The sequence below is a fragment of the Pseudomonas sp. WS 5027 genome (genome assembly GCF_012985695.1).
Lineage (GTDB): Bacteria > Pseudomonadota > Gammaproteobacteria > Pseudomonadales > Pseudomonadaceae > Aquipseudomonas > Aquipseudomonas hygromyciniae.
Window position 1 is genome coordinate 1 of record NZ_JAAQWU010000019.1, and the last position, 115,343, is coordinate 115,343.

At 60.5% G+C, this 115,343-nt stretch carries 105 protein-coding genes (1 of these 105 running past the window's edge); 58 read left to right on the top strand and 47 right to left on the bottom strand.

All coding sequences use genetic code 11. The annotated features are described in order from the left end of the window. A partial coding sequence (locus HBO09_RS21345) for an IS3 family transposase (protein ID WP_169993622.1) occupies positions 1-109 on the top strand: 109 nt, incomplete at its 5' end. A 15-nt stretch (positions 110-124) separates the two neighbouring features. On the opposite strand, the gene HBO09_RS21350 is transcribed toward HBO09_RS21345, so the two are convergent. Both HBO09_RS21350 and pssA read right to left on the bottom strand, forming a co-directional pair. Continuing rightward, positions 125-3,631 (bottom strand): hypothetical protein, encoded by a 3,507-nt coding sequence (locus tag HBO09_RS21350; RefSeq protein WP_170060954.1) that lies wholly within the window; start codon positions 3,629-3,631, stop codon positions 125-127. Between the two features lie 329 nt (positions 3,632-3,960). Then, the gene (pssA, locus tag HBO09_RS21355) at positions 3,961-5,304 is read right to left on the bottom strand and encodes a CDP-diacylglycerol--serine O-phosphatidyltransferase (RefSeq protein WP_169996971.1); all 1,344 of its coding nucleotides are present in this window, start codon (positions 5,302-5,304) and stop codon (positions 3,961-3,963) included. Positions 5,305-5,428: 124 nt separating this feature from the next. On the opposite strand from pssA, the gene HBO09_RS21360 reads away from it, so the two are divergent. Together HBO09_RS21360 and HBO09_RS21365 are read left to right on the top strand one after the other, a co-directional pair. Beyond that, entirely contained in the window at positions 5,429-5,992 is a 564-nt protein-coding gene (locus tag HBO09_RS21360) for a TetR/AcrR family transcriptional regulator (RefSeq protein ID WP_169997191.1), read from the top strand. A gap of 31 nt (positions 5,993-6,023) precedes the next feature. After that, entirely contained in the window at positions 6,024-6,503 is a 480-nt protein-coding gene (locus HBO09_RS21365) for a nuclear transport factor 2 family protein (RefSeq protein WP_169996973.1), read from the top strand. Positions 6,504-6,533: 30 nt separating this feature from the next. On the opposite strand, the gene HBO09_RS21370 is transcribed toward HBO09_RS21365, so the two are convergent. From HBO09_RS21370 to HBO09_RS21385, 4 genes are all read right to left on the bottom strand, one after another. After that, entirely contained in the window at positions 6,534-7,691 is a 1,158-nt protein-coding gene (locus tag HBO09_RS21370; RefSeq protein WP_169996975.1) for a PQQ-dependent sugar dehydrogenase, read from the bottom strand. Between the two features lie 19 nt (positions 7,692-7,710). Beyond that, on the bottom strand, positions 7,711-8,028 hold the full coding sequence (locus tag HBO09_RS21375; RefSeq protein WP_169996977.1) for a hypothetical protein: 318 nt from the start codon (positions 8,026-8,028) through the stop codon (positions 7,711-7,713). Positions 8,029-8,173: 145 nt separating this feature from the next. After that, complete coding sequence (gene lpxO / locus HBO09_RS21380; RefSeq protein WP_169996979.1) at positions 8,174-9,073, bottom strand: lipid A hydroxylase LpxO; 900 nt, start codon at positions 9,071-9,073, stop codon at positions 8,174-8,176. 279 nt (positions 9,074-9,352) lie between these two features. Continuing rightward, positions 9,353-10,696, bottom strand: a complete 1,344-nt coding sequence (locus tag HBO09_RS21385) for a Wzz/FepE/Etk N-terminal domain-containing protein (RefSeq protein WP_169996981.1) — start codon at positions 10,694-10,696, stop codon at positions 9,353-9,355. Positions 10,697-11,097: 401 nt separating this feature from the next. Here HBO09_RS21385 and HBO09_RS21390 point away from each other — a divergent pair, with 401 nt between their 5' ends. After that, positions 11,098-11,508: a TIGR03067 domain-containing protein gene (locus HBO09_RS21390; RefSeq protein ID WP_169996983.1), complete on the top strand. Its 411-nt coding sequence runs from the start codon at positions 11,098-11,100 to the stop codon at positions 11,506-11,508. A gap of 126 nt (positions 11,509-11,634) precedes the next feature. Here the strand turns inward: HBO09_RS21390 and HBO09_RS21395 are convergent, their stop codons facing one another. After that, a complete protein-coding gene (locus HBO09_RS21395) occupies positions 11,635-12,447 on the bottom strand; it encodes a class I SAM-dependent methyltransferase (RefSeq protein WP_169996985.1) in 813 nt (270 codons plus the stop codon). Positions 12,448-12,916: 469 nt separating this feature from the next. Between HBO09_RS21395 and HBO09_RS21400 the strand changes: the two genes are divergently transcribed. Both HBO09_RS21400 and HBO09_RS21405 read left to right on the top strand, forming a co-directional pair. Continuing rightward, positions 12,917-14,503, top strand: coding sequence for an ABC-F family ATPase (locus tag HBO09_RS21400; protein WP_082445592.1), 1,587 nt, complete (start codon positions 12,917-12,919; stop codon positions 14,501-14,503). Between the two features lie 474 nt (positions 14,504-14,977). Beyond that, positions 14,978-16,150: an MFS transporter gene (locus tag HBO09_RS21405; RefSeq protein ID WP_169996987.1), complete on the top strand. Its 1,173-nt coding sequence runs from the start codon at positions 14,978-14,980 to the stop codon at positions 16,148-16,150. On the opposite strand, the gene HBO09_RS21410 is transcribed toward HBO09_RS21405, so the two are convergent. Together HBO09_RS21410 and HBO09_RS21415 are read right to left on the bottom strand one after the other, a co-directional pair. Beyond that, complete coding sequence (locus tag HBO09_RS21410) at positions 16,144-17,181, bottom strand: dienelactone hydrolase (protein ID WP_169996989.1); 1,038 nt, start codon at positions 17,179-17,181, stop codon at positions 16,144-16,146. The two genes, HBO09_RS21405 and HBO09_RS21410, sit on opposite strands and share 7 nt — an antisense overlap. A gap of 201 nt (positions 17,182-17,382) precedes the next feature. Then, a complete protein-coding gene (locus tag HBO09_RS21415; RefSeq protein ID WP_169996991.1) occupies positions 17,383-17,994 on the bottom strand; it encodes an FMN-dependent NADH-azoreductase in 612 nt (203 codons plus the stop codon). Between the two features lie 126 nt (positions 17,995-18,120). On the opposite strand from HBO09_RS21415, the gene HBO09_RS21420 reads away from it, so the two are divergent. Together HBO09_RS21420 and HBO09_RS21425 are read left to right on the top strand one after the other, a co-directional pair. Further along, positions 18,121-19,029 carry a LysR substrate-binding domain-containing protein gene (locus HBO09_RS21420; protein WP_169996994.1) on the top strand — a complete coding sequence of 303 codons (909 nt, stop codon included), beginning with the start codon at positions 18,121-18,123 and terminating at the stop codon, positions 19,027-19,029. 11 nt (positions 19,030-19,040) lie between these two features. Continuing rightward, a complete protein-coding gene (locus HBO09_RS21425; RefSeq protein ID WP_169997193.1) occupies positions 19,041-19,388 on the top strand; it encodes an MmcQ/YjbR family DNA-binding protein in 348 nt (115 codons plus the stop codon). A gap of 11 nt (positions 19,389-19,399) precedes the next feature. Here the strand turns inward: HBO09_RS21425 and HBO09_RS21430 are convergent, their stop codons facing one another. Beyond that, on the bottom strand, positions 19,400-19,783 hold the full coding sequence (locus HBO09_RS21430; protein WP_169996996.1) for a DUF1294 domain-containing protein: 384 nt from the start codon (positions 19,781-19,783) through the stop codon (positions 19,400-19,402). Further along, positions 19,783-20,613 carry an undecaprenyl-diphosphate phosphatase gene (locus HBO09_RS21435; protein ID WP_169996998.1) on the bottom strand — a complete coding sequence of 277 codons (831 nt, stop codon included), beginning with the start codon at positions 20,611-20,613 and terminating at the stop codon, positions 19,783-19,785. Before HBO09_RS21435 ends, HBO09_RS21430 begins: the two co-directional genes overlap by 1 nt. A gap of 250 nt (positions 20,614-20,863) precedes the next feature. Between HBO09_RS21435 and HBO09_RS21440 the strand changes: the two genes are divergently transcribed. The 3 genes from HBO09_RS21440 to HBO09_RS21450 all read left to right on the top strand — a co-directional run bounded on the left by HBO09_RS21440 (position 20,864) and on the right by HBO09_RS21450 (position 24,650). Next, entirely contained in the window at positions 20,864-22,498 is a 1,635-nt protein-coding gene (locus tag HBO09_RS21440) for a methyl-accepting chemotaxis protein (RefSeq protein ID WP_169997000.1), read from the top strand. 1,067 nt (positions 22,499-23,565) lie between these two features. Further along, a complete protein-coding gene (gene pnuC, locus HBO09_RS21445; protein WP_169997002.1) occupies positions 23,566-24,129 on the top strand; it encodes a nicotinamide riboside transporter PnuC in 564 nt (187 codons plus the stop codon). Continuing rightward, complete coding sequence (locus tag HBO09_RS21450) at positions 24,126-24,650, top strand: AAA family ATPase (protein WP_169997195.1); 525 nt, start codon at positions 24,126-24,128, stop codon at positions 24,648-24,650. Before pnuC ends, HBO09_RS21450 begins: the two co-directional genes overlap by 4 nt. 5 nt (positions 24,651-24,655) lie before the next feature. Here HBO09_RS21450 and HBO09_RS21455 read toward each other — a convergent pair whose 3' ends face one another. Further along, a complete protein-coding gene (locus HBO09_RS21455) occupies positions 24,656-26,956 on the bottom strand; it encodes an acylase (RefSeq protein WP_169997004.1) in 2,301 nt (766 codons plus the stop codon). A gap of 252 nt (positions 26,957-27,208) precedes the next feature. On the opposite strand from HBO09_RS21455, the gene HBO09_RS21460 reads away from it, so the two are divergent. Further along, entirely contained in the window at positions 27,209-27,601 is a 393-nt protein-coding gene (locus HBO09_RS21460; RefSeq protein WP_169997006.1) for a fe2+ zn2+ uptake regulation protein, read from the top strand. Here the strand turns inward: HBO09_RS21460 and HBO09_RS21465 are convergent. After that, positions 27,591-27,785, bottom strand: a complete 195-nt coding sequence (locus tag HBO09_RS21465; protein WP_169997008.1) for a hypothetical protein — start codon at positions 27,783-27,785, stop codon at positions 27,591-27,593. The genes HBO09_RS21460 and HBO09_RS21465 overlap by 11 nt on opposite strands. A 463-nt stretch (positions 27,786-28,248) precedes the next feature. Here HBO09_RS21465 and HBO09_RS21470 point away from each other — a divergent pair, with 463 nt between their 5' ends. Beyond that, entirely contained in the window at positions 28,249-31,593 is a 3,345-nt protein-coding gene (locus HBO09_RS21470; RefSeq protein ID WP_169997010.1) for a hypothetical protein, read from the top strand. 46 nt (positions 31,594-31,639) lie between these two features. Here the strand turns inward: HBO09_RS21470 and HBO09_RS21475 are convergent, their stop codons facing one another. The 5 genes from HBO09_RS21475 to HBO09_RS21495 are packed head-to-tail and all read right to left on the bottom strand — an operon-like array spanning position 31,640 to position 37,212. After that, entirely contained in the window at positions 31,640-32,413 is a 774-nt protein-coding gene (locus tag HBO09_RS21475) for an enoyl-CoA hydratase (RefSeq protein ID WP_169997012.1), read from the bottom strand. 14 nt (positions 32,414-32,427) lie between these two features. Beyond that, entirely contained in the window at positions 32,428-33,555 is a 1,128-nt protein-coding gene (locus HBO09_RS21480) for an acyl-CoA dehydrogenase (RefSeq protein ID WP_169997014.1), read from the bottom strand. A gap of 9 nt (positions 33,556-33,564) precedes the next feature. Beyond that, a complete protein-coding gene (locus tag HBO09_RS21485; RefSeq protein ID WP_169997016.1) occupies positions 33,565-34,758 on the bottom strand; it encodes an acetyl-CoA C-acyltransferase in 1,194 nt (397 codons plus the stop codon). A 12-nt stretch (positions 34,759-34,770) separates the two neighbouring features. Further along, positions 34,771-35,538, bottom strand: coding sequence for an SDR family NAD(P)-dependent oxidoreductase (locus HBO09_RS21490; RefSeq protein ID WP_169997018.1), 768 nt, complete (start codon positions 35,536-35,538; stop codon positions 34,771-34,773). A gap of 21 nt (positions 35,539-35,559) precedes the next feature. Continuing rightward, complete coding sequence (locus tag HBO09_RS21495) at positions 35,560-37,212, bottom strand: AMP-binding protein (protein ID WP_169997020.1); 1,653 nt, start codon at positions 37,210-37,212, stop codon at positions 35,560-35,562. Between the two features lie 581 nt (positions 37,213-37,793). On the opposite strand from HBO09_RS21495, the gene HBO09_RS21500 reads away from it, so the two are divergent. From HBO09_RS21500 to HBO09_RS21515, 4 genes are all read left to right on the top strand, one after another. Beyond that, entirely contained in the window at positions 37,794-38,687 is an 894-nt protein-coding gene (locus tag HBO09_RS21500) for a bestrophin family protein (RefSeq protein ID WP_169997022.1), read from the top strand. 75 nt (positions 38,688-38,762) lie between these two features. Further along, positions 38,763-39,821, top strand: coding sequence for a tetratricopeptide repeat protein (locus HBO09_RS21505; protein ID WP_169997024.1), 1,059 nt, complete (start codon positions 38,763-38,765; stop codon positions 39,819-39,821). Positions 39,822-39,963: 142 nt separating this feature from the next. Beyond that, entirely contained in the window at positions 39,964-41,466 is a 1,503-nt protein-coding gene (locus HBO09_RS21510; protein ID WP_169997026.1) for an ATPase domain-containing protein, read from the top strand. Next, positions 41,463-43,133 carry an ATP-binding protein gene (locus tag HBO09_RS21515; RefSeq protein WP_170060955.1) on the top strand — a complete coding sequence of 557 codons (1,671 nt, stop codon included), beginning with the start codon at positions 41,463-41,465 and terminating at the stop codon, positions 43,131-43,133. The genes HBO09_RS21510 and HBO09_RS21515 overlap by 4 nt, the downstream gene beginning before the upstream one ends. 56 nt (positions 43,134-43,189) lie before the next feature. Here the strand turns inward: HBO09_RS21515 and HBO09_RS21520 are convergent, their stop codons facing one another. From HBO09_RS21520 to HBO09_RS21545, 6 genes are all read right to left on the bottom strand, one after another. Continuing rightward, positions 43,190-46,945: a hypothetical protein gene (locus tag HBO09_RS21520; protein ID WP_169997030.1), complete on the bottom strand. Its 3,756-nt coding sequence runs from the start codon at positions 46,943-46,945 to the stop codon at positions 43,190-43,192. A gap of 329 nt (positions 46,946-47,274) precedes the next feature. After that, the gene (locus HBO09_RS21525) at positions 47,275-47,652 is read right to left on the bottom strand and encodes a response regulator (RefSeq protein WP_169997032.1); all 378 of its coding nucleotides are present in this window, start codon (positions 47,650-47,652) and stop codon (positions 47,275-47,277) included. A gap of 78 nt (positions 47,653-47,730) precedes the next feature. Beyond that, the gene (locus tag HBO09_RS21530) at positions 47,731-48,924 is read right to left on the bottom strand and encodes a hybrid sensor histidine kinase/response regulator (RefSeq protein WP_170060956.1); all 1,194 of its coding nucleotides are present in this window, start codon (positions 48,922-48,924) and stop codon (positions 47,731-47,733) included. Next, complete coding sequence (locus tag HBO09_RS21535) at positions 48,918-49,523, bottom strand: chemotaxis protein CheB (RefSeq protein ID WP_169997037.1); 606 nt, start codon at positions 49,521-49,523, stop codon at positions 48,918-48,920. Before HBO09_RS21535 ends, HBO09_RS21530 begins: the two co-directional genes overlap by 7 nt. Beyond that, positions 49,520-50,335, bottom strand: coding sequence for a protein-glutamate O-methyltransferase CheR (locus HBO09_RS21540; protein ID WP_169997039.1), 816 nt, complete (start codon positions 50,333-50,335; stop codon positions 49,520-49,522). Before HBO09_RS21540 ends, HBO09_RS21535 begins: the two co-directional genes overlap by 4 nt. Next, positions 50,336-53,836, bottom strand: coding sequence for a response regulator (locus HBO09_RS21545; protein WP_169997041.1), 3,501 nt, complete (start codon positions 53,834-53,836; stop codon positions 50,336-50,338). It abuts the gene before it with no gap. A gap of 225 nt (positions 53,837-54,061) precedes the next feature. Between HBO09_RS21545 and HBO09_RS21550 the strand changes: the two genes are divergently transcribed. Then, positions 54,062-54,424, top strand: coding sequence for a response regulator (locus HBO09_RS21550; protein ID WP_169997043.1), 363 nt, complete (start codon positions 54,062-54,064; stop codon positions 54,422-54,424). Between the two features lie 169 nt (positions 54,425-54,593). Here HBO09_RS21550 and HBO09_RS21555 read toward each other — a convergent pair whose 3' ends face one another. After that, a complete protein-coding gene (locus HBO09_RS21555; RefSeq protein WP_169997045.1) occupies positions 54,594-55,271 on the bottom strand; it encodes a DUF3313 domain-containing protein in 678 nt (225 codons plus the stop codon). A gap of 75 nt (positions 55,272-55,346) precedes the next feature. On the opposite strand from HBO09_RS21555, the gene HBO09_RS29040 reads away from it, so the two are divergent. Continuing rightward, on the top strand, positions 55,347-55,472 hold the full coding sequence (locus HBO09_RS29040; RefSeq protein ID WP_262381305.1) for a hypothetical protein: 126 nt from the start codon (positions 55,347-55,349) through the stop codon (positions 55,470-55,472). A 39-nt stretch (positions 55,473-55,511) separates the two neighbouring features. Here the strand turns inward: HBO09_RS29040 and HBO09_RS21560 are convergent, their stop codons facing one another. Beyond that, positions 55,512-55,847 carry a hypothetical protein gene (locus HBO09_RS21560; protein WP_169997047.1) on the bottom strand — a complete coding sequence of 112 codons (336 nt, stop codon included), beginning with the start codon at positions 55,845-55,847 and terminating at the stop codon, positions 55,512-55,514. A 341-nt stretch (positions 55,848-56,188) separates the two neighbouring features. On the opposite strand from HBO09_RS21560, the gene ccoN reads away from it, so the two are divergent. Further along, positions 56,189-57,616: a cytochrome-c oxidase, cbb3-type subunit I gene (gene ccoN / locus HBO09_RS21565; protein ID WP_169997049.1), complete on the top strand. Its 1,428-nt coding sequence runs from the start codon at positions 56,189-56,191 to the stop codon at positions 57,614-57,616. Beyond that, positions 57,616-57,837 carry a cbb3-type cytochrome c oxidase subunit 3 gene (locus tag HBO09_RS21570; RefSeq protein WP_169997051.1) on the top strand — a complete coding sequence of 74 codons (222 nt, stop codon included), beginning with the start codon at positions 57,616-57,618 and terminating at the stop codon, positions 57,835-57,837. Before ccoN ends, HBO09_RS21570 begins: the two co-directional genes overlap by 1 nt. 118 nt (positions 57,838-57,955) lie before the next feature. On the opposite strand, the gene HBO09_RS21575 is transcribed toward HBO09_RS21570, so the two are convergent. Next, positions 57,956-58,450, bottom strand: a complete 495-nt coding sequence (locus HBO09_RS21575) for a hypothetical protein (protein WP_169997053.1) — start codon at positions 58,448-58,450, stop codon at positions 57,956-57,958. Between the two features lie 119 nt (positions 58,451-58,569). Between HBO09_RS21575 and HBO09_RS21580 the strand changes: the two genes are divergently transcribed. Beyond that, positions 58,570-59,271, top strand: a complete 702-nt coding sequence (locus HBO09_RS21580; RefSeq protein WP_169997055.1) for an aspartate/glutamate racemase family protein — start codon at positions 58,570-58,572, stop codon at positions 59,269-59,271. On the opposite strand, the gene HBO09_RS21585 is transcribed toward HBO09_RS21580, so the two are convergent. The 3 genes from HBO09_RS21585 to HBO09_RS21595 all read right to left on the bottom strand — a co-directional run bounded on the left by HBO09_RS21585 (position 59,259) and on the right by HBO09_RS21595 (position 62,367). Continuing rightward, positions 59,259-59,771, bottom strand: coding sequence for a GNAT family N-acetyltransferase (locus HBO09_RS21585; protein WP_169997057.1), 513 nt, complete (start codon positions 59,769-59,771; stop codon positions 59,259-59,261). The two genes, HBO09_RS21580 and HBO09_RS21585, sit on opposite strands and share 13 nt — an antisense overlap. A gap of 60 nt (positions 59,772-59,831) precedes the next feature. Continuing rightward, the gene (locus tag HBO09_RS21590; RefSeq protein WP_169997059.1) at positions 59,832-60,980 is read right to left on the bottom strand and encodes a glycerate kinase; all 1,149 of its coding nucleotides are present in this window, start codon (positions 60,978-60,980) and stop codon (positions 59,832-59,834) included. Positions 60,981-61,260: 280 nt separating this feature from the next. After that, positions 61,261-62,367, bottom strand: coding sequence for a sugar diacid recognition domain-containing protein (locus HBO09_RS21595; protein WP_169997061.1), 1,107 nt, complete (start codon positions 62,365-62,367; stop codon positions 61,261-61,263). 170 nt (positions 62,368-62,537) lie between these two features. On the opposite strand from HBO09_RS21595, the gene HBO09_RS21600 reads away from it, so the two are divergent. Beyond that, positions 62,538-63,848: an MFS transporter gene (locus tag HBO09_RS21600; protein ID WP_128593741.1), complete on the top strand. Its 1,311-nt coding sequence runs from the start codon at positions 62,538-62,540 to the stop codon at positions 63,846-63,848. Between the two features lie 149 nt (positions 63,849-63,997). On the opposite strand, the gene HBO09_RS21605 is transcribed toward HBO09_RS21600, so the two are convergent. Continuing rightward, positions 63,998-64,702, bottom strand: coding sequence for an SDR family oxidoreductase (locus tag HBO09_RS21605; protein WP_169997063.1), 705 nt, complete (start codon positions 64,700-64,702; stop codon positions 63,998-64,000). Between the two features lie 101 nt (positions 64,703-64,803). Here HBO09_RS21605 and HBO09_RS21610 point away from each other — a divergent pair, with 101 nt between their 5' ends. The 10 genes from HBO09_RS21610 (at position 64,804) to HBO09_RS21655 (ending at position 78,194) form a co-directional block, all read left to right on the top strand. After that, positions 64,804-65,706, top strand: coding sequence for a LysR family transcriptional regulator (locus tag HBO09_RS21610; protein WP_169997065.1), 903 nt, complete (start codon positions 64,804-64,806; stop codon positions 65,704-65,706). A gap of 233 nt (positions 65,707-65,939) precedes the next feature. Continuing rightward, positions 65,940-68,069 (top strand): TonB-dependent receptor, encoded by a 2,130-nt coding sequence (locus HBO09_RS21615; protein ID WP_262381300.1) that lies wholly within the window; start codon positions 65,940-65,942, stop codon positions 68,067-68,069. 16 nt (positions 68,070-68,085) lie between these two features. Next, positions 68,086-69,798: an ABC transporter substrate-binding protein gene (locus HBO09_RS21620; RefSeq protein WP_169997067.1), complete on the top strand. Its 1,713-nt coding sequence runs from the start codon at positions 68,086-68,088 to the stop codon at positions 69,796-69,798. Further along, positions 69,795-70,718, top strand: a complete 924-nt coding sequence (locus HBO09_RS21625; RefSeq protein ID WP_169997069.1) for an ABC transporter permease — start codon at positions 69,795-69,797, stop codon at positions 70,716-70,718. Before HBO09_RS21620 ends, HBO09_RS21625 begins: the two co-directional genes overlap by 4 nt. Before the next feature lie 163 nt (positions 70,719-70,881). Further along, entirely contained in the window at positions 70,882-72,123 is a 1,242-nt protein-coding gene (locus tag HBO09_RS21630; protein ID WP_169997071.1) for an acyl-CoA dehydrogenase family protein, read from the top strand. A gap of 14 nt (positions 72,124-72,137) precedes the next feature. Beyond that, a complete protein-coding gene (locus HBO09_RS21635; protein WP_169997073.1) occupies positions 72,138-73,466 on the top strand; it encodes an LLM class flavin-dependent oxidoreductase in 1,329 nt (442 codons plus the stop codon). Next, positions 73,463-74,314, top strand: a complete 852-nt coding sequence (locus HBO09_RS21640; protein WP_169997075.1) for an ABC transporter permease — start codon at positions 73,463-73,465, stop codon at positions 74,312-74,314. The genes HBO09_RS21635 and HBO09_RS21640 overlap by 4 nt, the downstream gene beginning before the upstream one ends. After that, a complete protein-coding gene (locus HBO09_RS21645; protein WP_169997077.1) occupies positions 74,311-75,951 on the top strand; it encodes an ABC transporter ATP-binding protein in 1,641 nt (546 codons plus the stop codon). The genes HBO09_RS21640 and HBO09_RS21645 overlap by 4 nt, the downstream gene beginning before the upstream one ends. An 8-nt stretch (positions 75,952-75,959) precedes the next feature. After that, on the top strand, positions 75,960-77,132 hold the full coding sequence (locus HBO09_RS21650) for an acyl-CoA dehydrogenase family protein (protein WP_169997079.1): 1,173 nt from the start codon (positions 75,960-75,962) through the stop codon (positions 77,130-77,132). A 54-nt stretch (positions 77,133-77,186) separates the two neighbouring features. Then, positions 77,187-78,194: an aldo/keto reductase gene (locus HBO09_RS21655; protein ID WP_169997081.1), complete on the top strand. Its 1,008-nt coding sequence runs from the start codon at positions 77,187-77,189 to the stop codon at positions 78,192-78,194. Positions 78,195-79,316: 1,122 nt separating this feature from the next. Here HBO09_RS21655 and HBO09_RS21660 read toward each other — a convergent pair. After that, positions 79,317-79,793, bottom strand: a complete 477-nt coding sequence (locus tag HBO09_RS21660; protein ID WP_169997083.1) for an Lrp/AsnC family transcriptional regulator — start codon at positions 79,791-79,793, stop codon at positions 79,317-79,319. A gap of 133 nt (positions 79,794-79,926) precedes the next feature. Between HBO09_RS21660 and rarD the strand changes: the two genes are divergently transcribed. Continuing rightward, positions 79,927-80,808, top strand: a complete 882-nt coding sequence (gene rarD, locus HBO09_RS21665) for an EamA family transporter RarD (protein ID WP_169955848.1) — start codon at positions 79,927-79,929, stop codon at positions 80,806-80,808. Between the two features lie 119 nt (positions 80,809-80,927). Here the strand turns inward: rarD and hppD are convergent, their stop codons facing one another. After that, positions 80,928-82,004, bottom strand: coding sequence for a 4-hydroxyphenylpyruvate dioxygenase (gene hppD / locus HBO09_RS21670; protein WP_169997085.1), 1,077 nt, complete (start codon positions 82,002-82,004; stop codon positions 80,928-80,930). Between the two features lie 714 nt (positions 82,005-82,718). Here hppD and HBO09_RS21675 point away from each other — a divergent pair. Beyond that, positions 82,719-84,260 (top strand): EAL domain-containing protein, encoded by a 1,542-nt coding sequence (locus HBO09_RS21675; RefSeq protein ID WP_169997087.1) that lies wholly within the window; start codon positions 82,719-82,721, stop codon positions 84,258-84,260. A 198-nt stretch (positions 84,261-84,458) separates the two neighbouring features. Next, positions 84,459-84,824 (top strand): histone-like nucleoid-structuring protein, MvaT/MvaU family, encoded by a 366-nt coding sequence (locus HBO09_RS21680; protein WP_029294664.1) that lies wholly within the window; start codon positions 84,459-84,461, stop codon positions 84,822-84,824. A 201-nt stretch (positions 84,825-85,025) separates the two neighbouring features. On the opposite strand, the gene HBO09_RS21685 is transcribed toward HBO09_RS21680, so the two are convergent. Continuing rightward, positions 85,026-85,562, bottom strand: a complete 537-nt coding sequence (locus HBO09_RS21685; protein WP_169997089.1) for a DUF4946 domain-containing protein — start codon at positions 85,560-85,562, stop codon at positions 85,026-85,028. A 192-nt stretch (positions 85,563-85,754) separates the two neighbouring features. On the opposite strand from HBO09_RS21685, the gene gloA reads away from it, so the two are divergent. Beyond that, entirely contained in the window at positions 85,755-86,276 is a 522-nt protein-coding gene (gene gloA / locus HBO09_RS21690; RefSeq protein WP_169997091.1) for a lactoylglutathione lyase, read from the top strand. A 132-nt stretch (positions 86,277-86,408) separates the two neighbouring features. Here the strand turns inward: gloA and ahpF are convergent, their stop codons facing one another. The 3 genes from ahpF to HBO09_RS21705 form a co-directional block, all read right to left on the bottom strand. After that, positions 86,409-87,962, bottom strand: coding sequence for an alkyl hydroperoxide reductase subunit F (gene ahpF / locus HBO09_RS21695; protein ID WP_169997093.1), 1,554 nt, complete (start codon positions 87,960-87,962; stop codon positions 86,409-86,411). 126 nt (positions 87,963-88,088) lie between these two features. Continuing rightward, positions 88,089-88,652: an alkyl hydroperoxide reductase subunit C gene (ahpC, locus tag HBO09_RS21700; protein ID WP_010210361.1), complete on the bottom strand. Its 564-nt coding sequence runs from the start codon at positions 88,650-88,652 to the stop codon at positions 88,089-88,091. Between the two features lie 132 nt (positions 88,653-88,784). Then, positions 88,785-89,717 (bottom strand): site-specific integrase, encoded by a 933-nt coding sequence (locus tag HBO09_RS21705; RefSeq protein WP_169997095.1) that lies wholly within the window; start codon positions 89,715-89,717, stop codon positions 88,785-88,787. Positions 89,718-89,913: 196 nt separating this feature from the next. Between HBO09_RS21705 and HBO09_RS21710 the strand changes: the two genes are divergently transcribed. After that, positions 89,914-90,921 carry a DNA-binding protein gene (locus HBO09_RS21710; protein ID WP_169997097.1) on the top strand — a complete coding sequence of 336 codons (1,008 nt, stop codon included), beginning with the start codon at positions 89,914-89,916 and terminating at the stop codon, positions 90,919-90,921. Here HBO09_RS21710 and gorA read toward each other — a convergent pair whose 3' ends face one another. Further along, a complete protein-coding gene (gene gorA / locus HBO09_RS21715; RefSeq protein WP_169997099.1) occupies positions 90,922-92,280 on the bottom strand; it encodes a glutathione-disulfide reductase in 1,359 nt (452 codons plus the stop codon). A 101-nt stretch (positions 92,281-92,381) separates the two neighbouring features. Further along, complete coding sequence (galU, locus tag HBO09_RS21720) at positions 92,382-93,221, bottom strand: UTP--glucose-1-phosphate uridylyltransferase GalU (RefSeq protein WP_029294645.1); 840 nt, start codon at positions 93,219-93,221, stop codon at positions 92,382-92,384. A gap of 310 nt (positions 93,222-93,531) precedes the next feature. Between galU and HBO09_RS21725 the strand changes: the two genes are divergently transcribed. Continuing rightward, on the top strand, positions 93,532-93,717 hold the full coding sequence (locus HBO09_RS21725) for a hypothetical protein (protein ID WP_029294643.1): 186 nt from the start codon (positions 93,532-93,534) through the stop codon (positions 93,715-93,717). 145 nt (positions 93,718-93,862) lie between these two features. Continuing rightward, complete coding sequence (locus HBO09_RS21730) at positions 93,863-94,144, top strand: hypothetical protein (protein ID WP_169997101.1); 282 nt, start codon at positions 93,863-93,865, stop codon at positions 94,142-94,144. 9 nt (positions 94,145-94,153) lie between these two features. Here HBO09_RS21730 and HBO09_RS21735 read toward each other — a convergent pair whose 3' ends face one another. The 4 genes from HBO09_RS21735 to HBO09_RS21750 all read right to left on the bottom strand — a co-directional run bounded on the left by HBO09_RS21735 (position 94,154) and on the right by HBO09_RS21750 (position 96,562). Then, complete coding sequence (locus tag HBO09_RS21735) at positions 94,154-94,384, bottom strand: hypothetical protein (RefSeq protein ID WP_169997103.1); 231 nt, start codon at positions 94,382-94,384, stop codon at positions 94,154-94,156. Positions 94,385-94,458: 74 nt separating this feature from the next. Then, positions 94,459-95,382, bottom strand: coding sequence for a c-type cytochrome (locus HBO09_RS21740; RefSeq protein WP_169997105.1), 924 nt, complete (start codon positions 95,380-95,382; stop codon positions 94,459-94,461). Further along, the gene (locus HBO09_RS21745) at positions 95,379-96,029 is read right to left on the bottom strand and encodes a c-type cytochrome (protein ID WP_169997107.1); all 651 of its coding nucleotides are present in this window, start codon (positions 96,027-96,029) and stop codon (positions 95,379-95,381) included. Before HBO09_RS21745 ends, HBO09_RS21740 begins: the two co-directional genes overlap by 4 nt. A 182-nt stretch (positions 96,030-96,211) precedes the next feature. Further along, positions 96,212-96,562 (bottom strand): hypothetical protein, encoded by a 351-nt coding sequence (locus HBO09_RS21750; protein ID WP_029294633.1) that lies wholly within the window; start codon positions 96,560-96,562, stop codon positions 96,212-96,214. Positions 96,563-96,775: 213 nt separating this feature from the next. Here HBO09_RS21750 and HBO09_RS21755 point away from each other — a divergent pair, with 213 nt between their 5' ends. The 11 genes from HBO09_RS21755 to HBO09_RS21805 all read left to right on the top strand — a co-directional run bounded on the left by HBO09_RS21755 (position 96,776) and on the right by HBO09_RS21805 (position 107,199). Next, positions 96,776-97,078, top strand: a complete 303-nt coding sequence (locus HBO09_RS21755; RefSeq protein WP_003173824.1) for a DUF1883 domain-containing protein — start codon at positions 96,776-96,778, stop codon at positions 97,076-97,078. Between the two features lie 28 nt (positions 97,079-97,106). Next, positions 97,107-97,274, top strand: coding sequence for a hypothetical protein (locus HBO09_RS21760; RefSeq protein ID WP_169997109.1), 168 nt, complete (start codon positions 97,107-97,109; stop codon positions 97,272-97,274). Between the two features lie 32 nt (positions 97,275-97,306). Continuing rightward, positions 97,307-97,975 carry a DNA oxidative demethylase AlkB gene (gene alkB, locus HBO09_RS21765; protein ID WP_169997111.1) on the top strand — a complete coding sequence of 223 codons (669 nt, stop codon included), beginning with the start codon at positions 97,307-97,309 and terminating at the stop codon, positions 97,973-97,975. 598 nt (positions 97,976-98,573) lie between these two features. Next, positions 98,574-99,650 carry a bifunctional DNA-binding transcriptional regulator/O6-methylguanine-DNA methyltransferase Ada gene (ada, locus tag HBO09_RS21770; RefSeq protein WP_169997113.1) on the top strand — a complete coding sequence of 359 codons (1,077 nt, stop codon included), beginning with the start codon at positions 98,574-98,576 and terminating at the stop codon, positions 99,648-99,650. Between the two features lie 70 nt (positions 99,651-99,720). Beyond that, positions 99,721-100,785, top strand: coding sequence for a nitronate monooxygenase (locus HBO09_RS21775; RefSeq protein ID WP_169997115.1), 1,065 nt, complete (start codon positions 99,721-99,723; stop codon positions 100,783-100,785). A 110-nt stretch (positions 100,786-100,895) separates the two neighbouring features. Further along, entirely contained in the window at positions 100,896-101,663 is a 768-nt protein-coding gene (gene modA / locus HBO09_RS21780; RefSeq protein WP_262381301.1) for a molybdate ABC transporter substrate-binding protein, read from the top strand. Beyond that, complete coding sequence (modB, locus tag HBO09_RS21785) at positions 101,664-102,344, top strand: molybdate ABC transporter permease subunit (protein WP_169997126.1); 681 nt, start codon at positions 101,664-101,666, stop codon at positions 102,342-102,344. It abuts the gene before it with no gap. 5 nt (positions 102,345-102,349) lie between these two features. Further along, positions 102,350-103,429 (top strand): molybdenum ABC transporter ATP-binding protein, encoded by a 1,080-nt coding sequence (gene modC, locus HBO09_RS21790; RefSeq protein ID WP_169997201.1) that lies wholly within the window; start codon positions 102,350-102,352, stop codon positions 103,427-103,429. 66 nt (positions 103,430-103,495) lie between these two features. After that, the gene (locus tag HBO09_RS21795) at positions 103,496-104,512 is read left to right on the top strand and encodes a DNA topoisomerase IB (RefSeq protein WP_169997129.1); all 1,017 of its coding nucleotides are present in this window, start codon (positions 103,496-103,498) and stop codon (positions 104,510-104,512) included. A 267-nt stretch (positions 104,513-104,779) separates the two neighbouring features. After that, entirely contained in the window at positions 104,780-106,414 is a 1,635-nt protein-coding gene (locus HBO09_RS21800) for an ABC-F family ATP-binding cassette domain-containing protein (protein WP_169997131.1), read from the top strand. An 80-nt stretch (positions 106,415-106,494) separates the two neighbouring features. Continuing rightward, positions 106,495-107,199: a YoaK family protein gene (locus HBO09_RS21805; protein ID WP_169997134.1), complete on the top strand. Its 705-nt coding sequence runs from the start codon at positions 106,495-106,497 to the stop codon at positions 107,197-107,199. 137 nt (positions 107,200-107,336) lie between these two features. Here HBO09_RS21805 and HBO09_RS21810 read toward each other — a convergent pair whose 3' ends face one another. The 4 genes from HBO09_RS21810 to HBO09_RS21825 all read right to left on the bottom strand — a co-directional run bounded on the left by HBO09_RS21810 (position 107,337) and on the right by HBO09_RS21825 (position 109,082). Then, positions 107,337-107,690 carry a hypothetical protein gene (locus tag HBO09_RS21810; protein WP_169997136.1) on the bottom strand — a complete coding sequence of 118 codons (354 nt, stop codon included), beginning with the start codon at positions 107,688-107,690 and terminating at the stop codon, positions 107,337-107,339. 81 nt (positions 107,691-107,771) lie between these two features. Further along, the gene (locus tag HBO09_RS21815) at positions 107,772-108,083 is read right to left on the bottom strand and encodes an AzlD domain-containing protein (RefSeq protein WP_169955816.1); all 312 of its coding nucleotides are present in this window, start codon (positions 108,081-108,083) and stop codon (positions 107,772-107,774) included. Continuing rightward, positions 108,080-108,775, bottom strand: a complete 696-nt coding sequence (locus HBO09_RS21820; RefSeq protein ID WP_169997203.1) for an AzlC family ABC transporter permease — start codon at positions 108,773-108,775, stop codon at positions 108,080-108,082. The genes HBO09_RS21815 and HBO09_RS21820 overlap by 4 nt, the downstream gene beginning before the upstream one ends. Before the next feature lie 91 nt (positions 108,776-108,866). Then, positions 108,867-109,082 carry a hypothetical protein gene (locus HBO09_RS21825; protein WP_003212603.1) on the bottom strand — a complete coding sequence of 72 codons (216 nt, stop codon included), beginning with the start codon at positions 109,080-109,082 and terminating at the stop codon, positions 108,867-108,869. Positions 109,083-109,256: 174 nt separating this feature from the next. On the opposite strand from HBO09_RS21825, the gene HBO09_RS21830 reads away from it, so the two are divergent. The 7 genes from HBO09_RS21830 to mgtA form a co-directional block, all read left to right on the top strand. Continuing rightward, positions 109,257-109,613: a metalloregulator ArsR/SmtB family transcription factor gene (locus tag HBO09_RS21830; RefSeq protein ID WP_169997138.1), complete on the top strand. Its 357-nt coding sequence runs from the start codon at positions 109,257-109,259 to the stop codon at positions 109,611-109,613. Between the two features lie 18 nt (positions 109,614-109,631). Next, entirely contained in the window at positions 109,632-110,915 is a 1,284-nt protein-coding gene (locus tag HBO09_RS21835; RefSeq protein ID WP_169997141.1) for an arsenic transporter, read from the top strand. A 12-nt stretch (positions 110,916-110,927) separates the two neighbouring features. Then, positions 110,928-111,398 carry an arsenate reductase ArsC gene (locus HBO09_RS21840; RefSeq protein WP_169997144.1) on the top strand — a complete coding sequence of 157 codons (471 nt, stop codon included), beginning with the start codon at positions 110,928-110,930 and terminating at the stop codon, positions 111,396-111,398. Positions 111,399-111,492: 94 nt separating this feature from the next. Then, positions 111,493-112,320, top strand: coding sequence for an AraC family transcriptional regulator (locus HBO09_RS21845; RefSeq protein ID WP_169997147.1), 828 nt, complete (start codon positions 111,493-111,495; stop codon positions 112,318-112,320). A 28-nt stretch (positions 112,321-112,348) separates the two neighbouring features. Next, a complete protein-coding gene (locus HBO09_RS21850) occupies positions 112,349-112,960 on the top strand; it encodes a LysE family transporter (protein WP_169997150.1) in 612 nt (203 codons plus the stop codon). Between the two features lie 309 nt (positions 112,961-113,269). Continuing rightward, positions 113,270-113,554 (top strand): hypothetical protein, encoded by a 285-nt coding sequence (locus HBO09_RS21855; protein WP_169997152.1) that lies wholly within the window; start codon positions 113,270-113,272, stop codon positions 113,552-113,554. A 204-nt stretch (positions 113,555-113,758) separates the two neighbouring features. Further along, positions 113,759-115,343, top strand: partial view of a magnesium-translocating P-type ATPase gene (gene mgtA / locus HBO09_RS21860; RefSeq protein WP_169997163.1) — the 5' portion only. Its footprint extends 1,127 nt past the window's final position; the window shows 1,585 of its 2,712 coding nt (coding positions 1-1,585); it begins with the start codon at positions 113,759-113,761; its stop codon lies beyond the right edge, outside the window.

A 115,343-nucleotide genomic window follows, 5' to 3' on the forward strand; every position in this document is an offset into this window, starting at 1 on the left:
TGATTACATCGAGATGTTCTACAACGCAAAACGCCGCCATAGTTTCAACAATCAGCTGTCACCGGTAGAGTTTGAAAAGCGTTACGCAATGAGTTTGCAAGGTGTCTAAAGAATCCGGGGCGATTCACAGCGCCTCATAGGCGCCCAGCCCCCAGCGGCACTTTTCAAAGGCGGTGGTAGGCAGATAAATGCCTGAGCCGACCCCCATCAACTCCCCTGACAACACCCTTTTGCTGCGCTCTGTGACTTTAAGCGCGGACTTGAGTACATCGACGCTGCCGTCCAGAGGGTTGAACATGCTGCGCACCAGCAGTCCGCTCTCCTTCATCAGGCCCCGGCCAAATGCGCGACCGCTATAGGGCACAACCGCCTTGACCCCCTTGAAGAATGACCTGGCTGCAGCCAAGCCGCCTGTCGCTGAAAATGACGCAAAGTCGATCAACAGGCCTTTGAGACCGTCCTTGATATTGCCATCGGCAATGTCCGCAACCGCACCTACAAATGGGATAAGACTGAGGACCGTTCTAAGGTTCTCCTGGGTCAGGATCTTGCCGGAATCGAAAGGGTAGCTGCGGCGCTTCTGCAGCCGTGTGGGTTGATTGGCGTACTCCAGCAGCAACTCGCGCCTGTCCTCGAACGTGTTGTCGAGCACGGTTCTGGTGATATCGCGTGTTCTTGTCGAAGCCCAACTGTTGGGGACATAAACCGGCGCGGGGCCGGGCCACTGCGACAAGACCTGACCGGGCAACGGCTCGCGAGCCTTCTCGATAATGACCCTGGACTCTACTCCCGGACGCGGCTCGGTGCCCTGGGAATAGGCCTGGAAGTCGAACTTCTCCAGCTTTGCATGACGAAAATCCCGTTGGACAAAGGCAAAAGGCCCGTAGGGCACACTGCCTTTTTGGGTCACGCCATTTAGCCCAAGGCTGTAGCTCAGATCGTCACGCCGGATCATTTTCATTGAGCCTGGAAACACTTCGTAGTAGCCAAATCTCGGGGTCGCCGCCCCGGTTTCGTAACGCATCAACAGGCCATGCCTGCCCTTTTTCTCCTGCACCTTGGAGTGCTCGCCCTGATCGTCCTCCACGGGTTGCCCGGTCTCCTCGCGCAAGGTAAAGAACTCCAGCTTGCCGACCTCAAATGCCCGGCGTACCTCCAGCGGCGCATTGGCGATCATCAGGCGGATCACCGTAGCCTGGGCGCTACGGGTATCGGCAATGTATTGGTCCACGGCCGGAGCGACCAACGGGGCAATCGGCGGCAGGTTTTTGATTCTTTCGTTAAAGGTTTCCTGGGAAATTTTAGGGTGAATAAATTTGTACTTTTTTTCGTCACCAAAAAGACGGCTCACCCAATCGCCAAAGGCAACCAGCGGATCCTTTTCAGCTTGTTGAGTCAGGATCACGTCGGTCAAGTAGGGCTGACGGGTCTGAAGATGCCCGTGTTGCCTTGGGTCAAAAGGCACGTCGGTATCCAGCTCAAGCTTGAAATTGCGGATCTCGTCCTCGGTCAACTCGGGAAACAGCTTCGCCAACTGTTGCACTAAAAGACTTGTTTGAGTGGGTGGCTCGCTCGTCAGGGTATTGAATGCCTCGCGAGTGCGGTTTTCCCGATCGGTGAATGCCTGTGTGGCAGCCAGATAATCCCCTGGCGAGTAGCGCCCATCGGATGACTTGGGAAAAATCCCGGCCATCACCGCCCAGTCCAGCAAGGGCTGGGCGCCAAGGCTTTTGATCAACTCTGCCTGCGCAGGCCCTGTCGCATCGAGTCGGCTCAGGTCCAGGGCTTGGGTGATTGTCAGTCCTCGCGAACTGCCCGCCCCACCGAGTTTTTCAGCCATGGCAGTGCCCAGGCGCAGGTTCAGCCAGGCGGTCGAGCCGATGGTCACCTGCCCAGGCTGTAACATCAGTGCTTGAGGTGCGAGTGTCGACACACTGGGCGTCGGCTTGATCAGAAACTCAGGGGCAGCCTGTGCCAGCAACAGATGGGCAACCAACGGCGCAGCGCTGGCGCTGACCGCCTTGTGGTCAATCAAATGCGTTTCTATCTCCTCGCGCACCTGGTTTATCGTGCGCCCTAGGTTGCTGGGATGATAGATCTCGTAGCCGGCAACCACGCCGGGCGCGCCGGGCACATCGACGGCCACACTGGCCTTGATCGCGGCAGCCAGCAGTTGGTGGCGAGAAGCCCTGGACAGGGGCGCGCCACCGGCGACCTCCGCCATATTCAGTACGCCCGCCAATTGCTGCGCCTTGGCCATGGCCTGGGGCGAGTCGAAGAACGCCCGAAGCCGCAAATCCGGGTCGGCGGGCAGGTCCGCCCCGTCCGCAAAATCGCGCAACAGTTCAGTGACCGAACCCGGCCTGGCGGCTTGGGTTCTGAGCACCGTCAGGTCGTTGGGTGACAACGCCCCTGGTCCCCAGCTATAGGGCGTTAGACTCGCGTAGTCCGCCGCCAGCGGCGCCGGAGGCAATTGATTGTTCAGCCAGCCAAGCGCGACGCGTGCTTGCGCGACGGAGCCAGGAGACCCCAACCCGAAATACTCCAGGACCTGGCGCAGGTCATATTGGGGGATGGAATACAGGGCGTCACCGGTTTCCTTGCTCATGCCCACCAACTGGTTGAAGTTGGCATTCAGTTCGAGAATGCGCGCCTTTTCTTCTGCACTGCCTCCAACCAGGGTCTTGCTGATCTCGTCATCGAGAAAGGCTTGCAGATTAGTCCAATGATTCGCCGAGTCCCGTACTTCCAGCTGCCCGTCGCGAATGCGGTAAACGTGATCGCCCTGGCCAAAACCGATTTTATCGACGAACGTTCTGAAGGCCGGGGTTGCCAGGAACTGAGCAAAACTCGCCCGTGGCTGATGGCTTTTCTGTGCCAGGCTCGACTGGGGGTCGATATCCACAGTCTGCGCAGTCAGGTCGAGATCGGCGTCCTCAGCCTTTGCATCGACCAGCGCCTGCAGCTGGGGAGCCAGGCGCGTACGGACATCCTGGTCGCGGCTCTGCTGCACGAGTTGGTCGAACTGCTCGCGCCAATCGGTGCGCTTTTGCTCGGAAATCCCGGGCCAGCCGTCCTCTGTAAGCTGCCTGCCAAGCTGCGCGGCACCGCCGCTTTCGTTAGGTGTCTTGACGCCGTAAAAATCGACAATGACGTCAACGTGATTAAAGTCGCCCGTTTTCGGGTCTGGTAGCAGAATCCCCAGATCGCTGGGAGAAAGGTAGTGCACAGCCGCCCTGACCTTGCCACTCACTTCCCACCAACCAGACCCATCGCTGGTGGTAAATCGCTGCTTGGTCTCGACGCCATCGCGAATCACTATTCCCTCTACGCCGTCGCGGTCGATGCGCACGGTCGACCATTTGAAGCCTTTGCTCGCAAGCCAGTCCTGCACCGCCGGCTCTTTCACCGCGTCGCGATAAAGGTCCACGTAAGGTTTGATCGAAGCATTGTCGGGGATGGGTTTGCGTTTCAGCTTGCCGGTGGTCACCCAATGAGTGAGGGTGTCCTGCAGCTTTTCATCGCCTTTCGCCGCATCGACGGACGATGGAAAAGCAGGCAATGGCGTCGCGTCGCGTTTTTTGCGCTGCGCCGCCAACTCGAGCCTTGCTTGCGTCAGCCTGCCAGGCATCGAGGGGTTACGTGGGGTTTGCTCTGATGCTGGCCAGTCTTGGCCTTCGGGCGCAGACGGCGCTTCGGACGACTGCATCGAGGCTGTCGGCTCAGGCTGTCGATAGCCCTGCCCTGCACCTGTCACAACGTTAAACGGCGTGCCTGCACTCTTTACACTGTATGTCGACATTTCCAGTTCTCTTCACCTAAGGGAGGGCGAGAGTTCTTTTCCGTAAGAACTGTCAATGCAACGCTACAAGGCCCAGCCTAGAGGGGTTGTAGGAAGAGTCCGAATACACCAAAGACTGTGCTAAGTGTTTCAAGTATGCCGAGAAAATGGCAGGTCAGTTACAGGATCCGATACAACAAGCGCTCGACCCGTACCCGGCTGACCCGACGCAAGAACTTGCCGACGGCTTCGGGGTAATCCACCAGCGTCTGCAACTGCTGGTAGCCCTGAATCCGCTTGGCGTGCCGGAAAATCTCCTCAAGCTCGCTGCGCCGTGGCGCCAGCCACTGGCCTCGGGGATCGTCGATCAGCAAAGCGTTTTCCAGGTCCAGGCGGAAGGCACGGGGGTTGAGGTTGTTGCCGGTGAGCAAGGTATAGCGCTCGTCGACCCACATGCCCTTGAGGTGGTAGGTGTTATCACCGTCACGCCACAGGTGCAGGTTGAGCTGGCCATTGTCGATCATGCGCTGGTGGCGCTTGGCAAAGCGGCGCAGGCTGATTTCGTAGAGATACGGCAGCGCGGCGATGATCCTGAACGGCTCGCTGGGCGGGATATAGAAGTCGTTGGCGGTCTTGTCGCCGACAATGATGTCGATCTTCACCCCACGGGCCAGCGCGCGGTTGATCTCCCGGGTTACCGGTAGCGGCAGGTTGAAATACGGGGTGCAGATGGTCAGCTGCTGCTGGGCGCTGGCGATCAACTCACAGATCACCCGGCTCAGCGGGTTGTTCTTGCCCACCCCTAGCAGCGGGCTGACCGACAACTCGCCGATGCCAGCCTGGCCGGCCGTGGTGTCATAGGTCGCGTGCTTGAGCCGGCTGCGCAAGTCGCCAATGTCATTGCGCAGGCTGCGAGTGGTGGGCAGGTTGGGCAGGTCCAGGCGGTGGACCGCCTTGGAGGCCACCAGCCCGTGCTCCACCAAGTGTTGCATGGAGTCAGCCAGTGGTTTGTTGTGGATCAAGTGATAGCGATCAAAACGATATTTGTCGAACTTGTGCAGATACACATTGTTCAGGCTGGCGCCGCTATACAGCACGCTGTCATCGATCACAAAGCCCTTTAGGTGCAACACGCCAAACAACTCGCGGGTCTGCACAGGGACCCCGTATACCGGCACGTGTGTCGGGTGCGACTGGGTCATCGCCTGGTACCAGGCGCTGTTACCCGGCTGCTTGCCCGCGCCGATCAGCCCGCGTTGGGCGCGCAGCCAGTCGACCATCACCACGATATCCAGTTCAGGCCGTGCGGCCTTGGCGGCATGCAGCGCGTCAAACACCTCCTGGCCCGCTTCGTCCTGTTGCAGGTACAAGGCGACGATATAGATACGGTGTTGGGCCTGGGCGATTTTCTCCAGCAGGCAGCGGCGAAACTCGGCAGCGCCGGACAGCACCTCGATCGCATCGGTGGCCAGGGGGAAACCGCGCAACTTGGGCAACAGAGAACGTTTGAATAACGACGGCATAGGGCTCGCAATGATCGAATCCGAAGAGCCCGAGAGCTTACACCATGGGGGTGCTCAGGTCTGCCTGCGGAACATGGAAAATAATTCATTGACCATGAAGAACGATCGTTCTACTGTTTGCAACATGAACGATATGACCAACAATGAAACCCGCGACATTATTCTCGATGTCACCGAAAAGCTGCTCTACCGGCACGGCATCGCGGCCACCGGCATGGAACTGCTGGTGAAAACCGCCGGGGTCTCCAGGAAAAGCATCTACCGCTATTTCGCCAACAAGGATGAATTGGTGATCGCCGCCCTGCAGCGGCGCGACGAGCGTTGGCTGCAGTGGCTGCGCAGCGAGGTCGAACAAGCGCCAGACAGCGGTGCGCGCTTGCTTGGGGTGTTCAGCGCGCTCAAGGCCTGGTTTGCCTCTACGGACTTTCGCGGTTGCGCCTTTATCAATACCAGCGGCGAGACCGGCAACCCGCAAGACCCAGTCCGTTTGTTGGCCAAGGCGCATAAACAGAAACTGTTCGAGTACCTGCTTGAACTGTGCAACGCACATGGCACCCCAGCCCCGGAGAAACAGGCCGCGCAACTGCTGATCCTGGTCGATGGTGCCATTACCATGGCCCTGATAATGGGCGATGTAACCGCCGCTGATAATGCGCAATGCATGGCGCAAACGTTATTGGCACTTTGAAAATCACTGGGATTCAAGAAGGAACAATCACATGTCAGACACTGCCCACGTACGTGCGCCCTTGCCGCCCTTTACCGAACAATCGGCCATTGAAAAGATCCGTCTCGCCGAAGACGGTTGGAACTCCCGTGACCCACAGCGCGTATCGCTGGCCTACACCCTGGACACCAAATGGCGTAACCGCGCCGAATTCGCCCATAACCGCGAACAGGCCAAGGACTTCCTCACCCGCAAATGGGCCAGGGAACTGGACTACCGCTTGATCAAGGAATTGTGGGCCTTTACCGGCAACCGTATCGCCGTGCGTTATGCCTATGAATGGCACGACGACTCCGGCAACTGGTACCGCTCCTACGGCAACGAGAACTGGGAGTTTGACCAGGACGGCCTGATGTCCAACCGGCATGCGTGCATCAATGACATGCCGATCAAAGAGAGCGAACGCAAATTCCACTGGCCCCTGGGGCGGCGCCCGGATGATCATCCGGGGCTGTCCGAGCTGGGGCTGTAGGAGCCGGCTTGCCGGCCCCTACAGTGCCAGTCAATCCTGCTTCAATCCTACTTGGTACAACACGCCATCAGCCTCATCCGTGAGTACGTACAGGAAACCATCCGGGCCCTGGCGTACATCGCGGATACGCGCCTTCAACTCGCCCAGCAGGCGCTCTTCGTGGACCACCCTGTCGCCATCGAACTGCAGGCGGATCAGCTCCTGGCTGGCCAGGGCGCCGATAAACAGGTTGTGCTGCCAGGCCTTGAAACGGTCGGCATCGTAGAACGCCATACCGCTGATGGCCGGTGACTTTTCCCACACATGATGGGGTGCGACCGTGCCTTCGGCGGTCTTGCCCTTGGCTTCGGGAATCGGCAACAACGAATAGTTGATGCCATGGGTCGCCAGGGGCCAGCCGTAGTTCTTGCCACGCTCGATGATATTGATTTCATCACCGCCGCGTGGACCATGTTCGTTTTCCCAGAGGGTGCCGGTCCAGGGATTCAGCGCCGCACCCTGGGGGTTACGCTGGCCATAGGACCAGATCTCTGGCCTGGCCCCGGGTTGGCCGACAAACGGGTTGTCATCCGGTACGCCACCGTCCGGGTAGATCCGCACGACTTTGCCTTGTAGCTTGTCCAGGTCCTGGGCCGTGGGGCGATCATTGTTCTCGCCCAGGGTCACAAACAGATAGCCATCGCGTTCAAACACCAGGCGCGAACCGAAGTGATTGCCGGTAGACAGCTTGGGCTCCTGGCGCAGGATCACCTGGAAGTCCTTCAAGCCGCTCAGATCATCGCTCAATCGGCCACGCCCTACCGCCGTGCCTGCCTTGCCGCCCTGGCCGCCACCTTCGGCGTAGGACAGGTAGACCAACCGGTCTTCCTTGAAATCCGGCGACAGCACCACATCCAGCAAACCACCCTGCCCCTTGGCCCAGACTTGCGGCACGCCGCTCAGCGGCGCAGACAATTTTCCGTCACTGCTCACAAAGCGCAGCGCACCCGGCCGTTCGGTGACCAGGAAGCCTTGCTTGTCTGGTAAAAAAGCTACCGCCCAAGGGTGGTCCAGGCCTTTGACAATCGGGGTCGCGGTGATGCTGCCTTGCTCGCTGGGGAACTGCTGGGTATCGGCGGACAATACCGGACACGCCGTTGCCAGGGCACTGGCGCAGCAGGTAGCTAAAAGGGTTGTGCGTAGAAACATACCGTGGGGCTCCTTTCGTTCAGGGCCGGCGATTGCCATTGGCGTCTTGCGTCGGGGCTGAGGGTTGGGTGGCAGGACGTGCGGGAGCAGCATCACGCTGCGGATAACGATTGCCGATGCCGCCGTTTTCCAGGGTTGGCGGGCGAGGCACCGGCGCGATATAGGTGCCACGCATCGCCGGCGTATTGGGCTGGGTGCCCTGCATGCTGTTGGGATTGGCCCGCTTGATCGGGCTGTTATACGGATTGTTGTTGCCGGGTAGGTTCTGCGCCTGCACCCCACCACTCAAGGCAAGGCCCAGGACCAACACCACAAGGCTGCGTGTACGACTGCTCATGACAAAACCTCTCTGGGGCGAGGAATACCAGCATTCGATAACACGCTACGCGCAGGGTTCGGATTTGGTAACTAAATAGTTTCCGCGCAGGTGTAACACGGCTTGTCCAACGCCACTGCGGTGCTTGCCACGAAGGGGCTGACGATCAGATCAGTATGAAAATCCCTGCCAGAGCGGCAAAGATCGCCCACTTTTCCAGGTAGTAACGGGTGCGGTTACGCTTTTTCAGCTCCTTGCCCCGCAGGCGGATCTTGTAAAGGCGGGTAAAGGCGCGGTTCAAGCCACCGGTCTTGTCCCCGGCATCGTTGGGCGAACCGGCGGCAGCCATGACGTTGCGGCTGAACCAGCGATTGAACGCAGCCGCCCAGCGATATCTCATCGGGCGCTCAATATCACAGAACAAAATGATGCGGTTCTGCGCCGTGGTGTTTTCGGCGTAGTGGATGTAAGTCTCATCGAACATTACCGCCTCGCCGTCACGCCAGGAGTAGTTCTCACCGTCCACATTGATGTAGCAGCCTGGATCGTTGGGTGTATCCAACCCCAGGTGGTAACGGTAGGAGCCGGCATAGGGATCACGATGGCGCACCAACTTTGAGCCTGGCGGCAGTTCGGCAAACATCGCGGCCTTGATCGAACCGATGCTTTGCACCAGTTCGGTGGTGCGCGGGCACAGCTTCATCGCCGAAGGGTGACTGTCGCCGTACCACTTGAGGTAGAAGCGCTTCCAGCCCGACTTGAAAAACGAGTTGAAACCCACGTCGTTGTATTGGTCCGAGCGTTTGATCTCGCCAGCGCGCATCAGCTTCTGGCCCTCCTCGCGAATTTCCTGCCAATGCTCCTGGAGTGGACTCAGGTCGGGAAAGTCGCTGGGCGATAGGTACGGACGGCCGGGCAGTTTGGAGAACAGGTAGAGGAAGCAATTGACCGGTGCAAGGAAGGTCGAGTGGTCGCTTAGTTGACGGCCCAGTTTATGTCGCACCCTGCCACGCAGGTGGACATACGCGATGGAGATAACGTAGAGAGCAACAATGATGAGTTTCACGGGAATTCGTCACATGTCAGAAGAGTACAGGCTGCTCCTCCAGGCCGGGCCGGGGAGGAAAAATGCAGCACCTGAAATCACAATTCATTAACAGGCCCACGAGTGCCTTGGAGACAATTCGGATAGTGGCCAATGGCAGTTATTTTAGCCATAGATTGTAACCAAAGGTTAACTAAGAATTGTGAAAAGGTGTCTTCCAACTGTGTAGCCGCGCCACCTCGAAAGCACGGTGACGGGTCTGCCGGGCTGCGACGCAGCCCGGGAAAGGAGCGGCCTAACTCAGCCCAATGGCTGGTCATCCTTGCGTTCTCGCAGGGTAAAACGGTCGTCGTCCAATGGCGAATAGGCCACTGCTTTGCCACGCTTGAGGACCAGATGGCGGACCAGCGCGATGAGCATCCCCAGCAGTAGGCCGACCGCCAGGCTCAACGCAACCACCAGGACTTTTTTCGGCTTGATCGGGCTCAGCGGCTCCTGGGCGCGCCGGTCAATTGTCACCAGTTTCAAGGCGCTCATGTCGATATTCAGGCCACGCAGGCGCGCCACTTCAGCACGCAACGGCTCGACATCCTGCAGGAAAATATCTTCATTGCCCCGCCGCTTCATGACCTCGACCTGGCGATTGACCTCCAACAACTGCAGCTCTTTGCCGATTTCCGCGACACGGCTGTTGGTGAAATCATCGCTGGTGCGCTGTTGCAGGGCCGTACGCTCGGCTTCCAGGGCGTCGGTGCCAAGGAAGTACAAGGGGACCTGCTGGTTGTTGATCTCGGTGCGCATCACCTGGCTGGAACCGCTACGCCCGGCGTCGGCCATGGAGGAAGGAGTCGTCGGATTCTTAATGCCCATGGACTTGGCAATCGAGATGGCTTCGTTCAACTCTGCCAGGCGATTGGAGCGCTGCATTTTCATCTGCAGGCGCAGGGCACTGAGTTCATCTTCCAGCTGCGCACGCTTGAGCTTGTCGCCTTCCAGCAGCTTGGCGATTTTCGATTCTTTGTCGGTTTCGTAATTGGAGCGCGCCGCATCAATCTTGCCTTTGAGCTCGGCGAGGCGGTTGTTGACGATCACTTTAAGATCGGCGCCCACCTGCTCGCGTTCTGCAGCGATGGCGTAGTCGACAAAGCCGTTGAGAATCGCGACACCGTCGATATCCGTGGGGTATTGCAGTTCAAGGCGGATATAGCTGCTCAACGAGTCCGCTTTCTTCGGATCAGGCAAAATCAGGTTGATCGAGTTGCGGTTGAACGCCTCGAAACTCTGCTCCAGGCTGCGCCCCGGCTTCTGGAACGCTTCGAACAAGCCAGGGTTGGCCTTGAAAAAATTCAGCCGCGCATCGTACGAGTCCAGTTGCGCGCCCACTTTGGCCAGGGCATCCGCCGGCGGCAACTTGTAGACCTCCGAGCGATTGAGTGCATCTAGTTCATTGATAGCTGCCGGACGCAGCACGCTGCTGACCTGATACTCGCGGGGAGCCAGCAGCGCGTAACCAACTCCAACAAGGCCCGCAAAAAGAGTGCAGCCGATGACCAGTTTCTTCTGCCGCCAAATCGAGTGAAATAGCTCAAACAAATCAATTTCGTCAGACGCCACGGGGGCTTGAACCTGAGGAGTTCTATTCAAAATGGGGACATCCTTCAAAAAGTGGGCACTGGCTGTCCACTACACGATAGATCTGAATAACCAACTGAAAATGCAGGGACAACGCCCTGGATGTGGCTAACACGACATAAGGCAACGCTTATCCGACCCTTGAGTCACTGAAAAAATCCCTACAGCATTGAGATTGTTTTCCTTCAGAAAGAGTAATGTCATATAGACACTGCTTAGCGTAGACGACATATCGAGAAACATCGCTCTCACGATATGTCAAAACAGCTTTAAATATCTGCTGGCAAAGGAAAAAAACCGACCAAGCCACAACTTTGGGAAATTTCCCGCAAAACCTATTAATCAACCTTGATAGGAAGCATTTCTTGATGTTGGCGGTGCTTCATTTGCGCCTTATCAAACAGGAGTTGTACATGTCATCGCCCTCTACCCGCACCACCCCTTGCCCGACGGAGCTGGACAGGCAAGCCCTGCAAGGCACGTGGGAGCAAATAGCCCTGGAAGACAGCGGCATCGCCAACCCGCCGGATGAGCACAGTGCGCCCGGCGCGCTAACGACGATTGAGGGAGATCAGTTCCGGGTCATGACCCTGGACGGCGAGGTATTACTACAAGGGTGTTTTGCCCTGGATGCCAGCACCACACCCAAGAGCATCACCTGGATCGACGCCATAGGGGCTGACGCAGGAAAGCGCCTACCCGCCAGCTACACCCTGGATGACGAGCACTTCGTTTTTATCGCGGCCGATGAAGGTATGCCCCGGCCGACGCATTTCAGTACGACGCCTGGGCAGACGATGCGCACATTCGTGCGCAGGTCTTGAACAGATAAGAGGTATTCGTTTTTACGACGGGGTTTTCACGAACTCTTCACGTTTGGCGCGATAGGTTAAATCCAACTCCTCAGATGAATCCCTTGGCCCGCCGCCCCAGCGGGCCTTTTTTTGTCTTCAGGCCGAGCGCTTGACGGCAGTCAGGGTGTAGCACATCGGCAATTGCGCCGACTGGTTCTCGTACCGGTCGTAGAGCTCTTCGCGATTGGAGTGCGGGTACTCCTGCAAATGGCTGATCTGCAGGCCCGCGGCGATGGCCGCGCTGATAACTTCCCCAAAGGTGTGTACGAACCAGTACGACGCAGCGGTTGCGCCCTGGCTTGCCCCTTCATAGACAATCGCCTCGTGCTGCACAAAAGGCTCGCGGCGAAAGTATGAGGTGACCGGCAGCATCGGGTTGGCCGCTTCGGGATCGAATACCTCTAGGAACGGATGGGTTTCGTAGATCACCAGCGTTCCCCCCTCCTTAAGGGTGCTGGCGACATGCCGCATAAACAGCACGATATCCGGCATCCAATTCAGCACGCCAATGGTGATCAGGGCAAGGTCGAAGCGACCCTGCAAATGCTCGGGCAAATGATGAATATCGGCTTCGATAAATTCAGGTGAGTGCGGTGAGCGAGCCGCCAGTTCCGCCGCCTGCGCAAGAAACGCATCGGATTGGTCGATCCCCACCACGCTATTGGCGCCAAGGCCATACAGCGAGAGGCTTTCACGCCCGTTATTGCACCCCAGTTGCACCGCATCCCGGCCCTTGATTCCGACCTGCTGCAGCAGGGAGGTCAGCGTGGGGTCCAGGCAGTTGAAACCACGCTCGCCTACGGCGGCGAGCAGGCTTTGCCAGTGGGCGCCAGCTTTATGGTGCTCGGCGGATTCGTTCCAGGCGGCCTTGTTACTGGCGATAGCCTGTTGAGCAGACAGCGTGTCCATTGCGTCTCCAAACGATTGAGCGTGCGCAACAGGATGGCAATGAGCGCCGTCAAAAATAAAGAAGGGAGTTCGCCCCGCACCGATAGCCTCGCCATCCTTGAACCGGTAAAGAGCTATCACTGCAGGGCGAACGGAGGGAAATTAATCCACGGCCATGGGATGTTCAACTGTTATCAATTACAGAACCGACAATCGATACAACTTCGATACAAATCGCTGCTTTTTGTAGAGTTTTTACTCAAAACAGACAAACCAGGCACTTCTCACCACCCCACACGCCGGCCTGTCATATAACTCGCGCCTCACATATGCGACAATGCGCGCCAAATTCCAACATGCACCCCATATTTTCTGCTCGGCGACTGGGCACCACGCCTTGATGTCGCTGTTGACGCATGCCCGTTGGCCCGGGCTCCGAATGGGTCCCGGCCCAAATAAGCGCACCCCAAGCTATTGATAGGTAAAGTAATTGATCTCCACAGCTAACATCACCATGCAGTTCGGCGCCAAGCCGCTGTTTGAGAACGTCTCGGTCAAGTTCGGCGCCGGTAACCGTTATGGTTTGATCGGTGCCAACGGTTGCGGCAAGTCGACCTTCATGAAAATCCTCGGTGGCGACCTTGATCCGTCCGGCGGCCAGGTGATGCTGGAGCCGAACGTGCGCCTGGGTAAGTTGCGCCAGGATCAGTTCGCCTACGAAGAATTCAACGTGATCGACACCGTGATCATGGGTCACGAAGAGCTATGGAAGGTCAAGGCCGAGCGCGATCGCATCTACTCGCTGCCGGAAATGAGCGAAGAAGACGGCATGGCCGTGGCCGAGCTGGAAACCGAGTTCGCCGAAATGGACGGCTACACCGCCGAATCCCGTGCAGGTGAACTGCTGTTGGGCCTGGGTATCGGCATCGAGCAGCACTTCGGCCCGATGAGCGAAGTGTCCCCAGGCTGGAAGCTGCGCGTATTGCTGGCCCAGGCGCTGTTCTCGGATCCGGAAGTGTTGCTGCTCGACGAGCCAACCAACCACCTGGACATCAACACCATTCGCTGGCTGGAAAACGTCCTGACCCAGCGTAACAGCCTAATGATCATCATCTCTCACGACCGTCACTTCCTGAACAGCGTGTGCACCCACATGGCTGACCTGGACTACGGCGAGCTGCGCCTGTTCCCGGGCAACTACGATGAGTACATGACCGTAGCGACCCAGTCCCGCGAGCAATTGCTGTCGGACAACGCCAAGAAGAAAGCGCAGATCTCCGAACTGCAATCGTTCGTCAGCCGCTTCTCGGCCAACGCCTCGAAAGCCAAGCAGGCCACTTCCCGTGCCAAGGCGATCGACAAGATCCAACTGGCCGAGGTCAAGCCTTCGAGCCGTGTGAGCCCGTTCATCCGTTTCGAACAGACCAAGAAGCTGCACCGCCAGGCGGTCATCGTCGAGCGTATGGCCAAAGGCTTCGACGGCAAGACACTGTTCAAGGACTTCAGCTTCCAGGTTGAAGCTGGCGAGCGCGTGGCAATCATCGGCCCGAACGGTATCGGCAAGACCACCCTGCTGCGCACCCTGGTCAACGAATTGACCCCGGACGCCGGCAGCGTGAAATGGACCGACGCGGCCGAGCTGGGCTACTACGCCCAGGACCACGCCCATGACTTCGAAGACGACGTCACGCTGTTCGATTGGATGGGCCAGTGGGCTCAAGGCGAACAAGTGATCCGCGGCACCCTCGGGCGCATGCTGTTCTCCAACGACGAAATCCTCAAATCGGTCAAGGTCATCTCTGGTGGTGAGCAAGGTCGCATGCTGTTCGGCAAGCTGATCCTGCAAAAGCCCAACGTACTGGTGATGGACGAACCGACCAACCACTTGGACATGGAATCCATCGAGGCGCTGAACCTGGCGCTGGAGAACTATCCAGGCACGCTGATCTTCGTCAGCCACGACCGTGAGTTTGTATCGTCCCTGGCCACCCGCATCATCGAGCTGAGCCCAAGCGGCGTGATCGACTTTAGCGGCACCTATGACGACTACCTGCGTAGCCAGGGTGTAGTGTTCTAAGCACAACAACACAGCAAAAAAGTAGCAAGCAGGCTTGTTGTGGCGAGCGGGCTTGCCCCGCGCTGGGTGGCGAAGCCGCCCCAATGGCCTCACCGACTGCTGTCAGATAGACCGAGGGGGATGGTTTTGGGGCGGCTTCGCCACCCAACGGGGGACTAGCCCCCTCGCCACAGGGGGGGGTTGTGGCAGCCTGGAGTTTGCTGCGCAACGCTGACTTTTTGTGGCGAGCGGGCTTGCCCCGCGCTGGGCTGCGTAGCAGCCCCAATCACTAATCCCCCCGCATTTCATCAGATACACCGCGGGTGCAGGTTTTAGGGCTGCTACGCAGCCCAGCGCGGGGCAAGCCCGCTCGCCACAACCACAACCACAACCATACCCACCACAACAAGGCGGCGCCGACAATCGTTAGCCTGCTTCCTTTTTCCCCAAGCCCTTGCCATGATGCGTTCACCGCCCTGCCGCGAATGAGCCTCCATGCCTACCGCTCCCAGCTCCCTGTCGATCACCCTGCAGATCGTCTCCATCGTTTTCTATACCTTTATCGCGTTCATCTGCATCGGCCTGCCGATTGCCGTCATTCCAGGCTATGTCCACGAACAACTGGGCTTCAGCGCCGTGGTTGCTGGCCTGACCATCGGTTCGCAGTACCTGGCCACCCTCCTCAGCCGCCCCATGGCCGGGCGTATGTCGGACAACGTCGGCACCAAGCGCGCGATCGTGCTCGGTTTGAGCGGCATCCTGCTCAGCGGCGTGTTGACGTTTATCGCCACGCTGCTGCAGAGCCTGCCCAACCTGAGCCTGGGAATTCTGATTGTCGGCCGCGTGCTGCTGGGCGTGGCCCAAGGCCTGATTGGCGTCGGCACCATCAGTTGGTGCATGGGCCAGGTTGGCGCCGAACACACCGCACGCTCGATCTCTTGGAACGGCATCGCCTCCTATGGTGCCATCGCCATTGGCGCACCACTGGGCGTGGTGATGGTCGCGCAATACGGCTACAACAGCCTGGGTATCGCGCTGGCGGTGCTGGCCGGGCTCGGCCTGGTGCTGATCCGCAAAAAGCCCTCGGTGCCAGTGGTGCGCGGCGAACGCCTGCCGTTCTGGGCAGTGTTCGGGCGGATCGCGCCGTTTGGCGCCAGCCTGTGCCTGGCCTCCATTGGCTACGGCACCCTGACCACCTTCATTACCCTGTTCTATCTGAGCCGCGGCTGGACCGGCGCTGCCTGGTGCCTGACGGTGTTTGGCATCTGCTTTATCCTTTCGCGCCTGCTATTTATCTCCAGCATCAACCGCTTTGGCGGATTCCGCGCAGCAATTGCCTGCATGACCCTGGAAACCGTCGGCCTGGCGCTCCTGTGGCTTGCGCCCTCTCCCGCCATCGCCCTGATCGGCGCCGGCCTCACTGGTTTTGGCCTGTCGCTGGTGTACCCGGCGTTGGGCGTGGAGGCCATCAAGCAGGTGCCCAATAGCAGCCGGGGAGCCGGGCTGAGTGCCTATGCGGTATTTTTTGACCTGGCGCTGGCGATTGCCGGGCCGTTGATGGGCGCGGTGGCGTTGAACCTGGGTTATTCGTGGATATTTTTCTGTGCGGCGCTACTGTCCGTCACGGGCCTGGGCCTGACCTTGCTGCTGATGCGCCGGGCCTACTGATCTGCGGTCTGCATCCCGGCCCGCGGGTGCTGGCCGAGGGTGCGCCCGAAAAAACGCCCGGCCTCGGAGATCAGGTCGCGGTGAATACCCTCGCGGTCCACCCCATCGGCATCTGTACACAGCGCCGGCATCAGCGCCAGTTGCTCATCATCGCAAGGGGCCATGAAGATAAAGTGCCCGGCACCGGCCAACAGTTTGAAATCCGGTGGCTGCGGCAGTTTGCGCGCCAGGGCGGCAGCGTTTTTATCCACGGCCACCAGTTTGTCGCCATCGCCGCTATACAGCAGCACCGGTACATGCACGTCAACCAGGGTGTGCCGACCAAACATCAGACTCAGCGGCGCCATCAGCATCAATGCATGGATCCGGGAGTCAGCCTGGGGTTGCAGATCATCGCGGTCGACCACCAGCTCACCCTTGGTCGTACAAGCATCACGGTCTTCGGGACGTTCCTGGCAATAACGGCGCAAGCGCTCGAAATCCGGCTTGGCCCCGGCCAGGATCAGCGCCGTCTCGCCACCCGCCGAATAGCCGATTACACCCACCTGGTCCACATTGACGAACGGCGACAACATCGCGTCGCCGAGGGCCGCAGTAATCGCTGCAGAAATCTGGATCGGCCGGCCATACAGATTGCTCAAGGTGCCCAGGCGGCTGTGGTCCTTGTAGTTATCGCCGGGATGCAGCACCGCCACCACCACAAACCCTTTGCGCGCCAGCGACGTCGCCAGGTCGTGCAAAGCCAGGGGTGTCCCGGTGTTGCCATGAGACAGCATCAGCAGCGGGAAGCGGCCAATGGCGACCTTGGCATCCTCGGTGGCGGCGACGCGATAGGCGCCTACTTGGCTGATATGTTCGCGACCCGTGGACGGATAAAACGCGATGGCCTTCATCGGCTGCGAATCCAGCGGGTCGGGAAAGCTCATCCGGTGATAGCCCACGCTCCAATGGGGATGCGGGGCCACGGCGGCGTGCACTGAAACAAGGCCGCCGAGCAGGGAAACCAGCAAAACTGCACAAAGACGCATCATGGGGATGTCCACCTGTGCTGTGTGACGCCTGCAAGTCGGTTCAGGCGCGGACGGTATGATCCTGTACTGCATAAGCTGCGCCAGATTCGCCCGCTCAAAGCAAAAAACTCCGTATTCCGCTGGTTTTCAGGCCAACAGAATACAGAGTTTAGGCGCCTCTAATCAGATTGATAGCGAGTCGCGGGGAAATTTACACAGGCCTTACGCAGCGACGAACAATTGCTCGGCGATCAGCGCATTGGCGTCGTTCAGCGCCTTGCTGCGCGCTTCGTCACCGTAGGCCAGGCCATGGGCACGGACGAATTCAATATCGGTGATGCCGAAGAAGCCCAGCAGTACTTTGAGGTAGTCCTCGTGTCCCACGCCGGTAGGTTGGCCAACATGCAGGCCACCGGCGGTAGAGACCACGATGACCTTCTTGTTGCCGCACAGGCCTTCCGGACCGGCTTCGGTGTAGCGGAAAGTCTGGCCGGCGACGGCAATGCGGTCGATCCAGGCCTTGAGTTGGGTGGGGATGGTGAAGTTATACATTGGCGCGGCGATGACCACTGCGTCGGCAGCCAGGAACTCGGCCAGGGTCGATGCGCTCAGGTCGGCCTCGTGCTTTTGCACCGCATCACGCAACTCGGCAGCGGTACCCAAGGCGCCCAGGGTAATCCCGGAAAAATGGTTGATCCCTTCGCTCGCCAGGTCGCGGTAGGTCACTTCCACACCCGACTCGGCCGCTTGCCAAGCCTTGACCACTTCGCGGCTCAATTGGCGGGACACCGAGTTGTCACCAAGGATGCTGGAATCGATATGCAAGAGTTTCATGTGGGATCTCCAAGTGAGGACCGCCACCGGGCGATCTGATGGGGAGGATCCTACAGATCAATCCAATAGCCGATTAGCCGGTTAAAATGCGATAGTTCGTCCCACTGACAGGACAATAGGCCCAACATGCAAGACCTCAATGACCTCTACTATTTCGCCAAGGTGGTGGAAGCCGGTGGCTTCGCGGCGGCTGGCCGGCTGCTGGGGATCCCCAAGTCGCGGCTGTCGCGGCGCATTGCCGAACTGGAAGAACGCCTCGGCGCCCGCCTGTTGCAGCGCACCACCCGACAATTGACCCTGACGGCCGTCGGCGAACGCTACCTGGGGCATTGCCAGGCGATGCTGCTGGAAGCCGAAATGGCCGACGAAGCGGTGGCCAACATGTCCAGCGAGCCCCGGGGACGCCTGCGGGTCAGTTGCCCGGTGGGCCTGGCCCACGAAATCCTGCCGACCGTAGTGGCGCAATTTCTCGCAGCGCACCCGCTGGTGCAGTTGGAAATGATGCTGATCAATCGCCGCGTCGACCTGGTGGCCGAGGGCGTAGACGTGGCCTTGCGCGTGCGCGAACTGGGGGATGAAGACCCGCTGCTGGTGACTCGCCGCCTGCGCCAGGCACAGACGGCCATGGTCGCCAGCCCCGAGTTTGTGCATGGCCGCCAGATCAACACCCCGGCCGACCTCAAGCACCTGCCGGTATTGGGCGCCCTGGAAGCCGATCGCCTGGTCCACCTGCGTATGCTCGACCCTGCCGGCAATGCCACCGACCTGGCCATGGAGGCACGCCTGGGCATCGACGACTTCCTGGTACGCAAAGCCAGCGCCCTTGCCGGTCTGGGTTTCACCGTGCTGCCGATGATGTATTGCGAGCAAGAACTGGAAACCGGCCAACTGGTGCAATTGCTGCCCGAATGGTCATTGCCCGGTGGTTGGCTGCAAGCGGTGTACCCGCACCGACGCGGCGTATCCCCAGCGGTACGCGCCTGGATCGACTTTCTGGCCCATGCTTTCAACAATTGCGGAGATCGCCTGCTATGAGTAGCCGGATCATGAGCGAAAACGACGTCGCCCAGTTCTGCCTGGGCCTGCCCGGAGCACGGGAGGATTACAAATGGGGTGGCGTGCGGGTGTTCTCGATTGCCGACAACAAGATGTTTGCCCTACAGAACCTGCGGGGTGATTCTCTGGCGTTCAAGGTCGACAAGGAGCTGTTCCTCGGCCATGTGGACCGCCCGGGCATCCACCCGGCGCCCTACCTGGCGCGAGCGCAGTGGATCATCATGCAAGTGCCCTACCCGCTGGGCGGCGAGGAACTGCGCGACTTGTTGCAGCGCTCCCACCAGTTGGTGGTAAGCAAACTGCCCAAGCGCACGCAGATCGGGCTCAAGCTGGTGTAGGAGCTGGCTATCTAGAAGACTGACAGCAGCGTGCCGCCAAGAAACAACTGATCGATCCAGAACACCTGGTGCAACAACACGATCAGCCAGAACACCACCTGGAACGACACCTTGCGTGTCTTGTGGCGAAACACCTGCTGCGCGACCAGGGCGCCCGGCCAGCCACCGGCCAGCTCCATGGCATGCAGGATCTTTTCCGGGGTACGCCAACTGTCGCTCTGGGCCTTGCGCTTGTCGCTCCAGTACAGGCAAAACGTCACCAAGCTGACCAGCCCATAAGCCGCCAGCGGGATCAGCGACACCCCGCGATACGCCAGCAGTGCCGCGCCAAACAGCGGCACGGCGCACAGCAGCACAAACACCAGGGCCTTCATGCGCAGATGCTGAATGCTCATCACGCCTTGGCCGCCGCCCAGTCAATCCAGCCGAACTGCCAGGTGGCCAGGATCAGCAAACCGAACGCAATGCGGTACCAGGCAAACACTGCATAACTGTGGCTGGCGATGAACTTGAGCAGGCCGCGCACCGCAATCATTGCGAAGATGAACGAGACTACAAACCCGACGGCAAACACCGGCAGGTCCGCAGGCTGGAACAAGTCACGGTACTTGTAGCCCGAATACACCGCCGCCCCGACCATGGTTGGCATCGCCAGGAAGAACGAAAACTCGGTCGCCGTCTTGCGCGACAGGCCGAACAGCAGGCCACCGATAATCGTCGAGCCGGAACGCGAGGTCCCCGGAATCATTGCCAGGCATTGGGCAAAGCCCACTTTCAAGGCATCTTTCCAGGTGATGTCATCGACGGTTTCGGCATGGACGGTATGTTCGCGGCGCTCGGCCCACAACATGATCACCCCGCCGATCACCAGCGCGGTGGCCACGGTGATGGGGTTGAACAGGTATTCGTGGATCAGGTCGGCAAATATCACCCCCAACACCACCGCCGGCAGGAAAGCGATCAGCAGGTTGACCGTAAAGCGCTGGGCATTGCGCTGGGTCGGCAGGCCGGTGACCACGTCGAGGATCTTGCGCCGGAACTCCCAGACCACTGCCAGGATGGCGCCCAATTGAATGATGATGTTGAACGCCATGGCGCGTTCGCCACCGAAGTCGAGCAAATCGGCGACGATGATCTGGTGCCCGGTACTGGAGATCGGCAAGAACTCCGTCAGCCCTTCGACAATGCCAAGTATCAATGCCTGAAAGGCGGTCCAAAGATCCATTATTCCCCCAAAAGGTCATGCGACGGCATGCCTCGTTGATATTTTCTAGGTGTTCACTAACGATGAGCACGCCGCAAGGCCGCGTGCAGGATCAAGGCTGAACTGCAAAAATTCTGTGAAAAATCAGGCAGCACTCAGGTTTTTTGATTCCGGGCCGAAAGCCTATCAGACAAGCCCGAATTTCGCTTCGCGTTATCACTGGCCGATCAACGCAGCACCGAAAATTATAAGAACGCGGAGTGACAAGACTATGAACAGTTTGCGCAATATGTCGATCAGCCGGCGCCTCTGGATGATCCTGATAGTCGCCGTGTTGATGTTGTTGACCCTGGGTTTGCTGATGCTCAAGCAGATCCATGACGATCTCTACCAGGCCAAGAGCCAGCAGACCCAGCATGTGGTGCAGACCGCCAGCGGGATTCTGAATTTTTATCACGGCCTCGAAACCAGCGGCGTGCTGACCCGCGAAGCCGCGCAGAAGCAAGCCCTGAGCGTGGTGCGCGGCCTGCGCTATGACCAGGACGACTATTTCTGGATCAATGACCTGACGCCGGTGATGATCATGCACCCGGCCAACCCCAAGCTTGACGGCCAGAACCTCTCGGCCATCCGCGACCCGGACGGCTTTGCGATCTTCAATGAATTTGTCACCCTGGCCAAGGCCAAGGGCGCCGGCATGGTCGATTACCGCTGGCCCAAACCGGGAGCGGATGCGCCGGTGGCCAAGACCTCCTATATCCAGTTGTTCGAACCCTGGGGCTGGATCATCGGCTCCGGCGTGTATGTAGATGATGTGCAGGCGCAGTTCCGTGGCCAGGTGTGGCAGGCGTCCCTCGTCGGTCTGGGCATCGCGTTGATCATGACCCTGCTGGTGGTGCTGATTGCCCGCAGCATCGTGCGTCCGCTGCAAGATGCGGTACATGCCATGGCCAATATCGCCAGCGGCGAAAGCGACCTGACCCGCAGCCTCGACACCCACGGCCAGGACGAAGTCACGCAGCTGTCCCAGCACTTCAATACATTCACCGCCAAACTGCGCCAGGTGGTCAGTCAGTTGCAGGTCTGCGCCAATGCCCTGGGCCAGTCGTCCGCCGAACTGGGCAGCAACGCCAGCCAGGCCCATGACCGCAGCCAGCAGCAGTCCCAGCAAATGGAGTTGGTGGCCACTGCCATCAATGAAGTGACCTACGGCGTGCAGGACGTGGCCAAGAATGCCGAACACGCCGCCAGTGAAATGCGCGATGCGCAAATCCAGGCCGAACAGGGCCAGGTGAACATCGACGGCAGCCTGCAACAGATTGATGCACTGTCCGGGACTATCAGCCAGGCGGTGGAAGTGATCCGTACCCTGTCCTCGGAAAGCACGCAGATTGGCGGGGTGCTGGAGGTCATTCGCTCGATTGCCGAGCAGACCAACCTGCTGGCCCTCAATGCCGCCATCGAGGCGGCCCGCGCAGGCGAACAGGGCCGTGGCTTTGCCGTAGTTGCCGACGAAGTACGCCTGCTGGCCCAGCGCACGCAAAAATCCACCGCCGAGATCCAGAGCATGATCGAACGCCTGCAGGGGCATTCCGAAGCGGCGGTCAAGGTCATCAGCGACAGCCACCAGGCCTCGCAACTGACCATCGAGCAAGCCGGCCAGGCGGGCGCCAGCCTCACCGCCATCGGCCAGGCCCTGCGCAACCTCAACGGCCTGAACGCCTCGATTGCCAGCGCGACCCTGCAACAGGCCCATGTGGTGGAAGACATCAACCAGAACGTGACGCAGGCAGCCGGCCTGTCCCACAGCACGGCGCTGGCGGCCCAGCAATCGAGCGTCGCCAGCGTGCACCTGAAGGATTTGAGCGAAGAACTCAACGGCTTGCTGCGTCAGTTCAAGGTCTAGACAGCGGGACTCTGGGGTTTCCTGTGATTGGGGCGGCTGCAAGCCCCCTGTGGCAAGGGGGCTTGGCCCCCGCTGGGCTGCGCAGCGTCCCTAAAACCAGGCACCTCGGTGTGCCTGCCGGAGTCTGGTGAGGCTGTTGGGGCGGCTTCGCCACCCAGCGCGGGGCAAGCCCGCTCGCCACAGGAAAGCCAACTGCCCATGTCCTGCCGCAAGCCCCCTGTGGCAAGGGGGCTTGTCCCCCGCTGGGCTGCGCAGCGGCCCTAAAACCAGGCACCTCGGTGTGCCTGTCGGAACATGGTGAGGCTGTTGGGGCGGCTTCGCCACCCAGCGCGGGGCAAGCCCGCTCGCCACAGAAAAGTCAGCGGCCCATAGACCGCTGCAAACCCCTGTGGCAAGGGGGCTTGTCCCCCGCTGGGCTGCGCAGCGGCCCTAAAACCAGGCACCTCGGTGTGCCTGCCGGAGTCTGGTGAGGCTGTTGGGGCGGCTTCGCCACCCAGCGCGGGGCAAGCCCGCTCGCCACAGGAAAGCCAACTGCCCATGTCCTGCCGCAAGCCCCCTGTGGCAAGGGGGCTTGTCCCCCGCTGGGCTGCGCAGCGGCCCTAAAGCCAGGCACCTCGGTGTGCCTGCCGGAATCTGGTGAGGCTGTTGGGGCGGCTTCGCCACCCAGCGCGGGGCAAGCCCGCTCGCCACAGGAAAGTCAGCGGCCCATAGACCGCTGCAAACCCCTGTGGCAAGGGGGCTTGTCCCCCGCTGGGCTGCGCAGCGGCCCTAAAACCAGGCACCTCGGTGTGCCTGCCGGAGTCTGGTGAGGCTGTTGGGGCGGCTTCGCCACCCAGCGCGGGGCAAGCCCGCTCGCCACAGGAAAGCCAACTGCCCATGTCCTGCCGCAAGCCCCCTGTGGCAAGGGGGCTTGTCCCCCGTTGGGCTGCGCAGCAGCCCCAAACCAACCACCTCGGTGTGTCTGACGGAACGTCGTAAGGCTGCCACGACAAGCAGCGCAACCGGCAAGATTTTGCCCCGTCGGTTGGGTACAATCGCCCTCCTCTTCGACTCTCCCAAGGAATCCCATGTCCGGGCTTGAACTGTTTGCCGCCGCGCTGGGGGTGATTGCCGTCTGGCTGACGGTCAAGCAGAACCCATGGTGCTGGCCGATCGGCCTGGTCATGGTGCTGCTGTACACCTGGGTGTTCTTCGAAGTGAAGCTGTATTCCGACATGCTGCTGCAAGTGGTCTATGCCGGCCTGCAAGTCTATGGTTGGTGGCAATGGACCCGCGCCGGCGAGGTCAAGCAAGGTCGGCAAGTCACCAGCCTGGGCACCCAATCCATTCTCCTGAGCCTGGCCATTGGCGCAACGGGCAGCCTGCTGCTGGGCGCGGCCATGGCGCACTGGACCGATGCCGCGCAACCCTGGCTGGATGCCGCGCTGACCGGCTTCAGCCTGGTGGCGCAGATGTGGATGGCGCAAAAACGCGTGCAATGCTGGGCGCTGTGGATCGTGGTCGATGTGATTTTTGTCGGCCTGTTTGTCTACAAAGGGCTGTACCTGACAGCCGCGCTCTACGCCTTGTTCACCGTGATTGCCGTGCAGGGCTGGCGGGAATGGCGCGCCGACCCGGCGTTGCGCACATGAAGGTGCTGGTGATGGCAGGCCCTGAGTCCAGCGGTAAAAGCTGGCTGGCCGAGCAGTTGCAGGCGCATTTCGGTGCAGTGCTGGTGGGGGAATACGTGCGCTATTTCATCGACCACTATCAGCGCGATACGACCCTGGCCGATATCCCGGACATCGCCCGTGGCCAACTGGCCTGGGAAGATGCCGGCCGCGCCCGGCAGCCGCAACTGTTGATCCTCGATACCCACCTGCTGACCAACAAACTGTGGAGCCTGACCCTATTTGGCGATGCCCCAGCGTGGCTTGACGAGGCGCTGCTGGCCCGTCACTACGACCTGCATCTGCTGCTGTCACCCGAAGGCATTGGCTGGACCGCCGATGGCCAGCGCTGCCAGCCAGACCTGGCTGACCGCCAGGCCTTCTTCCAGGCCAGCCGCGACTGGCTGGAGCAGCATCAGCAGCCCTTCAAGGTGATTGGCGGGGATTGGCAGGCGCGCCATGACCAGGCCTTTGCCGCCGTGACGCAACTGCTCGCCGAATAAATCCCCTATTCGTGAATCACCTGCTGTTGATACAGCGGATCAGCCTTGATCTGCTGTTCGGTAAACGGCAACGGGCTAAGCTGTTTCGCGGAAAAGGCCTGGGTCTGATCCTTGAAGTGCGGCGACGCCGGGTCGCTGGACAGCGAGAACGCCAACACTCCTTCAGCCTTCGGCCCCTTGTCGTCAAAGGTCACGATCTGCAAGTAACTGCTGCCGCTGACCACCTCACGCTTGCCATCGGCTCGCGGCACACTCTGCATGGCGTTGTAAATGCCAAGTGCCTGCGGCCCGCCATGCATCGGGGTGCTGCCAGATACCTGGATATCGCCCCAACGCGCGCCCTCCTTCAAGCCCGACTCACTCACCTGCTGCATCGAAGCCAGCATCGCCTCACGCAACGCCTTGGCCACCTGCGGCTGTTCGATGGCCAGCCCGCGCGGGGTGGTTTGCGCCTGGCTCGGGTCAAACGCCACACGCCACACATCCGGCATGTGCTGCACTTGCTCCATTACGTGGATGAAATGCACCAGGCCCAGGCCGCTATCAAGGTTGGCTTTCTGGTCCCAGTCCTTGAGGCGGGTGCACGGGACTTTCAGGGACTCATCCGGCTGTTGCGCGCAGAATGTGAGCAGATCCGGCATCACCTGGCCGGCCAGATACACCCGGTTGTCCAGCACCATATGCTGCAAATCGGCAACGGTGATCGGCTGCTTTTCCAGGGTCTGCAAACGTTGCAAGGCAAACCGTGCGCGCGCGCCCAGGGCGATCTGATCCTGGCTGATCAACGGCGAAAAACCGGTCAACGGCGCCTTGGGGTTGGCCATCCACGCCGAGTCGTTGGAATGCTGCACGTAGTCCCGACGCTCCAGTTGCGGTAGTTGATCAGCGGCGAAGATCCCCGGCTGCGCCGCCCGCGGATCGATATCCCAGGCACAGGCGCTGTGGGCGCCGTCGAGCACGATCAACTCCAGGCCGGCCCGTGGATCACTGCATTGCTCGAGTTTTTTCGCGCTGACATTGGGTACCACCGACAGGTTCATGTACAGGCTTTGCCCCTGGTCATCCGCCGCCAGCGTATTGACCCACGGAATGCCTTGGAGGGTGTGCACCGAGGCTTGCAAGTCCTTGAGGCTGCGGGCCTGATTCATCGCGTACCACTGGTGCAAAACACGATCGTTGCCAAGGTTGGCGTCGCGCAGGCTGAAGGCGTATTGGCCATTCCAGTCCAACTTGCCGGGCCATTGCACCACCGGCCCGAACTGCGAACTGTAGACCGTTTGCGAGTGGTCCTTGAGGCTGCCATCGGCGCCGTTGACCTGCACCGTCACCTGGGTTTTCTGCAGAGGGATCGACTTGCCGTCCAGCAGGTAACGGGTCGGGTCTTTCGGATCAAGCGTCAGGCGATACAACGTGAAGTGCTTGGACGTATCGACCGTGTGAGTCCACGCCACATGCTGGTTAAAGCCGATATTGACCACCGGCAGGCCCGGCAAGGCGCCACCCATCACATCTAACTGGCCAGGGATAGTCAGGTGCATCTGGTAAAAGCGCATGCCACCAATCCACGGAAAATGGGGATTGGCCAACAGCATGCCGCGCCCGTTGAACGAGCGCTCGCCGCCCACCGCCACGGCGTTACTGCCGCGATCCAGGGCAAAGCGCTGCTGATTCAGGGTGGCGAGCTCAAAAGCCCGCGCACTGCGCTGCACCGCCACGCCGGGTTGGGGCGGTGTCGCGCCCACCAGGGCCTCGGCAAATTGCCCCACTCCACCTTCCACCAACAGGCGCCGGGTCAGCTTGATCAGGTCAGCCGTGTTGATCGGCCGCACCCAGGCGCCCTGGCACTGCATTGGCCGGCCCTTGGTCCCGCGCTCCTGCAGATAACGGTTGTACCCCGCCACATATCCCTCAAGACGCTGCTGCACTTGGGGTGTCTGCGCCGTCCAGAAGGTCGCCACATCCTCGGGCGTATTGAGCCAGGTAAAGAACACATCACTGGTGAGGTTGTTGCGCTCCTCCAGGGTTGCCTGCTCGGCGCCGAAATAGCGCGCACGCTGACCGTTGACGGTCACCACTTCATTGGCCAGCAGGCACAGGTTGTCTTGCGCGTAGGCATAACCAATGCCATAGCCCAGGCCGCGCTCATCGCTGGCGCGAATATGCGGGATACCAAAACCGGTGCGGCGGATATCGGCGCTCATCGCACCTGCCTGTACTTCACTCGCCTGGCGGGCCGTCGCACACAGGCTTACCCCCAGCAACACACCAACCACGCACACCCTGGACAACCCGTTGGAAATAATCACGCAGACCCCATCATCAAGCCAAATTAAACGCCCAAGGCGGGGCCGACTCGCCAACGCCAGCCCATGGATAAAGACGTAGAAATGCGCAGAAATTTAGGCCGCGCGCGGCTTATTTACCGGCGCCAGGAATGTGACAGACGTGTTACTGACAAAATTTATACGGGTTGGACTTCATGATTTGCGCGACTCATACGTCTTATTAACTAAGAGCACCATCACTTTCCTGATCAGGCTCTGATAAGGAGTTTTTGCATGTACAACCCGCAACTGCCCACGGATGGACATTCTATGGCCCACGACGCCACTTTTGGCTCGGGCAGCCAGGCTTTCGCCAAGGCGCCCGAGCAACAAGGCAACCAACGCATCCGGCATCTACTCAAGTGTTTTGGATTGCGCACCAGCCTGATCCGGCTGAAAGTCATCGACGCCCTGCTCACCGCCGCCGATAACGGCCGCACGCTGGGGGTCCGTGGTGTGCACAGCCATTTGCTGGGACTGGGCATCCCGCTATCGTTTCTCAGTGTGCGCGAGGTGCTCAAGCGCCTGTGCAGCGAGGGTGTGATCACGCTCAACAGCGATAAAAGCTACAGCCTCCATGAAGAGGCTGCCAAAGTCCTGGCCGCAGGCGCCGGGCTCAACGGTTAGGCTTGACCTTGCGGCGCATGACGCCGTTGATCACCACCACGATCACCGCCACGGCAATGGCGATGTACTGGAACGTCTTCTCACTGATGGCGCCGATGTTCTGCAAATAGGACAGGCCAAACATCGTGCCGAGGACGACCAGGGAAATCAGAATCGAGTAAATCAAGCGTTGCTTCTGGGTCATGACGGGTTCCTGAAACCTGAAAAATTGTATCCGCGCTGTAGCGCCAGCCAGGCTGACCGCCTACCGGTTGACGGGGATGGGTCTGCTAAAACGGGGCTTTATATTACAGACCATGAGTCGCTTTGGCTTGTCTTCTGCCCGAATCAGTGGAGTTGGGTGCAGATAGGCCCTACTGAACACTCGCCCGTTTTCTGCGCTAACAATTCACCTGTGGATACGTCGGATCGACTTCACCACTGAACATGGGAAAACCGGAGGCCAGAGGGTCTTCAGGTGTTTGGTCCCACACAGGTGAACAGTCATGACTTCAATAGCCGTCCAGCCTTCCATGCCGAGCTTTGCCCCCTTCCTTACACAAGACGTGCCCCCAGCGTCCGCCCAACAGCCCACGCCGCCTGCTGCGCCAGAAACGCCCAGCCCAGCCCTCCAGCAAGCCCTGGGCGATCAGCGCAACTGGCAAGCCTTGGCGCAGCAGCTCAAACAGGCGGCCCAACCACTGACCGGCGAAGCTGACGCGGGTGCGGTCGCGTCAGCCTTGGCGGGAATATCTATCACGCCTGACGCCGACTCTTCCTATGCCCGACACTCCGTTGCCCGGGACGAAACCTGCGTCGACCTTGAACGTTTTTTGCTCAAGCATGGAATAACGCTGCCGCGCAGCCGAGCCGAACTGCTGGACCTGGCCCAGGCCGTGGAAATCCGGTCTCTGCAGCATCCCTACGCCAACTACGGCGGCGGATTGTCCTGGCCCCTACCCTTGAGCGTTTCACAGCAGCTGTCTATCGGCACACTCTTGCGCACTCACTCGCCAGGCTTATCAGGCCTGCCATTGACCGATCAAAGCGCCGGAGCGCTGGGTTATCTGGCCAGCGCCGTAGACTTGTCCGAGGACGAACTCAAGGCCCCCGGCAAGGCACTGGAAAAGCTCATCCAGTCACCCCGTGGGCAGGCATTGGGGCAAGCGATACAGCAACAGCTCAAAGGCATCGCGACGCCAAACAGCGTCAGCGACTATGTGCTGGCAGCGATCAATCTGGGGCTTGACCCAGAGTCCATCAACCAACCCCGCAGAAACACAGTCGCCGGCTTTGACCTGGCGCAGGAACAGCACTGGGGTAAATCGCCTGCTTCCATCGTCAACGCCCTGAGCAACCATTTGCGCCTGAGCGGCAAGACCACGGCAGCCACGGCCGGATTCGGCGCGCACCTGCTATTGGCACGCATCGCACCGCAGTTCCTGGTCAAGGACATCCCTGCCAACCTGACCTATGGCAGCCAGGCGTGGGCCAGCTTTCAGTTGGCAGTGGCAAAGATAGAAGCCGGCACCCCCGGGGTGACACCACAGATGAGTTACGCCCAGATCATGAGCATCGCCCATACAACGCAGGCGCCTGTGGATGATGCAATTCAGACGGCCGTCTTGATTGACTGGGCGGTAGCCAACGGCATTCTCGATAAAAAACACGACAGCCTTTACAGCAGCGATGAGATTGAACGTGCGCGCACTGACTTCAACCAGCAGTTGCAGGAGCGAGCGACCGCCTCCAGCCAACTGCGCACGCCCCTGCCCGAACTGAAACAGATCGCCCTGGCCAGGCTAGAGCAGTTGTTTGGCAAAGGCATCCCCTTCGAAGAAAAATGCATACAGGCCGACTATCCGTTTCGTTCCACCCGGCTTTTTCAGGGCACTTACTCGATGCTGGACATCGCGATGATGGAGCGTCAGGACATGCCAACCTGGAAAACCACGAACAGTCGTATTCCCATCGACAGGCTCAACAAACAGCAGGACATCAACGTCTTCAACCGTTTCAGAACGCAATTCGACACGGTTATCAGCCTTCAAAAACAAGGCCTGAAAACCACGATTAAACACATGATTGCGCAATTGTCATTAGCCGATCGCCACAACCTTGAGCACGGGCAGATCGATTTCTTCCAAGACCGGACCTACACCATTGCAACCGGTTTTTTTTCGGCGCCCACCCTCACCTCAAAAAGCCCCAAGTTACTGATCAAGGCCGTGCGTGATGGTTGCACCACGGTGTATGAGGTTGATCTTGCCAAGGGCGCGATCAGCCGTGGAAAAATCTCGCCTGGGGAGTTTCGTACCGGCAACAGGTTACATAGGACCGAGCCATTCAACCTGGGCGGTGGCGACCGCTTGAGCCGTCTCGACGCTACAGCTGGCAGTGCGTCGCCGCCCCGCAGCTTTTCCAGCGCCAGGAGCCAGGATATCGCCGATGCGTTTGTCGAGGTGTTTGATCTGGATAACGCAGACGCACTCAAACAGGCCAGGGGCGTCACCACGTTTGACGAGGAAAAAGCCTCACGAGAGAAGGTCCAGGACTTCCTGTTGAACCTGATTCCACTACGGTCGGCCATCGTCAATTTTAAAAAGGGCGACTACGACGAGGGCATTATCGATTTGGGCCTGGACCTGCTGGGTTTTGTCACCGCCGGCGCGGCAACCTCGGCAAGAGTCGGCAAAGTCGCGGCCACGGCACTGTCCAGCACGACCAAGGCGCTGGGGCTTGCCAAAGCGGTTGGCGTCGGCGCCATCGAGGCGCTCAACCCTCTGAGCGGCGTGGGAGATCTACTGATGGGTGCTGGGCGGCTCGCCCGCGCCAGCGTCAAAGGTGCCGCGCACAAGATACAAGTGCTGCGCGGCACCGCAGACAGCTATGACCTGCTGGCCGCCAGCCAACGATACAAGGGCGCGGCAACCGGGACCTTGAAAATTGCCGACCACTGCGGCGATGTGCTTGCGGTGCAGCAGCAGGGCAAGTGGTACGCCTACGATGACGTGGCGCAGCAGGCATACGGCAGCCCCCTTGACGCCTTCACCCCCACAAATACGCTGATGCCCGTCAGTCGGCGCGTAACGCATCGCGGTGGCCAACGCTACGAGCCACTGGATAGAAACTGGCGACTGGTCTACCCAAGCACTCCACCGACGCCGTCAAAATCAAAAACACTCCCCATCGAAGATTACGCCCTCGCGACAAAAGGCAAGTGGCGTTGGGACGACTTCGCAACTGCGGCGGCAAGGAAGGAGGTGTCGCAGAAGTTTGAGAACGATATGGTCGCTTACTACAAGTCGGTGAAAACCGCTGACATTGCGGCCCGCCCTGCGATCCCCTCGATCCCCGAGCCAAGGCCCTCATCAGAGGTAATCACTCGAGCACTGCAGGCATCCAATGGCGTGATATTTGGAGAGAACCACGCCGAAATCGCCAGTTTCCAATTGCTGTTTGACCATGTCGATCTGTTCGTTCAACAAAAGGTGAAGAGGGTCTATTTCGAAGGGGTGGCCGATTACCCGTCAGGCGTCAGAGACGACGGTATTGGCTGGCTGGGAGACACGGGGAAGAAACGCGACTACCCAAGCTTTGAAGAACTTAAAGCCAAGTTCGAAAAAAACGGCATACAGGTGCTTCCTCTGGAACATATTTACTTAACCCAGCGGCATGCACCCGTTACCCAAAGCAAAACCCTGGACCTTGCCGAGGCCAAAGAGCGCCTGGCCAGATTCAACTATTACGCCGCGCAAACCATCAAAGCCACCAGCGGCGGCGAAAAGTGGATTGCGTTGGTAGGCAGGGCCCATACCAACACCCAATTTGGGGTACCAGGCATGGTCGACTTGACCGGTAGCCTCAGTATCGGTGTATTCCCCAAGAGAAAGGCCGGGCCAAGCGTTGGGTCGACCAATACGGTTACCGTCCCCCCGACCCAGGCCCTGGCCCCACAAACGCCGATCGGTGACCTGACCATCGCTCATCAGGTCATGCCCGGCACGCCTTGAGCAGGTCCCAGGCAGCAAGCACAGGCCCATGAGCGGGCCTGTTGTTTTACTTATCCACGAATGCCGGAGCGCGCTTGGCCACGAACGCCGCCATGCCTTCCTTCTGGTCCTGAGTGGCAAAGGCGGCGTGGAACACCCGGCGTTCAAAGCGCACGCCTTCCGACAGGCTGACTTCAAAGGCGCGGTTGACGCTTTCCTTGACCATCATGCTGATGGGCACCGATTTGCTGGCAATCAGTGCAGCGACCTTGAGGGCCTCTGCCAACAGTTCGTCCGACGGCACGATCCGCGCAACGATGCCGCAACGTTCCGCTTCCACCGCATCGATAAAACGCCCGGTCAGGCACATTTCCATGGCCTTGGCCTTGCCCACCGCACGGGTCAGGCGCTGGGTGCCGCCCATGCCCGGCAGTACGCCGAGATTGACTTCCGGCTGGCCAAACTTGGCGTTGTCGCCGGCCAGGATAAAGTCGCACATCAACGCCAACTCGCAACCACCGCCCAGGGCAAAGCCGTTGACCGCCGCAATGATCGGCTTACGGCGGTTGGCTACACGGTCGCTGTCGCTGAACAGGTCGTCGAGGTAGATCTGCGGGTAGGTCAGATCCGCCATTTCCTTGATATCGGCACCCGCGGCAAAGGCTTTTTTCGAACCGGTCAACACAATGCAGCCGATCTCGGGATTGGCTTCCAGGCTGTCCAGGGCCTGATTCACTTCGCTGACCAGTTGTGCGTTCAAGGCGTTCAGCGCCTCGGGGCGATTGAGGGTAATCAGCCCGACGCGGCCTTGGACTTCAAGCAAAATGGTTTGGTAACTCATCGATCCGTTCCTCTTCAAAGATTGCGCGAAATGACCATGCGCTGAATATCACTGGTGCCTTCATAAATCTGGCAGACCCGCACATCACGGTAGATCCGCTCCAGCGGGAAGTCGCTCAGGTAACCGTATCCACCCAGGGTTTGCAAGGCGGCAGAACAGACTTTCTCGGCCATCTCCGAAGCGAACAGCTTGGCCATGGATGCCTCCACCAGCGCCGGTTTGCCGCTGTCGCGCAAGGCGGCGGCGTAATGCACCATCTGCCGGGCCACGGCGATCTGGGTGGCCATATCGGCCAGGCGAAACGCCACGGCCTGATGCTCGATCAAGGCCTTGCCAAAACTCTCGCGCTCACGGGCGTAATCCCGGGCCGCTTCAAACGCCGCACGAGCCATACCCACCGATTGCGAGGCGATACCCACGCGGCCGCCTTCCAGGTTGGCCAGGGCAATCCGATAACCTTCGCCCTCCTCGCCCAGCCGGTTGGCCACCGGCACCCGCACATCCTCAAACAGAATCTGGCAGGTGTCGGACGCATGTTGGCCGAGCTTGTCCTCGACCCGAGCCACCTTATAGCCGGGCGAATCAGTGGGCACAATAAACGCGCTGATCCCACGCTTGCCCGCCGCTGGATCAGTCACCGCAAACACAATCACCACCCCGGCGTTTTGCCCAGAGGTGATGAACTGCTTGCAGCCGTTGAGCACATAGTGATCGCCTTCCAGGCGCGCACGGGTCTTCAGGCTGCTGGCGTCGGAGCCGGCCTGGGGCTCGGTCAGGGCAAATGCGCCGAGCATCGCGCCGCTGGCCAGGGGCTTGAGGAACTGCTCTTTCTGCTGGTCATTGCCGAACTTGAGGATGGGCACGCACCCCACTGAGTTGTGCACGCTCATGATGGTCGAACAAGCACCATCCCCCGCCGCGACTTCTTCCAGGGCCATGGCATAGGCCAAGTAGCCGGTGTCGCAGCCGCCCCATTGCTCTGGCACCAGCATGCCGAAAAAGCCCAGCTCGGCCATTTGCGCAATGGCTTCCTTGGGGAAACGATGCTCGCGGTCCCACTCGGCGGCGAACGGTTTGAGCCGCTCCTGGGCAAATTGCCGGGCCGCGTCGCTGATTTGCAGTTGTTCGTCATTGGGCAACATAAGAATTCCTTAATCCAGGCACTCGACGGCCATGGCCGTGGCTTCACCGCCGCCGATGCAGATGGCCGCGACACCGCGCTTAAGCCCTTTCTGGCGCAGGGCCGACAGCAGGGTCACGAGGATCCGCGCGCCAGATGCGCCAATCGGATGCCCCAGGGCGCACGCGCCTCCGTGGACGTTGACCTTGTCGTGGGGAATTTCCAGCTTGCTCATGGTTACCAGACTGACCACGGCAAACGCTTCGTTGATCTCGAACAGATCCACATCACCCAGGTTCCAGCCGGTCTTGCTCAGCAGCTTGCGGATCGCCCCCACCGGCGCCACCGGGAACAGCCCCGGCTCATCGGCAAACGCTGCATGACCATGGATCACTGCCAGGGGCTTGAGCCCGCGTTTTTGCGCTTCGCTCTGACGCATCATCAGCAAGGCCGCCGCGCCGTCGGAAATTGAACTGGAGTTGGCCGCCGTCACCGTGCCGCCTTCGCGAAACGCCGGCTTCAAAGTGGCGATCTTATCCAGGCGCGCCTTGGGCGGCTGCTCGTCGTCAGTGATGGTCTTTTGTTCCTTGCCCACGGTGACCTGCACCGGGACGATCTCGGCACTAAAGCGACCGGCGCTGATCGCCTGTTGGGCACGGGTCAGCGAGGCAATGGCAAAGGCATCCTGGGCCTCACGGGTAAAGCCGTTGGCCTCGGCGCAATCCTCGGCAAAGGTGCCCATCAGGCGGCCCTTGTCATAGGCGTCTTCCAGGCCATCGAGGAACATATGGTCAAGAACCCGACCATGGCCCATACGGTAACCACTACGTGCCCGATCCAGCAGGTACGGGGCGTTGGACATGCTCTCCATGCCCCCGGCGATCACCACCTGCACGCTGCCGGCCAGCAGCGAGTCATGGGCGAGAATCGCCGCTTCCATGCCCGAACCGCACATTTTGTTGAGGGTGGTGCAGCGGGTCGATTTGTCCAGGCCGGCACCCAGGGCGGCCTGGCGTGCCGGGGCCTGGCCGAGACCGGCCGGCAGTACGCAACCGAACAACACTTCATCCACGGCGTCGTTGGCAATACCCGCGCGCTCGACGGCGGCACGAATCGCGGCCGCGCCCAATTGGGGCGCGGTCAAGCTCTTGAGTTCGCCCTGGAACCCGCCCATGGGCGTGCGTACGGCGCTGACAATAACAATCGGATCGTGGAGCTGGGTCATGACAAAACCTCCTTACTTGGCCGCCATACGCAAGGCACCGTCAAGACGGATCACCTCGCCATTGAGCATGCTGTTTTCAATGATATGCCGGGCCAGCGCAGCGTATTCGGCCGGCTTGCCCAGGCGTGGCGGGAACGGCACGCCGGCGGCCAGGGAATCGCGAACTTGCGGGGTCATGCCGGCCATCATCGGTGTTTCAAAGATGCCCGGGGCGATGGTCATCACGCGGATACCGAAGCGCGCCAGCTCCCGCGCAGCCGGCAGGGTCAGGCTGGCAATCGCGCCCTTGGATGCGGCGTACGCGGCCTGGCCGACCTGGCCGTCAAACGCGGCCACTGACGCGGTATTGATGATCACACCGCGCTCACCGTCGGCATCGGCCTCGGATTCAGCGATCACGGCCGCCGCCAGGCGCAACAGGTTGAAACTGCCGATCAGGTTGACGTTGATCACCTGAGCAAAACTTGCCAAGGCATGTGGCCCGTTCTTGCCGAGGATTTTCTCGCCACGCACCACGCCTGCGCAGTTGACCAGCCCGTGCAAAGCGCCAAACGCCGCAACGGTGGCCTGTACTGCCGCTTCGGCGGCCGCCTCCTGACTGATATCCGCCACCACGCTACGCGCCTGCGCGCCCAATTCAGCGGCCTGGGCCGCCACGGCATCGGCATTCAGGTCCACCAGCATCACTTTGGCGCCCGCCGCCACCAACATTTGAGCGGTGGCCGCGCCGAGGCCCGAAGCGCCGCCGCTGACCATAAAGACCTTGTTTTCAATCTGCATCATTGTTTCCTTGAAGAGGGATCAAGCCGTGGTCGCTGCCTGGACCTTGGCGATTTCCTGGTTACGCAAAATAAACCGTTGCAGCTTGCCGCTCGGGGTCTTGGGCAAGTCGCTGACAAATTCGATTTCCCGCGGGTAGGCGTGGGCCGCCAGGCGCTTGCGCACGTGCTGGCGCAACTCCTCGGCCAGCGCGGCGTCGGCACGGTACTGGCTGTTGATCACCACGAAGGCCTTGACCAGTTCGGTGCGCTCCGCGTCCGGTTTGCCGACCACGGCGGCTTCGATCACGGCTGGGTGTTCGACCAAGGCGCTTTCCACATCAAATGGCCCCACGCGGTAGCCGGAAGTGGTGATGACATCGTCGCTGCGCCCGACAAAGCTGATGCTGCCATCGGGGTTCAACTCCACGGTGTCACCGCTCAAGTAGTACTTGCCGACAAAGGCCTTGGTCTTGACCCCGTCGTAGCCGGCGAACCAGCACATCGGTGACTGCTCGCGGTCGATGGCGAGGATGCCGGGTTGGCCGGCGGGCAATTCCTGATAGTTGTCGTCCAGCACCACAATGCGGTGCCCAGGCGAAGCAAAACCGGCGGAGCCGACATGCACCGGGTGCTCCAGGCCATGGTGGTTGCACAGGACCATGCCCAGTTCGGTCTGGCCGTAGTGATCGTGGATAGTCACACCCAGGTTGTCGGCGAACCAGCGGATCACTTCCGGGTTCAGCGGCTCGCCGGCGCTGCTGACAATGCGCAGCCGGCCCTTGATCGAACGGGCGAACTGCTCGCCACCGGCGATCAGCAGGCGGTAGGCCGTAGGCGACCCCGTGAGGTTGGTGATCCCGTACTTATTGATGACCCGGCAGGTGCTTTCCAGGGTGAACGGACCATCGTAGAAGGTGATTGGGTGGCCCATGGACAACGGCCCGGTCACCCCGAAATAGATGCCGTAGGCCCAACCCGGATCGGCGACGTTCCAGAACGCATCTTCAGGGCGCAGGTCCACGGCGTCGCGGGTGTAGCTCTGGAACGCGACCAGGGCCTTGAGCGGCACGGCCAGGGCTTTCGACGGGCCAGTGGTGCCGGAGGTGAACATCAGCAGGAACGGATCATCGGCACCCAGCAATACCGGTTCGCAGACATTCGAATAGTTGGGCAGCTCGGCCCAGAAGCTGAAATCCCCGCGCACAATGCCTTCGCCCTTGGCGCCGGCCACAGTGACGATAGTCGGGCAATCGGCAACTTCAGTCAGCTTGCTGCGGTTGACCGCGTCGGTCACCACCAACGCCGCGCCGCTGCTGTTCAAGCGGTGTTCGATGGCCTTGGGGCCGAACGCGGTGAACAAGGGTTGATAGACCGCACCGATGCGCCAGGTGGCCAGCACCGTCACCAGCAATTCAGCGGTGCGCGGCAGCAGGCCAGCGACCTTGTCGCCACGCTTGACGCCCTGGGCCAGGAGGAAGTTGGCGAAACGCGCCGCCTGATCCTGCAACTCGCTGAAGGTCGAGGTGGCGCTGCGGCCATCCTTGCCCTCCCAGAACAAGGCAATACGCCCCGGCAGCGCGTGCCGGTCGCAGCATTCGACGCAAGCATTGAGCCCTTGCAGATGGCCGGCCAGTGCGGCCTCGACGGTTTGCTGGTAGTTGAACTGGGTGGTCGCAGTCAAATAATCGCGCATCGTGGCAAATCCCTGTGTCTTTTGTTGTTTTGGGGGGCGTGCTTTTGCGGGTTGAAGCTGCGCAAATAGTGGCGCCAGAGCGGCGCACGGACAATGGTCAAAGCTTTCAATGTGGCTGACTGGTTTGGCCAATGATGCGGCGCGTAGAGCTGCCGTCTGTGGCGAGCGGGCTTGCCCTAATGCCGCTCAGTTAAGCCTTTTTGTAGGAGCGAGCTTGCTCGCGAAGGACTTGAGAGCGCCGCGTTTACCTAGCAAACACGCGTTATCGTTGACGTCCTTCGCGAGCAAGCTCGCTCCTACAGAAAGCAGAATCCGCTTAACTGAACGGCATTAGGGCTTGCCCCGCGCTGGGCTGCGGAGCAGCCCCTGTAAGCCGTATGCGGTTACTGATAACCCGTAGCGGCTGGTTTTGGGGCTGCTTCGCAGCCCAGCGCGGGCAAGCCCGCTCGCCACAGGGGGTGTTCAGTTGTTTAGATGCCAATGCCCATAGAGCCCGACAATCACCCAGTCAACGCTAGCGATTGGACGCCCTGCCTGCCGGCTTCTAATCTGAGGGCCTGCGCCACCGAAGAAGCCCCTCAATGATTGTTCGCCCCAAACCCAACCTGTTCGGCATCCTGTTCTCCCTCAAGGGCTCGATCGCCAAGCGCATTGCCCTGCGCAGCCTGCTGGTCACGCTGCTGGCCTCGGTGATCGTGCTGGTGGAAACCCTGCACCCGGCGTATTTCTCCAAGGTCAACGCCACGCCGTTCACCCTGCTGGGGCTGTCGTTGTCGATCTTCATGAGTTTTCGCAACAACGCCTGCTACGACCGCTGGTGGGAAGGCCGCAAGCAATTGGGGCAGATGGTCATCGAGATCCGCTCGCTGATCCGTGAAAGCCAGATTTTTACCCTGCCCGGCGAGCGCGAAGGCCTGTTGCGCGGCCTGTGCGGTTTTGCCCATGGCCTGGTTGCGCGTCTGCGCCTGGAAGACGAGGCCCGTGCCATCAAGCCGTGGATCAGCGTGGAGTCCAGCCACCCGAACCTGCCCGACAGCATTCTGCAAGCGCTGGGAGCCCGCTGCTCGGACGCAGCCCTACAGGGTCGGATCAGCGACTGGCGCTACACCCAACTGGAAACCCGCCTGGTGGGCCTGAGCCAGGTACAGGCCGCTTGCGAGCGGATCAAGAGCACGCCACTGCCCTTCCCCTACACCCTGCTGCTGCACCGCACCATCTACCTGTTCTGCATCTTGCTACCGTTTGCCATGGCCGAGCCCCTGGGTTGGCTGACGCCGATTTTCACTGCCATCGTCAGCTACACCTTCTTTGGCCTGGATGAAATCGGCGACGACCTGGAGGACCCGTTCGGCTTCGACGAAAATGACCTGCCATGCAATGCCATCGTGCGCACCCTGGAACGGGAGATCCTTGCGGCACTGGGCGAAACCGTCCTGCCGCCCCCTCTGGAGCCCGTGGACTATGTACTGACGTGACACAGGTTTGACACTCGCCGGTGTCTGGCCGAAGCTGACCACTTTGCACTAGCTGCCCAGCTTTCGGACGCCTGCATGTCAAAGTCACGCCGTTACGCGATCATCGGCCTGAGCGCCCTGTTGTTTGTCGCACTGATCTTTTGGTATTTCTCCCGCCCCCCCAGCGTGTCCGTCCCGCCGGCGATTGCCCACGGTTACTCCAAGGCCCTGAAACAAGCGCATAACGGCGAGCCAGGCGCCGCACGGGTGCTGTATCAGCAATTGGGCCGGCCAGATCTGTCCGACGCTCGCCGCGCCGCCCTGCACAGCGAATTACACAATTATCCAAGCCCCCAGGCATTGAAGCTGGCCGACAAGGACTTGAGCCACGAATCGGCACTGGTGCGTCAGGCGGCCATTGCCAGCATCGTTGGCCTGGTACCCAGCGGCCAGCGCACCCTGTTGCTCGGCCCCTTGCTCGAGGATGACGAGCAAAGCGTGCGGTTTGCCGCCGCCAATGCCCTGTTGGGGCTTTCCCCCGACACCCTGGGCCTGTACTTCGGCCCCTTGCAGCAAGTGCTGGATGAGTATGTGAAATACCTCAAGGCCCAGCCCGAAAGCCCTGAAGGCTGGATCCAGCTGGCACGCCTGTACATTCACAGCGCCCTGCTGCCCGAAGCACAACATGCCCTGGAACAGGCATTGCGCCTGGACCCGGAGAACCTGCCAGCGGTGGTGGCGCGCATTGAGTTGCTGGACAAACAAGGTAAGGTCGACGACTCGCGCCAGGTGCTGGCCACCCAACTGCAAGCCCACCCCGAGTCGGCCTATCTGCAACATGCCCTGGGCATGTGGCTGCTGCACCATGGCGAACGCGAGTACGCCCTGCTGGGCCTGTCCAAGGCCGTGGAGCTGGAGCCCGACAACCAGGATTATCGCTACGACCTGGCCACCACCCTGCATGACCAGGAAGAACTGGAAGCCGCCCAACGCCAACTGGAAGAAATCGTCCAGCGCCATCCCGCCAATCGCAAGGCGCGGGTGCTGTTGATCAACTACTGGAAAGAAAGCGGCCAGTTGCAGAACGTCCAGGTGCTGTTAGCGCAGTTGGAACAGCAAAATCCGGACGATCCGGCCCTGCAGCAAGGGCTTTGAAGGGCGCCAGCCGTTGAAAACTGCGTACTGGCCAGCACAATTGCAAGAAAACGTTGAACCGCCCCACAGCCCAAAGGTCAAGTGAATATGGCGCGCCTCAGCCGGCACGCCCATACACTCATACGTGACCCGAGGGCACTTCTTGTCTACATCCAAAGAGCTGTTCACAGCAAAGGCGGCCACCGGCATTGAAGGTCTTGATGACATTCTTGCCGGGGGGCTATCGCGTAGTCATCTGTTCCTGCTCGAAGGTGAGCCCGGCACTGGCAAGACCACCGTGGCCCTACATTTTCTCCAGGCCGGCGCCAAGGCCGGGGAACGATCGCTGTACATCACCCTGTCGGAAACCGAGCGCGAGTTGCGCCAGGGCGCCAAGTCCCACGATTGGGACCTGGATGAGCACATCCATATCTTTGAACTGACCCCACCCGAAAGCCTGCTCAATGCCGAGCACCAGCAGAGTCTGTTGTACTCCTCTGACCTGGAACTGGGCGAAGCCACCCGCCAGATCTTCGAAGTGGTGGAACGGGTCAAGCCGACTCGCGTGGTCATCGACAGCCTTTCGGAAATCCGCCTGCTGGCGCAAAGCTCATTGCGTTACCGCCGGCAGATCCTGGCGATCAAGCACTACTTCGTGCGCTACGACGCCACCGTGCTGCTGCTGGACGACCTGACCACCGAATCCCTGGATAAAACCGTGCACAGCGTGGCCCACGGGGTAATCCGCCTGGAAGAGCTGACTCCCAACTACGGCGCGGAACGGCGCCGGGTACGGATAGTGAAGTACCGGGGGCAGAAATACCGCGGCGGTTTCCACGACTTCACCATCATGCGCGGTGGTATCCACGTGTTCCCACGGCTGGTGGCAGCCGAACACCGCAGCGGCTACAAACGCCAGCCCCTGACCAGTGGCATTGGCGAGATGGACGCGCTGCTGGGCGGCGGTATCGAGACCGGCTCCAGCACCCTGATCCTCGGCCCGGCGGGTACCGGCAAATCGTTGATTTCGATGATCTTCGCCGCCGCCGCAGTGGCCCGTGGCGAAAAAGCCGCGCTGTTTATCTTCGATGAAGAGCTAGGGCTGCTGTTCGACCGCATGAACAACATGGGTATCGACCTCGCCGCGCTGCAAGCCACTGGCAACCTGTTGATCGAACAGGTGGACGCCGCCGAGCTGTCACCGGGCGAATTTTCCCACCGGGTGCGGCGCTGCGTAGATGAGCGCCAGATCAAAACCGTGGTGATCGACAGCATCAACGGCTATCAGGCCGCCATGCCTGAGGAAAACGCCCTGGTGCTACACATGCACGAACTATTGCTCTACCTCAACCGCCGGGGCGCGGCGACCTTCATGACCGTAGCCCAGCACGGCCTGGTGGGCGATATGCAGGCGCCGGTGGATATCACCTACCTGGCCGACACGGTGATCCTGCTGCGCTACTTCGAGGCATTGGGCAAGGTCCGCCGGGCCATTTCCATCATCAAGAAACGCACCGGCAGCCATGAATCGACTATTCGCGAATACCGCATCGGCAGCCAGGGCATGACCATCGGCGAACCCCTTGAAGCCTTCCAGGGCGTACTACGTGGGGTGCCCACCTACATGGGGGCCGGCAACCCGTTGCTCAAGGATGAGGGCTTGTGAGTAGCCTGCCAGCCGTTTCCGAGCGCGCGATTGTGCTAGCGCCCTTGGGACGGGACAGCTCGCTGGCGCTGATGATGCTTAGCGAGGCCGGTTTCGGCGGTATCGCCGTCACCAGCCTGCCGATGCTCTGCGACGAACTGGAGCAAGGCGCGGGCCTGCTGATCATCGCCGCCGAAGCACTGCACGGGGGCGGGCTGGAGCCGCTGCTGGACTATCTGCACCAGCAACCGGCCTGGTCAGACCTGCCCATCGTGCTGCTGACCCACCATGGCGGCAATGAACAGAACGCCTCGTCCCACTTGAGCGCCAGGCTGGGCAACATCACCTTGCTGGAGCGGCCATTTCACCCGGTCACCCTGATCAGCCTGGTGACCACTGCCCTGCGCGGGCGCAGAAGGCAGTACGAGGCCCGGGACCGCCTGATCGACTTGAGCCAGAGCGAACTGCGCCTGCAACGCACCCTGGAAACCCTTGAACAGCAAGTCGAGGAGCGCACCGCGCAGTTGCGCAGCAATGAAGAGGCCTTGCGCCAGTCCCAGAAAATGGAAGCCGTTGGCCAATTGACCGGCGGCATCGCCCACGATTTCAACAATATGCTCACCGGCATTATCGGCAGCCTGGAACTGCTGCGCCGACGCCTGGCCCGGGGGCGCCTGGACGATCTGGACAGCCTGATCGACCTGGGCGTGACCTCCGCCAACCGCGCCGCCGGCCTGACCCATCGCCTGCTGGCGTTTTCCCGCCGGCAGTCGTTGGACTCCAAACCGGTGGAGATCAACCAGTTGGTGACGTCCATGGGGGAACTGCTGCATCGCAGCCTCAACGAAAGCATCGCGCTGGACATGCAACTGAGCGGGCAACTGTGGACCGCAGAAGCCGACCCCAATCAACTGGAAAGCGCCCTGCTCAACCTGGCCCTGAATGCCCGGGATGCCATGCCCGAAGGCGGCAAGATGGTCGTGGAAACCCGCAATCGCCACCTCGACAACGTCTTCACGGCGGCCTACGGCACCCTCACACCGGGCGACTACGTGGAGCTGAGCGTCAGCGACACGGGCTGCGGGATGCCAGAAAACGTGATCAGCAGGGCCTTCGACCCGTTTTTCACCACCAAACCCATCGGCCAGGGCACCGGGTTGGGGCTGTCGATGATCTACGGCTTTGCCCGCCAGTCCCACGGGCATGTGATCATCCACAGCGAGGTGGGCAAAGGCACAACGGTGAGCTTGTTCCTGCCGCACTTTACCGGTGAAGTCACTGCTGACGCGCCCCTCAACCCTGCCCAACTACCCTTCGCCAATGCGGGTGAGACCGTACTGATCGTCGAGGACGACCCGGCGGTGCGGGTGCTGGTGAGCCAGGTATTGAGCGAGTTGGGCTATGCCTTTGTCGAGGCCGGGGATGCCGACAGCGCGCTGCCGATTATTGAATCCAGCCAGCGCATTGATCTGCTGATCAGTGACGTGGGGCTGCCAGGAATGAATGGGCGGCAACTGGCGGAAATTGGCCGGCAGATCCGGCCGGACCTCAAGGTGTTGTTCATCACCGGCTATGCCGAGCATGCGGCGGTGCGCGGCGGTTTTCTGGATCCGGGCATGCAGTTGATCACCAAGCCGTTTACGTTTGACCTGTTGACGGCGAAGGTGCGGGAGATGATTCGGGCGTGAGGCTTGCAAGCAAAGCGCGAGCATTTGCGTAGAAATGCTCGCGCAGCGCGCAACGATCAGGCTGCAGGCGCCCGTGCATTGGCCTCCAGCACGCTGGACTTGGTGAAAACAACCTCATGCTTGTTCTCGGCCAGCCACTGCTGAAGCTTTTCCAGCCTGGCACTGTCTAGCGGATAAACGGTTGAGCCGCCGACGACCGTGGGTAGCGTATTTTTTTCCGCGAGTGCCACATCCAGCGTAAATGAGTTGCTGTGATAGAAAACCAACTCCCCAGTGTCTGTTTTATGGATATAGGCCGTGTGAAAGTAATTGCCACCCTCGTGCCCATACTTGAAGTTGACTATTCCAGACTCAGTGACCTGACTCATATCGAGTGCCTTTTTGGGGCTGTCGTCTGTAATTCCCATCAACCGCTTATAACCCGCCGTATAGTTTGTACCACTTGTGGGTGCTTCTTTAGTTGCTCGCCGCACCGCATCGACAGTGGTCTTGGATAGCTTTTTCTCTGCCGACCCTATAAGCAAAGCGCTCTCATAACAGATACTGTCAATAACGCCTGATTTCGGATTATTCCTTAAAATATCGATGTTTTTCTGCAAGGTGGAACTGGGAATATCATCGGGCGTAAAGTTGATGGGCAGGCCATATGACTTACCTGTTTTCAGGTCATAGTGAAACCACCTTCCTGTCGCCTCATCCAGTTTTGCTGTGCACCGGGTGATATCGACGTTGTTGGCCGCCTTAACGGTGCCCTCGGCAATGTCTATCCTCTTGGCCAGCTTTAGCACCTCAGGGCTGCGCAAGCCGTGGCGCACACGTGCCAGCGTCGCTTCGACCCCGCGTCCTGCGGCCCTAGCAACACCCGACGAAAAGTCGCCGATGCTTCGCAATCCAGCTTTTGCACCCGTGACGAGGGAGCCACCAAAGGATTTCACCGACTTGAAGGCTTTGAAGCCGCCGGCAGCTTTGCCAAACCCGAGGGTTGTCGCGTACATGACACCATCGAAGACCACATCCCCCAGCGCCTCAAGCGGTTTACCTTGAATGAGATGCCGAACTGCCGAGGCGCCCGGGATAACCCCCAGGAAAAACTCAGTGGCGAGTTTTTTCCTGGCATCTTCCTTATCAAAGGTTGTAACAGCCTTGGATGACTCAAATAATTCGTCGAATCGGAATGCATGAGTCGTATGGTTGGACAGCAGTTCCCCCAGATAGCGACTGCGCGGACTGGTAAACGATGCCGGAGGAAGGTTCAATTGCGGCGCGGCGCTCCTGCGCTCTTTATCCTGGGCTGTTTGTGGCTTTAGTTCATTGATGCTTCTATTGATTTCTTTCTTGCCTGTTAAGCCTGGGCGTTCAACCCACTGGTCTTGTACGCCCTCTTTGAAACCGGTCTTGAACTCGTCGCGCTTGCGAATCCTCCCCTGCTGTGGGGAGATCTCATAGAACTCATCAGTACCGTTGCGCGTGGTTTTGATCAGCAACGCACGCTCTTTCAGAGCCTGTTCGGGAAACCCCGGTCCATCGAAGAAGGTACCGCTTGGCAGATGGCTGGTCGTACGGCTGACCTCACCTTCGACATACACCTTGATTTCTCCATATTCGAGGTTTTTCCGATCTTCCAGGGGTAGCTGTGAGATCAGGTTCCGAGTGGAGATGGCGTAGGCGTTCTCTATGCCGCTCTTGTACTTGGCAAAGGCATCGGCGTGCAGTTCGCCCGGCTTTTTCAGGCTGGAAAGCTTGCTGAGCATCCGCTTGATCGGCACGTCCTTGTCAGTGGAGGTCCAGCCTACCGAGTCCGCAGCACGACCCGACAGATAAAGATCGAGGAGTGAGTAGTTGCCAACGGGGTCGGTGGTCAACGACGGGGTCAAGTGAAAACTGTCTTGCGTCGCATAATTACTGGTAATGCACTTTCTTTCAAAGGGAATGTGCTCGCCAAAAGCTTCCTTCAGTACTTTCAACGCAATACTTTTCTGCGTGGGCATTTCGCTGTTCAACGCGGCAGGGACCTTGCTCAACAGGTCTCTCTGTTCTGCCATCATTTTTTGTGCAAATTCAATGTTCGATGTTGAATATTCACCTGTTTCTATCTTTGTCAGCACCCCATTGATTCCAGCCCACTCACCGAGCACCGACTTGAGCGCTTGGTTCTGGACCAGCTCTTCTGCGGCTGAAACAGGATCGTTTGCATCCCGTGAAATCACCTCTGCAAAGGTCATCTTGGCGCTGGCGCCGGGGCTTTGCGCCTCAATCCTGGCGACCGCAGCCTTGAGGCTGGCCCACGCGATAGAACCATAGGTCACGCTTTGCGGAACATCTTTGACCAAAAACTCGGGTGCTGCCCGAGACAGCAGCAAATGCGCCGCCACCGGGGCCATTTCCATTGTGGTTTTGCGTGTACTGCTCAAGTGATCAATCAAGCCTTGCTTGATGGTCGCCAGTGGTCGTCCGTAGTGTTGCTCCGCCCCCAGGTTGAACCCCGCCACATGGTTTTTTTTCGGGCGGAACACACTTTCATCATCCAGCGTGGTGGAAATGGCTGCCAAAACCATGTCCTGGTCGCTCGTCTCAGTCTTGAGAGCCCCCATCTTTTCCTGCAAGGCCTTACCCAGTTCCTTAGCCTTGGGCGAGTCAATGATTTGTTCAATGATCCGCTCAGGATTGCGCATGTCATTGGCGGACCAGTGCAGGTTCTGGCTGAGGTAACCCAGGGCCCCTGAGCTTCGGAATTGCTCACCAAGCCCCGGCAGCCGCAGGTTGTTGTGAAAGAAGTGGCTATACACCAGCTTTTGTTGATCGTTATCCAGCGCAATATCCCAGGACAGCGCTCCACCGAAGTTGCCAAGGCGAGCGCTAGGCAACGGCGGAGTGCTCAGGACACGTATCAGGTTGGCAAGCTCATCTTGGCTTTTAGGCACCGTCCAGCCACGGTTAGCGATGAATGTCTCGAGGCTGACGGCTTTGTCATCGCCTGGCTCACTCAGTTGGGAATAGGTGCCCTTGGGATGAACGGACAAAGTGGTGCTTTTCAAATACTCATCAATCCGGCGTGATCCGTTGGCCGGGAAGCCCTGCAACTTCTCCAGCAGCGCCTGCTTATCCTGTGCATCCCACAGAGCGGTGTTGGCTGAGTCCAGGGCGTTGTCACAACGCGATTGCGCACTACGTGTGGTATCGCTGGAAGGTATGTCCTTGAAGCGACAGTCATGTTGCAGTTCGCCCGCGCGTTTCGCCTGGACTTGCGGCGATGCGCCAAGCCCGGGTTCGCCATAGAAGCGGGCCACCGCAGAAAAAGGCGCGGATGAGCGGGACGTAGGTGCTGCCAACCCGGCCCCCTGTGCCCCGACGACTCTCGCAGCCTGCATTACGGGCCCCGTGGCTGCCGGCCAACTGTTGTCTTGCTCAGATCCCTGTAGCGCCTCGCGCTTGCCATTGATAGTACAAACTATCTGGTTGTAGGCAGGAAATACATGAATGGGTTCTGAAAGATCGATATTTTTACTTCTTGCCCATTGGGTAAACAACGGACTGTTAACTGCATCATGAAAGTGAGACCACCACTTACCAAACCTCGAGTCCTCAGGGATATTATCCAGGGTTAGCGCTGCAGCACCTGTTCTGACTCCCTCCTGAAGGCCTTGCCTATAAAGTTCGGCCATTGTCCTTTCAGCGGGATCCGCGACAAGACGTAGAGGGGTTATATCATGGCCGTCAGGCGCCCGTTTTATACGGACAGGGTTTGCTGGCGAAGGAACATCAGGAAAAACAGGATAACGTGAAGATGAAACAGCAGCACTGGAATCAATCATAGATGATCTCGATCATTTAGCGGACTTAAGATTTAAGTCGGGCAATTTTCAATCCAACACCCTGAAGAACTTAAGATAGCCAGCAATATTCCAGGCGCAACCGTAGATACTCTGCGCCCATAATATTGGCCAAATAGTAGTTATCACTATTACTTAAGGCAGATCATCCTGAAGTGCGGCTTATAAGTCGTCCAAAACAAGCGCCACGTTCCATGGAACATATTAAAGGATGTAAACAGTGCCTTATCGGGGAATGCGCAAGTGTATGTTCGCAGGGGCGCTCAAGTAGGGATCAGGCTCTGCAAAAGCCTGAAGCCCCACGGTCACTTTCAGGCGAGTAGTCTTTGGATATGCTCTTGCAACGTATCCAGGTCAAACGGCTTGGCCAGGATCGGTGCATCGCGCGTGATCGGGCTGTTGCAGTCGAGAATCTCCTGCGGGTAACCACTGATAAAGATCACCTTCAACTCCGGTCGCAACATAATCGCCGGCTCGGCAATCTGCACTCCGGAAATGCCGCCAGGCAGGCGATAGTCGGTCACCATCAGGTCCAGGTGCGGCTTGGTAGCGAGGATTTCAAAGGCCTGCTCGCCGTCGATAGCCTTGAGTACGCGATACCCCAAGCCCGCGAGGTATTCGCCCAATACGAACATGATCGACTCGTCATCCTCGACGATCAGTACAACATCTTGCGCATCTTCACTCATGGGAAGCCTTTGTCCGGTCAATTGCTGCAGATACGACCATCGGGTCACACAGAGGTTGCGTCAGGGTGACGATTGATTTCACGCGCCAGCTCCCAAAGGCAGGCACACACGGAACAATGCGCCCTCGCCGATCTGGCTCTCGACTTCGATCGTGCCTCCATGGGCCGCGACGATCTGCTCGGAAATAAACAACCCCAGTCCCAGCCCGGCCACCGCATGGTTGACCGATACGCGCTCGAACTGTTGGAAAATCCGCTTCTGGTTTTCTTGGCTGATACCGATCCCGCGATCACGCACCTCGACCCTGGCCTCGCCATGTTCGGCGTACACCCGCACATCCACCGGGCTCTTGGCGCCATAGCGCAGGGCATTGGTCAGCAGGTTCGACACCACTTGCTCGATCCTGAATTCATCCCAATGTCCCTCCACCGGCCCCTGCTCGACCAACTGGATCGTAGACTCGGCCGCCGCCACTTGCGGGGCGAAGTTCTCCAGCAGGTTGCGCACCAACAGCGTCAGGTCAAACAGCGCCGGGCGGATCGACAGCTTGCCGGTGCGAATGCGCGACACATCGAGCATGTCTTCGATCAGGCGGATCAGGCTCTGGATCTGCCGCTCATCACGGTCGACCATGGCGTGCATCTTGTCCAGGGTAAAGGCCGCCGCGTTATCCCGGGCCAGGTGCATCTTGCGCAATTGGGTTTCCAGGATCAGGCCGTTGAGGGGCGTACGCACCTCATGGGCGACGATCGACATAAAGTCATCGCGCATGCGCACCGCCTGCTCCAGCTCCGCCTGGGTCGCCTGCAGGCGGTTAAGCAATAGCTCCTGCTCGCGGCGGCTCTGCTCCAGGGCTTCGACCTGCAACTTCATGGCCTTGCTCTGGCGATACAGGTCGACGAACACATTGACCTTGCTCTTGACCGCGTGGATGTCCAGCGGCTTGTGCAGGAAGTCCACCGCGCCGCTCTCGTAGCCCTTGAAGGCGTAGTTGAGCTCACGCCCGGCGGCGCTGACAAACACGATGGGAATGTTCTTGGTCTTTTCAGTGCCGCGCATCATCTCGGCCAGTTCGAAGCCGTTCATGCCGGGCATCTGCACGTCGAGAATGGCCATGGCGAACTCATGCTCGAGCAACAGCGACAAGGCCTCGTCGGCGCTCAATGCCTTGTAGACCTGACGGTCCTCGCGCTTGATCAACGCTTCAAGGGCCAGCAGGTTTTCCGGCAGATCGTCGACGATCAGCAGTTTGGCCTGGATAGTACTTAACATGGGGAGGATTCCAGGGAAGCCAGCAAATCGCCAATGCGGCTCAAAGTGAGAATATGGTCAGGTGTATGCAGCGCCAGCGCGGCCTGGGGCATCACGCGCACTCGGGCCTGCGCAGGGTCCTGGACCACGGTGATGCCGCCGCACCGCTTGACGTGGGCCAGGCCGCGCGCTCCGTCGTGGTTGGCGCCGGTCAGCAGGATTCCCATCAGGTTCGGGCCATAGGTGTCGGCGGCCGACTCAAACAAGTAATCAATGGCCGGGCGGGAGTGATGCACGCGTTCTTCCTGGCTCAGGGACAGGATGCGGTCGTGCTCCACCGATAAGTGATAGCCGGGGCCGGCAAAATACAGGGTGCCACCCCGGATCGTCTCCTTGTCCCGCGCTTCCACCACCCTCATTGCCACGCGCCGGCCAAACACCTCGGCCAACTGGCTGCGGTGGTCATCCGGCAGGTGCAGCACGGTGATGATCGGCAGGCTGAACCCTGGCGCCAAGCCATCAAAAATGCTCAGCAACGCCTCGACCCCACCGGCGGATGCGCCGACGACGATGGCTTGGACGCCCGACAAAGACGCCGGGCTGGCAGCAGCTTCATTCATGATTTGCGGTAGATCCGTTCTTGCTTGACCAAGGGTTCGAACTGCTTGCTGTAGGCGGAAAAATCCAGGGTTTCCTTACTGCCCAGCACCAGGAAGCCGCGATGGCAGAGCGACTCATGAAACAATCCAAACGCTCGATCTTGCAACTTTTTATTGAAATAAATCAGAACGTTACGACACGAAATCAATTGAGTTTCTGAAAAGACACTGTCGGTGGCCAGGCTATGGTCGGCGAACGTCACGTTCTCGCGCAGCGTCTTGTCGAAGATCGCGTAATCGTAGGCCGCCGTATAGTAGTCGGCAAACGACTGTGTGCCACCGGCCTGCTGGTAGTTGTGGGTATAGGCCCGCACGCTCTCCAGGGAGAAGATCCCCTGCTTGGCCTTTTCCAGGGAATTGGGGTTGATATCGGTGGCATAGATGATCGTGCGGTCGAGCAACCCCTCCTCGCGCAGGAGGATGGCCATGGAGTACACCTCCTCCCCGGTGCTGCACCCGGCGATCCAGATCTTGATCGACGGGTAGGTCTTGAGCAGCGGCACCACCTCCTGGCGTATCGCCAGGAAGTGCGAGGGGTCGCGAAACATCTCGCTGACCGGGATGGTCAGGAACTGCAGCAACTGCATGAACGCCGTGGGGTCGTGCAACACCCGCTCCTGCAAGGCCGAAATGGTCTTGCAGTCGAACTGGCGCAACGCATGGGCCACACGCCGCTTGACCGAAGCCCCGGAGTAGTCGCGAAAGTCATAGCTGTACTTGAGGTAGATCGCCTCGATCAACAAGCGCAGTTCAATATCAGTGCTTCGGTCCACTTAGATACGTTCCATCTTCGGCAACCACACGCGGATCAGCGAAAACAGCCGATCCAGGTCAATGGGCTTGGCCAGGTAATCGTTGGAGCCCGCCGCGAGGCAGCGCTCCTGGTCGTCCTTCATGGCCTTGGCCGTCACCGCAATGATCGGCAGCTTGCGCCAGCGCGGGTCCTGGCGGATCAACGCGGTGGCCTCGTAACCATCCATCTCCGGCATCATCACGTCCATCAGTACCAAGTCGATGTCCTCGACCTCATTGAGTCTCTCGATGGCTTCACGGCCGTTACGGCCAATCACCACAATCGCGCCCTTGTGCTCCAGGGCACTGGTCAGGGCGAAGATGTTGCGCACATCGTCATCCACCAGCAACACCTTGCGGCCCTCGAACACCTTATCGCGGCTGCGGGCGGTCTTGAGCATCTTCTGCCGTTCCTGGGACAGCTGGGATTCGACTTTGTGCAAAAAGAGTGTCACTTCGTCCAGCAACCGTTCAGGTGAGCGGGCGCCCTTGATGATGATCGAGCGCGAATACTTGCGCAGTTCCGCTTCTTCATCGCGGGTCAGGTTGCGCCCGGTGTAGACAATCACCGGCGGGAACGAGCAGATATCCTCGGTAGCCATGCGCTTGAGCAACTCGTTGCCGAGCATGTCCGGCAGCTTGAGGTCGATGATCATGCAGTCGTAGACCGTGTTGCGCAGCAGATCCAGGGCTTCCTGGGCGAAGCCTACGGCGGTGATCTCGATGTCATCGTCGCCGATCAGGCGGGCAATGCTGTCGCGCTGCAAGTCGTCGTCTTCCACCAGCAGGACGCGCTTGACCTTCTGCGTCAGCTTGGCCTCCAGGCGTGCAAACACGTCCTTGAGCTCTTCGCGGGTAGTGGGCTTGACCGCATAGCCGATGGCGCCCATGTGCATGGCCGCTTCCACGCGGTCTTCCACAGAAATCACATGCACCGGGATATGCCGAGTCTCGGCATGCTCCTTGAGCCGTTGCAGCACGGTGAGCCCGGAGTGATCCGGCAGGCGCATGTCCAGCAGGATCGCGTCGGGCAGGTACTGTTCGGCCAGGGTGTAGCCCTCATCCGCACCGTGGGCCACCAGGCAGTGGTAACCCAGCTCGTGGGCCAGGTCGAAGAGGATGCGTGCAAAGTTCGGCTCGTCTTCCACCACCAGGATGCAACGGGTAGTGAACGGGGCTTGCTCGCGGTCGTCGGCAAAGCGTGGGATCAGCGCTTCGTCAGCCACCGGCAACGGAGAAATCTTCGGCGCCGCCACCGGTGCCGGAGTCACCACGGCGACCCGCGCGTGCTCGATGTCAGGGGCGTCTTCATCGCGCTCGACATACTGTTCCGGCAGCACCAGGGTAAAGATGCTGCCCTGGCCCGGCTCACTGGTGACATTGATGTAGCCGCCCAGCAGGGTGGCCAGGTCGCGGGATATCGAGAGCCCCAGACCCGTACCGCCATAACGGCGATTGGTGGTGCCATCGGCCTGGCGGAAGGCTTCGAAGATGCTTTGCTGCTGGTCCAGGGCGATGCCGATCCCGGAGTCGCGCACAGTAAAGGCAATGCCCTCCCCCGGCTGGCGGGAAATGGTCAGGCTGACCTGGCCCTTCTCGGTGAACTTGACCGCATTTGACAGCAGGTTCTTGAGGATCTGCTCCAAGCGCTGGCGGTCGGTGAACAACATCAGCGGCGCACCGGCCTGTACCTCCACCTGGAACCCCAGCTTGCGATCCGCCGCCAATGGCTCGAACATCCCGCGCAAGCCTTCGGCCAGGCGCGCGACGCTGGTGTTCTCGGGGCGCACGTCAAGCTTGCCGGCCTCGACCTTGGCAATATCCAGGATGTCGTTGATCAGGTTGAGCAGATCGTTGCCCGCCGAGTAGATCGACTCGGCAAACTTGACCTGTTCGCCCGTGAGGTTTTCCTCAGGGTTCTCCGCCAGCAACTTGGCCAGGATCAGCGAGCTGTTGAGCGGTGTGCGCAGCTCGTGGGACATATTGGCGAGGAATTCGGACTTGTATTTGCTGGAGCGCTGCAACTCATCGGCGCGATCTTCCAGCTCGACCTGTACGCGGTTGAGCTCCACGTTCTTGCGGTCCATGGCATCGCGCTGTTCGGCGAGGATCTGGGCCTGCTCGGCCAATTGCTCGTTGGTCTGCTCCAGCTCTGCCTGTTGGGTTTCCAGGTAGGCCTGGGATTCCTTGAGGATGCGCGACTGCTCTTCCAGCTCCTCGTTGGCGGTCTTGAGTTCTTCCTGCTGCACCTGCAGTTCTTCATTGAGTTGCTGGGTCTCGGCCAGCACTTCCTGCAAACGCTGGCGGTAGCGTGCCGCTTCGATGGAGGTGCCGATATTGCCGGCGATCAGCTCCAGCAGTTCCACATCGCGCTCATCCAGCGGGCGCAAAAAGCCCAGTTCAATGACCCCATTGACCCGATCATCGTCGCTGGTCGGCACCACCAGCACACTGCGCGGCGCACCCTCACCCAGGCCGGAGCTGACCTTGAAGTAGTCCACGGGCACATCGTCCAGGCGAATCAAACGGTGCTGCTGGGCGGCCTGACCGACAATCCCCTCGTCGCGGTAGATCGCCTGTTCCTGCTGCTCCTGCTCCCGTGAGAAGCCATAGGCGGCCACACGCTTGAGGCCGCCGTGTTCTTCACGCACATACAGCGCGGCAACCACCGAACCCATGTACTGGGCACAGAACTGCAGGATATTGCGCCCCAACAGATTCAGGGTCAGTTGGCCAAGCACCTGTTCAGCCAGTTCGGTCTGGCCATTGCGCAGCCAGGCCTGTTGCTCCAGGCGCTTGGCGATCTTCATTTGCGAGGCCAGGTTGGCGCTGTAGCTGTCTGAAAGGGCTAATAGGTTTTTCCTTCCGACATACGCCAGGAAGCCACTCAGGCCCAGGACGAACAGCAGGTAAACCACCACGCTGAACACCGTGGTGCGAGTCACGTCCTCGTTGCGATCAAGCCGGAACTGCTGCTCCATCGCAATCGCTGCGTCGTACTCCTTGCGAATTTCGTCGGTCAGGCGCTTACCCCGCCCGGCCTTCACCGCGCCGCGGAAATCGCCGTTTTGCCGTTGCATATCAATCATCGACTGGGCGTAGTTGTTCCACTCCAACTGCAACGACTCCAGGCGCTTGAGTCGGTCCACTTGCTGGGGGTTATCCGCGACCAGCACCTGCAAATTGCGCAGGTCGGAAATGATCCGTGGCTTGGCCACTTCGTAGGGGTCGAGGAAATGCTCGTCGCCGGTAATCAGGAAACCGCGCATGCCGGTTTCCTGGTCGACCGTCAGTTTTGCGGTTTCGTTGAGGTTGTTGATCACCCGGTCGGTGTGCTCCACCCACTGGATCACCGACAAAAGGTAGGTGATCAGGCACACGAAAAACACCGCACTGAGAACACCCACACCCAGTGGCAAAGCCACGTTGCGGCTCAGAAGTTTGCGGAAGCTGTTTTCATCGACTGACGAAGCGGGAGTCATGGGCGTGCCTTGGCCAAGTACGGAAAAACCGGAAGTTTGCCCCAAAATCAAAGGCGACGGCTATGTTTCTGAGGTATTTGAACGACACACTCAGGACTTTACGCTTGATTATCGGCACAATGCCGGCCCGATTTTGGGAACTTGCCGGGATCGACATGACTCACTAGAGGATGGTCTTTCAACTGTTCAAGACCTGTACCTCCACTGCCTCTGGGAACCTTTATTATGTCCGTTGCCTCCACCATCCTCGTAGTCGAAGACGACGCCATCGTGCGCATGTTGATCATCGATGTGCTTGAAGAACTGGAGTTCAAGGTGCTTGAAGCGGCAGACGCCGAAGCGGCGCTGGCATTCATAGAAGACGGCAACAAGGTGATCGACCTGATGATGACCGATGTGGGCTTGCCAGGCATGGATGGCAAGGAGTTGGCGCAACGGACCCGCGTATTGCGCCCGGAACTGCCCATATTGCTTGCCAGTGGCTATGCCGAGAATATCGATTTGCCCGCAGGCGTGCAGATGATTGCCAAGCCGTTCTCCATCGATCAACTGCGCGATAAAGTCAAAAGCATGCTGCAAAGCCGCTGACAGCCCTATTCAGAATAGGCACATGGGTTGGGGTGGCAAGCGGGCTTGCCCCGCGCGGGGCTGCGTAGCAGCCCCAACAAAACCACCCTGGGTACACCAGGCACACCGAACAAGCAGGGTTTCGGGCTACTTCGCCACTCCCCCCGCCATGCCCCATGGGTCAGTGCCCCTAGCGTGACTTGCCCTTCAGTTTGAGATAGGACTGATGCAGATCCGCCGCCCAGCCATCCATCACCCCCTTCACATCCGCCGCTTTCATCACCTGGCTATCGTTGTCCAAGGGTTTGCCCGTGCCTTTGCGCACGACCTGGGCAATCACCCGACCGCTGCCACCATCGAGAAACTGCGCCTCGGTGCCCAGGGTGGTTTCCTGATCGCGGATCCCGGTACCGGTACTCACCGCTGCCGCCACCAGAGCCACCGGAATGAACTCATAAGGCTTGAGGCCTTCAGTCTTGCGGCTGACCGCCGTGATCGCCGCCCGCACCACAATCACCCCCGGGCCCGGCGCGTTGGCCAGTGGCAGTGACTTGACCAGTTCACGCTGGAGCGCCTGGTTGTAATACGCGTTGATGCCGCGCAGCGTGTCCTCGGGGATTTGCGCCGTGGCCTGGGGCTTGGGGAAGAATTGCGTGGGCTCAATAAATACTGAGGTGTAGCTGTTCAGATTCAGCTTCGGATCGACCCAGCGCATCACCTCTGCGCCCGATGGCGACTTGGCTTCCCGCAATTGGCTGTAGTCCGAAAGGAAACCCGAATACTCGTCCGGCTGGGGGACTTTACTCGCACACCCGGTCACCCCGAGTGAGGCAATACATAGCGTGCTGATCATTAGCCCTAGCTTCATGGTGCGACTCCTTGGTGTTTATCGTCGAAACGTGAAGTTACAGGTATAGCCAACTCTTGGAAAATAACCTGCCGGTTGCGCGCACAGCCGTTGGAAGACCTGATCAAGCGCCAACCTTACAACCCTAAAGCGCGGTTGGCGCTGATCCAGTACTACCTGGAGCGCGGCCAGGAATCGACGGCAAAGAAGGTGATGCAATAATGGAAGAAGTTGAACCCACAAGACCCGGCCTTGAAACAACTAGGTCTGATCTGCAAGGGTGGGGTAATGAGACACAGCCGACCGGTGAACCGAACGCTGGTTGATGTAAGCGCCATAATCAATGATGAGCGATTTCGCTTTCGGCAGTTGGTCCTTATGAAGAACCACTTCGATAGAATCGCCCAGGGTATTTTTAGTCAATGTCACGTAGACGGCGATACCATTCCCTTGCTGGTTGCGCAGAAAGAAAACAACTTCTTGCCCCACATCCACTCCTAAAATTCTCGGTGCTATGAGCCTGATGTTATCTCCTTCATCAAAGACTTCAGCCGCCGGCAGAGCATCAAACTCAAGAAAATCAAATGTATTAGGCATCTTCTTATCCTCGTCATTTTAATGGGCTAAACCTCGAACTACTGGGTCTGCCAACCATTAGCGGGAAAGAGCCGCATCCTGTCTACTGTCAAAGTTCACAGGTCCTTACCCATCCACATCAGGTTCCAACAAGCGGAATCGGTCGCCACCCTCCATGCACTACGCACTCGCAGCTCAAACGCTACAGAATCAAATAAAAACTATAAAACCAGACCAGTTGAATAATACCCTCTGTTTTATTGCCAAAATTCTGATCCGTATTAATGTAGTTTTTCTGAGCCTGTTTTGTTTTTCATGGATTTCCTACAGTGCCCGGGACTTGAAACCGTGGAAGACTGACCATGAGCACAGCATCAACCGGGCAGGCCTATAACTATAAGGTTGTCCGTCAATTCGTCATCGCCACCGTGGTATGGGGCGTCATCGGCATGGCCATGGGGGTGTGGATCGCCTCGCAATTGGTGTGGCCAGACATGAACCTGGACCTGCCCTGGACCACCTTTGGCCGTTTGCGGCCACTGCACACCAGCCTGGTGATTTTCGGCTTTGCCGGCAGCGCGCAATTTGCCGCCAGCTACTACGCGGTACAGCGCACCTGCCAGGTGCGCCTGTACTCCGATTGGCTCGCCGCCTTCACGTTCTGGGGTTGGCAATCGGTGATCGTGATCATGCTGGTCACCCTGCCCCTGGGCTACACCACCACCAAGGAATACGCCGAGATCGAATTCTCCGGCGCGGTGTGGATGACCGTGGTGTGGGTGGCCTACGCCATCGTGTTCTTCACCACCGTGGTGCAACGCAAGACCCAACACATTTACGTCGGCAACTGGTTCTTCGGCGCGTTTATCGTGGTGATCGCCATGCTGCACGTGGTCAACCACCTGTCGATCCCGGTGGACTGGTTCAAGTCCTACCCGGTGTACTCCGGCGCTACCGACGCCATGGTGCAGTGGTGGTACGGGCACAACGCGGTGGGCTTCTTCCTGACCACCGGGTTCCTGGGGATGATGTATTACTTCGTGCCCAAGCAAGTCGGGCGGCCGGTGTATTCCTATCGCCTGTCCATCGTGCACTTCTGGGCGCTGATCACCCTGTATATCTGGGCCGGCCCCCACCACCTGCATTACACGGCGCTGCCGGACTGGGCGCAGTCGTTGGGCATGGCCATGTCGCTGATCCTGCTGGCACCCAGCTGGGGCGGGATGATCAACGGCATGATGACCCTCTCCGGCGCCTGGCATAAATTGCGCACCGACCCGATCCTGCGCTTTTTGGTGTTGTCGCTGGCGTTCTACGGCATGTCGACCTTTGAAGGGCCGATGATGGCGATCAAGACGGTCAACGCCCTGTCCCACTACACCGACTGGACCATTGGCCACGTGCACGCAGGCGCCCTGGGCTGGGTGGCGATGATCACCTTTGGCTCGCTGTACCACATGATCCCCAAAGTCTTCGGCCGCGAGCAGATGTACAGCGTACCGCTGATCAACCTGCACTTCTGGCTGGCCACCATCGGCACGGTGTTGTACATCGCCTCGATGTGGGTCAACGGCATCACCCAGGGCCTGATGTGGCGGGCGGTCAACGACGACGGCACCCTCACCTACTCGTTTGTCGAAGCCTTGCAGGCCAGCCACCCGGGGTTTGTGGTGCGGTTTGCCGGCGGCGTGTTCTTCCTCAGCGGCATGTTGTTGATGGCCTACAACACCTGGCGCACCGTGCGCGTCGCGGACTTGAAGGTGGCGCACCGTGATGCGCAGATCGCCTGATGTGGGAGATCATCCTCAACCTGGCGGCGGTCATCTGCCTATATGGCGCCGTGGAATATTGCCTTCGGGATCAGTCGGGGGAAGCCTTGGATGAGGCCAGTCTGATTCCTTTTGCCGACGACCCGGAAGTGGCACGACGGGTGGAACTGGCGACGGGCAAGCCGGTCAAGGCCGTGGCGCCTGAGGAGGCCAAGCCAGGCTGGGGTAATGTAGAGGTCTGAGGGGATATTGGGCTTTTTGTGGGAGCGGGCTTGCTCGCGAAAGCGGTGTGTCAGTCAAGTAGTTCTAACCTGACACACTGCATTCGCGAGCAAGCCCGCTCCCACATTTGCTAGGGGATCAGCCGCGTTCGCGAGGAATCAGGCTCTGCAACTGCAAGGCCAGGAAATTGGCATCGAAGGTGAAGGTATCCGGGTCTTTCAAGCCATTGGTTTTCTTCCAGAGCCAGTCATCGGACCCCGGCAGCAGCACGAGGGAAATGCTGCCGTAGCGGGCCGCCGTCAGCCCAATGACCGACAACGAAATCAAGCCACCCGCCCCCATCACTTGCGGCACAAACTCCACCGGCTTACCCGCGATATGAATGGTCAACTTCTCGGTCTTGAACGTCGAAGTCTCCACCGGCACGCTCGGCCCGGACGCCACATAGGCCTCACGCTGCACCTCCAGCAAACCGTCACGCTTGACCGGCGCCAGCCATTGCTCGATCTGACCGTACAGCTCGGTGATTTTCTGGGTCCAGTGGGCTGACTGCACCTCGAACTGTTGGCGTTTGTGCGCTTCGCTGTCGGCGTAATGACGAAGCATCTCGCCCAGTTGCTGTACATCGTCCATTGCGGTGTTCCTCGGGAGCTGCAAACAACGATCATGGCAGATGCAGCCACCGCGCGTATGACTAACGCTCGCGGGTTGAGTAAGGTGTGGCTTTCACCCAACAGCTTGGAGAGTTTCGCATGCGCACCATCGGCCTTATCGGCGGCATGAGCTGGGAGTCCAGCGCCGAGTACTACCGGATCATCAACCAGCAGGTCCGCGACCGATTGGGGCCGTTGCGCTCGGCACAAATGCTGCTGTACAGCGTCGACTTCGGCCCGGTGGAGCAGGCTCAGCACGCCGGGCGCTGGGATGACGCGGCGCTGATCCTGCAAGACGCCGCGCGTCGTCTGCAAGCCGGTGGCGCCGACTGCATCGTGCTGTGTACCAACACCATGCATCTGGTCGCACCGCAGATCGAAGCGGCTGTGTCGGTGCCGTTCCTGCACATTGCCGATGCGGCGGGCGCGGCGGCGGTCAAGGCCCAGACCCTGACCGTCGGCCTGCTGGGCACGGCGTTTACCATGGAACAGGATTTTCTCAAGGCGCGCCTGGCCGCCCAGGGCCTGACCGTGCTGGTACCCGACGCACAAGAGCGCAGCGCCGTGCACCGGATCATTTATGAAGAGTTGTGCGTAGGGGTGATCAGCGAAGCGTCACGCCAGGTCTACCAACAGGCCATCGCGAACCTCGCGGCCCGTGGTGCCCAGGCGATTATCCTGGGGTGTACCGAGATTGGCCTGCTGATCAAGCCCGAGCACAGTGACCTGCCCTTGCTCGACACCACCTTGCTGCATGCGCAGGCTGCGGTGGCGTTTGTCCTGGGGGATCAGGCGGTCTGACGTAGGCGAGCCATGCTCAGGGCATCGACAAATACGCCGTCGCGCACGGCGTAATCGCGCAACCGGCCTTCGGTCTCGAAACCAAACTTGCGGTACAGCGCCTGGGCCGGCTCGTTGTCGACATACACCGTCAGCTCCACCCGGTGCAGGTTCATCCAGTTGTCAGCCACCTCCAGCGCCGCGCCCAACAGCTGGGTGCCCACGCCCTTACCCTGCCAGGCCACTGCCACCCCCATGCCGATGCTGCCGATATGGCTTTGGCGACTGCGCCCATACTGCTCCAGGGTGCAATTGCCAATCACCTCCCCCGCCTGCACCGCCACCAGCCTGAACAGTCGCTCATTGGTATCGGCCAGGCGCTTGCGCCAGACCTCCAGTGACTGGAAAGGCATCTGCAGCACCTGACGGCACACGGCCGGGTCGTTGTAGAGCGCGAGCATGCCTTCGAGATGGCTTTCGGCAAAGCGCTGGATCACGATCTTGGAGTCAGGTGTAGGCATTGTGTTTCATCCTTTGAAAGACAAGTGGCCGATCAGTGTAGGCGGCGATAACAAGCGCTGTCATCCACGACTGCGTTGCGCGCCCAGCCGCCACACCCGCGCAATATCCGCCGCCCGTTCACGCAACAGTCTCGGCGCTTCGCTGCAGGCCTGCTCCAGGCTCATCGGCCCACCTGGCAAGGCGAACGCAGCATCGACGCCATGGGCGTACATCTGTTCGTAGCCCTCGCCCAGCGTCCCGGCGATCACAATCACCGGAACGCCGTGCTGCTTGGCCACCCGCGCCACGCCAAACGGGGTTTTGCCGCGCAGGGTCTGGGCGTCGAAACGACCTTCGCCGGTGATTACCAGGTCGGCGCCGCGTACCGCATCTTCCAGCCCCACCAATTCGGCGACCACGTCCACACCCGCGCGAAACTGCGCGCCGAGAAAGGCTTTGGCAGCAAAGCCCAGGCCTCCCGCCGCGCCGCTGCCCGGTTCGTCGCGTACGTCCCGGGGCAACACCTCGGCGCAGTGGTCGGCGAAGTGTCCCAGGGCCTGGTCCAGTTGCTCGACGTGATGTGCAGTGGCGCCTTTTTGCGGGCCGAAAATCGCTGACGCGCCGTGGGGGCCGCATAGGGGATTGTTGACGTCGGCGGCGATGTCGAAACTCACCTGGGCCAGGCGTGGGTCCAAATGTTCAAGATTGATCCGTGCCAACTGCGCCAGCGCCAAGCCGCCACGCGCCAGGCTTGTGCCCTGGGCGTCCAGCAGTTGCACGCCCAAGGCCTGCATGGCACCGGCGCCGCCGTCATTGGTAGCACTGCCGCCAATCGCCAGGATGATCCGCGCCGCCCCGGCATCCAGGGCCGCGCGGATCAGTTCACCGGTGCCGAAAGTGCTGCTGGAACAGGCATCACGCTGCCCCGGCGCAACCAGTTGCAAGCCGCTGGCTTCGGCCATCTCGATGATTGCCGTGGCGCTCTCGGCCAACCAGCCCCAGCGTGCCTCCACGCTCCCGCCCAACGGGCCTTGCACGGTGCAGCTGCGCAATTGGCCATGGCAGGCGGCGAGTACCGATTCCACCGTACCTTCACCGCCGTCCGCCATCGGACACTTGATCAGTTCGGCATCGGGCCAGACCTGGGCCAACCCTTGGGCAATGGCCTGGGCCACGCCTTCGGCACTGAGGCTGTCCTTGAACGAGTCGGGGGCGATGATGACTTTCATGGGCTTTCTCCGGTTTTTATGACGCCCATGCTGCCAGTTGGCACCGGCAATGACGCCTGTCCGATGCACAAGCGTGGCTGGGGTTTGTTGTTCATTTGGACAAAATGGCTTGTCTGTGGCGAGCGGGCTTGCCCCGCGCTGGGCTGCGCAGCAGCCCCAATAAGCTCACCGAGTTTTACCAGATAGTCCGAGGGTGCAGGGTTTGGGGCTGCTGCGCAGCCCAGCGCGGGGCAAGCCCGCTCGCCACAGCCACAGCCACAGCCATAGCTATAGCCACGGATCAGAGGTGCGGGCTTTGGGGCAGCAGTTGCACACCCAGGTACAGCGCAAGCATGCCGTCGAGGGTCAAGGGGTCGACACCACTCAATTCGGCAATGCGCTCCATGCGGTAGCGCAGGCTGTTGCGGTGGATGCCCAGAGCATCGGCGCAGGCCTGGCTTTGCCCATCGTGCTCGCACCAACTGCGCAGCGTGGCCTGCAACTGGCCGTTGCTGTCCTTGGCCAGGACCTTGCGCAACGGGTTGAGCAATTCGTCGAGAGCATCGTCGTTGCGATGGCGCCAGAGCATTACCGGTAACCGGTAGCGATTGAGGGTCAGCAGGCGCGACTGGGGCAGCACGTCGCGGCCATAGGCGAGCAAGTCCGCTACGCGCCGATAGCAGCGGCGCAACCCGGCCAACCCGTCGGCCTGGCCACCCACGGCCACCCGCAGGATGTTCCAGCCCGAGGCCTCAAGTTTTTCCAGCAGGCGCGGATTGTCTATCGGCACCGACGCCGGGCGGCACCACAGCAACGAAAACTGCGCAGAACTGACGCACCAGCTATCGGGGTAGCGGGAGGCCAGCCAGGCCGCCAGGGCTTCGGCGGTCTGGCCCGGGCCCAGTTCAAACAGATAGGGGGTGCGCGGCAACTGCGGTTTGAGCCCCAGTTGCTGGGCCTCATCCACCAGGCGCGGCGATTCGCCGCTGTCGGCCAGCAGCAACGCCAGCAGATCATCACAGCGTTGGCGCCGCCACTGCTGTTCGGCCTGTTGATGGCGTTGGCTGACCAGCATCTCGGCGGTCATGCGCACCAGTTCGGCATAGGTGCGCAGCAGCTGCGGTTCGCCACTGATGCCCAGCACGCCGATCAGGCGCTGGTCATGCAGCAACGGCAGGTTGATCCCCGGCGCCACGCCCTTGAGGTGCTTGGCGGTCTGGCTGTCGATTTCCACCACGCGACCGTTGGCCAGCACCAATTGCGCGCCTTCATGGCGGGTATTGATCCGCTCCGGCTCGCCGCTGCCGAGGATCAGGCCCTGGCTGTCCATGACGTTGACGTTATAGGGCAAAATGGCCATCGTGCGATTGACGATATCCTGCGCCAGGTCATGATCGAGTTCGAACATGGGGCTAAATTCCTTGAAAGCGCTGCATTAAGCGATTGTTCAAAGGCACAGCGCAATGGATCGATCGCTGTGCGGGGGCACAAAGACACGGCACCGTCCCGTGACCGAGACTCTTGGGGCGATCAACGTTACCCGCGCATCGCGAAAAATCATAATAAAGAGAGAACGCCATGTCACAGAGCGCCGCCGCTACCCTGGCCAACGATGACGACAAAAACGCCGTCTACAAGCGCATCACCCTGCGCCTGATCCCCTTCATTTTCATCTGCTACCTGTTCAACTACCTGGACCGCGTCAACGTCGGCTTTGCCAAGCTGCAGATGCTCGACGCCTTGAAGTTCAGCGAGACCGTGTACGGCCTCGGTGCCGGGATTTTCTTTATCGGCTACGTGCTGTGCGGCGTACCCAGCAACCTGGCACTGACCAAGTTCGGGCCACGGCGCTGGATTGCGCTGATGATGATCACCTGGGGCACCCTGTCCACCTGCCTGTTGTTTGTCACCACGCCGACGCACTTCTACACCTTGCGCCTGTTTACCGGTGCCGCCGAAGCGGGCTTCTTCCCGGGAGTGGTGCTGTACCTCTCGCAGTGGTTCCCGACCTTCCGCCGTGGGCGGATCATGGCACTGTTCATGTCGGCGATCCCGGTGTCGGGCCTGCTCGGCAGCCCGTTCTCCGGCTGGATCCTCAACCACTTTGCTGCTGGCCAGGGTGGCCTCGCGGGTTGGCAGTGGATGTTCCTGCTGCAAGGTGTGCCAACGGTCATCCTCGGTGCCCTCGCCTACTTCCTGCTCAGCGACAGTTTTGCCAACGCCAAATGGCTGACCGCCCATGAGCGCGCGGTGCTTGAGGCCGACCAGGCCACCGACCTGGCCAACAAGCCCAAGACCACCACTGATTCGCTGCTGGAAGTGTTCAAGAACCCGGCGATCTGGGCGTTCGGCCTGATCTACTTCTGCATCCAGAGCGGCGTATACGCCATCAATTTCTGGCTGCCGTCGATCATCAAGAACATGGGCTTTAGCGATAACCTGGTGATCGGCTGGCTCAGTGCGATTCCCTATCTGCTGGCGGCGGTGTTCATGCTGGTAGTGGGCCGCTCTGCCGACCTGCGCAAGGAGCGGCGTTGGCACTTGGTGGTGCCGATGCTGATGGGCGCTGTCGGCCTGATCATCGCGGTGAACTTCGCCACCACCCCGGCCATCGCCATCCTCGGCCTGACCATCGCCACCATGGGCGCCCTCACCGGCCTGCCGATGTTCTGGCCGGTGCCCACCGCCATGCTCAGCGCCGGCGCGGCAGCGGGAGGCCTGGCGTTGATCAACTCCATGGGCCAGATGGCGGGCTTCTTGAGCCCGTATGTGGTGGGTTTTGTAAAGGATGCTACCGGGTCGACCGACCTGGCGTTGTACTTGCTGGCAGCGGTGATTGTCGCCGGTAGCGTGCTGGCGCTGCGCATGACCCGTACCCTCAAGGCCTGACATGATCAAAAAAATGTAGGAGCCGCTTTTTGTGGGAGCGGGCTTGCTCGCGAAGGCGGCGTTTCAGTCAATACATAGGTTGACTGATCCAACGCCTTCGCGAGCAAGCCCGCTCCCACACAAGCCCGCCTCCAGATTGAGTTCGGTGTCTACAGCAAACCGCCGCCGTCGATATCGATCACGCTGCCGGTCATAAAGCCATTCTCCATGGCCATCAAATAACCCGCCGCCACCTCATCCACCTGCCCCACACGCCCCACCGGCAACGCGCCGCCGACCTTGGTGAACATCCCCTCGCGCTGCTCCTCGGACAAACCTGCATAGGCCGGCGTATCGATCACCCCCGGGCTGACCACATTGACGCGCAGTGGCGCCAGCTCCTTGGCCAATTGCTTGCCCAACGCTTCGGTCGCGGCATTGATCCCGACCTTGATAAATTGCCCCGGCGCCAGCTTGCGCCCCAATTGCCCCGAGGTCAGGACGACGCTGCCACGCTCATCAAGAAATGGCAGGGCCTGTTGAATAGCGCGCAAGGCACCCCAGAGTTTTACATTGAAGTTGTCCTGGGCCAGTTGCAGGTCGCTGTCCTGCAGGGGCTTGGCCTGTACCGCCGGGCCCGAGGTGAAGACCAGGTGATCGAAGCGCCCCACGCTGTCAAACAAGCGTTGCAGGGAACTGCTGTCGGTGACGTCTACCGGTTCGCTGCGCACGCCGTTGTCGACCGTCGACGCCAAGCGCCGCCCGGCCAGTACCACCTGCGCGCCGCGTGCTACCGCTTGCCGGGCCACTGCCGCACCGATGCCGCTGCTGCCGCCAATCACCACTATGGTTTTGCCCTTGAGGGGAGATGTCATGGGAAGTGCCTCATGCTGAAAAAATGAGCGTTCATCTTCCCAGCTTGGCAATCACGGAAAAATCCCGGTAAAACGACAGGATCTTTAAAGGATTTTTACTAATGAGCTCAATCCTCGACCTGGAAGTGTTTGTGCGTACCGCCGACAGTGGCAGCCTCTCAGCGGCCGCCCGCAGCCTGAGCCTGACCCCGGCCGCAGCGAGCATCGCCCTCAAGCGCCTGGAAACCCGCCTGGGCATGCGCCTGCTGGCCCGCTCCACGCGCAGCATGCGCCTCACCGAAGAAGGCCGGCGCTACCTGGACAGCGTACGGGTGGCCCTGGAAGCCCTGGCGGAAGGCGAACAGGCGATCAAGCAACACGGCCAGAGCCTCAGCGGCTTGCTGCAACTGTCCGCGCCCTCGGATTTCGGGCGCAACGTGCTGCTGGGCTGGCTGGATCTGTTCAAGCGCGAACACCCCAATATCCGCCTGCAGTTGTTGCTCAACGACAGCAACGCCGACCTGTTCCGCGAAACCGTGGACATTGCCCTGCGCTTCGGCGTGCCACGGGATTCGAGCCTGGTGGCGCTGCCGGTAGTCGCCCATCACCGGCGTATCGCCTGCGCCAGCCCCGCCTACCTGGCGCGCCACGGCACACCCCAGGTGCCGGCGGAACTGGCGCAGCACAGCACGCTGCGCTACATGCGCCAGGGCCGGGCCAATAGCACCTGGTACTTTCGCCAGGGCACCTTGCTCGAAGAGGTCGAGGTGGGCGGCGATTACCTGAGCGATGACGGGGAAATCGTCCGGCGCTGGGCCCTGGCCGGCCACGGCATCGCCTACAAGGCCAATCTGGATGTGGCCGGCGATATCCAGGCCGGGCGCCTGGTGCCGTTGCTCAGCCAATGGCAAGGCGAACCCACACCCTTCAACCTGATGTGCCCCCATCGCTTGCAAGTGTCGGAGCGGGTCAAGGTCCTGCATCGTTTTCTACAGGCGCGCTGTGCCGAGTTGCTCGGCGAATGATCTAACCTCATAACCAAAACCGCTCTAGTACGGGCTCTCCAGCACTGTTCAAAATCGAACAGCAGTTCAACACAGGTGTCGTTTTTTGGCATAAGCAACACGCTGATTAAAACCAAATACCCCACAAAAACCCGCTTTGGCGCTTGGCATGCTTTCTGCTCTATCCCTGCCAGAGATTGACTATACGAATAGAAACTCGCCTCCACTCGTAGCCAATCACAGGGAATGCACAATTGAAGTTGATCTCAAGGCCTCTGCCTCAACTCTCCTCCAGCTCGTTCAAAACCGTCAGCGCCCTGATCTTGATCCTCGCCTCCCAATGGGCCCACGCCGAGGAGTCGCGCCTTGAGACCGTAACGGTCCAGGCGAGCAAGGTCACCGCCAGCGAAGAAGCCCAGCTCAAGCTCGACGAGGTGGCCGGCGGCGTCAGCCTGGTCAAGGCCGCCGATGTCGAACGCGGCCGCTCGGCGACGCTGGAAGACACCCTCGCCTATCAGCCCGGCGTGTACGCGCAGTCGGCGGGCGGCAACGATGCAATCAAGATTTCCATTCGCGGCTCCGGGGCCAACACCTCGCCGGGGTATTTTCGCGAAGGCACCAAGTTCCTGTTCGACGGCCTGGCCCTGACCGGCTCCGGCGGCACGCCTTATGAGCTGCTGGAAACCCAGGGCCTGGACTACACCGAAGTACTGCGCGGGGCCAATGCCTTCCAGTACGGCGCGCTGTCGTTGGGTGGCGCGATCAATATGGTGACCAACTCTGGCCTGACTGCACCGGGCAATCACGCGCGCTTCGAGGCCGGCAGCTTTGGCTGGCGCAAGCAGCAACTGAGCACTGGCGGCGTGGTGGACAACGCTGACTACTACGTCAGCCTGAGCAACTCCGAACGCGACGGTTACCAGGACTGGACCTTCACCAAGGCCAAGGGCGTGGTCACCAACTTCGGCTACCGTTTCAACCCCAAGCTGCAAACCCGGCTGTTCGTACGCTACCGCGAGGAATACCACGAAAGCTCCGGCACCCTGACCAAGGCCCAACTCAAGCACGACTCTTCGCAGACCAACCCGGTGGCCCTGGCCAGCCGCGATGACTCGACCAAGCGTGGCTCGACCTGGGTTGGCAGCAAGACCACCTACACCTTCGACGATGACGCGACCCTGGATTTCGGCCTGGTCTATCACAACTATCCGCAGGTGCTGTACCGCAAGAGCACGGTCAACCCCAACTACTGGGACTGGCGCGACTTGAACCTGTCGCTGACCTATAACCGCAGCGACCAGATCCAGGGGCACACCAGCAATACCTCCCTGAGCCTGACCAGCACCCAGCACCTGCAAGCCGGGGTCAAGACCTACAACGGCAACCCGGCCTCCAGCACCTACGGCGCCCTGCAAAAACAGTCACGCTACACCGGCTCGTTCGACCGCGTGTTTGCCGCCGGCAACGACCTGCAACTGACCGACCGCCTGTGGCTGTCTACCGGCCTGTCGTTGAGCCAGATCAAGCGCGATATCGAGGTGCGCTACTCGGACCGCGCCAATACTTCGCCCTACCCAGACCACTACAAATACGATAGCTGGAACGTCGCGCCGCGCCTGGGCTTGCGCTATGAAATCACCCCGGACTTCCAGGTGTTCGGCAACGTCAGCCGCTCCATCGACCCGCCCAGCAGTTGGTCGTCGTCCGGCTCTGGGGTAGCCAGCAACTACGCCAAGACACTCACCGAGCAGAAGGCCAATACCGTTGAATTTGGCGTGCGCGGCAAGGCCGGGATTTTCGACGGCAGCCTGGCGGTGTACCGCTCATGGATCAAGGATGAATTGCTCACCGTCGAAGTGATTCCGGCCACCCGTACTACGGCGGCGGTCAACTCGACGTCCAACGCCAGCCCGACCATCCACCAGGGCATCGAAGCCGGCCTGGATACCGAGTTGTGGCAGAGCGAGCGTGGCGAAAAAGTCAGCCTGCGCCAGGCCTACACCCTCAACGACTTCTACTACCGCAACGACGCACGCTTTGGCTCCAACGAACTGCCGGGGCTGCCCAAGCACGTGTACCAGGCCGAACTGCAATACCGCCATCCCGACGGGTTCTATGCCGGGGTCAATGTGCGCTCGGTATCGAGTACTGCGGTGGACTACGCCAACACCCTGTATGCGCCCTCCTACACGATCTTCGGCGCCAAGCTGGGGTATGAAGCCCCGAGCAAGAAATGGCAGGTGTACCTGGACGTGAAAAACCTCACCGACCAGAACTACGTCACCGCCATCCAGCCGATCTACGACGCCCAAGGCAAGGACGTTGCCGCGCTGTATCCAGGGGACGGCTTTGGCGCCTTCACCGGTGTGGCGTTCAACTTCTAAGGTGGGAGCCTTCACGATGTCGATCAATCACTGGAGCAGGTTCGGCCTGCTCCTGGGGTTGCTGCTGGTGAGCGCCTGCTCGCCGGACGCCCCACCGCCCAGTTCAGTGCAACGGGTGGACGGGCACCTGGATGCCCAGGGCCTGCTCAGCTATGACCCCAGCGACTACCACGAAACCCGCCAGGGCACGCCGGGCGGTACCTTGCGCGTGTCGGCGGCGTTGGATACCGGCACCTTCGATGTGCATTCCAGCTACCACGGCAACGTGCAATGGCTGGCGCGCATCGTCTACGACTGCCTGCTGTACCAGGATGAGAACGGCAAAATTTCACCCTGGCTGGCCAAGTCCTGGGACGTTTCCGAAGACGGCAAGACCTACACCTTCCACCTGCGTGACGACGTGACCTTCAGCGATGGCGAAAAATTCAACGCCCAGGCGCTGCAGCTCAACCTGGAACATATGCGTGACCCGGCCACCAAATCACCGCTGGCGGCTGCGTACATCGCGCCCTATATCGATGGGCGGATCATTGACGACTACACCTTCGAGGCCCGCCTGCGCGAACCCTACTCGCCGTTCCTGTATGTGTTGGCACAGTCCTGGCTGAGCATGGTCTCGCCCAAACAGATCCGCGAAGCGCCCAAGAGTATCGCCGAGCACCCCATCGGTTCCGGGCCGTTCGTGCTGCAAAGCTATACCCGCGAACAAGGGGCGACCTTTACCAGGCGCGCCGACTACCACTGGGCACCACCAGTTACCCGGCACATCGGCCCGGCCTACCTGGACCGTATCGAGCTGAGCATCGTCCCCGAGGCCATGACCCGCTACAGCACCCTGCAATCCAAGCGTTCGGACTTCACCCTGGATGCCCCGGCGCAGAATACAGCGGCGATGCGCGCCTCGCAGAACCTGGTGGTACGCAACCGGATTCGCATGGCCAGCCCTTACCGCAGCCTCACGTTCAACACCCTGCGCTTCCCGTTCGACGATGTTCGGGTGCGCAAGGCCATCGCCCAGGCCATCGACCGTGACGGCCTGGCCTGGATCGCCGGGTTCGGCGAGTTCTTGCCCAAGAGCGATTACCTGGCGGTGAACACGCCGTTCTACGATCCGGCCTACCGCGATGTATTGAAATACGACGTCGACGCCGCCAACCGCCAACTGGACGAGGCCGGCTGGACCGAGCGCGATGCCCAGGGCTATCGGGTCAAGGATGGCCGGCGCCTGTCGGCGCAACTGCTGGGCTTCGAGAGCCCGTCATTCCCCAGCAACGTCGCGGTTGCCGTGCAGGCGGACGTGAAGAAAGTCGGCATGCAACTGACCATTCAAATGATGCCGTTGGCCCAACTGACCGACCGCCGCACAGCCGGCAATTACGACGCTATCGGCGGCGGCTATTGGCACACCAACACGCCCGACGGCCTGTACATCCTGTACCACAGCGACTCCCGCGCCTCGCCCACCAAAAGCGGCAACAACCTCAGCAACCTCAACGACCCGCGTCTGGACCAACTGCTCAGCGCCGCCCGCCGCTCCCACGACCCAGTAGAGCTGCAGGCCCTGTACAGCGCCGCGCAACAACGCCTGACCGAAGTGGTGCCGGCGGTGCCGGACTTCGAGAGCCAGGTGCTGATCGCCTATCGCACGGCGGTCAAGGGGCTGATCTTCGACACCGTGCATAACACCCCATTCTTTACCAGCGTGTGGCTGGACCAGGAGGCACCATGAAACGGCTTGCCGCTCGACTACTGGCCAGCGTGGGCGTGCTGTGGGGCGCGGCCACCCTGACCTTCGTCGCCATTCATTTCAGTGCCGGCGACCCGGTGCTGGCGATTCTCGGCGGGCCGGATGCCATTCCCACACCGCAGCAATTGGCCCAGGTCCGCGCGGAATACGGCTTTGACCAACCGTTGTGGGTGCAATACGGGCGCTACGTGGCACGGGTCGCCCAAGGTGACTTTGGCGAGTCGTACCGCCTGCGCATTCCCGTCACCGAGGCCATCGGCAAGCAGATCGGCGCCACACTGCAACTGGCCCTGAGCGCGGCGCTGTTGGCCATTGGCCTGGCGCTGGCAAGCGCGGTGCTCACCGCCAAGCGCAACCCCTGGGTGCGCCGCGTGGCTTCGGCCAGCGAGTTGGTGCTGTCGTCATCGCCGTCGTTTGTGCTGGGGATTTTGCTGTTGCTGGTGTTTTCGTTCCAGTGGCCGGTGTTGCCGCCGGCAGGCTCCAACGGCTGGCAAACCCTGATCCTGCCGACCATCGCCCTGGCGCTGCCGATTGCCGGGATGCTCAGCCAGGTGCTGCGCCAGGAACTGGAAGACATCCTCGAACAACCCTTTATCGCCATGGCCCGTGCCCGCGGCCTGTCGCAGACCGCCGTGCGCCTGCGCCATGCGCTACGCCATGCCCTGGTGCCGCTGGTGACCTTGTCCGGATTCATCTTTGCCAGCCTGCTGGGGGGAGCGGTGGTCACGGAAATGCTATTCGCCCGCCAGGGGATCGGGAGAATGATGCTCGATGCCGCCGTGGCCAAGGATGCGCCGGTGGTGCTGGGAGTCACGTTGTTGGCGGCGCTGGTTTATGTGGTGGTGAACCTGTTGGTGGATGTGCTCAACGGGTTGATTGATCCACGGGTTAAACCGCGATGAACACCGGCTTGTGGGGGGCTAGCTTTTGTGGGAGCGGGCTTGCTCGCGAAGGCGGAGGGTCAGTTGATAAATATTTGACTGATACGCCCCCTTCGCGAGCAAGCCCGCTCCCACAGTGGATCACCGACAGCTTCAAGTACTGTATTCAAGTAAGGAACAGAATATGAGCGACACCCAACTGCACGAACGCTTCGCCCCGGTTTTCCAGCGCATTGCCCAGGGCGCGGTGCAACGTGAGCAGGAGCGTACCCTGGCCTTCGACGCCGTCGGCTGGTTGAAAGACGCCGGCTTCGGTGCCCTGCGCGTACCCCGTAGCCAGGGCGGTCTGGGCGCCAGCCTACCCGAGTTGTTCGCCTTGTTGACCGAGTTGGGCAGCGCCGACTCGAACCTGCCACAGATCGTGCGTGCGCATTTCGGCTTCGTCGAAGGCCGCCTTGTGAGCCAGGACCGCGACTCCCAGGCGTACTGGTTTCCCAAGGTCGTCGCCGGGCAGTTGTGGGGCGCGGCCATGGCCGAGCGCAGTGACACCACCACCAACTCGGTGACGCTCAAACCCACCGCGCAAGGCTGGCAACTGGACGGCCAGAAGTATTACTGCACCGGCACCTTGTATGCCGACTGGATCGCCGTGGCGGCCGCCGACGGTGCTGACTTTATCAGCGTGGTGGTGCCCACCGATGCGCCCGGCGTGACCCGCGTGGATGACTGGGATGGTTTTGGCCAGCGCCTGAGCGGCAGCGGCACCACGCGCTTCGAGCAAGTGGTGGTGCCCGAGCATCAGGTATTGCGGCGCTTCAAGCCCGGCGAGTTGCGCGCCGAGTCGTATATCTCGGCGTTCTACCAGTTGTTCCACCTGGCGACCCTGGCCGGGATCGCCCGGGCCGCGTTGCGTGATGCCGTGGAGTTTGTCCAGGGCCGCACCCGCGCCTTTGGCATTCCCGGGCAATCCAGCCCGCGCCTGGACCCGCTGGTGCAACGGGTGGTCGGCAAGCTGTCGAGCCTGTCCTATGCCGCCGACAGCCTGGTGCAGGCCACCGCGCAGGTGCTGCAAACCACCCATGAGGCCGTGCTCGACGGTTCCATCAGCGAAGCGCAATACGTCGACGCCGATGTGCGCACCTACCAGGCACAACAAGTGATCCTGCCACTGGTGCTGGAAGCCACCAGCCTGCTGTTCGAAGTTGGGGGCGCCTCGGCCACCAGCCAAGTGCGGCGCCTTGACCGGCATTGGCGCAATGCCCGCACCCTGGCCTCGCACAACCCGGCGATCTACCGCGAACGGGCCCTGGGCGATTTCTACCTCAACGATGTCAGCCCCGCTGCCGCCTGGCGCGCCGCCCAGGAACAGGCCGTGGCCGACCACCCCGAGCATGCCAGCGCCCGCGATGAAGCCAGCGCCGTCTAACCCCAGGAACTTGCATGAAAAAGCACATGAGCATTGGCATGAACATCCTCGGTTTCGGCGCGCACGCGGCGGCCTGGCGGGTCGGCGAAGTGCCGGCCGATGCCTACCTGGATGTGGAGTACTACCGCAATATCGCGCGTATTTCCGAGCGTGGCTGCCTGGATGCGATCTTCCTGGCCGACGGCCCGGCCCTGGCGGGCGATGTGGCCACGCAACCGGTGGGCCGCCTGGAACCGACCATCCTGCTGACCGCCGTGGCCCTGGCCACGCAGCATATCGGCGTGATCGCCACCGCCTCCAGCACCTATAACGATCCCTACAACCTGGCTCGGCGCTTTGCTTCCCTGGACCATATCAGCGGGGGCCGCGCGGCCTGGAATGTGGTGACCAACGCCACTGACGCCGCCGCGCAGAATTTCGGCCTGGCCAACCAGATGCAGCACGAGCAACGCTATGCCCGCGCCGAGGAATTTATCGACATCGCGTGCAAGCTCTGGGACAGCTGGGAGGACGACGCGATCATCGGCGATGCCGGCACCGGGCGCTATGCGCACCCCGGCAAGATCCACACCCAGGACTTTGTCGGCCAGCACTTTTCCATCAAGGGCCCGCTGAACCTGCCCCGCTCGCCCCAGGGCCGGCCAGTGCTGGTGCAGGCGGGCTCGTCAGAGGGCGGCAAGGCCCTGGGCTCGCGCTATGCCGATGCGATTTTCACCACCCAGACCAGCCTGGAAGACGGCCAGCACTTCTACCGCGACATGAAGCAGCGCGCCGAGCAATGGGGACGCAACCCCGAGCACCTGAAAATCATGCCGGGCCTGTCCACGGTGATCGGCAGCAGCGAGGCCGAAGCCCATGCGCGCTTTGATCAACTCAATGCCTACCACGGCGAACATGGCCTGATTCAGCAAGTGGCCGCACGGATCGGCATCCCGGCTCAAGAGCTGGAACTGGATGCGCCGCTGCCATGGGCGCGGATCGGTGAAGTCGGCACCTATGAGAAAGGCTCCCAGGGGTTTCTCGAAGCCCAGCTCAACCTGGCCCGCCGCGAAGGCCTGACGGTGCGCGAGCTGTCTCGGCGCATTCTGGTCGGCCATCGGCTGCTGGTGGGCACCCCGGAACAGGTGGCCGACACCCTCGAACACTGGTTTCTCGCGGGCGCCGCCGATGGCTTCAACATCATGCCGGACATGTTTCCCTCGGGGGTCGAGGTGTTTGTCGATGAGGTGGTGCCGCTGCTGCGCAAGCGCGGGGTGTTCCGCCATGAGTACAGCGCCAGTACGTTGCGTGAGCACTTGGGGTTGCCGTACCCGCAGAGTCAGTATGCGAGGAGCCTGGCATGAACACCTCTACCCTGCCCTGGCGCTTGACCCTAGCGCTGCCGAGCGCTTTTCGCCCCGGTTTGTCACTGGCCTGGCTGTTTGTGATCGGCTTGTTGATCGCGGCGCTCGTGCCCCATTGGCTGACCGGCACCGACCCACTGGCCGCCGCTGCCCGCAACGCCTACCTGCCACCCAGCAGCAGCCACTGGCTGGGCACCGATGAAAACGGTCGCGATGTACTCGCCCGCTTGATCCACGGAGTACGCCCTTCACTGTTGATGGGCCTGGTGTCCACGGCCATTGGCCTCGGCGCCGGGATCATCCTCGGTTTGGCGGCGGGACTCGGCCCGCGCCTGGTGGATGGCGCGATCATGCGCTTGATCGATGTATTGCTGGCGTTTCCCGACCTGCTGTTGGCCCTGGTGATCATCACGTTCTGGGGCCAGGGCCTGTGGATCACGTTGATCGCGGTGGGCGTGGCGAGCATCCCGCGTTTTGCGCGGATGGTGCGTGCGCAGACCCTGGTGGTGCGCGATGCGCCCTACGTCGAAGCCGCCACCACCCTCGGCCGGCATCGTGCCGCCGTGGTGTTGCGGCATGTGCTGCCCAATGCGATCAAGCCGATCCTGATCCTCGCCACCATTGGCATCGGCCACAACATCATCACCGGCGCGGCGTTGAGCTTCCTCGGCTTTGGCGCCTCGCCGCCCGCGCCGGAATGGGGTTCGATGCTCGCCATGGGCCGCAATTACCTGGCCAATGCCTGGTGGTTGGTGGCCTGGCCGAGCGTGGCAATCATCCTGACCGTGGTGTCGATCACCGCCATTGGCCGTGACTGGCTGGCGCGCAGCGAGGGTAAATCCCGATGAGTACGTTAGTGGATGTGCAAGACCTGCGGGTGCAGTTTGGCCACACACCGATTATCAAGGGCATCTCGTTCAGCCTGGCCGCCGGCGAATGCCTGGCGCTGGTGGGCGAGTCTGGCTCAGGCAAGACCGTCACCTCACGCACCCTGAGCGGCCTGAGCGGCGCCGGATCAAAGGTTCAGGCTGAACGCCTGGCGTTTGCCGGCACCGACCTGCGCCAATTGGACGACCGTGCCTGGCAGACCCTGCGCGGTGCGCAGATCGGCTTTGTGATGCAAGACGCCCTCGGCTCCCTCGACCCGCTGCGCCCGGTAGGCAAGGAAATTGCCGAACCGTTGCGCTTGCACACGCAACTGGGTCGCGAGGCGCGCCAGGCACGGGTCATCGAACTGCTGCGCGCGGTCGGCGTGCCGCAACCGGAGTTGCGCGCGTTGCAGTACCCCCATCAATTGTCGGGCGGGCTACGCCAGCGGGCCCTGATTGCCTCGGCGATTGCCGCAGGCCCACGGCTGTTGATTGCCGATGAGCCGACCACAGCGCTGGACGCCACGGTACAGGCGCAAGTCCTGGCCCTGCTGGAATCCCTGCGCTCCCAGGCCATGGCGATGTTGGTGGTCAGCCATGACCTGGCGGTGGTGTCGCGCCTGGCGGATCGGGTGGCGGTGATGCATCACGGGGTGATTGTCGAGCAGGGCCCGGTGGAGGCGATCCTGCATGATCCGCAGCACCCTTACACCCAATCGCTGCTGCGGGCTGGGCGCGCCGTGCATTTCCAACGGCCGACCCGGGCGGCGCCGAAAGTCGCCAGTGTCGAGCGTTTCGACCTGCCGCTGATCGAGGCGCGCAACCTGCAAAAAACCTTTATCGGCCCCGACGGCCAGCCCCATGTCGCGGTGCACAACGCCAGCTTCAGCCTGCGGGCCGGGGAAACCCTGGGGATTGTCGGCGAGTCCGGCAGTGGCAAGACCACCCTCACCCGCATGCTGCTGGGGCTAGAACGCCCGGACGCCGGCGACGTGTGGCTTAACGGGCGGCCCTGGAGCGCACTCAATGATCAACAACGCCGCCAACTGCGCCAGCGTATCCAGGTGGTGTTCCAAGACCCGCAAAGCTCGTTTGACCCGCGCTACACCGTGGCCCGGGTGCTTAACGAGGCGCTGCAAGTGGCGGGCCTGCCACGCCGGGAATGGCCGGCACGCACCCTGGAGCTGCTGGCGTTGGTGCGCCTGGATCCCAGCGTGCTCGAGCGCCGCCCCCTGGAGCTTTCCGGCGGCCAGCGGCAACGTATCGCCATTGCCCGGGCGCTGGCGCCCAACCCCCAGGTGCTGGTGTGCGACGAGCCGGTCTCGGCCCTGGATGTGTCGGTGCAGGCGCAGATCCTCGCGCTGCTGGCCGACCTCAAGTCACGTCTGAAACTGGCCTGCCTGTTCATCTCCCACGACCTGGGCGTGATCAACCAGGTCAGCGAACGGGTGCTGGTGATGAAGGACGGTGAAGTGGTGGAAAGCGGCACGGTGCGCGACGTTTTTGACCACCCCCAACATGCGTACACCCGCGCCCTGCTCGATGCCATCCCGCAGATCGACCGGCCTGCCCCGGTGCCCGAACACCACTTCATTACCTATGCCATTGCCATATAAGGATTGTCATGAGCTTTTTGTCCGTGCCAGAGCTGTTGCAACGTGCCGCTGTGTTATTGCCACAGATCGCCGAGGGCGCCGCCGAACGCGAGCGCACCCGGCAACTGCCCCATGAACAGATCCGCCAACTGGCTGCAGCGCGCCTGTTGACCCTGCGCATTCCCCAGCGTTACGGCGGCAGCGAGTCCAGCGTGCGCCAGGTGGTGCAGTTCGTGATCGACCTGGCGGCAGTGGATTCCAATGTCGCCCAGTCCCTGCGCCCCAGCTTTGCCTTTATCGAAAGCCTGCTGGTGCAACCGTCCGAAGCCGAGCGCCAGCTATGGTTTGCCCATTACCTGCAAGGCGAGGTGTTCGGCAACGCCGGCTGGGAAATCGGCGGTGCCAACGGCCAGGTCAGCGCGCGGATTGTGCCCGAGGGCGAGCACTTTCGCGCCAATGGCAGCAAGTACTACAGCACTGGCGCGCTGTACGCCGATTGGGTCAGTGCGGTGGCACTGGATGAAAACGAGGAACCGGTTTCGTTCGTCGTGCCCCGCGGCCGTGAAGGCCTGGAACTGGTGGATGATTTCGACGCCATGGGCCAGCGCCTGACCGCCAGCGGCACCACGCGCCTGAACAACGTACTGGTGCGCCGCGAGGAAATCCGCACGCGGGTGGTGGAGGAAGGCCAGCGTTCGATCATCACCCCATTCCTGCAACTGTTCCTCGGCGCAGTGCAGGCCGGCATCGCCCGCAATGCCTTGAACGATGCGGTGGCCTTTGCCAAGGAGCATGCGCGGCCGATCAAGCACAGCAGCGCCAGCCGCTCGGTGGACGATCCCTATGTGGAGTTTTCCGTGGGTGAGATCTCGGCGCGCGCCTTTGCTGCTGAAGCCGTGGTGTTGCGTGCCGCTGACCGCATCGACGCCGCGTGGGCCAATGGGCTGGATCACCAGTCGGTGACCCGCGCAGCCATTGACGTGGCCCAGGCGCAATACATCGCCGCCGAGTCGGCACTCAAAGCCGCTGAACTGCTGTTTGACGTGGGTGGGGCTTCCACTACCGGACGCAGCCATAACCTTGACCGGCACTGGCGCAATGCGCGCACCGTGGCCAACCACAATCCTCGGCACTGGAAGGCCGCGGTGGTCGGCGCCTATCGGCTCAAGGACACCGAGCCACCGACGTCGGGCTTGTTCTAGAGCCTTGCTCTCTGGTATTGCATAGCAACTGTCTGCGCTTTTGAGGAGTTCACCATGATTTACCGCACACTGGGCCAGTCCGGGCTCAAGGTCAGCGCACTGACCCTGGGCACCATGATGTTTGGCGAACAGACCAACACCGAAGACTCGCTGCGCATCATCGACAAGGCCTGGGACCAGGGCATCAACTTCATCGACACCGCTGACGTCTACACCGGCGGGCGCTCGGAAGAAATTGTCGGCGAGGCCATCGGCCGCCATCGCGACGATTGGGTCGTGGCCTCCAAAGTCGGCTTCGGCCCGCCGGACGGCTTGCCCAACCGCAGTGGTTTGAGCCGCAAGCGCATTTTCAACGCGCTGGAGGCTAGCCTCACCCGCCTCGACACCGACTACCTGGACATGTACTACCTGCACCGCGAAGACCACGCCACCCCATTGGAGGTCACGATTTCGGCAATCGGCGACCTGATCCGCCAGGGCAAGATCCGTTATTGGGGGCTGTCCAACTACCGGGGCTGGCGCATCGCCGAAGTGGTGCGCGTGGCCGAACGCCTGGGGGTGGACCGCCCTATCATCAGCCAGCCGCTGTACAACATCGTCAACCGCCAGGCCGAGGTGGAGCAGATCACCGCAGCGGCAGCCTATGGCCTGGGCGTGGTGCCCTACAGCCCGCTGGCCCGTGGCGTGCTCAGTGGCAAGTACGCGCCGGATATCACCCCCGAAGCCGGCAGCCGCGCTGCACGCCAGGACAAACGCATCCTGGAAACCGAATGGCGCGTGGAGTCGTTGCGCATTGCCCAGCAGATCCAGCAATACACCCAAGGGCGTGGCGTGGGGATTGTCGAGTTTGCGATTGCCTGGGTCCTGAACAACCAGGCGGTGAGCTCGGCGATTGTCGGGCCGCGAACCGAGGCGCAATGGGATGCCTATACCGGGGCGCTCGAGGTGAAGATCAGTGCTGAGGATGAGGCGTTTATTGATTCGCTGGTGACGCCGGGGCATGCGTCGACACCGGGGTTCAATGATGTGGGGCACTTTGTTTCGGGGCGTATTGCCCGTTGATTGAATAAGGGCCAATGGGGAGGTCTGTGGCAAGGGGGCTTGTCCCCCGCTGGGCTGCGCAGCAGCCCCAAAACTTGCCACCTCGGTATATCTGGCAGAACGCGGTGAAGCTATTGGGGTGGCTTCGCCACCCAGCGCGGGGCAAGCCCGCTCGCCACGAAAAGCCAGCTAGCCCCCCCTTGTGGCGAGGGGGCTTGTCCCCCGTTGGGCTGCGCAGCAGCCCCAAAACCAGCCACCTCGGTATATCTGGCAGAACGCGGTGAAGCTATTGGGGCGGCTTCGCCACCCAGCGCGGGACAAGCCCGCTCGCCACGAAAAGCCAGCTAGCCCCCCTTGTGGCGAGGGGGCTTGTCCCCCGTTGGGCTGCGCAGCAGCCCCAAAACCAGCCACCTCGGTATATCTGATAGAACGTGTTGAAGCTATTGGGGCGGCTTCGCCACCCAGCGCGGGGCAAGCCCGCTCGCCACGAAAAGCCAGCTAGCCCCCACTTGTGGCAAGGGGGCTTGTCCCCCGCTGGGCTGCGCAGCAGCCCCAAAACCAACCACCTCGGTGTATCTGGCAGAACGCGGTGACGGTGTTGGGGTGGCTTCGCCACCCAGCGCGGGGCAAGCCCGCTCGCCACGATAAGCCAGCTGGCCCCCCCTTGTGGCAAGGGGGCTTGTCCCCCGTTGGGCTGCGCAGCAGCCCCAAAACCAGCCACCTCGGTGTATCTGGCAGAACGCGGTGAAGCTATTGGGGTGGCTTCGCCACCCAGCGCGGGGCAAGCCCGCTCACCACGATAAGCCAGCTAGCCCCCCTTGTGGCGAGGGGGCTTGTCCCCCGCTGGGGTGCGCAGCAGCCCCAAAACCAGCCACCTCGGTATGTCTGACAGAACGTGGTGACGGTATTGGGGCGGCTTCGCCACCCAGCGCGGGGCAAGCCCGCTCGCCACGAAAAGCTAGCTAGCCCCCCTTGTGGCAAGGGGGCTTGTCCCCCGTTGGGCTGCGCAGCAGCCCCAAAACCAGCCACTTCGGTATAGCTGGCAGAACGCGGTGACGGTATTGGGGCGGCTTCGCCACCCAGCGCGGGGCAAGCCCGCTCGCCACGAAAAGCCAGCGGTTTGCCTTCAGCGCATGGATGTCGTCAGCCCAGCGGCACATCCAGGCTGACCTTGACCCGGTCCATCACCACGATGCTGCGAAACCATTTGATATTGCGGTTCTCGTAGAACAGCGTGCGCGCCAGGGTTTCGTAGGCCTTCATGGTTTCCACCACGACCACCAGCATAAAGTCGGCATCGCCGGTGACGTAATAGCACTGCTGCACCTCGGGAATCGACATCTGCACCTTGAGCACGTCGAGGTCTTCGATATGGGTGCGCTCGGCGTGCACCTCCACCAGGATCGTGATCGGCTTGCCCACCGCATCCTGATTGACCACCGCTGTATTCGCGCTGATCGCCCCGCTCTGCTCCATGCGCTTGATGCGCCGCTGCACGGCGGCGGTCGACAGGTTGACCTGTTCGCCAATTACCCGCAGCGCGGTGGTGTTGTCCCGTTGCAGGTGCTTGAGAATCGCGCGGTCGAAATCATCCAGGGGCGACGGGGGGCTGATGGACATGCTGGCGAACCTTGGGCGTGAGAAAATTTCCCATAAGATGCCGTAAAACAGAGCAAACGTCTCACCTCAAAAGCAATATATTCCCACCTGAAATTACCCCCTCTTTTGTTTGAATCGGTTTGGCGAGGACTGCGTGTCTAAAGGCGTTGTTTTATCGGTAGCGGCCTCGGTGTTGTTTGCCGTGATGTATTACTTCACATCACTGCTCACGCCGTTGAGCGGCCTGGAGATTTTCGGTTGGCGCATGTTGCTGACCGTGCCGTGCATGACGGTGTTCATGGTGGTCAGCGGTGAGTGGCGCCAAGTGTGGGAATTGCTGCGCTTGCTCGCGGGCAAGCCACGGCTGATCGGTGGGATTGTGCTGTCGTCGGTGCTGCTGGGGGTGCAACTGTGGCTGTTTATGTGGGCACCGCTCAATGGCCGCAGCCTGGATGTATCCCTGGGTTACTTTCTGCTGCCACTGACCATGGTCCTCACCGGGCGCCTGGTGTATGGCGAAAAACTCTCGCGGCTGCAGCTGATCGCGGTGGTGTTTGCCGCGATTGGCGTGCTTAACGAGTTGTACCAGGTGGGCGGTTTCTCCTGGGCGACGCTGCTGGTAATCATCGGTTACCCGATCTACTTCGTGCTGCGCAAACGCCTGGCGACCGACCATTTAGGTGGCCTGTGGCTGGATATGGCGCTGATGCTGCCGGTGGCGCTGTGGTTTGTGCAAAGTGGCGAGCAGGGCTTCGCCGTGCTGGATGCGCACAAAGGGTTGTATGGGTTGATCCCGATGCTCGGGCTGATCAGTGCTTCGGCGCTGGTGTGCTACATCATCGCCAGCCGGCTGTTGGCGTTCAGCCTGTTTGGCCTGCTCAGCTATGTGGAGCCGGTGTTGTTGCTGGGGGTGGCGTTGCTGCTGGGGGAAAGCATCGGCCCGGGTGAGTGGCTGACCTATATCCCGATCTGGCTGGCTGTGATGGTGTTGGTGTTTGAAGGATTCAAGCACCTGATGCGTCAGCGTAGAGCCTGACCCAATAACTGTAGGAGCGAGCTTGCTCGCGAAGAACTCAAAGACACCGCGCCGCCTCAGGCAGTACGCGTTATCGTTGACGTCCATCGCGAGCAAGCTCGCTCCTACAAAAAGCCCTGTCAGTCGGTAGTCAGCACACCACGACGAACCTGGTCACGTTCGATGGATTCGAACAGGGCCTTGAAGTTACCCTCGCCGAAGCCGTCATCCCCCTTGCGCTGGATGAATTCGAAGAACACCGGGCCCATCAGGGTTTCCGAGAAGATCTGCAACAGCAGGCGCTTGTCACCGGCCACGGACGAACCGTCCAGCAAAATACCCCGCGCCTGCAATTGGTCCACCGGTTCGCCGTGGTTTGGCAGGCGACCTTCGAGCATTTCGTAGTAGGTATCTGGCGGCGCCGTCATGAAGCGCATGCCGATCTTCTTCAACGCATCCCAGGTCTTGACCAGGTCTTCGGTGAGGAAGGCGACGTGCTGGATGCCTTCGCCGTTGAACTGCATCAGGAACTCTTCGATCTGGCCTGCACCCTTGGACGATTCTTCGTTCAGCGGGATGCGGATCATACCGTCCGGGGCGCTCATGGCCTTGGAGGTCAGGCCGGTGTATTCACCCTTGATGTCGAAGTAGCGCGCTTCACGGAAGTTGAACAGCTTCTCGTAGAAGTTGGCCCAGTAGGCCATGCGCCCGCGGTAGACGTTGTGGGTCAGGTGGTCGATGACCTTAAGGCCAGCGCCCACGGGGTTGCGGTCCACACCTTCGATGAATACGAAATCGATATCGTAGATCGAGCTGCCTTCGCCGAAACGGTCGATCAGGTACAGCGGCGCGCCGCCGATGCCCTTGATGGCCGGCAGGTTCAGTTCCATCGGGCCGGTTTCGATATGGATCGGCTGGGCGCCGAGCTCCAGCGCGCGGTTGTAGGCCTGCTGCGAATCCTTGACACGGAACGCCATGCCACACACCGATGGACCGTGCTCGGCGGCAAAGTACGAAGCGATGCTGTTGGGTTCGTTGTTGAGGATCAGGTTGATCTCGCCCTGGCGGTACAGGTGCACGTTTTTCGAACGGTGGGTCGCAACTTTGGTGAAACCCATGATCTCGAAGATCGGTTCCAGGGTGCCCGGGGTCGGCGATGCGAATTCAATGAATTCAAAGCCCATCAGGCCCATTGGGTTTTCGTATAGATCTGCCATGATTTGGCGCCTCATCATCTTTTTAGAATTAAGTAAATTAATTGCCAGCAAGGATGAGGTGGGTCGGTGGCGCACAGGAAATGCCGCGCACGCTGCGGGCGAGGAAGTCACCGTAGATGAGTTGGAACCCGAGTAGCTTCATGGTTGGATCATTCTCTTACGGGCGTCTCTGACGGACGAGGCCTGCATGGAAACAGGCGCTTATTCTTGTATGCGTAAATCGATTCTACACAGCGTAACCAGGTTTGTCCGTATTCCTTATCAAATCCCTATGCCCTGGCGGGCGCAAGGGGTTTATTGCACAGGTAGATGCCCAGCAGGATCAACGCCGCGCCAAAGAACATCGGCCGGCCGGCACATGATGTGCAACGGCCATTAGCGCCGAAGGTGGTGCGACAAATCGGTTTGGCGGTGCTGGACCGACGCCAGTCATCTGCGGCGACCCTGGCTTTTATCCAGATGGCGCAACGCGTAACCGCTGTTTTTTGTAAGGGCACCCACTAATCCAGGCAACGACGCAATAGACCAAACAGTCTTTCCCCGTCAAAATGTGTTGCAAAGTTTGGCAAAGCCAAGCCCACGCACAACGAGTCAAGTAGCTAGTTCCACGTGTAGTAAATGCTAATTTCCATAGGCCAACTATCCTCCAGTTGTCCGACGTATTGCCTGTAGCCGTTACCAGGCGTCTCCCTTACTTCGCTACAGGCTGCATACATGCCACTTACCCTCAAAGGCCCGCGCAAACGCGCCGCCCGCTACTCGATCTCACTCGTGTGCGGCCTGCTGCCGATTCTGCTGGGTGTAGTCATTCTTTATATGCAGGCCCAGCGCACTCTGGAACAAAGTACCGAGCACACGGCCATTGAGGCCGTGCGCCAATTCGACCTGATGCTCGATAACACCGCCCTCGCCGCCCAGCAATTGCTGCCATTGGCAGGCAAAGACTGTGACAACGCGACGCAACTGGCGCTGCGCGAGCAAGTCACACGCCGCCCATTCGTGCGCGCAACCACGCTGTCCTGGCAAAAAAGAATTTACTGCAGCTCGTTGTTTGGCGACGCCAATGTGTCAACGGTCAATCCTGACGACTATGTCGACGGTCGCCTGTGGCTGATGAATGGCAATCCGGTCACGCCCAATACCGCGCTGTTGGTATACCGACTGGTGGAAGGTGACAAGGCGGCATTTGCCTCGATTGACGGCTATCACCTGACCAATGCCCTGCGCCTGATCAGCCGTTATACCTACCTGGTGTTGCAGGTGGGGCCCAACTGGCTAGGCAGCGATGGCAAAGTTCACACCAGCGCGCCGCCGGTATTTGCCGTGGCCCATCACCAACTCGCCTCCCAGCGTTATGACTACAGCGTGGAAGCCGGGATGCCCGAAGGCGAAGTATGGCGTTATATGGAAGCGCGCTACCCGGCCTTGTTCAGCCTGGTGGTGTTTTTCGGGGTGCTGGCAGGCGTGCTCGCGCACTGGCTGCAAAAGCGCTCTTCGGCCCCCACCCATGAACTGCAGCGGGCGCTGGGCGCCAATGAGTTCGTGCCGTACTACCAACCGGTGGTGCGCGGCGACAGCCTGCAATGGGCTGGCTGTGAAGTCCTGATGCGCTGGCAGCATCCAAAGGAAGGCCTGGTACGCCCGGACCTGTTTATCCCCCTGGCCGAGCACTCCGGGCTGATCGTGCCCATGACCCGCGCGTTGATGCGCCAGGTCGCCACACAACTGGCGCCCCACGCCGATCGCCTGGGCGAGAATTTCCACGTGGGCATCAACATCACCGCCCGGCATTGCCAGGACCTGGAGTTGGTGCAGGACTGCCGGGAGTTCCTCGCGGCCTTCAAGCCGGGCCAGGTCCTGTTGACCCTGGAGCTCACCGAGCGCGAACTGATCGAACCCACCGATGTGACCCGCCAGTTGTTCCAGGCCTTGCACAAACTGGGGGTGATGATCGCCATTGATGATTTCGGCACTGGCCACTCCAGCCTGGGTTATTTGCGCAACTTCAATGTTGACTACTTGAAGATTGATCAAAGCTTCGTAGCGATGATCGGGGCCGATGCTTTATCGCGGCATATACTCGACAGCATCATCGAGTTATCGGGCAAGCTTGACTTGGGCATCGTCGCCGAAGGCGTGGAAACCCAAGAGCAGTGCGATTATCTGATGGCACAAGGCGTGGACTTTTTGCAGGGTTACCTGTTTGGCCGCCCAGTGCCTTTTGACGCATTCATTAAGTCTTTGCATAGCGCTTGAATATCGATCTAGCATCATTGTGAAATATTGTTATTTATACAAAAGACATGATTTACTCGTGGCTCATTAACTACTACAATTTTTCCTGCCTGCGCTGAATTGGCAGGAGAGCCACATTTACCGAGTCATGCTGAGGCTCTTGGCTTATAGCTTTGTTTACAGTTGGTATCAGCCAAATACACTATTGGAGTAAAGATTTTGTCCAGACTCGCCGAATTTCGCGCAGCAGAAAAAGCCCTTCAAGAGCAGCTCGCCCAGCTGGAATCCCTGAAGAACGACGCTGGCTTGAAGAAAGAAATCGAATTTGAAGAAAAGCTTCAAGGGCTGATGAAAACCTACGGCAAGAGCCTGCGCGACATCATTTCCATCCTTGATCCAAACCCGGGCAAATCGGGAATTCAAGTGGCAGCTGCCCCTAAAACCCGTCGCGCACGTGTGGTCAAGGTGTATCACAACCCACACACCGGCGAACTGATTGAAACCAAGGGCGGTAACCACCGCGGCTTGAAGGCCTGGAAAGAACAGTACGGCGCCGCCACTGTAGACTCCTGGTTGCGCGGCTAATACCGGCGCACTAATAAAAGCCCCACACACGTGGGGCTTTTTTGTTTGTGCACGGTGATTTCACGACCTGCAGCTCTCGCAAGTGAACTTTTAAATACCCTCCACTTCGTACAAATTTACTGGCCAGTGGCTCTACGCTGCGGTTCTATAGTTATGTAATTTTTCCTCACTGCACCATGTCAGGTATCTGGCCATCACTGATCAAAGTTTCAGGCTTGCGCGCACCGAGCTGACTTCGTCCTTGCTCGACTCATAAGCCTGCGCTTGTCCGGCGTATGAAAAAACATAGGCCTTATTCGTATCAACAGCACCCACCAGTGTTTGCGAGAACACATGCCGACCGTTCTCGGTAATCACGCAGGTAGTTTCCAGGGCCTCAAGGCGACTCAGGGTAGTCGGGTGCATCTTGTTGCACACACTTTGATAGCCGCTGCGGGCAAAGTCCTTCTGGATAGACTTGCGCATCTCCAACAGCACACCTTGCAGATTGACCACATGCCCAGGCTCGATCGGCGTACCGGTCAGCTCCATGACCATCAGGGTCTGGCCATTTTCATCGTTCTTTATCGCCCGCTGGCGAGATACCAGAGATGGCGTTGCAGGCATGTCTGCGTCAGGCACCACCTCTTCCACTTGCCAGCCGCTGGGCCAGTGAATCTCAGGCTCTGCCGCCAGCACAGCGGAGCTGCCCAAGAGCAGGCACAAGGTACACAACAACGGTTTTTTCATTCGGCTCATTACGCAAGGCACTCGAAGTTCAAGCCACAAAGTTTGAGCCCGTCCATAGAATGGTCGCAAGGCCCGCGTGAGTTTTTCATTTGGCGCGGTCGGTGTAGCCTGCGTATCATGATGGCGCTGCACAGATCTGCCGCAAGCCAAGGGACCGCTCAATCCACGAGCTGCGTCTGCCCCATTTTTTCTGGAGGGCCCATGAGCCTGCACGAATTGAACACCTTCCCGGGCGTCACTGCCCAACCCGACACCGCCACTTCGAACTTCGTGTTCAACCACACCATGCTGCGGGTCAAGGACATCACCAAGTCGCTGGACTTCTACACCCGCGTCCTGGGTTTTTCCCTGGTTGAGAAGCGCGACTTCCCGGAAGCCGAATTCAGCCTGTACTTCCTCGCCCTGGTCGACAAGGCGCAAATCCCCGCCGATGCCGCCGCGCGCACCCAGTGGATGAAGTCTATTCCGGGCATCCTGGAACTGACCCACAACCACGGCACCGAAAACGACGCCGACTTCGCCTACCACAATGGCAACACCGACCCACGTGGCTTTGGCCATATCTGCATTTCGGTGCCGGATATCGTCGCGGCCTGCGAGCGCTTCGAAGCACTGGGTTGCGACTTCCAGAAGCGCCTGAGCGATGGCCGCATGAAAAGCCTGGCATTTATCAAGGACCCGGACGCCTACTGGGTCGAGATCATCCAGCCAGCGCCGCTGTAACGGGCACATCCCCTGCAATCAACTCGGTCTTGCTCAAAGACCGAGGCGCCTGCATCGCAGGCAAGCCAGCTCCCACAAAAGCAACACCCACAAAAAACCCATGATCGCTCATGGGTTTTTTGGTTTCAGGCCTTACGCTCGGATCAGGTGATCAAAGGCACTCAGGGAAGCCTTGGCGCCCTCCCCCACGGCAATCACGATCTGCTTGTACGGCACGGTCGTTACGTCACCGGCGGCAAATACGCCTGGCAGTGAAGTCTCGCCACGGGCATCGACAATGATCTCGCCACGGGGCGACAGCTCCACGGTACCCTTGAGCCAATCGGTGTTGGGCAGCAAACCGATCTGCACAAAGATACCTTCCAAGTCGACGGTCTTGAACTCGCCGGTATCGCGGTCCTTATAGGCCAGGCCGGTGACTTTCTGGCCGTCACCCTTGACCTCACTGGTCAGCGCACTAGTGATCACGTCAACGTTCGGCAGGCTGTAGAGCTTGCGCTGCAACACCGCGTCGGCGCGCAACTTGCTGTCGAACTCGAGCAAGGTCACGTGGCTGACAATACCGGCCAAGTCGATGGCCGCTTCCACACCGGAGTTACCGCCGCCGATTACCGCCACGCGCTTGCCCTTGAACAGCGGACCATCGCAGTGCGGGCAGAAGCACACGCCCTTGGCCTTGTATTCCTGCTCGCCCGGCACACCCATTTCGCGCCAGCGCGCACCGGTCGCCAGGATCACGGTCTTGGACTTGAGAGTCGCGCCACTTTCAAAGCGAATTTCGTGCAGTTCGCCGGGATTTTTCGCCGGGATCAAGCTGCTGGCGCGCTGCAGGTTCATGATATCCACGTCGTACTGACGCACGTGGGCTTCCAGGGCGCTGGCCAGTTTCGGGCCTTCGGTTTCCTGCACCGAGATGAAGTTCTCGATAGACATGGTATCCAGCACTTGCCCACCAAAACGCTCGGCGGCCACACCGGTACGGATGCCTTTACGCGCAGCGTAGATGGCCGCCGCAGAGCCGGCTGGGCCACCACCGACCACCAACACATCAAAAGCGTCTTTGGCGCTGATTTTCTCGGCTGCTTTTTCGATACCGCTGGTGTCGAGCTTGGCGAGGATTTCTTCCAGGCCCATGCGACCCTGGCCGAAGTTCACACCGTTAAGGTAGACGCTAGGGACCGCCATGACCTGACGCTCGTCGACTTCAGCCTGGAACAGCGCGCCGTCGATAGCAACGTGGCGGATGTTCGGGTTGAGGACGGCCATCAGGTTCAGCGCCTGGACCACGTCCGGGCAGTTCTGGCAGGACAGCGAGAAGTAACTCTCGAAGTTGAACTCACCTTTAAGGCTACGAATCTGTTCAATCACTTCGACACTGGCCTTCGAAGGATGGCCACCGACTTGCAGCAGGGCCAGCACCAACGAAGTGAATTCATGGCCCATGGGGATGCCGGCAAAACGCAGGCTGATATCGGCACCCGGGCGGTTGATGGAGAACGACGGCTTGCGCTCATCGTTACCATCGGTGTTCAGGGTAATCAGCGTGGTGAGGCTGGTTACATCCTGCAAAAGGGCAAGCATTTCCTGGGATTTCGCACCGTCGTCGAGGGAGGCGACGATCTCGATCGGCTGGGTGACCCGCTCCAGGTATGACTTCAACTGAGCTTTAAGATTGGCGTCCAACATACGGGCGATTTCCTATTTCAAATCAATTCGGTAAAAAAAAACGCCCGAGCGAATCTCGCCCGGGCGTTTTTGAGGGCGGTGCGGCTTACTTAAGGTGCGGCAATCCGCCCTTGATACTTCACAGACTTAGATCTTGCCGACCAGGTCCAGGGACGGAGCCAGGGTAGCCTCGCCTTCTTTCCACTTGGCTGGGCACACTTCGCCTGGGTGGGCAGCGACGTACTGGGCGGCCTTGATTTTGCGCAGCAGCTCGGAAGCGTCACGGCCAACACCGCCGTCGTTCAGTTCAACGATCTTGATCTGGCCTTCCGGGTTGATCACGAAAGTGCCACGGTCTGCCAGGCCAGCTTCTTCGATCAGCACGTCGAAGTTGCGGGAGATGGTCAGGGTCGGGTCGCCGATCATGGTGTACTGGATTTTGCCGATGGCTGGCGAGGTGTTATGCCAGGCAGCATGGGCAAAGTGGGTGTCGGTGGAAACGCTGTAGATCTCGACGCCCAGTTTCTGGAATTCGGCGTAGTTGTCAGCCAGGTCTTCCAATTCGGTTGGGCAGACGAAAGTGAAGTCGGCTGGGTAGAAGAACACGACAGACCACTTGCCTTTCAGGTCAGCGTCCGACACGTCTACGAAGTTGCCGTTTTTGTAAGCGGTAGCTTTGAACGGTTTTACTTGGCTGTTGATGATAGGCATCGTTGACTCTCCGTCAGGGGTTAGTAAGTTGATGGGTGAATCCTACCCAGTCTCATCGCCGATGGCTCATTGGCAAACCTGATGCTGGCGATTGGTTTTGGCTATCAACCCGCTGTATTAATAGAAGAAATCTTAAAGCAGCGGATCGCGGGCCAAGGTCATGCCAAGAAAGGGCGTCGCTTCAACATAGCGCATGGCCGACTTCATGTCCTTCCAGCCGACATACGTCATCAACGACTTCAAATCCCAGCCGCTACGATGGGCCCAGGTGGCAAAGCCACGGCGCAGAGAGTGGCTGGTGTACTGCTCGGCGGCAATGCCTGCTCGTTCAAGGGCCTGGCGCAGCAATGGGATCACGCTATTGGCATGCAACCCCTCCTCGCCCAGGTTGCCCCAGCGATCGATCCCGCGAAACACCGGGCCGCGCACCAGGGCCGAGGCGCTCAGCCATTCGCTATAGGCCTGCACCGGGCACAGGCGCAGCAGCGCCGGGGCTTGATAGGTCTTACCGAGGTTTTCCCGATCACTCTTGCTGCGCGGCAGATACAGAGTGATGCCCGCGCCCGGCACCACCTGCACATGTTCGACCTGCAACCGACACAACTCATCACTGCGAAAGCCGCGCCAGAATCCCAGCAAGATCAAAGCTGCATCGCGCTTGGCGCGCAGCCAGCGCGGTCGATCGCCCTCTGCCCGCGCCTGCTCAGCTTCACGTTCAAGGCAGCAGACCACTTGCTCCAGATGCTGGAGCTGCAAGGGTTCGGCCTGTTTTTCCTGGGCCGGGTGCAAGGCGCGGATGCCCTTGAGCACTTTGCGCACCACCGGCGCCTTGGTGGGGTCTGGAAAACCCTGGCTGGTGTGCCATTGCGCCAGCGCCGAAAGCCGCAGCTTCAACGTGTTGACCGCGAGCACCCCGGCATAGGCCACCAGGTAACGCGCCACGCTGTCGCTGGTGGCAGGCAGGAAGCCACCCCAACTTACTTCAAAGTGCTCGATGGCAGCGCGATAGCTACGGCGGGTGTTATCGCGGGTTGCGGCGCTCAGGTAACGATCTAGTTCACTCATACCGCGATCGCCGGCAAGCCGGCTCCTACAGGGGGTTGGTGTACGGGCATTGGGCTCGGACGGGGCCGGCAGCCAATCACACGGGATAATACGCCAATATCCCAGGTGTTAAATCATGAATTCAAACGTATTTTTATTCGTGATACAGTACGTATATACATAATACATACCACAGTACTAAATCGACGGAGACCCCATGGCTCGCGGCGGCATCAACAAAGCAGTAGTTCAAACGGCACGCCTGGCAATCCTCGCCCGTGGCGAAAACCCCAGCATCGACGCCGTACGCATCGAAATGGGCAATACCGGCTCGAAAACCACCATCCATCGCTATTTAAAGGAGCTGGACGAGAGCGAAACCCGGCTCACCATCACCGAAGCGCCCATCGACGATGAGCTTGGCGACCTGGTCGCACGCCTGGCCCAGCGCCTGAAAGAGAAAGCCCAGGAGCCCATCGACCTGGCCCTGGCACAGTTCGAACAGCACAAAAGCGCCCTGCTCGCCCAGGTAGAAGCGCTGGAAGCAGCGCGCAGCCAACTCCAGCAGCAATTCGATATCCAGGCAGCCGCCCTCGCCGAAGAAAGCGCCGCCCTGCAAACTGCCAGCACCAGCCTGCAGACCGAGCAAACCCGTAACGCCGGGCTTAGCCAAGCGTGCAGCGACTACGAGCTACGGATTTCGGACAAGGACGAACAGATTCGTTCACTGGAAGAAAAACACCTGCACGCCCGCGATGCCCTTGAGCACTACCGCAACGCGATCAAGGACCAGCGCGAGCAGGAACAACGCCGCCATGAAAGCCAGTTGCAGCAGCTCCAGGCTGAGTTGCGCCAGGCACAGCAGAGCGCCATGGTGCGCCAGGATGAAATCACCCAACTGCATCGTGATAATGAGCGGTTATTGATTGAGCATCGGGTCACGGCCAAGGAATTGAGCGCCCTGCAGGAACAAAGCCGCAAGGATCAGGCCCAGCAGTTGAAGTTGAGCGAACAGGTGAGCCTGATTGATAGCGAACGCACCCTGCTCCAGGAGCGTCTGCGGGTAGCCGTGCTGGACAGTCAGTCACGCCAGGAGGCACTGGCCGAGCAACAGCACACCCACAAAACCCTGGAACTGGACCTGATCAAGGCCCAGGCCACCATCGAGGCGCTGCGCCTGGCCACCGTCGTTGCAACGGCGCCAGAGGCAGCAACCGAGGGCTGATCAGCCAGGCACTGGCGTGCGCATGGTGACGAATTCTTCCGCCGCCGTAGGATGCACGCCGATGGTTTCGTCGAAATGCTGCTTGGTCGCCCCTGCCTTGAGGGCGATCGCCAGGCCCTGGATGATCTCGCCCGCATCCGGCCCGACCATGTGGCAACCCAGCACCTTGTCAGTGTCGGCATCGACCACCAGCTTCATCAGCGTGCGCTCCTGGCACTCGGTCAGGGTCAACTTCATCGGCCGGAAGCGGCTTTCGAAGATCTGTACGTTATGCCCATCGGCCCGGGCCTGCTCTTCGCTCAGGCCCACGGTGCCGATATTCGGCAGGCTGAACACGGCGGTAGGAATCATCGCGTAGTCCACCGGGCGGTACTGCTCTGGCTTGAACAGACGACGTGCCACGGCCATGCCTTCGGCCAATGCCACCGGGGTCAGTTGCACGCGACCAATCACGTCACCAATGGCCAGGATCGAAGGCTCGGCAGTCTGGTACAGGTCATCGACCTCGACAAAACCACGCTTATCCAGTTTGACCCCTGTGTGTTCCAGGCCCAGGTTGTCGAGCATCGGGCGCCGACCGGTGGCGTAGAACACACAATCGGCCTCCAGCACACGACCGTCTTTCAAGGTGGCCTTGAGACTGCCGTCGGCCTGTTTGTCGATACGTGCGATATCGGCGTTGAATTGCAGGTCCAGACCGCGCTTGGTCAGCTCTTCCTGCAAGTGCTTGCGCACCGCGCCGTCGAAGCCGCGCAGGAACAGATCACCGCGATACAGCAGCGACGTTTGCGCGCCCAAACCGTGGAAAATCCCGGCGAACTCCACCGCTATATAACCACCGCCAATCACCAGCACCCGCTTGGGCAGCTCTTTAAGGAAGAACGCCTCATTGGAGCCAATGGCGTGCTCATGGCCTGGAATCTCGGGAATCTGCGGCCAGCCGCCAGTGGCGACCAGGATGTTCTTGGCGGTGAAGCGCTGGCCATTGATCTCGACCTCGTGGGGCCCCGTCAAGCGCGCATGGCCTTCGTGCAGGGTCACACCACTGTTGACCAGCAGGTTCCGGTAAATACCGTTGAGGCGATTGATCTCGCGGTCCTTGTTGGCGATCAGTGTCGCCCAATCAAAGTCCGCCTCGCCCAGTGACCAGCCAAAACCGCTGGCCTGCTCGAAGTCTTCGGCAAAGTGCGCACCGTACACCAGCAGCTTTTTCGGCACGCAGCCAACGTTGACACAGGTACCGCCCAGGTAGCGGCTTTCCGCCACGGCGACCTTTGCGCCAAAACCTGCGGCAAAGCGTGCCGCCCGAACGCCACCGGAACCGGCGCCAATCACATAAAGATCAAAATCGTAGGCCATTTCACTCTCCTCGGCAGGGCATCAGGATACCCGCTTGCGCCCAAAAAACCAGAAAGCCACCCGAAGGTGGCTTTCTTGAGGTTCAACAGGCAATGCTTAAATCAGTAAGCCTTGCCAGTCTTGTAGAAGTGCTCGTAGCAGAAGTTGGTCGCCTCGATGTAGCCTTCAGCGCCACCGCAGTCAAAACGACGGCCCTTGAACTTGTAGGCAATCACGCAACCGTCCTTGGCCTGCTTCAACAAGGCGTCGGTGATCTGGATTTCGCCGCCCTTGCCTGGCTCGGTTTCTTCGATCAGCTTGAAGATATCCGGGGTCAGGATGTAGCGACCGATGATCGCCAGGTTCGACGGGGCATCTTCCGGCGCCGGCTTCTCGACCATGTCGCGTACACGGATCAGGCCATCGCCAATGTCGTCGCCAGCGATCACGCCGTACTTGTTGGTTTCCGAAGGATCGACTTCCTGCACCGCGACGATGGTGCAGCGGTACTTCTGGTACAGCTTGACCATCTGGGTCAAGACGCCGTCGCCTTCCAGGTTGACGCACAGGTCGTCCGCCAGGACTACAGCAAACGGCTCGTCACCGATCAGTGGGCGACCAGTAAGGATGGCGTGACCCAGGCCTTTCATCTGGGTTTGGCGAGTGTAGGAAAACGAACACTCGTCGAGCAGCTTGCGGATACCAACCAGGTATTTTTCCTTGTCGGTGCCCTTGATCTGGTTTTCCAGCTCATAGCTGATGTCGAAGTGGTCTTCCAGGGCGCGCTTGCCACGACCGGTAACGATGGAGATTTCGTTCAGGCCGGCATCCAGTGCCTCTTCGACGCCGTACTGGATCAGTGGCTTGTTTACCACCGGCAGCATTTCTTTAGGCATGGCCTTAGTCGCTGGCAGGAAGCGAGTACCGTAACCGGCTGCTGGGAACAAGCATTTCTTGATCATAAAAGTCCTTAATAAGGGCTGTGCGTACGAAATTCGGCGCAGTCTAATCAGGCCGCAGCCACCTTACAATGGGCGCTGCTGGCGTTGCGATGTCAACATAGAGAAAAAATGTCGGCGTTAGTTCCGCCCGTGTGCAAACAAGCGAACCCAATGGCTGTGGAAAATATCCAGGGCACCCTGATTTCAAAGGGCCATATCCTTTTTAGCACGCTTTAGGGGGTTCGGCACTGACCTGCAACAACTTGCGCCCCCCACATGGCATTTGGCGCTATCATTGCCTGCTTGAACCAGACCACGAGATTGTTAATCGATGTCAGAACCCAAAGGCGTAAACGGCTACCTGATCACCAAGCGAGCAGACGGCTGGCACCTGATCAATTTTCACGGCGACAGCGTTGCCGGGGCATTCGCCACCGAAAGCCAGGCGATTGCCGTTGCCGAAGTATTTGTGGATGAAGCCGGCCACGCGTCGAGCAAACGACCAAAGGGCAAATGAGCCTTTGCGATTGCGCATAGAGCCCCGACGAACGGGGCTTTTTTGTGTTTGTCTGTACCTTGATGGCCGTTCGCTATAATCTCGCTGAAAACGCCCCACAACAGTGTCAGCGCGCCCCTTAACACTTCTCAACGACGAACCTTACATGAACAAGATTCTGGCACTGACCTCGGTACTGGCGCTCGCCGGCTGCACCACCACTTCCGACATTTACCTGAAAAACGGCGAACAAGGCCTGACCATTGACTGTTCAGGCGAGGCCAACTCCTGGGCCAGTTGCTACGAGAAGGCCGACGCCTCTTGCGCGGGTACCGGATACCGTATCGTCGGCACCGAAGGCACGCCAGCCTTGAAGGACAGCGACAAGACCCTGGGCGCCGATGTGGGCAACTTCAAGGGCCGCAGTGTGGTAGTGGTCTGCAAGTAAACCGGGCGTTTACATGTGAATCTCGGCGAACTTGATGCCAAGGCCGCGAATGGTGTCGATCAGGTCATCCAGCTTCTCAAAGGATTCGACCTCGTCATGATCATCCACCAGGAAAAAACTGCGCCCGCCGCTTTTCTTGAAAAACACGATCCACTCTCCTGAATTGGCCGGATTTTGAATCACATGGGTCGCAGAGATGTGACCCTCTGCATGCCGCTCTTTGACATGTGCACGTTTCATAATTGGTTTTCCAGAATGACAATGCCGCTCAAACCCCGGGGTTTGAGCGGCATTTTTTGTGTTCAGGCAATAGTTTAACGGATGCCTTGGCCAATCAGCACGCCATCAACCGTTTGCCCGTACAAGTTCACCCCATCATTGGCGTGAAACTTGACGCGGGTTTTCTCCACCGAGCCGTCCACCAACCGAGGGTCCTGTGGGCGCTCATGGCGGTTGACGTAGGCCGCCACGTCCCAGGCCTGCTGATCGGTCAAGCTCCCGCCCTTGCCCAGCGGCATGTTGTGCTTGATAAAAGAAGCCGCCGTGTTGATCCGATGCATACCGGCGCCCCAATTGTAGGAATCCTTACCCCACAACGGCGGCATCACGTAGCTGTCGCCCACCTTCTGCCCCTGCCCCTCGCCGCCATGGCACACCGCACACTGCGCCTTGTACACCTGGGCACCTTGCGCCAGGTTGTAGCCTTCGGCCGGCTGTGGCACCTCGGGATAGCCGCGCCCCGGCAGTTCCACGCCCAAGGGTGCCTTGCTCGCCAGCCAGTAGGCATAAGTCGACAGCGCGGTAATCTCATGGCTGTCGGCTGCCGGCGGCTTGCCGCCGTTCATGCTGAACTGGAAACAACCCTGCAAGCGTTCGGCGAAGGTATTGACCTTGTCATTCTTTTTTCGATAGGCGGGGTACATCGGGTATGCGCCCCACAGCGGCGCCGAATTGGCCAAACGCCCCTGATCCAAGTGGCAGTTGCTGCAGTTAAGGCCGTTGCCGACAAACTGTGGCGCCAAACGCTTGGTATCGACGAACAACGCATAGCCCTGCATCACCAGCTTGCCGTAGGCATTGTCGGGCAATTCGCTTTCCAAAGGCGGCTGGAACGCCGTGGCGGCAGGCACCGCAGCGGGCACCTTCAGTTGCGACTGATCTTCCATGACAATCGGCGCCGCCCACGCCGGCACACTGATCAACACAGCGAACACGGGTGCAAATGACAGGTTCTTCATGGCTTGACCTCCTGGCCAGGCAAGGAGGCGAAGTAGTTTGCGATCCCCTGCACTTCGTCATCGGTCAGGGATTTGGCCACATGCCCCATCAAATCATTGGGGTCATTGTGCCGAGTGCCACTGCGCCAGGCATTGAGCTGGGCAGCCAGGTAAGCCGCAGACTGCCCGGACAACGGCGGGAACGCCTCGCCAACACCCACACCCGACGGGCCATGGCAACTGACACACGCGGGGATCTGCCGTTCCCAGGCGCCTTGCAGCGCCAGTTTTTCGGCCGGATTGGTGGGGGTAGCGCTGCGATGGCCGGCTGGCACGACCGGCGCCGGCATGGCCGCCAGTGTCTGGGTCACCGCAGCGATTTCTTCATCGGTAAGCGCCTTGGCCAGCGACGTCATCACCGGGTTGCTACGCGTCCCACTCTTGAAATCATGCAGCTGTTTGCTCAAATAAGCCGCCGGCAGCCCCGCCAGCCTGGGAAACCCCGCAGCAGCCAACCCCAGGCCATCGGCCCCGTGGCACGCCATACACGCCGCAGCGCCAGGTTGCGCACCACCTTCATTGAAAATCTTTTTGCCCTCCAGCGCCTGCGCGCTGCCGAGCATGAGTAGCAAGGCGCCACCCATCAACACTCTCTCCACAGACATCATCACGACTCCATTTTTATAGTTATATGCTTAGACCTACAATGCATAAGCCTACAAATGGTAGGGTAATGAGCTAACAGTCACAACTGCCACGTAAGAAATTTCAGACAATAAAAAGCCCGGCACTGCAACCGCAGGCCGGGCTTTTTGATCGGAGTTGATCGCGTATGAGCGGCGCCGTGAACTCAGCCGGAAATGCAGTCTTCCGCAGCCTTCTTCACGTCACCCGGACGAATCGGCACATTGGACATGCTCTCGTAGAGCTTGATGCTGCTACCGCTGGAGCGGTCTTCAATCTCAAAAATGGCCGAAGGGTCAGCCGAAAACTTCTGCGGCACAATCACCCGCACACCTTCCTTGTGAGGCTCGATCTGCGACGGACGACGGGTCGACGACAGTTTTTGCACCACGCATGCCGCGTATTCCTGCGGTTTTTTCCCGGAGATAACCGCCAAGGTTGGCGGTGTCTGCTTGATGTCTGAAACCGAAGCACATCCACCTATTGCCAGGGCCAGAACCAATACACTCCACTTCATACAAAACCTCCGATAAAGACCCTACGACAGCGGAGATGGTATTTTTCTCCCGCCAACGTAGGATTTATCCCTGATATATCGGTAAATAACTGTTTTAAATTGTCGAAGACGTCGACGACGACCCGATAATAAACGTGCTGGGGCTGATAAACTCCATCTTAACCTACGTATCGTTCTGATTTTTCAGAAAAAGCCCTTCTGGAGACACCCCCCATGAAATTCATCCACCAGCGCGAACACTTGAACGAAGGGGATATTGTCGTCATTGAATGCTCGCAGACCTGCAATATTCGTCTGATGAGCGATGCGAATTTTCGCAGCTTCAAAAATGGCGGGCGCCACACTTATCACGGTGGTGCATTCGATAAGTTCCCGGCCAAGATCACCGCGCCGAGCACCGGGTTCTGGAACATCACCCTGGACGTGGTCACACGCCGTGCAATCAGCGTTACTCGCAAGCCGGCGTTGTCCCATAAAATCCGCATTGTTCGCCGCACCAGCACCAAACTCAGCTGATTGCGCGCCCCACGCCACAGGAACGACCGTGACTCAAACCACCAAATACGTCATCAAGTACAAACTCAACGGCGAACGCCGCTTCGAATTTGCCCAGTTGCAGGCGGCCAGCGTCGAAGAAGCCCAAGAGGCCTTGGCCAAGATTCACGATACCAGTGACCAAATCACTGAAATCACTGTGAGCAAGGCCCTGTAAAATCCTCACCAGCAGCGGAGTGATTGTGCAACATGGACCCTCATTCCACCGGTGATCTGTTCAGCGACGAGGCCTTGCAACAGCCGGCCCGTCGCGAGCAGATTGGCGAACAGTCCTACGTTCTCAGGGGCTATGCCCTGCCCTGGCTTGAGCGTGTATTGCCCGAACTGCGTGCAGTACTGGCCCAGTCACCGTTCCGGCAAATGGTCACCCCCGGTGGCTTTACCATGTCGGCGGCCCTGAGCAGTTGTGGCGACCTGGGTTGGACCACCGACCGCCAAGGCTATCGCTACAGCCCCCTCGACCCCGAGCGCCAGCAACCCTGGCCGAGCATGCCAACCGTGTTGCGCGAGTTGGCGATCAACGCTGCCAGCGCTACCGGCTTCCACGGTTTTGCACCCGACGCCTGCCTGATCAACCGCTATGTACCGGGCGCCAGAATGTCCCTGCATCAGGACAAGAACGAGCGCGACTACAGCGCCCCGGTAGTCTCGTTGTCCCTGGGTCTACCGGCGATATTTCTGTTTGGCGGCCATCAACGCAGTGACAAGACGCAGAAAATCTCGCTGTTCCATGGCGACGTGGTGGTCTGGGGCGGTGTCGACCGCCTGCGCTTTCATGGCGTACTGCCGATCAAACACGGCGTACACCCGCGCATGGGCCCACAACGGATCAACCTGACGTTTCGCAAGGCAGGCTGACCTTGAAAACTGGCACTTCGGTGTGCCTGGTAGAACTTGGCGGGGCTCTTGGGGCTGCTGCGCAGCCCAGCGCGGGGCAAGCCCGCTCGCCACAGGAAACCTGCGATCCACAGCAAGTTCCAAGCTGCTGCAACGCCCCCCCCTGTGGCGAGGGGGCTTGTCCCCGTTGGGCTGCGCAGCAGCCCTGAAAACTGACACCTCGGTGTGCCTGGTAGAACTTGGCAGCCCTGAAAACTGACACCTCGGTGTGCCTGGTAGGACTTGGCGGGGCTCTTGGGGCTGCTGCGCAGCCCAGCGCGGGGCAAGCCCGCTCGCCACAGGAAACCGGCGATCCACAGTAAGTTCCAAGCTGCTGCAACGCCCCCCGCTGTGGCGAGGGGGCTTGTCCCCCGTTGGGCTGCGCAGCAGCCCTGAAAACTGACACCTCGGTGTGCCTGGTAGAACTTGGCGCCACCAGCGCGGGGCAAGCCCGCTCGCCACATTGAGCGCGCTACGGCAAGCGTCATTGCCAGGGTGAATTCGACCGCAAGTAACGGAGTGTCCAACTCCACCTCAGCGGTTATTCTGGGTGCCACTGTTGCGTTGTCGAGCCATTGCCATGACCACTGAAGATGACCTGCGCTGGGCCGCGATTGTCGCCCGCGATGCCACAGCGGACCTGACGTTCGTCTACGGGGTCAAGACCACCGGCGTGTATTGCCGCCCCAGCAGCAGCGCACGTCAGCCACTGCGCAAGAACGTCGAGTTTTTCGACACCCCGCAGCAGGCCGAAGCAGCCGGCTACCGCCCCAATAAACGCACCTCGGCCGACCAGACCCAGGTGGCGCAGCGCCATGCGCACCTGGTCGCTGCGGCTTGCCGGCAGATCGAGCAGGCCGAGGCGCTGCCCTCCCTGGAGGACCTGGCCAACGGCGCCGGCCTGAGCCCGTTCCACTTCCATCGGGTATTCAAGACCCTGACCGGTTTGACGCCTCGGGGCTATGCCCGCGCCCATCGCTCCCGCAAAGTCAGGGCGCACCTGCAGCACAACCAGTCGGTGACCGACGCGCTATACGAGGCGGGTTTCAACTCCAACAGCCGCTTCTATGCCTCGGCCAACCAGTTGCTCGGCATGACACCCAGCGACTACAAGGCCGGTGGCACCCATAACGATATTCACTTTGCCGTTGGTGAGTGTTCCCTGGGCGCCATTCTGGTGGCCCAGAGTAATCGCGGGGTCTGCGCGATCCTCCTGGGCGACGACCCGGACCAACTGGCGCGCGACCTGCAAGACCAATTCCCCCAGGCCAATCTGATTGGCGCCGACCCGGAATTTGAACAGTTGATTGCCCAGGTGGTGGGCTTTATCGAAGCGCCCGCCCTGGGCCTGCACCTGCCCCTGGACCTGCGCGGCACGGCCTTTCAGGAACGGGTCTGGCAGGCACTGCGAGAGATACCCGTGGGCAGCACCGCCAGTTATGCCGAGATTGCCAAGCGCATCGGCGCGCCCAGCGCCTTTCGTGCCGTGGCCCAGGCCTGCGGCGCCAACAGCCTGGCGGTGGCGATTCCCTGTCACCGTGTGGTGCGCAGCGATGGCCATCTTTCGGGTTACCGCTGGGGCGTGGAGCGCAAGCAGCAGTTGCTCCAGCGCGAACGTAACACCCTGCATGAACAGACGCCGACGTCCAGTGAATAATACAGACTGGCCTTGCCCTGGCCGGCCCTGTTAAAAGTGCCGGACAGTTAAATCACTGGAGACGAACCCCATGAGCACCTGGCCAGATACGCGGATTCTCGACCTACTGGGCATTGAACTACCGATCATCCAGGCGCCCATGGCCGGCAGCACCGGCCCACAGATGGTGATCGCAGCCTGCGCGGCCGGCGCCCTGGGCTCCATGCCCGCGGCCACCTTAAGTGTCGAGCAACTGCGCCAGGCGCTGACCACCATTCGCCAGGCCAGCGCCCGCCCACTGAACGTCAATTTCTTCTGCCATCAGCCGCCAGCCCCCGACCCCGAGGGCGATCGCCAGTGGAAGCAGCTCCTGGAGCCGTATTACCGTGAATTGGGCGCCGACTTTGATGCGCCGACACCCGTCTCCAATCGCGCACCGTTCGATAATGCCGCCTGTGAAGTGGTGGAAGAGTTTCGCCCGCAGGTAGTCAGTTTCCACTTCGGCCTGCCGGAAAAATCTCTACTCGATCGGGTCAAAGCCACAGGTGCCAAAGTGCTGTCGTCCGCGACCACGGTTGAAGAGGCGATCTGGCTGGAACAGCACGGCTGCGATGCAATCATCGCCATGGGCTATGAGGCCGGCGGGCATCGCGGGATGTTCCTAAGCGACCGCCTGACCAGCCAGATCGGCACCATGGCCCTGGTGCCGCAGGTGGTGGATGCGGTCAGCGTGCCAGTGATCGCCGCCGGCGGGATCGGTGATGGGCGAGGGATCGTCGCCGCGTTCGCCCTGGGTGCTTCGGCGGTGCAGATCGGCACCGCTTACCTGTTCACGGCCGAGGCCACCATCACCCCCTCCCACCGCCAGGCGCTGCATACGGCCAAGGCCAGCGAAACAGCCTTGACCAACCTGTTCACCGGCCGCCCGGCGCGGGGGATCGTCAATCGGGTGATGCGCGAACTGGGGCCAATCAACCCTACAGCCCCGTCGTTTCCATTGGCCGGTGGTGCATTGATGCCGTTGCGGGCCCTGGATGAAGCCGACTTCAGTAGCCTATGGGCCGGCCAGGCGCTGCGCCTTGGCCAAGACCTGCCAACCCACGAGTTGACCCTGAGGCTGGCCCGTCAAGCGCTGGCGCAGCTCAACAAGGGCTAACCCCCTGAGACAACGTTGCACTGTACCGACGATGGCGAACCGCTATATATTCCCATACATAGCGATTAACCATAACAAGCCGCCACGTCGGCACTCCAAGGAGTTGCTTCATGATGATTCGCGCCTCATGCCTGGCCCCTACTGCCCTGGCCACCCTGATCGCCCTCTTTACCTTGGGCTCGGCCCAGGCCGATGAAGTCCAGGTAGCGGTCGCCGCCAACTTCACCGCGCCGATCCAGGCCATTGCCGCAGACTTTGAAAAGGACACCGGCCACACGTTGGTCGCTGCCTACGGGGCCACCGGGCAGTTTTATACCCAGATCAAGAATGGCGCGCCGTTCGAAGTGTTCTTGAGTGCCGACGACACCACCCCGCAAAAACTCGAAAGCGAAGGCGACACCGTCAAGGGTTCGCGCTTCACCTATGCGGTGGGCACCCTGGCGCTATGGTCGGCCAAGGAAGGTTATGTAGATGCCAAGGGCGCGGTGCTGAAGAAAAATGAATACCAGCACCTGTCCATCGCCAACCCGAAAGCCGCACCCTATGGCCTCGCCGCCACCCAGGTGCTGGCCAAGCTGGGCCTGACCGAGCAGGTCAAGAGCAAGCTCGTCGAAGGGCAGAACATCACCCAGGCCTATCAGTTCGTGTCCACCGGCAATGCCGAATTGGGTTTTGTGGCCTTGTCGCAGATTTATAAAGACGGCAAAGTCAGCAGCGGGTCGGCATGGATCGTTCCTGGCCAGATGCATGACCCAATCAAACAGGACGCGGTGATCCTCAACAAAGGCAAGGACAACCCGGCCGCCAAGGCACTGGTTGACTACCTCAAGGGGCCTAAAGCCGCTGCCGTTATCAAATCCTACGGTTATCAACTGTAAATGCCCCTATCGAGTGCCGACTTTTCCGCGATCTGGCTGACCCTCAAACTAGCCTCGCTGACCACCGTAATCCTGCTGATCATCGGCACTCCCATCGCCCTATGGCTGTCGCGCACCAACTCCTGGTGGCGCGGGCCGATCGGCGCGGTGGTCGCCCTGCCCCTGGTGCTGCCGCCGACGGTGATTGGCTTCTACCTGCTGCTGACCATGGGGCCCCATGGCTACCTCGGGCAGTTCACCCAATGGCTGGGGCTGGGTACCTTGACCTTCAGCTTTGCCGGCCTGGTGATTGGCTCGGTGATCTACTCCATGCCGTTTGTGGTGCAACCGTTGCAGAACGCGTTCTCGGCCATCGGCAGTCGTCCCCTGGAAGTCGCCGCGACGTTGCGGGCCAATCCCTGGGATACGTTTTTCAGCGTGATCCTGCCGCTGGCCCGCCCCGGTTTTATCACCGCCTCGATCCTCGGCTTTGCCCATACCGTGGGCGAGTTCGGCGTGGTGCTGATGATCGGCGGCAATATCCCCGACAAGACCCGCGTGGTCTCGGTGCAGATCTACGACCATGTCGAAGCCATGGAGTACGCCCAAGCCCACTGGCTGGCCGGGGCCATGGTGGTATTTTCTTTTCTGGTGTTGCTGGCGCTCTACTCCAGCCGTAAAACCAAGGCAGGCTGGAGCTGATGTCGATGATCGAAGTGCGCCTGCAACTGAAGTATTCCGGGTTTGCCCTGGATGTCGACCTGAAGCTGCCGGGTCGCGGCGTCACTGCGCTCTACGGCCACTCGGGTTCGGGCAAAACCACGTGCCTGCGCTGCATTGCCGGACTGGAACGGGCCGGCGATGGGTTTGTACAAATCAACGACCAGGTCTGGCAAGACAGCCGCAACGGTGTGTTTATGCCGCCCCATAAACGCGCCCTCGGCTATGTGTTTCAAGAAGCCAGCCTGTTTCCCCACCTGTCGGTATTGGCCAATCTGGAGTTCGGCCTCAAGCGTATCCCCAAGGCCCAACGCCGCGTAGATATGACCCAGGCCACGCAACTGCTGGGCATCGGCCACCTGCTGGATCGCCACCCCCAGCACTTGTCCGGCGGTGAACGCCAACGCGTCGGCATCGCCCGCGCTCTGCTCACCAGCCCCCAACTACTGTTGATGGACGAGCCCCTGGCCGCCCTCGACAGCCAGCGCAAAGGCGAGATCCTGCCCTACCTGGAACGCCTGCACGATCAACTGGAAATCCCGGTGCTGTACGTCAGCCATGCCCAGGATGAAGTGGCGCGCCTGGCCGATCACATTGTCCTGCTCAATGAAGGCAAGGCCCTGGCCAGCGGCCCGATCGGCGAAACCCTGGCGCGGCTCGACCTGCCGCTGGCCCGTGGCGACGATGCCGGCGTGGTTATCAATGGAACCGTCAGCAGCCATGACGCCCACTACCAACTGCTGACCCTGCAACTGCCCGACAGCCCGCTGCAAATGCGCGTGGCCCATGCCCCGCTCGGCCTGGGCACGCACCTGCGGTTCAAGGTCAAGGCCCGGGATGTCAGCCTCAGCCTGCAACCCGGGGAGCACAGCAGCATCCTCAACTGCTTGCCCGTGACCGTGACCCAGGAGATCCCCGCCGACAACAGCGCCCATGTGCTGGTGCGCCTCGACGCGGCAGGCACGCCGCTGCTGGCGCGGATCACCCGTTACTCGCGGGACCAACTGCAGGTGCATCCCGGCCAGGCGCTGTGGGCACAGATCAAGGCGGTCGCCGTACTGGCTTGAACGGACGGCACAGGGCTGCGGTCAATCAGCCATACCGGCCTGATTTGTTGCCAAGGACTCTGCCCCATGCCCGACTCCAGCCTGCCCGTCGACCTGCCCCGTGACCTGCATTACGTTGACGACAGTCAACCGGGCTTGAGCCGCCGCAAACTGCGGGGCAAGTTCCAGTATTTCGATCGCCACGGCCAACGCCTGACCGACGCCGCCGAAATCCAGCGGATCAACGCCCTCGCCATCCCACCGGCCTATACCGACGTATGGATCTGCGCCGACCCCAAGGGCCATCTGCAAGCGACCGGGCGTGATGCCCGGGGCCGCAAGCAATACCGCTATCACCCACGTTGGCGGGAAGTACGCGACAGCGACAAGTATTCGCGGCTGCAGGAATTCGGCAATGCGCTGCCCAAATTGCGCAAGCAACTGCAAGCGCAAGTCGATGCGCCAGGGTTCAATCGGGAGAAAGTCCTGGCCACCGTGGTGCTGTTGCTCGACGCCACGCTGATCCGCGTCGGCAATAGCCAATACGCCCGCGATAACCGCTCCTACGGCCTGACCACCCTGCGCACCCGCCACGTAGATATCAAGGGCAGCGAAATCCAGTTCCAGTTCCGTGGCAAGAGCGGTGTCGAGCACCAGGTCAGCATCAAGGATCGGCGCCTGGCGAGCGTGCTCAAACGCTGCCTGGAGTTACCGGGGCAGAACCTGTTCCAGTACCTGGACGCAGACGGCGAGCGGCATACCGTCAGCTCCACCGACGTCAACGCGTACCTGCACAGCCTCACTGGCGCCGACTTTACCGCCAAGGACTATCGCACCTGGGCCGGCAGCGCCCTGGCCCTGGCAGTGCTGCGTGAACTGGCGTGGCAACCGGAGTCGGATGCCAAAAGGCATGTGGTGGAGATGGTCAAGAATGTCGCCCGGCAGTTGGGCAACACCCCGGCGGTGTGCCGCAAGTGTTACATCCACCCCGCCGTGCTGGAGCAGTTCAGCCTGGGCCATTTGGCAAAGCTGCCCAAGCCCAGGGTGCGCAAGGGCTTGAAAGCCGAAGAGGTGGGGCTGGCGATGTTTCTTGAGCAACTGTAGGAGCGAGCTTGCTCGCGAAAAACTTGAGGGCACCGCGTTTATCCTGCATACGCGCGTTATCGTTCACGCGCTTCGCGAGCAAGCTCGCTCCTACAGGGTCATTGCCTTGCCACAGGCGTAGGAAAAATGACGCAACTGCGCTAGGCTACCGGTCCTTTCCTACCGCAGGACGACCGCCGACGTGAACAACTAAGCCTTCCAACATGTAAACGCAACGAGCCGCCTGGCGCGCTTGTTGGCTTGTGCCACATTGTTCTGGAGGTGCTGATGACTGACGTCAACCGGCTGCCTGTACTTGTTTCCTTGCATCACGTGGGTTTCCAATTCGCCAATGGCGAGACGCTGTTGGAAGACCTCAACTTCTCTATCGATCACACCCCCACCGGGATTGTCGGCCGTAACGGCATGGGCAAGAGTGTATTGGCCCGCCTGCTGGCCGGCGTACTTGAGCCATCCCATGGCGTTATCAAGTCCTCGGCCAATATCGCCTACGTTCCACAAACCATTGAGCTGTTTGCGGGGCAGACCGTGGCCCAGGTCAGCGGGTGTGCGCAAATCCTGGCCGCCCTTGAACGCCTGGCAGCGGGTCAAGCGCAAGCTGAGGACCTGGAACTGATCGATGATCGCTGGGACCTGGCCGAACGCCTACGCCAGGCCCTCGACGGTGCCGGCCTGGCGCAGATAAGCCCCGATCAGCCTGCCGCACAACTGAGCGGCGGCCAACTGGCCAGGATCGCTCTGATTGGCGCCCTGCTGTGTGCGCCGCAGTTGCTGATTCTCGACGAGCCCACCAACCATCTCGACAACGCCGGCCGCGACTGGCTGTTGGCAACCCTCAGCGCCTGGCGCGGTGGCCTGGTGGTGGTCAGCCATGACCGGCACATGCTCAATACCCTGGGGCGAATCATTGAGCTGTCACCCCTGGGGGCCCGGCTCTATGGCGGCAACTACGACGACTATCGTGCGCAGCGCGATGCCGAACAACACGCAGCCCAAGCGGCCCTGGAACATGCCCGGCTGGATCGGCGGCGTGAGCATCAGCGCCTGAAAAAGGATATCGACAGCTTCCAGCGCCACGCCGCCAGCGCCCGTAAATATGCAGAGACCGCCAATGTCGACGCCTTCACCAAGTCCCGGTGGAAAGGCGCCGCCAACGAAATCGTCAGCAACGTGCGCAGTGCCCATGTGCAGCAAAAGCAGGCGTTGAACGAACGCGTACGCACCGCCTACGAACGGGTGGTGGATGAAACGCCGACCTTCCTCGCCTTGCCCGGCCCCCCCCTGCCGGCAGGCCGCCAAGTGGCAACCCTTGTCGACTGCCAGTTGCCCTGGCTCGATCCCCGCGCGCCGAGCACCTTTATCAACGCGAGCCTGACCGGGCCGGTTCGGGTCGCGGTCCACGGGCCAAATGGCTGCGGCAAGTCCACCCTGCTCAAGCTGCTGGCGGGTCAATGGCAACCTGTCAGCGGGCAATGCACGGTGCATGTGTCCTGTGCCTATCTCGACCAACAGTTGACCCTGCTCGATGACCGGCAATCGATTGTCGAACAACTCAAATTGATCGACACGCCTCTGGCCGAAGCCGAGCTACGCACCCGCCTGGCGCTGTTGCAACTGGACGCATTGCGCGTAACCCAACCCATCGGCCAGCTCAGCGGTGGCGAGCGGTTGAAGGCCGCCATGGCGATGGCCTTATGGCGCAAGGTCCCGGCGCAACTGCTGCTCCTGGACGAGCCCACCAACCACCTGGACCTGGAGTCGGTGATGGCCTTCGAGCAGGCTTTACAGGGGTTTTCCGGCGCGCTGATTGCGGTCTCCCATGACGCGGCGTTCCTCAACGCGCTCAAGCCGACTCATGTTCTGACGTGGGGCGCCATGGGCTGGCGCTTGAAGGTGAACTGAAGGATGTGCCAAGTCATTGCAGTCGACAGGAAAGCGTCCTACGGTAGTGGCCGGATAATCTCATTGAGGAACCTCTCGCCGTGCTGCCCTCCTCCCCTAAACCCATGGTCAATACCGCCCTGCAGCACCAACACAAATGGCGGGGACGCATCGGCCTGACGCTGGTGGCCAGCCTCTCGGTGCTGGCCGGCATGACCGACGCCATCGGCTTTATGGCCAGTGGTGATTTCGTCTCGTTCATGAGTGGTAACACCACGCGGCTGGCGGTGGCGATCAGTGAAGGCGACCTGGGGCTGACCGGGCGCCTCACTCTGCTGGTGGCGACGTTTATCCTGGGCAACGCACTGGGGGTGATCATCAGCCGCGTCAGCAAGCGTCATGCGTTGCCGTTGTTGCTGTGTATTGCCACGCTGTTGTGCGGCGCGGCGGCGTGGCCAATGGCCGAGCAATTACCGGCCGTGCTGGCCGCGATCATCGCCATGGGCATGCTCAATGCGGCGGTGGAACAGGTCAATGGCCTGCCCGTGGGGCTGACTTACGTGACCGGCGCGTTGTCGCGTTTCGGTCGCGGGCTGGGACGCTGGATGCTGGGGGAGCGCCGTAATGGCTGGCGCGTGCAGTTGATTCCCTGGGCCGGGATGTTTGTCGGCGCGGTGATCGGCGCCTTGCTCGAGCATCAGTTGGGGATCAAGGCCCTGCTGGTCAGCGGCCTGTTATCGGCGCTGCTGGGCTTGGTGTCGCTGAAAATTCCGCGGCGCTGGCACCTGGGCTATATGCCACGCTGAAAAGGTGCTTGCCCGACATTTAGGCCTCGACGTCCATGTACTGGTAAAGAGCCATCGCGTCGGGCAAGCGCTGGCATTTTAAGGCAAAGCCGGCGGTGTGTCCGCCGGGTATTTCTGAAGAATTCTAAGGAAGTGACTTACAGACAGGTCGCGGCTGCGGCCAGGCGGCGTTTGGCGGCGAAATTATCTTCGGCGGCGTAGTAACTGAGGGTGGTGCTGCTGCCGGCACTGCGCACGTCGACAAAGTAGTCACCGCCCGTGGTGTAGACCGTATGCCCCCCGCCTTGCGCCGGCTCCATGAAGCCGCCGGCATCCACACCGAACACCGCCTCGTCCTGCCAGCCGAACTGGATGCACTGAGCGACGACCAACGCGGCCTTGTCGGAGGCCAGGGTTTTATAGGGTGCGCCGGCGCGCGCGTCTTTCATCTTCGAACTTGCGCAACCGGCCAGCGCCGCCACAACCAGAGCACCTATCACCACCTTCCGCATGCCATCGCTTCCTTGAAAAAAACGCGACTGTACCATTGAAACCTTGTGGTGAGTGGGTGGCGATAGCGGTCACAAGAACACTTAAAGCAACCAGCGGAACAGATAGAACAGCGCCATGCTCAGCAGCACCGTCGTCAACACGCTGCGGGTCCAGAACATCAGGGCCACCGCACAGATCCCGGCCAATAGGTAGGGGTTGGTGGGGCTCAGGTTGAGCTTGTGCTCGGCGAGGAAAATGATCGGCCCGCAAATGGCCGTCAACATGCCGGGCACCGCGAACCCGAGAAACTCCCGCGCGCCGCGATTCAGGCGCACCGGCAAGCGCGGCTCCAGGAACAGATAACGATTGAAAAAAACCGCCAGGCCCATGCCGATAATCATCACAAAAATCATCGCTGCCCCACTCCCAAGCGTTTGCAGGCATACCCTGCACTCATCCCCAGCAACCCCGACACCACCACCGCCGACTCCCAGTGCCAGTAGCTGAGCAGCACCGAAAACAACAGGGCCACGGCCACGCACACCACCGTTGGCACATCGCGCACTACCGGGGTGATCAGGGCGATAAAGGTCGCGGCGATGGAAAACTCCAGGCCCAGTTGATCGAGGTTGGGAATGCTTTTGCCGAGCACGATGCCGGCCAGGGTGAACAGGTTCCAGGCCACATAGAACGTCAGGCCCACGCCCAGGGCATACCAGCGGTTGAAGGTCTGGCGATCGTATTGGCTGACCAGGGCAAAGAACTCATCGGTCAGCAAAAAGCCCAGGCTCATGCGCCACCGCGCCGGCAAGGGCGACAGGGTGGCCCGCATGTGCATGCCATACAGCAAGTGCTGGGAGGTCAGCAGCAAGGTGGTGAGCAAAATGGCAATCAGGCTGGCGCCGCTCTTGACCATGCCAATGGCCACCAACTGCGCGGCACCGGCGAACACAATGGCCGACAGGCCCTGGCTTTCCAGCGGGGTGAACTGGGCGTCAATCGCCAGGGAACCGGCCAACAGGCCCCATGGGGCACAGGCCAACGACAGAGGAATGATCGCAATCGCGCCACGGGCGAAGGCGTAATGGGGCACGGCAGTAGGCATGGACAACAGGCTCATCGACAGACAGCCCATAAGCATGCCTGCCGGCGTGGCGAATGTCTTGAACGATATTGCTCGCAGCCACGCCGCCGATTCAGGCCAGCTTGACCGACACCCGCTCCACCGCATCCCGCGCCTCACGCAGTTCGTGGGCGTCCTGGTTGAGCCGGTGGATGGTGTTGAGCAGACGCTGACGCAGCACTTCATCGCTGAGTTTTTCGACCGCACGCATCAAATCAAAGGCCGCGGTTTCGTTGTTGTCCGCGACAGAATCGAGGGTCTTGCGCAGGTTGCGAGTGGCACGGGTCACACAATTACTTCCTTTATCACCAATGGAGGGCACTTTAGGACAGTTGTGTTTCATTTTAATTTCAAGCACTTGCCGGCAATCCTCGGAGCGTTGATGCAGATCAACAGATTCAGCGCTTGCTCGATATATATGGATATCCGTATATTCAGACACCCTAATATCAGCCGGGCCATCATGACTGATCTTTTTTCTCCCCCCGATGTATTCAAATGCCTGGCCGATGCGACCCGCACGCGGTTGACCTTGTTGATCCTGCGCGAGGGCGAACTGTGCGTCTGCGAGCTGATCCATGCCTTGAATGACAGCCAGCCAAAAATTTCCCGACACCTGGCACAACTGCGCAGTTGCGGGCTGCTGGTGGACCGTCGCCAGGGCCAGTGGATCTACTACCGCCTCAACCCACAGTTGCCGCAATGGGTGAACACCGTGCTGGAAACCACCTTGCAAGCCAACCAACCCTGGCTGCAAAACGACGCGCAACGCCTGGATGCCATGGGCGACCGACCACAACGGGCCAGCACCTGCTGCTGACCTTTGGAGAACATTTTCATGCTGATCGCATTCGCGATATTTCTAGTCACCATCGTGTTGGTCATCTGGCAACCCAAAGGCTTGGGGGTCGGCTGGAGCGCATCAATAGGCGCCATCCTGGCCCTGGCTTGCGGCGTCATCAGCCTGGCGGACATCCCCGTGGTGTGGCAGATCATCTGGAACGCCACCGGCACCTTCGTCGCCCTGATCATCATCAGCCTGATCCTCGACGAGGCCGGCTTCTTCGCCTGGGCCGCGCTGCATGTGGCGCGCTGGGGACGTGGCCGTGGCCGCCGACTGTTCGCCTATATGGTGCTGCTGGGGGCCCTGGTCTCGGCACTGTTCGCCAATGACGGCGCGGCCCTGATCCTCACGCCGATTGTCATGTCGATGCTCCTGGCCCTGCGCTTCTCGCCAGCGGCGACCCTCGCATTCGTGATGGGTGCAGGATTTATCGCCGACACCGCCAGCCTGCCGCTGGTGGTGTCCAACCTGGTGAACATCGTCTCGGCGGACTACTTCAAGATCGGCTTCAACGAGTACGCGGCAGTAATGGTGCCGGTCAACCTGGTCAGCGTCGCCGCAACCCTGGCGGTGCTGCTGTGGTTCTTCCGCCGTGATATCCCGCAAAGTTATGATCCCGCCGACCTGCCCGAACCGGCCAGCGCCATTCATGACCCGGCGACTTTCCACGCCGCCTGGTGGGTGCTGGGCATCTTGCTCGTCGGCTGTTTTGCCCTGGAACCGCTGGGCATTCCCATCAGTGCCATCTCGGCCGCCTGCGCCCTGCTTCTGCTGGTGATCGCCGCCAAAGGCCACAAGATCTCCACACGCAAGGTGCTCAAGGAAGCGCCCTGGCAGATCGTGATTTTTTCCCTGGGGATGTACCTGGTGGTGTATGGCCTGCGCAATGCCGGCCTGACCACTTACCTGGCCACCTGGCTCAACACCTTCGCCGATTACGGCGTGTGGGGTGCAGCGCTGGGCACCGGGCTGCTGACGGCGCTGCTGTCTTCGGTGATGAACAACCTGCCGACCGTGCTGATCGGCGCGCTGTCCATCGACGCCAGCCATGCCGTGGGTGTGGTCAAGGACGCGATGATCTACGCCAATGTGATCGGCAGCGACCTGGGGCCGAAAATCACCCCGATCGGCAGCCTGGCGACCTTGCTCTGGCTGCACATTCTGGCGCGCAAAGGCATTCGTATCACCTGGGGGTATTACTTCAAGGTCGGCATCGTCCTGACCCTGCCGGTGCTCTTGATCACCCTGGCCGCGTTGGCCCTGCGCCTAAGCCTTTAACGGAGAGTTGTCATGAAAGTCCTGTTCATCTGCACCGCCAACAGCTGCCGCAGCATCCTCAGCGAAGCCCTGTTCAACCACCTGGCGCCACCAGGGTTCCACGCCGTCAGTTCCGGCAGCGTTCCCAAGGGCCAAGTGCTGCCTCGCACCTTGAGTACATTACAAGCTGCGGGTATCAGCACCGACGGTTTGTACAGCAAAGGCAACGACGCGTTCGAAGGCAACCCGCCAGACATTGTGATCAGCGTGTGCGACAAAGCCGCCCAGGAAGCCTGCCCGGTGTACTTTGGCCCCGCAATCAAGGCGCATTGGGGACTTGAGGATCCATCGGCCCTACACGGCGATGAGGCGCAGATTGACGCCGCCTTCCAGGCCACCCTGCAAATCATCGAAACCCGCTGCCGGGCGCTGTTCGCCATCCCGTTCAGCCGCCTCGATGCGGCACAGATCAAGGCTGAACTGGATCGCATTGGCTCGTTATAAGCGCAGCATGGCATGCCTCGACCTCTGCACTCGTCGATTCAGGCAGCATTAGGCGCGTATGCTTTCACCACCTGCGACCACCCGAGTCCTTCCCATGAGTTCCCTGCACCACGCCTGGCTGGGCCCTTACGAAGTCAGCAGCACCACCTGCAGCGGCCTGACGTTTGCCCGTCATAGCCACGACGAGTGCGTGATTGGCGTCAACCTGATCGGTGAGGAAAAGGTCTGGCTGGACCGCCGCACCTTCGAGGCCGGGCCCGGCAGTATTACCCTGTACAACCCCGGCCAGATCCAGGGCGGCGGTGCTGCCCAGGACGCGCCCTGGCACTTTGTCAGCCTGTACGCCGGGGCCGATCGCCTGGCCGCCGACCTCGGGCTGGCGCACCTGGAGTTCGACCGCGCGCTGTGTTTTGCCCCCGCTTTGGCGGCGCAACTGGCGCAGGCCGCCAAGGGCGCATTAAGCGCCGACCCGCTGGTGCGCGGGCTCAACGAAGAGGCGCTGGTGTTGCTGCTGGCCGAGGTGGTCAGGCTCAGTGGTGTACGCCTGCCGGGAAGTGCCAGCGCGGGCTCACAGTTAGTCGCCCAGGCCCAGGAATTGCTCGCCGCGCAGTTACAGCAGGGCGTGGCCCTGGATGCCCTGGGCGACGAGTTGGGCCTGTCCAAATTCCACGTCTTGCGCACCTTCCAGAAAGAAACCGGCCTGAGTCCGCGCCAATGGGCCATGCAACTGCGCACCCGTCGCGCGCAAGGCCTGTTGCGCAGCGGCCTGGGCGCCGCCGAGGTCGCCCATGACCTGGGTTTTGCCGACCAGAGCCATCTCAATCGGCACTTCCGTGCGGCGTATGGCATCACCCCTGGCCGCTATCAGAGTGCAATCCGGTCCAAGACAGTTCGGCTCCCTCAGCCTCAAACTGACCTGTAGGAGTTAGTGGTTAATTTTGGGGGTGGTGATGTTGACGATCTTTTTTTCCGCGTTGGTGTTCGGCTTTGTGTTTTGCCTGTCCCCCGGCGCCGTGCTGGCGGAAACCCTGCGCCGTGGCCTGTTGCACGGATTCACCCCGGCGCTGCTGGTGCAGATCGGCTCGCTGGTGGGCGACGCGACCTGGGCGGTGATCGGCCTCACCGGCATGGCCCTGTTGATCCAGCACGAAGCGGTGCGCGTGCCGTTGACGGCTGTTTGCGCGCTGTACCTGGCCTGGCTCGGCCTGCGCAGCCTGCTGGATGCCTGGCGCCTGCCGCAACCCGACAGCGCCCCGGCCAGCACAGGGCGCAATGCGCTGATGGTCGGGGCCGCCATCTCCTTGGCCAACCCGAAGAACATTGTGTACTGGGGCGCCTTGGGCAGTGCTCTGTCAGGCATCGTTGGCGCCACCCCGAGCCATGGCCAGACCCTGATGTTCTTCTCAGGTTTTATGCTGGCCTCGATCCTGTCGTGCTTTTTAATCGCGGGATTAGTGAATGTTTTGCGAAAGAACGCCTCGCTAACTTGGCAACGGTTCAGTCACGGTGCATGTGGGTTGGTATTGATCTATCTGGCGTTACTGGCCGCCTATAGTCTTTGAACTTATATATTGAACAGTGCCAATCTGAATGAAGTCTGAACAGGCAACAAACAAGTTGATTAGTGTTTGACATCCACTGCCTGTCTGAGTAGATTGCCCGTGCCTGCAACTCGGGCCTTTTTTCAACCTCACAAAAGAAGCCAATGGACACAGTATCTAGTTGCTGTCCTTCACCCGCGAATGCGGGGGTCGGGCGCCAAACCCAGAGTAATGACGGGACTCGCCTTCCAGGCCGGGTACGCTGCGCTAGAGCTTGATGCTCCAACGTAACTGCCTTGCACCGGCGCCAGTCCGGTCCCGAGGTGTGTTATGAATTTCCAGACCCTTGTTTTACCTGATGTACGCACGCTGGCCTCAGCCCTGCGTGCCAAGCTGTGCCGTGTTGATAGGGGCGTCGCCCCTGTGCGCACGGCCTTTGCCTCCCCTTCCCCGCATATCAGCCAGGCACACCTGCAGGCGCACTGGCGCCTGTGCCCCACCACCGGCCATCTGGTTCAGCAATGGGACCACGCCGACCCTCAAGATCCGCAGAGACGGAGCGTTTCCAGCCTGCTTGCCCAAGCGCGCCTGATGCTGAGCGCTCGCGCGGCATAAGCCGACTGGAAACAGCAACTTCCTGATTATTGGTCAATTAATTAACTGGCGTTCCTTGCGAACTAAGCCAGCCGTAGTTTTCTGCGCGCCCGTTAATTAACTCACCTCTTTAAAGTTATTAGAACTGATCGCAAAAATTGCGAATCGGCATATTTCCGTTCGCCTTAAAGGCAAGTAACGGGTATGTCGACAGGAGTAAAAACCATGAGCGCCGTAAACACTACGCAACGTCCAGACAACAACACCGCCAATTCCAGCAAACTGTCGATGCGCGCCGCCCGCGAAGCGCAAAACGGCCTGGCGGCCACCCTGGCCAACGTCCGGGCGACCAAAGACGGCCTGACCGAACTGGATGCCAGCGCCCGCCTGCAACGCGAAGGCTATAACGAGGTGGCCCACGACAAGCCGCCCCACGCGGTGGTGCAGTTCCTCCAGGCCCTGAACAACCCGTTTATCTATGTGTTGCTGACCCTCGCGGTCATCAGCTTTGTCACCGACTACTGGCTGCCGCTGCGCGCCGGTGAAGAAGTGGACCTGACCAAGGTCATCATCATCATGACCATGGTCGCCCTGAGCAGCCTGCTGCGCTTCTGGCAGGAACACCGTTCGGCCAAATCCGCTGAAACCCTCAAGGCCATGGTGCGCACCACGGCAACCGTGCTGCGCCGTGAGCAGGTCGGCGCCAAGCCCATCCTGCGCGAAGTGCCGATGCGCGATCTGGTGGCCGGCGATATCGTGCAACTGTCGGCTGGCGACATGATTCCGGCCGATGTCCGCCTGATCGAGTCCCGCGATCTGTTTATCAGCCAGGCCGTGCTAACCGGTGAAGCCTTGCCGGTGGAGAAGTACGACACCCTGGGCGACGTCACGCAAAAATCCGCCACCCTCGGCGCCGCCGACCAGAGCAACCTGCTGGACCTGCCCAACATCTGTTTCATGGGCACCAACGTGGTCAGCGGCCGCGCCCAGGCGGTAGTGGTGGCGACCGGGCCACGTACCTATTTCGGTTCGCTGGCCAAGGCCATCGTTGGCTCGCGGGTGCAAACTGCCTTTGACCGTGGGGTAAACAGCGTCAGTTGGCTGCTGATCCGCTTCATGCTGGTGATGGTGCCCATCGTGTTTTTCCTCAATGGTTTTTCCAAGGGCGACTGGGGCGACGCGTTCCTGTTTGCCCTGGCGGTGGCCGTGGGCCTGACCCCGGAAATGCTGCCGATGATCGTCAGCGCCAACCTCGCCAAGGGCGCAAACGCCATGGCCAAGCGCAAAGTGGTGGTCAAGCGCCTGAATGCGATCCAGAACTTCGGTTCGATGGACGTGCTGTGCACCGACAAGACCGGCACCCTGACCCAGGACAAAATCATCCTCGAGCACCACGTCAATGCGTTCGGCCAGCGCGATGACCAGGTGCTGTCCCTGGCCTGGCTCAACAGCCATCACCAAAGCGGCATGAAGAACCTGATGGACCAGGCGGTGCTTGCATTCTCCCAGCACAATCCCAAGTTCCAGGTGCCGTTTGCCTACAGCAAGGTCGATGAACTGCCCTTCGACTTTGTCCGCCGCCGCCTGTCGATTGTGGTCAAGGACAGCCATGGCGATCACCTGCTGGTGTGCAAGGGCGCCGTGGAAGAAATGCTCGATATCGCCACCCATGTGATGGAAGGCACTAGCGCCGTGGCCCTGGATGAGCGGCGTCGTCAGGAGTTGCTGCACACTGCCAGCGAGTTCAACGAAGACGGTTTCCGCGTGTTGGTGGTGGCCACCCGCAACATTCCCAAGGCCCTGGCGCGCC

Bases quoted from the DNA above. Each gene is read 5' to 3' on its own strand.
- HBO09_RS21350 (WP_170060954.1), bottom strand. From the start codon at position 3,631: ATGCCTGGCAGGCTGACGCAAGCAAGGCTCGAGTTGGCGGCGCAGCGC.
- pssA (WP_169996971.1), bottom strand. From the start codon at position 5,304: ATGCCGTCGTTATTCAAACGTTCTCTGTTGCCCAAGTTGCGCGGTTTC.
- HBO09_RS21360 (WP_169997191.1), top strand. From the start codon at position 5,429: ATGAACGATATGACCAACAATGAAACCCGCGACATTATTCTCGATGTC.
- HBO09_RS21365 (WP_169996973.1), top strand. From the start codon at position 6,024: ATGTCAGACACTGCCCACGTACGTGCGCCCTTGCCGCCCTTTACCGAA.
- HBO09_RS21370 (WP_169996975.1), bottom strand. From the start codon at position 7,691: ATGTTTCTACGCACAACCCTTTTAGCTACCTGCTGCGCCAGTGCCCTG.
- HBO09_RS21375 (WP_169996977.1), bottom strand. From the start codon at position 8,028: ATGAGCAGTCGTACACGCAGCCTTGTGGTGTTGGTCCTGGGCCTTGCC.
- HBO09_RS21390 (WP_169996983.1), top strand. From the start codon at position 11,098: ATGTCATCGCCCTCTACCCGCACCACCCCTTGCCCGACGGAGCTGGAC.
- HBO09_RS21395 (WP_169996985.1), bottom strand. From the start codon at position 12,447: ATGGACACGCTGTCTGCTCAACAGGCTATCGCCAGTAACAAGGCCGCC.
- HBO09_RS21405 (WP_169996987.1), top strand. From the start codon at position 14,978: ATGCCTACCGCTCCCAGCTCCCTGTCGATCACCCTGCAGATCGTCTCC.
- HBO09_RS21410 (WP_169996989.1), bottom strand. From the start codon at position 17,181: ATGATGCGTCTTTGTGCAGTTTTGCTGGTTTCCCTGCTCGGCGGCCTT.
- HBO09_RS21415 (WP_169996991.1), bottom strand. From the start codon at position 17,994: ATGAAACTCTTGCATATCGATTCCAGCATCCTTGGTGACAACTCGGTG.
- HBO09_RS21420 (WP_169996994.1), top strand. From the start codon at position 18,121: ATGCAAGACCTCAATGACCTCTACTATTTCGCCAAGGTGGTGGAAGCC.
- HBO09_RS21425 (WP_169997193.1), top strand. From the start codon at position 19,041: ATGAGCGAAAACGACGTCGCCCAGTTCTGCCTGGGCCTGCCCGGAGCA.
- HBO09_RS21430 (WP_169996996.1), bottom strand. From the start codon at position 19,783: ATGAGCATTCAGCATCTGCGCATGAAGGCCCTGGTGTTTGTGCTGCTG.
- HBO09_RS21435 (WP_169996998.1), bottom strand. From the start codon at position 20,613: ATGGATCTTTGGACCGCCTTTCAGGCATTGATACTTGGCATTGTCGAA.
- HBO09_RS21440 (WP_169997000.1), top strand. From the start codon at position 20,864: ATGAACAGTTTGCGCAATATGTCGATCAGCCGGCGCCTCTGGATGATC.
- pnuC (WP_169997002.1), top strand. From the start codon at position 23,566: ATGTCCGGGCTTGAACTGTTTGCCGCCGCGCTGGGGGTGATTGCCGTC.
- HBO09_RS21450 (WP_169997195.1), top strand. From the start codon at position 24,126: ATGAAGGTGCTGGTGATGGCAGGCCCTGAGTCCAGCGGTAAAAGCTGG.
- HBO09_RS21460 (WP_169997006.1), top strand. From the start codon at position 27,209: ATGTACAACCCGCAACTGCCCACGGATGGACATTCTATGGCCCACGAC.
- HBO09_RS21465 (WP_169997008.1), bottom strand. From the start codon at position 27,785: ATGACCCAGAAGCAACGCTTGATTTACTCGATTCTGATTTCCCTGGTC.
- HBO09_RS21475 (WP_169997012.1), bottom strand. From the start codon at position 32,413: ATGAGTTACCAAACCATTTTGCTTGAAGTCCAAGGCCGCGTCGGGCTG.
- HBO09_RS21480 (WP_169997014.1), bottom strand. From the start codon at position 33,555: ATGTTGCCCAATGACGAACAACTGCAAATCAGCGACGCGGCCCGGCAA.
- HBO09_RS21485 (WP_169997016.1), bottom strand. From the start codon at position 34,758: ATGACCCAGCTCCACGATCCGATTGTTATTGTCAGCGCCGTACGCACG.
- HBO09_RS21490 (WP_169997018.1), bottom strand. From the start codon at position 35,538: ATGCAGATTGAAAACAAGGTCTTTATGGTCAGCGGCGGCGCTTCGGGC.
- HBO09_RS21495 (WP_169997020.1), bottom strand. From the start codon at position 37,212: ATGCGCGATTATTTGACTGCGACCACCCAGTTCAACTACCAGCAAACC.
- HBO09_RS21500 (WP_169997022.1), top strand. From the start codon at position 37,794: ATGATTGTTCGCCCCAAACCCAACCTGTTCGGCATCCTGTTCTCCCTC.
- HBO09_RS21505 (WP_169997024.1), top strand. From the start codon at position 38,763: ATGTCAAAGTCACGCCGTTACGCGATCATCGGCCTGAGCGCCCTGTTG.
- HBO09_RS21520 (WP_169997030.1), bottom strand. From the start codon at position 46,945: ATGATTGATTCCAGTGCTGCTGTTTCATCTTCACGTTATCCTGTTTTT.
- HBO09_RS21525 (WP_169997032.1), bottom strand. From the start codon at position 47,652: ATGAGTGAAGATGCGCAAGATGTTGTACTGATCGTCGAGGATGACGAG.
- HBO09_RS21530 (WP_170060956.1), bottom strand. From the start codon at position 48,924: ATGTTAAGTACTATCCAGGCCAAACTGCTGATCGTCGACGATCTGCCG.
- HBO09_RS21535 (WP_169997037.1), bottom strand. From the start codon at position 49,523: ATGAATGAAGCTGCTGCCAGCCCGGCGTCTTTGTCGGGCGTCCAAGCC.
- HBO09_RS21545 (WP_169997041.1), bottom strand. From the start codon at position 53,836: ATGACTCCCGCTTCGTCAGTCGATGAAAACAGCTTCCGCAAACTTCTG.
- HBO09_RS21550 (WP_169997043.1), top strand. From the start codon at position 54,062: ATGTCCGTTGCCTCCACCATCCTCGTAGTCGAAGACGACGCCATCGTG.
- HBO09_RS21555 (WP_169997045.1), bottom strand. From the start codon at position 55,271: ATGAAGCTAGGGCTAATGATCAGCACGCTATGTATTGCCTCACTCGGG.
- HBO09_RS21560 (WP_169997047.1), bottom strand. From the start codon at position 55,847: ATGCCTAATACATTTGATTTTCTTGAGTTTGATGCTCTGCCGGCGGCT.
- ccoN (WP_169997049.1), top strand. From the start codon at position 56,189: ATGAGCACAGCATCAACCGGGCAGGCCTATAACTATAAGGTTGTCCGT.
- HBO09_RS21570 (WP_169997051.1), top strand. From the start codon at position 57,616: ATGTGGGAGATCATCCTCAACCTGGCGGCGGTCATCTGCCTATATGGC.
- HBO09_RS21575 (WP_169997053.1), bottom strand. From the start codon at position 58,450: ATGGACGATGTACAGCAACTGGGCGAGATGCTTCGTCATTACGCCGAC.
- HBO09_RS21580 (WP_169997055.1), top strand. From the start codon at position 58,570: ATGCGCACCATCGGCCTTATCGGCGGCATGAGCTGGGAGTCCAGCGCC.
- HBO09_RS21585 (WP_169997057.1), bottom strand. From the start codon at position 59,771: ATGCCTACACCTGACTCCAAGATCGTGATCCAGCGCTTTGCCGAAAGC.
- HBO09_RS21590 (WP_169997059.1), bottom strand. From the start codon at position 60,980: ATGAAAGTCATCATCGCCCCCGACTCGTTCAAGGACAGCCTCAGTGCC.
- HBO09_RS21595 (WP_169997061.1), bottom strand. From the start codon at position 62,367: ATGTTCGAACTCGATCATGACCTGGCGCAGGATATCGTCAATCGCACG.
- HBO09_RS21600 (WP_128593741.1), top strand. From the start codon at position 62,538: ATGTCACAGAGCGCCGCCGCTACCCTGGCCAACGATGACGACAAAAAC.
- HBO09_RS21605 (WP_169997063.1), bottom strand. From the start codon at position 64,702: ATGACATCTCCCCTCAAGGGCAAAACCATAGTGGTGATTGGCGGCAGC.
- HBO09_RS21610 (WP_169997065.1), top strand. From the start codon at position 64,804: ATGAGCTCAATCCTCGACCTGGAAGTGTTTGTGCGTACCGCCGACAGT.
- HBO09_RS21620 (WP_169997067.1), top strand. From the start codon at position 68,086: ATGTCGATCAATCACTGGAGCAGGTTCGGCCTGCTCCTGGGGTTGCTG.
- HBO09_RS21625 (WP_169997069.1), top strand. From the start codon at position 69,795: ATGAAACGGCTTGCCGCTCGACTACTGGCCAGCGTGGGCGTGCTGTGG.
- HBO09_RS21630 (WP_169997071.1), top strand. From the start codon at position 70,882: ATGAGCGACACCCAACTGCACGAACGCTTCGCCCCGGTTTTCCAGCGC.
- HBO09_RS21635 (WP_169997073.1), top strand. From the start codon at position 72,138: ATGAAAAAGCACATGAGCATTGGCATGAACATCCTCGGTTTCGGCGCG.
- HBO09_RS21640 (WP_169997075.1), top strand. From the start codon at position 73,463: ATGAACACCTCTACCCTGCCCTGGCGCTTGACCCTAGCGCTGCCGAGC.
- HBO09_RS21645 (WP_169997077.1), top strand. From the start codon at position 74,311: ATGAGTACGTTAGTGGATGTGCAAGACCTGCGGGTGCAGTTTGGCCAC.
- HBO09_RS21650 (WP_169997079.1), top strand. From the start codon at position 75,960: ATGAGCTTTTTGTCCGTGCCAGAGCTGTTGCAACGTGCCGCTGTGTTA.
- HBO09_RS21655 (WP_169997081.1), top strand. From the start codon at position 77,187: ATGATTTACCGCACACTGGGCCAGTCCGGGCTCAAGGTCAGCGCACTG.
- HBO09_RS21660 (WP_169997083.1), bottom strand. From the start codon at position 79,793: ATGTCCATCAGCCCCCCGTCGCCCCTGGATGATTTCGACCGCGCGATT.
- hppD (WP_169997085.1), bottom strand. From the start codon at position 82,004: ATGGCAGATCTATACGAAAACCCAATGGGCCTGATGGGCTTTGAATTC.
- HBO09_RS21675 (WP_169997087.1), top strand. From the start codon at position 82,719: ATGCCACTTACCCTCAAAGGCCCGCGCAAACGCGCCGCCCGCTACTCG.
- HBO09_RS21685 (WP_169997089.1), bottom strand. From the start codon at position 85,562: ATGAGCCGAATGAAAAAACCGTTGTTGTGTACCTTGTGCCTGCTCTTG.
- gloA (WP_169997091.1), top strand. From the start codon at position 85,755: ATGAGCCTGCACGAATTGAACACCTTCCCGGGCGTCACTGCCCAACCC.
- ahpF (WP_169997093.1), bottom strand. From the start codon at position 87,962: ATGTTGGACGCCAATCTTAAAGCTCAGTTGAAGTCATACCTGGAGCGG.
- ahpC (WP_010210361.1), bottom strand. From the start codon at position 88,652: ATGCCTATCATCAACAGCCAAGTAAAACCGTTCAAAGCTACCGCTTAC.
- HBO09_RS21705 (WP_169997095.1), bottom strand. From the start codon at position 89,717: ATGAGTGAACTAGATCGTTACCTGAGCGCCGCAACCCGCGATAACACC.
- HBO09_RS21710 (WP_169997097.1), top strand. From the start codon at position 89,914: ATGGCTCGCGGCGGCATCAACAAAGCAGTAGTTCAAACGGCACGCCTG.
- gorA (WP_169997099.1), bottom strand. From the start codon at position 92,280: ATGGCCTACGATTTTGATCTTTATGTGATTGGCGCCGGTTCCGGTGGC.
- galU (WP_029294645.1), bottom strand. From the start codon at position 93,221: ATGATCAAGAAATGCTTGTTCCCAGCAGCCGGTTACGGTACTCGCTTC.
- HBO09_RS21725 (WP_029294643.1), top strand. From the start codon at position 93,532: ATGTCAGAACCCAAAGGCGTAAACGGCTACCTGATCACCAAGCGAGCA.
- HBO09_RS21730 (WP_169997101.1), top strand. From the start codon at position 93,863: ATGAACAAGATTCTGGCACTGACCTCGGTACTGGCGCTCGCCGGCTGC.
- HBO09_RS21735 (WP_169997103.1), bottom strand. From the start codon at position 94,384: ATGAAACGTGCACATGTCAAAGAGCGGCATGCAGAGGGTCACATCTCT.
- HBO09_RS21740 (WP_169997105.1), bottom strand. From the start codon at position 95,382: ATGAAGAACCTGTCATTTGCACCCGTGTTCGCTGTGTTGATCAGTGTG.
- HBO09_RS21745 (WP_169997107.1), bottom strand. From the start codon at position 96,029: ATGATGTCTGTGGAGAGAGTGTTGATGGGTGGCGCCTTGCTACTCATG.
- HBO09_RS21750 (WP_029294633.1), bottom strand. From the start codon at position 96,562: ATGAAGTGGAGTGTATTGGTTCTGGCCCTGGCAATAGGTGGATGTGCT.
- HBO09_RS21755 (WP_003173824.1), top strand. From the start codon at position 96,776: ATGAAATTCATCCACCAGCGCGAACACTTGAACGAAGGGGATATTGTC.
- alkB (WP_169997111.1), top strand. From the start codon at position 97,307: ATGGACCCTCATTCCACCGGTGATCTGTTCAGCGACGAGGCCTTGCAA.
- ada (WP_169997113.1), top strand. From the start codon at position 98,574: ATGACCACTGAAGATGACCTGCGCTGGGCCGCGATTGTCGCCCGCGAT.
- HBO09_RS21775 (WP_169997115.1), top strand. From the start codon at position 99,721: ATGAGCACCTGGCCAGATACGCGGATTCTCGACCTACTGGGCATTGAA.
- modA (WP_262381301.1), top strand. From the start codon at position 100,896: ATGATGATTCGCGCCTCATGCCTGGCCCCTACTGCCCTGGCCACCCTG.
- modB (WP_169997126.1), top strand. From the start codon at position 101,664: ATGCCCCTATCGAGTGCCGACTTTTCCGCGATCTGGCTGACCCTCAAA.
- modC (WP_169997201.1), top strand. From the start codon at position 102,350: ATGATCGAAGTGCGCCTGCAACTGAAGTATTCCGGGTTTGCCCTGGAT.
- HBO09_RS21795 (WP_169997129.1), top strand. From the start codon at position 103,496: ATGCCCGACTCCAGCCTGCCCGTCGACCTGCCCCGTGACCTGCATTAC.
- HBO09_RS21800 (WP_169997131.1), top strand. From the start codon at position 104,780: ATGACTGACGTCAACCGGCTGCCTGTACTTGTTTCCTTGCATCACGTG.
- HBO09_RS21810 (WP_169997136.1), bottom strand. From the start codon at position 107,690: ATGCGGAAGGTGGTGATAGGTGCTCTGGTTGTGGCGGCGCTGGCCGGT.
- HBO09_RS21815 (WP_169955816.1), bottom strand. From the start codon at position 108,083: ATGATTTTTGTGATGATTATCGGCATGGGCCTGGCGGTTTTTTTCAAT.
- HBO09_RS21820 (WP_169997203.1), bottom strand. From the start codon at position 108,775: ATGCCTACTGCCGTGCCCCATTACGCCTTCGCCCGTGGCGCGATTGCG.
- HBO09_RS21830 (WP_169997138.1), top strand. From the start codon at position 109,257: ATGACTGATCTTTTTTCTCCCCCCGATGTATTCAAATGCCTGGCCGAT.
- HBO09_RS21835 (WP_169997141.1), top strand. From the start codon at position 109,632: ATGCTGATCGCATTCGCGATATTTCTAGTCACCATCGTGTTGGTCATC.
- HBO09_RS21840 (WP_169997144.1), top strand. From the start codon at position 110,928: ATGAAAGTCCTGTTCATCTGCACCGCCAACAGCTGCCGCAGCATCCTC.
- HBO09_RS21845 (WP_169997147.1), top strand. From the start codon at position 111,493: ATGAGTTCCCTGCACCACGCCTGGCTGGGCCCTTACGAAGTCAGCAGC.
- HBO09_RS21850 (WP_169997150.1), top strand. From the start codon at position 112,349: ATGTTGACGATCTTTTTTTCCGCGTTGGTGTTCGGCTTTGTGTTTTGC.
- HBO09_RS21855 (WP_169997152.1), top strand. From the start codon at position 113,270: ATGAATTTCCAGACCCTTGTTTTACCTGATGTACGCACGCTGGCCTCA.